Genomic DNA, 108549 nt, shown 5'->3' on the forward strand with positions numbered 1-108549 from the left:
GTGGCCTGCGCGTTGGAAAAGGCCGCCACGGTCGCTTCCGTCTGGCGAGGCCACTACGACCGGCTGCACCTGCATACCGACCGCGGCCACTCCAGCCTGCCGGGCATGCCGATGCCGCGCGGCTATCCACGCTACCCGTCGCGGGCGCAGGTGGGTCCGGTGCAGATCCTGCCCCGCGAACTGCTCGGCCTGCCGATCCTCACCTGGGCGATCGCGCAGGCACGCCTGCCCGCGCGCTTGGCGGACTTCATCAATGCGCCGGCGATCCGCCTGGCCGTGGGCTCGCTGAAGAAACTCGGCCTGAAGACTCCGGCCAAGGGACCGCGTCGCATGATCGAGGAAGACCATCGCGTGCCGCTGCTCGACGTGGGCACGCTGGCGCGGATCAGGGACGGCTCGATCGCCGTGCGCGGCGGCATCAAACGGTTCACCCCCGACGGCGTGGCCTTCGTCGATTCACCAGCCGAACCGTTCGACGACGTCATCCTTGCCACCGGCTTTCGCCCCGACCTGCGCGCGCTGCTGCCGGATGTCGGCGGCGTGTTCGACGAACGCGGCATGCCGCTGGCAACAGGCCAGGCCACGCAAGAGCCCGGCCTGTTCTTCTGCGGTCTCGTTGCCTCGCCTACCGGCCAGTTGCGCGAGATCGGCCTCGAGGCCGTGCGCATCGCGCAGCTGGCCGCCGGGATTCGGGCATCACGCTGAAGACACGGGAGCGCTCCGCATCGCCCGCGAAAGGAATACGCTTCGCGAACCGCTGCATCCACCCGGGGAAAGCCGCATGAACAGCCGTTCGATCCGCACGCTGCTGGCCGCCTGCCTTGTCGCTGGCGTGGCATGGAGCCCGTGCCACGCACAGGCTGCCCCGAAGCACGCCGACACCCCGCTGGAATCCGCCGCGCCAGCCAACACGCGGGCGACGATGGAGACGATGCAGATCCCCAGCCACGGCGCCCTGATGAATGCGCTGGTCTACGTCGCCGCCGGTACCGGCCCGCATCCGGCGGTGATCCTGCTGCACGGCTTCCCCGGCAACGAACGCAACCTCGACCTGGCGCAGGACATGCGCCGCGCCGGCTGGGACGTTCTCTACTTCAACTACCGCGGCTCCTGGGGCACGCCGGGCGACTTCTCGTTTTCGCAGGGCATCGAGGACACCGCCGCGGCGCTGGCTTACCTGCGCCAGCCCGAGGTGGCCAGGAAGCTGCGGCTCGATCCCGCGCGCATCGTGCTGATCGGCCACAGCATGGGCGGCTTCATGACCGTGCAGGCCGCCGCGGCCGATCCCGCGATCAAGGCCTTCGCCACGCTTTCCGCAGCGGACATGGCGGGGCACGCCACCCGGCTCGTGCGCAAGGACGGCGAAAGCGCGGGCCTCAAGGCCATGGCCAGCGGCCTCGCCAACGAAGGCATGGCGCCGCTGAGCGGCTGCACCCCGGACGGCCTGGCGCGCGAACTGGTCGATCACGCAGCGGGCTGGGCTTTCCCCGCGAAGGTCGCCGCGCTGAAGGACCGTACCGCCCTCATCGTGACCTCCGACGACGGCCTCGCCCCGGAAAACCAGGCGTTCGCCGCCGATCTGCGCAAGGCCGGCGACAGCCACGTCACCACCGTGCACCTTTCCACCGACCACGCCTATTCCGACCGGCGCATCGAACTTTCGAAAGCCGTGCTCGCGTGGCTGGCGTCGCTGCCGAAGTAGCCGGGTTGCCGTTGTCGTCACGCCCCGGAGCTTGACTCTTTCGGGCGCCGGGGGCACCGTCGCGGTGACAACAGAAGCAGCACCAGGCTGCTTCAGCGAGGGCACCATGAAATCGATACCACGATCCGCCGTTTTTGGCGCCCTGCTGGCCTGCTCCGGCGTGGCCACCGCCGGGTCCGCCTCGCTCAACGAGTTTCCGCCCAAGGTGATGCCGGTGCTGGTGCAGGTGAATTCGCACGGCAAGGTGACCGGTGCCTCGCCGGCCATCGAGCTCTCGCCCAAGGTCAATCGACTGCTCCGCGCGAACCTGGACGAGATGATCACCAAACCCGCGGTCGACAAGCACGGGCGCCCGGTTTCCAGCCAGTTCGTGATCAACCTGGTCCTGCAGGCATCGCCGCTGGACAACGGCAACTACAACGCGCACTTCACCTACCTGTCGACCGCACCCGTGCCGGCGGGCTCCTGGTACTGGGTGCACATCGATGGCCATCGACTCGCCCTGGCCGAACGCGAACCCCTGTTCCGCCGGTCACCGCGCTTCTACCACCACGATCGCTATCAGCCCGCCTATCAGCGCAGCCAGCACGTATCGCCGACGCCACCCATCAGCAACACCACGCGCAACTCGCCCGCTCCGTCGCCTCCGGTGCGCGGCAGGTAAGTACGGAAGCCCGCCCATCGGCGGGCTTTTCATCTCGGCGACAGGCACGCCCGCTTTCGGCCAGAATACGAACCCTTCTGACCAGTGGCAGCAATCACCCACCATGTCCCTGACACGCAACCTGCTGCTTGCCGCACTGCTCCTCGGCGCCACGACGCCGGCACCCACACCCGCGGCCGAGCTGAAGCCCGCACAGATCGCCGCCATCGATCGCTATGTCACCGCCGAGATGGCGCGCCAGCATGTTCCCGGTGCCGAAGTGGGCGTCTATCGCGATGGCCACGCGCTGCTGGTGAAAGGCTACGGCCTGGCCAACATCGAATGGCAGGCGCCGGTCACGCCGACCACGCTGATGCAGTCCGGCTCGGTCGGCAAGCAGTTCGCCGCCACCGCGGTGATGATGCTGGTGGAACAGGGCAAGGTGAGCCTGGACGACAGCATCACCCGATACTTCACCGGTGCGCCGGCGAGCTGGAAGCCGATCAGGGTGAAGAACCTGCTGTCGCACACCTCCGGCCTGGCCGAGTACGAAGATCCCTCGCGCACGCAGCCCGGAGGCCTGTTCGACCCGCGCAAGGACTTCACCGAAGACGAGCTGGTGAAGAAGATCGAAACCCTGCCGATCGAATTCAGGCCGGGCGAGCGCTGGGACTACCGCAACACCAACTACGCCCTGCTCGGCGTGCTGATCCACAAGGTCACCGGCCAGGACTACCGCGACTTCATGCATCAGCGGATCTTCGCGCCGCTGGGCATGGTCTCCACCCGCGGCATCTCCGAGCGCGACATCATCCCCGGCCGCGCAGCCGGTTACCAGATCGTCGGTGGCCAGCTGAAGAACCAGACCTGGGTGTCGCCCAGCCTCAATTCCACCGCGGACGGCACGCTCTACTTCAACGTGGTCGACCTGGAGAAATGGGATCGCGCGCTGTACGGCACGCGCCTGCTCAGCAAGAAATCGCTGGACACGATGTGGACGCCCTTCGTGCTCAACGACGGCCAGCCCAACGCCAGCCACTACGGCTTCGGCTGGGCCAGCGACAGCATGAACGGCCATCGGGTGATCCAGCACAGCGGTGCGTGGCAGGGCTTCACCTGCACCATCAACCGCTACGTCGACGACAAGCTGACCGTGGTGGTGCTGACCAACCTGGACGCCGCTCACGCCAGCCCCGTCTACATGTCCCACGTCATCGCCGGCCTGGTGGAACCGGCGCTGATGCCGAAGCCGAATCCCGCGATCAAGGACGACAAGCCCGAGATCGCCGCCCACGCCCGCGACGTGCTGCAACGCCTACTGGCCGGCGAGAACCTCGCCAGCGAGTTCGACCCCGACGCCGGTTACGCCTTCGATCCCGACGACGCGATCGACATGCGCAGCCAGTTGCCCGCGAAGTGGGACGCCGCACCGCTGCGGCTGATCAAGCGTGGCGAACACGACGGCGCCGTGCGCTCGGTGTATCGCGTGGGGCCTGACGGCGATACGCGCATCGTGCTGGTCGAACTGGACGCCAGGGGAAAACTGCTGAACCTGGCGGTGAAGTCCGATCCGGACAACCGCTAGCGCCGCGACACGAGGTGCCGCGGCGCATTCGTCCATGACGTGGCCAAGACCGGAAGCCGGATCAGCCCCGACCGATGCCATCCAGTTCGGCCATCACCTCATCGCCCAGCCGCAGCCCGGCCGCCGCCAGGTTCTCCTGCAGATGGACGACCGACGACGTGCCGGGAATCAGCAGGACGTTGGGCGACCGGGCCAGCAGCCACGCCAGCGCCACCTGCATCGGCGTGGCCTCCAGCCGTGCCGCCACCTCGGACAGCGTCCGCGACTGCAGCGGGCTGAAGCCGCCCAGCGGAAAGAACGGCACGTAGGCCACACCCTGACGGGCGAGCGCGTCGATGAAGTCGTCGTCGTCGCGATGCGCCAGGTTGTACTGGTTCTGCACGCAGACCACCGGCGCGATGCGCTGCGCTTCGGCGACCTGGCTGGCGGTGGCATTGCTGAGGCCGAGGTGGCGGATCAGCCCCTGCTGGCGCAATTCCGCCAGCGCACTGAACTGCGCTTCGATGCTGCCTTCGCTGGGCGCGTGCACGTCACCCATCACGCGCAGGTTGACCGCATCCAGCACATCCAGGCCGAGGTTGCGCAGGTTGTCGTGCACTGCCCGCACCAGTTCGGCTGGACTCTGCGCCGGACGCCAGGACGCATCGTCGCCGCGCAGCGCGCCGACCTTGGTCACGATCACCAGCTCGTCGGCATACGGGTGCAGCGCCTCGCGGATGATCCGGTTGGTGACGTGCGGTCCGTAGAAGTCGCTGGTGTCGATGTGATTGACGCCGGCCTCCACCGCGGCGCGCAGCACCGCCAGCGCCGCCGCGTGATCCTTCGGTGGGCCGAACACGCCCTTCCCTGCCAGCTGCATGGCGCCGTAACCCATGCGGTTGACCGTGCGGTCGCCGAGCGAAAACGTGCCTGCCTGTGCGAGCTTGCTCATGATGTTTCTCCGGGGAGGATGAAGGGACGGGATGAACTATAGGAAGGCCACGCCCTCCTGATAATCCGCCACAATCCATACGGGTCGTGCGGAGAACGGGACAATGGCGACAGAGCTGCAGGATCTCCAGGCGTTCCTCGCCGTGCTGCGAGCCGGCGGGTTTCGGCAGGCAGCGCGCAGCGGCGGCGACTCCGCCTCCAAGTTGAGCGAGGCAGTGCGTCGGCTGGAGAGCCGACTCGGTTTGCGCCTGCTCCATCGCACCACACGCAACGTCTCGCCCACCGAAGCCGGCGCGCGACTGGCCGAGCGGCTCGCGCCCGCCCTGGCCGAAGTGGAAGCGTCGCTGGACGTGGTCAACCACTTCCGCGACCGCCCCGCCGGCACGCTGCGAATCAACGTGCCGGCGAACGTGGCGCGCACGGTATTGCCCGGCATCGTCACGCCCTTCCTCAAGCGCTACCCCGAGATCCGGCTGGAAGTGATCGTGGAAGACAGCTTCGTCGACCTGATGGCCAGCGGCTGCGATGCCGGCATCCGCTACGACGAGCGGCTGGCGCAGGACATGATCGCGCTGCCGATCGGCCCGCGCACGCAACGCCTGGTCACCGCCGCCGCGCCCGCTTACCTGCAAGCCCACGGCACGCCCGAACACCCGCGCGACCTGCTGCAACACGCCTGCCTGCGCGGCCAGTTTTCCGGTGGCGCCGTACCGCTGTGGGAGTTCGAGCGCGACGGCGAAATCGTGCGCGTCGACCCGTCCGGTCCGCTGCAGGTACGCACGGGCGCGGCCTTCGATCTGGCCGTGCAGGCCGCGCTCGACGGACTCGGCATCGTCCACCTGTTCGAGGATTGGCTGCAGCCGCATCTGGACAGCGGTGCACTGGTGCCGGTGCTGGAACCGTGGTGCCAGCGCTTCAGCGGGCCGTTGCTGTATTACGCAGGGCGGCGTCATTTGCCGTCGCCGCTAAGAGCGTTCGTCGACTTCATCCGGGAAGCCTGACGCGCATCACCCCACTCAAACCCGAGAGCCCATGAGCAAGATCGGCACCGCCCTCTGCCTCACCTACCTGCTGGCCATCCTCGTCTGCCTGGGATTTGCCCTGACCGCCCACGGCGACCCCAAGGGTCAATTCGTCTTCGCGCAAATCCCGATCGCCCTGCAAGGCAGCCTCGCGGCTGGGCTGGGATTCGGTCCGGCGCTGGCCAGACTGTCGTGGCCGGAGGCTTATCTGTATCTGGCCGGGCCCACGTTCGTGTTGCTCTATGCCTTTGGTTGGTTGCTCACGCTAGTCCGGAAGCGCCTCTCAACCCGGCGTTGAGACGAGGGTCCCGCTTCACCTGCACGTGGCAATGCAAACCTCATTACGAAAAACGCACCCCACGTTCCGTTTTGCCCTAACCTGGCCGCACATCAAATGGGCATGGCGGGAGCCGAGGCATGGCAACGGGTGAAGACTGGTCGCGATTGGAGGTAGAGAGTTGTGTAGCCGACTACCTGCATATGCTCGCACTTGAACTCAACGGGCAGCAGTTCAACAAGTCCAATCGCATCCACGAGTTAGTGCAGCGGCTGGATGGCAGAAGCAAATCATCCGTTGAATACAAGTTTCGTAACATCAGCGCGGTCATGAATGAACTTGGCTGGCCAACGGTCACGGGTTACAAAAGCTTGGCGAACTACCAACTATTGCTGATGGAAGTGGTGGAATCCCAGCTTCAGAGCAATATCGCCCTGCAGGAAGCAGTACAAGCTGCCGTCGAACGTCCCGCGACTGTCGCGTCCATTGAAAACCCGACAGCCATCTGGGTTCCCATACCAAAAGCGGCAACCCAAGTAAGGGAATCGCCCGCAGGCTACGCGGCTCGCTTTTCTCCGGCCAAACGTGACTATCTGGCGCAAGAAGCACGCAATCGTTCATTGGGTCTCGCCGGCGAGCAGTTCGTGATGGAACTTGAAGCCCGGCGTCTATACGCAGCCGGCATGAAGTCGCTGAGCGAACGCGTCGAACACGTCTCAGCCACGCAGGGTGACGGCCTCGGCTACGACGTACTGTCCTTTGAGGAAAACGGTCGTGAGCGGTTGATCGAGGTAAAGACCACGTCTTTCGGCGAACTGACACCCTTCTTCGTCAGCCGAAACGAACTGGCACGTTCGGAGACCGATGCAGAATCCTATCGGCTGTATCGCCTTTTCGACTTCCGCGAGCGCCCCCGCCTCTTCGACCTGCCTGGCGCCATCGCCGTACATTGCCAACTAGACCCGGTGTCCTATCTAGCGCAGCTGACCAGCTAGTCGCGGGCAAAGCATCAACAGTGCACCAGGCCCCTTGTTTGCCTGAGTCTTGCGACGCATTGGGCTACCGACTCCAGCGAAATGCAAACCTAGAGCGCGTTTAACTTCCTTCGTTCCAGCCCCACCGCGGCACGCCGAGCTGGCAAATCCGAAGGGCAAAGAAAGAACTCGAACTTCGGCGTTACTTGTTCGGAGCGCCGAGAACAAAGCTCAATCGGTAGAGAAAACAACTCGGCGGTTCGAGAAAATAGCCCGGCACACCGAGCACTTGAATTCGACGCGTCGAGCAAAAAGCTCGGGACACGGAGCTATTTGCCCGGGCTGCGGAGGAAAAAGCTCGACCGACCGAACGGGCGAACTCGACGCACCGAGTAAAAAGCTCGGGCTGCGGAGTTATTTGCTTGGGCCGCGGAGAAGAAAGCCCGGCGTGCCGAGAAGGATGCCGACCAGCAATGGTTCATTCCTCATGTGCAGCTTCGATCAGGAGCGCCTCATAGGCATCCCAGCGCGTACTCAGCCCCACCAGCCACCACGAGAGAAGATAGGCCAGAAAAAGCGCCCACAGCAGCAGGCCGCCAACCACATGTACCTGCGCTAGTGCCTGCCAATCGCCAAAGCGCCAGTCCTTGAGCTGCAGGTAGAGAATCGCCAATAGCGGCAAGATGCCTAAGCGGTTCACACTGCCTGTGAAGAGCCCCATCCGATAGGAAAGGGACGACTTTCGTGCGCTCAAGTAGCGAAGTCGACGCGCCAGCTCGGCCCTTGGGAAATGCCTCATATCAGCCACCAGTATTCGCCACTGGTCATAGTCCCGATCCAGCTCGCGAGATAACTTGTCGTGCCTGCGGTGGAACGTCCGCCACTCACGTTGGACAAAACAATACACGCCGACTCCCAGCACGACCAGCAAGATCACAGTGCATGCACCAAGGGCAAACGCCGCAGTCCGAGACTTCGCAAATTGGGTTGCAACCAGCAATGGTAGCCACGACACCATCGTCGTTCCCAACGCCAAACGCTCCACCAAGCCCGGCTTGTCATCCCTGACGTCCTTGGCGTACTGATCGATCTCTTTTTCAATCAGTGCATACGTAAGTGATTCGTTCGTCATATGCGTCCCTGCAGGAAATTTCGGCGATCCCATCATGGCGCAACGTCCGGTACACCGCGAGAGCAGATCACGCTACTCCCTGTATCGACTTTATTCAGTTGGCCGATCTTTTCATTGGCAGCCTCAACCGCCACCTCAATCACGACCCTGATCGCACGAGTGACAAGCCTAAGGACCGATTCGCTCGTGCCTTTCTTGAAAGGTTTGGCACCCAAAGCGATCAGATCGAGGACATGGTTATCGTTGATCGCTTGTAAGCACCCGGGCGGCAATAGCGAACGGAGATAGTTCTTCGACACTGCGTTGCGAGTCGGGATGGCCCGCCACCGCTCTACCCGGGGCCACTGTGCGGCGGGGAGTCGGGGCGACAGGCCGCGTAGCGAGAGTCAACAGGATGTCGGCTCCTGCCAGAGTTGAAGCAACGCAGGAGCGGTTACCCGATGCCTGCCGAAGGCGGACGAAAACTTCTCGCCATGAACAGCAGAGGCGAGTGCGGTCCCGGCCTTCGCCGGGATGACGATCCGGGAAGTGGCGCGATCTCTGCATTCTCCGGAATGACGATGAGGAAAGATAGAACGATCCCGGCTCTCGCCGGGATCACAGCCAAGTATGAAAGGCCGCCGGAGCTAACTGAATCGCTACGGCTAGTGTCCTATCAGCTCACTCCAACTCCCCCAACCGCTCCTTCAACCTCCGCCGCCAATCCTCATCCTTCTCCCCCGCGATCAACGCCTTCAGCGCGGCCACCTGCGCGAGGTCCAGCGCCTTCTTCGCCGAAGAATGGACGTCCGGCACCACACCAACATTTTCCCAGTCGGTGTGCGTGACCGGGCTGATCGGGCGTCCGGAGGGAACGAACATCATGAAGTGCGCAGCCAGCCGGTGTGGTCCGCCGCCATGAGCGCCGCCGCCGGTGGTTTCGCCGATCAGGGTGGCGCGCTGGTTGTTCTTCAGCGCATAGGCGAAATCCTCGCAGCCGGAGAACGTGTCGCTGCTGGTGAGCAGGTAGACCTTGCGCGACTGGCCATAGCGGGGGCCGGGAACGGTGGCCGTGGTCCAGCGCTGCTCGGTGCGGTTTTCGTCGCGCCAGTAGACGTCGTTGAGATGGGTCGGCTTGTCGTACAGGTAGCTGGCAAACAGCATCACGCTTTCCGGATCGCCGCCGCCGCAGTGGCGCAGGTCGATGATCAGGGCACCGGTGTCGCTCATCAGGGTCATGGCGGCGGCGATGCGCGTGGCGACCATCGCCGGCCGGCCGAACTGATGCAGGTCGATGTAGCCGATGTCGCCCTGCAGGCGATCGACGCCGTTGATGCCGAAGTTGAAATGCTTGCCTTCGGCCAGCTCGGCGGCCTTGTTCTCGGCGGAGTCGGACTGGTCGTCGCCCTGGGCGATCGCGTGTTCGAAGTAACGCACCTCAAGGTGCTTGTCGTTGCTGTCGTGTTGCAGTGTCTCGGTCAACTTGTCGGCGAGCTTGTCGGCGCTGGTGATAGCATCAAAGTCGCCGTGCTGCAGCTGGGCGCGCAGGCTCTTCCCCATCGCGGCGGCCTTGTCCGGAAAGACGTAGGACTGATTCAGGTTGGCGATGATGCTTTCCACCACCTCGCTGCGCATGGCCTTGTCGACCGTCATGTCTTTCTGTGGCGGCCCGGACTGCGCGTGGCCGGGCATGCCGAACAGCACCAGCCCGGCTCCGGTCAGTGCGACGGCGCCGGCCAGCGCGGCGATCCGTTTCATCTTCTTGCTCATCTCTGCATTCCTCGTCAGGTTCGTCGGTGATCGACGGGCGCAGGGTGGCGAAGGAATGTGGAGGGATTATGGAAGCGGCTCGGAGCCTGTGAAGAAAACCACTTCCTGTGGTTTTCTTCCATCGCACGTCCGGTACACGCCCGGACGTACTCACGCGAATCAGTCACTTGCGTGACTGCTCCGCGCCCGGCAATCCATGGCCGGCCTGAGAGGTTGAAAAATCACAACCTCTCAGAGCTCCAGCCGATAGCCGAGCCCGTAGACGGAATGGATCACGTCGACCTCCGGCAGGTGCACGGCGAGCTTGCGGCGCAGGTTCTTGATGTGGCTGTCGATTGCGCGATCGGTGACTTCAAGATTGTCGCGGCTGACCAGGTCGAGCAGTTGCGCACGCGAGAAGATCGTGCCCGGGCGTTTGGCCATCGCAGCCAGCAGGCTGAACTCGGTCGGCGTCAGCTCCAGCGGTTGGGCGTGGATACGCGCCGTGCGCGAATCGGCATCGAGGTCGAGCAGTGGCGTGCGTGCCGCTGCCGGACCCGAGCGACGCAACACGGCCTTGATCCGCGCGACCAGTTCGCGCGGGCTGAAGGGCTTGCACAGGTAATCGTCGGCGCCGGTTTCCAGGCCGAGCAGCCGGTCGATCTCCTGCACCTGCGCGGTGACCATGATGATCGGCACCGCGGAAAACCCGCGCACCGTCCTGCACAGCGACAGACCGTCGAGGCCCGGCAGCATGAGGTCCAGCACGATCAGGTCGGGCACGTGATGCCGGATACTGGCCAGTGCGACGCTGCCATCGCCGATCACCTGCGCCTGGTAGCCGGCCGCGCTGACGTAGTCGGCCACGATCGCGGCGAGTTCGCTTTCGTCTTCGACGATGAGGATGGTGGCGCTCATTAACCTTCCAGCGGCAGCACGATGATGACGCGCAGGCCGCCGAGCGCGGAGGCGGCGAAGCTCAGGCGCCCGCCGTGCGCTTCGACGATGTGTCGGCTCAACGCAAGGCCCAGGCCGGTGCCGCCGAACTGCCGGTTGCGCGATGGCTCGACGCGGAAGAAACGTTCACCCAGATGCTCGACAAGGTTGGCCGGAACGGCGGGTGCCGAGTCGTCGATGATGATGCGCAACTCGTGTTCGAACCGCTCGCCACGGACTTCGATGCGCCCACCCGCGTCGGTGTAGCGCACGCTGTTTTCGAACAGGTTGACGAGCACCTGGCGCAGCCGCGTCGCATCCGCGAGCACGGTTGACGACGACGGCGCGGCACCGATGGACGCGGTGAGCCCGGCCGCCCGAAATTTCTCGCCGAAGCTCGCGAACACGTCCGTCACCACGGCCCAGGCATCCACCGTCGCCTTGTCGTACTGGAGCTGGCCCTGGTCGGCCCGCGCCAGTTCATGCAGGTCATCGACCAGCGCGGTCAGCGACAGCACCTGCTGCAACATCAGCGCAACGGTGTCGGGCGTGGCGGCGCGGATGCCGTCCTGCAGCGCCTCCAGCTGCGCACGCAGCACCGAAAGCGGCGTGCGCAGTTCGTGCGAGGTGTCGGCCACCCATTGCTGGCGCCAGCGTTCGGTGTTCTTCAACCTGGCGGCGACCCGGTTGAACGTGGCTGCCAGCTCGCCCAGTTCGTCGCTGCGCCGGGTCGGCAGCTGCACGTCGAAATGCCCCTGGCCCAGCCGGCGCGTGCCGTCGACCAGTTGCCGGATCGGCTTGCGGAAATGCGCTGCCAGCAAGGCGGCAGCAAGCGCGCTCAACAACACGCCGATGGCGGCGATGAGCAGCAGGTTTTTCTGTTGCTCCAGCAGAAACGCGATGGCCAGGTCGTCGTCCGGGTTCTGCGATCTGGCCACGACGAGATAGCCCACCTCGACGCCGTCGACGACGACCGATCGCTGCACGGTATCGATCGAGGCGATCGCCACCAGTGCCGGACTCGCGATGACCCCGGCGAGACGGCGCCGGCGAACGTCCAGCAAACCGATGCGGTAGTCGAGGTTGGGGGATGCCCGGTCACGGGCGACCGATGTGCCATCCGCCTCGGCGCCCATCGCGCGGTCGAGGAACCAGCGTCGGCGCTGGTCGGGGCTGGCCGGCAGAAACGACCAGTCGCCGTGCTTCCGATAGCGGGCGGACAGCTGCTCCACCAGCCCACTGACCTCCTGCATATCGGTCGAGGGACGTGGCGCGCGGTTCGACAATTTCCAGCGCACCAGCTCCACGCCGATCCCCGCCACCACGAGGAAGGCCAGCAGTACCGCGAAGAACAGCCGTTTGCCGATCGACACTTTCACCGCTTGATCCCCGAGACCGTCGGCGCACGCTAGGGGAGAACGGGGATGGAGGCAAGGTGCCCGGTTGCGCCGGGGTTTCCGCCAAAGAAAAGCCCGCCGATGGGCGGGCTTTTCTCGGCAAGATGCAGCGCGCCTTAGCCCAGCAACACCCGGTTCATCCGCTGCACGAAGGCCGCCGGGTCGGGCAGCTGCGCGCCGGCGGAAATCTCCGCCTGCTCCAGCAGCAGGGTGGCCAGATCACGGGCCTTGGCTTCGTCGGCTTCCGTCTCGACGCGCTTGACCAGTGCGTGCTGCGGGTTGATCTCCAGGGTGGGCTTGGACTCCGGCATGTCCTGGCCGGCTTCGCGCAGCAGGCGGGCCAGGTGCGGGGCCATTTCGTAATCGGAAAGGGCCAGGCAGGACGGCGAATCGGTGAGGCGCGCCGACACCTTCACTTCGCCCACGCGGTCGCCCAGCAGCTGCTTGAGCTTCTTCAGCAGCGGCTCGGCTTCCTTGGTGGCCTCCTCCTGCTTCTTCTTGTCCGCTTCGTCCAGCGGCACGTCGCCCTTGGCCACGCTCTTGAGCTTCTTGCCTTCGTACTCGCTCAAGCTGCCGATCATCCACTCGTCGATGCGGTCGGACATCAGCAGCACTTCGATGCCCTTGGCCTTGAACGCTTCCAGCTGCGGGCTGCCGGCAGCGGCGGCGTAGCTGTCGGCGGTGATGTACCAGATCGCGTCCTGGCCCACGGCCATGCGGCCGATGTAGTCGTCCAGCGAAACGTTCTGCGCGGTGCCTTCGCCCTTGGTGCTGGCGAAGCGCAGCAGCTTGGCGATGCGCTCGCGGTTGTTGGCGTCTTCGCTGATGCCTTCCTTGAGCGTGTTGCCGAAGGCCTTGTAGAAGGTGGCGAATTTTTCCGGCTCGTCCTTCGCCAGCTTCTCGATCAGGTCGAGCACGCGCTTCACGCAGGCGGCCTTGATGCGGTCGAGCTGGCGGTTGTGCTGCAGGATTTCGCGGCTGACGTTGAGCGGCAGGTCGTCGGCGTCGACCACGCCGCGCACGAAGCGCAGGTAGTTCGGCAGCAGTTCTTCGGCGGCGTCCATGATAAAGACGCGCTTGATGTAGAGCTTGAGCCCCTTGCGCTCGTCGCGGCCGCCCATCATCAGGTCGAACGGCGGCTGCGACGGCAGGTACAGCAAGGTGGTGAAGCTCTGGCTACCTTCGACGCGGTTGTGCGTCCACGCCAGCGCGTCGTTGAAGTCGTGGCCGAGCGACTTGTAGAAGCTCTGGTAGTCCTCGTCGCTGATCTCGGATTTCGGCTTGGTCCACAGCGCCGAGGCGGCGTTGATGGTTTCGAATTCGTCGGTGGGCTTGTCGTCCTTCTCCTTGGGCATGCGGATCGGGAAGGCGACGTGGTCGGAGTAGCGGGTGATCAGCGAGCGCAGCTGCCAGCGCTTGAGGAATTCGTCTTCGTCGGCCTTCAGGTGCAGGATGACGGAGGTGCCGCGATCGGCCTGCTCGACCTGTTCCAGCGAATACTCGCCCTTGCCGTCGCTCTCCCACTTCACGCCCTCGCCTGCCGGCGCGTCGGCGCGGCGGGTGATCACGGTGACCTTGTCGGCCACCACGAAGGCGGAATAGAAGCCCACGCCAAACTGGCCGATCAGCCGCGCGTCGGCTTTCTGCTCGCCGCTCATCGCTTCCAGGAAGCGGCGCGTGCCGGAGCTGGCGATGGTGCCGATATTGGCCACGACTTCATCGCGGGTCATGCCGATGCCGTTGTCGCGCACGGTGACGGTGCGCGCGTCCGGATCCCAGCTGACGTCGATGTGCAGTTCGCTGTCGCCGGCCGACAACGCCGGGTTGGCGATCGACTCGAAGCGCAGCTTGTCGCAGGCGTCGGAGGCGTTGGAGATCAGCTCGCGCAGGAAGATTTCCTTGTGCGAGTACAGCGAGTGCGTGACCAGGTGCAGGACCTGGGCGACTTCGGCTTCGAACTTGCGGGTTTCGGCGGGTGCGTTCATGCGTGGATGTTCCAGAGTTGCGTTGACGATGGAAGTGATTCCTCCCCCTGCTTGCAGGGGGAGGTCAGGAGGGGGTAGCTCTTGATTTTAGGCCCTCCGGACAAACTCAAGAGCACCCCACCCCAGCCCTCCCCTGCAAGCAGGGGAGGGAGTAAAGCTGCAATCAGCCGGCCTTCTGCAGCGCGGCGATGCGCTCGTCCAGCGGCGGGTGGCTCATGAACAGTTTCCTGAAGCCTTCCCCCAGCGGGCCGGAGATGCCGAACGCGGCGATGGTGTTGGGCAGCGTGCTTTCACCGTGGTTGACCTTGAGCCGCTGCAGCGCGGAGATCATCGCGCCGCGGCCGGCGAACTGCGCGCCGGCCTGGTCGGCGCGGAACTCGCGCCAGCGCGAGAACGCGGCCACGATCATCGAGGCGAACAGGCCGAACACCACCTGCAGCACCATCACCACCACGAAGTAGCCGATGCCGCCGCCACGGTTGTCGCGACCGCCGCTCATCCAGCTGTCCACCGCGCGGCCGACGATGCGGGCGGCCAGGATCACCAGCGTGTTCAGCACGCCCTGGATCAGGGTCAGGGTAACCATGTCACCGTTGGCGACGTGGCCGATCTCGTGGCCGAGCACGGCGCCGACCTGTTCGCGATCCATCTGCTGCAGCAGGCCGGAGCTCACCGCCACCAACGAGCTGTTCTTCGTCATGCCGGTGGCGAACGCGTTCATCTCCGGCGCGTCGTAGATCGCCACCTCGGGCATGCCGATGCCCGCGTTCTGCGCGTGGCGACGCACGGTGTCGACCAGCCAGCGCTCGGTCTCGTTCTGCGGCTGCTCGATCACCCGGGCGCCGGTGGACCACTTGGCGATCATCTTGGACATCGCCAGCGAAATGAAGGCGCCGCCCATGCCGAACACGGCGGCGAAGGCCAGCAGGCCGCCCATGCCGCCGTAGCCGCGGGCGGCGGCCATCTGGTCGATGCCGAACAGGCGGCAGACGATGCTCAGCAGGAGCAGGACGGCAAGGTTGGTGGCGATGAATAGCGCGATGCGGCGCATGGCTGTCTCTCTTGTGGCAGTCATGAAGGGGAATGGTGGATGGTCGAAGATTCGGGGCGGCAAGGCGCGCTTTCAAGGGTCCGGAGCGGCATTTAAGATGCGCCGATGACTTATCGCGGCCGCTTTGCCCCCTCGCCCACCGGACAACTGCACTTCGGCTCGCTGGTCGCCGCGCTGGGCAGCTGGCTGTGCGCGCGGCATGCCGGCGGCGAATGGCTGGTCCGGGTGGAGGACATCGATCCGCCGCGCGAGGTTGCCGGTTCGGCGGCAGGCATCCTGGCGGCGCTGCCCGCGTTCGGCCTGGTCGCCGACGGGCCGGCGCTGTTCCAGTCGACGCGAACGGAAGCGTACGCGGCGGCGATCGGGCAACTGCGTGCCGCCAACGCGCTGTTTCCCTGCTGGTGCAGCCGCAGTGAACTGGCGCGCGGCGACGGCCTTCATCGCGATGCCTGCTGCGTTGCTTCGCCGCAGGCCGATCATCCGCCGGCCTGGCGCTTGCGCGCGCCGGACCTCGACGTCGCGTTCGAGGATGCCTTGCAGGGCCCGCAGCGGCAGAACCTGCGCAACGAGGTGGGCGACTTCGTGCTGCGCCGGGCCGACGGCCTGTACAGCTATCAGTTGGCCTGCGTGGTGGACGACGCCTTCCAGGGCATTACCGAGGTGGTGCGCGGACTGGACCTGCTCGATTCCACGCCGCGCCAGATCTGGCTGCAGCGCTGCCTGGGCCTGCCGACACCGGCGTATCGCCACCTGCCGCTGGTGCTGGACAGGGACGGCACCAAGCTGTCGAAGTCCGCACAGGCGTTCCCGGTCGACCCGTCCGACCCCGTGCCGGCACTGCGACGCGCCCTCGTCTTCCTGCAGTTGCCGCTGCCGCACGCCGCGTGCGGGGTGGACGATTTGCTGCAGCATGCACTGGCGCATTTCGATCCGGCGCATTTGCCGCATTGCAGCGGTCACTCTGTCGGCTGAACGGCTATAACTACGCAACGCGTCGAGGCAACCAGGGGACGGCTGAAACATGCGCCTGCCATGCTTCGGCGCGATCGCATTCGCGCCTAACCGAACAGGAGATTCAGGGAAATGACTCAGCGTACGGCATTGGTCACAGGCGGTACCGGCGGCATCGGCAGCGCAATCGTCCGCTACCTGGCCAGGCAGGGGCACCGGGTGGCCAGCAATTACCGTGACCCGGACAAGGCCGAGGCCTGGCGCCAGGCGATGGCGGCCGAGGGCATCGATGTCTGCCTGGTCGCCGGCGATGTCACCGACCCGGACGCCTGCACGGCGATGGTGCGTGCGATTGAGGAGAAGTGCGGCCCGGTCGAGATCCTGGTCAACAACGCCGGCATCACCCGCGACACCACCTTCCACAAGATGAATTACCAGCAGTGGACGGACGTGATCAACACCAACCTCAACGCCTGCTTCAATGTCACCCGCGCGGTGATCGACGGCATGCGTGCGCGCAAGTGGGGCCGCATCGTGCAGATCAGCTCGATCAACGGCCAGAAGGGCCAGTACGGCCAGGCCAACTACGCGGCGGCCAAGGCCGGCATGCACGGCTTCACCATCTCGCTGGCGCAGGAGAACGCGAAGTTCGGCATCACCGTCAACACGGTATCGCCCGGCTACGTCGCCACCGACATGGTGATGGCCGTGCCGGAAGAAGTGCGCGCCAAGATCGAGGCGCAGATCCCGCTGGGCCGCCTGGGCAAGCCCGAAGAGATCGCCCACGCCGTGGCCTTTCTCACCGGCGAGGAAACCTGCTGGATGACCGGCGCCAACCTGGCGATCAACGGCGGGCAGTACATGGGCTGGTGACGGAGCAGGAGTGAGTGAAGAGGAGTGAGAAAAGGGAGAAAGCAGGCTCTTCACTCACTTCTCGCCCATCTTCACTCACTTCTCGCTTTTCCCCAGCAGCTTCTCGATCACCTTGCCCACCGCCGCGAAGGCGAATGCGCCGGTGATGTGGGTGGCCGCGCCCAGGCCGCCGCCGCAGGCCAGGTTCAGCGAATCGCCGCCCGGCGGGCGGGTGCCGCACACGGTGCCGTCCGGTTGCGGGTATTGCACGTTCTGCAGCGAATAGACGGCTGAAACGCCGAAGTAGCGGCTGGCGTTGCGGGGGAAGTTGAAGTCGGCGCGGAGCTTCTTGCGGATCAGGCTGAACATCGCGTCGTGCTCGGTGCGCGACAGGTCGCGCACGCGGATCTGGGTGGGGTCGGTGCGCCCGCCGGCCGAACCCACGCTGACGATCGGCAGCTTGCGCCGGCGGCACCAGGCGATGGTTTCCAGCTTCACCCGGAACGCATCGCAGGCATCCAGCACCACGTCGTAGCCGCGGTCGAGCAGTTCGTCCAGGGTCGAGGTGGTGAGGAAACGCTCGACCGCCTCCAGCCGGATGGTCGGGTTGATCGCATGGGCGCGGGCAGCCATCACGCCCACCTTGGTCTTGCCGTACTCGCCATCCAGTGCGTGCAGCTGGCGGTTGGTGTTGGATACGCAGACCTCGTCGGCGTCGATCAGGGTGAGCCGGCCCACGCCGCTGCGCGCCAGCGCCTCGACCGCCCACGAACCGACACCACCGATGCCGATCACGCACACATGGGCCTGCGCCAGCGTGGCCACGCTGCCGTTGCCGTACAGGCGCTCGACGCCGGCAAAGCGTTCGGCCGGGAAGTTCGGCTCGCTCATCGCGGGCCGCCGTTGCGGCATCGGGTCATCGTTGGACGGATCACGGGCGGGCCTTGCTGTGGGGAGCGGACATTTTATCGTGGACGGTGGCTACGGGTGCGTCGGCGCAGGGTATCCTTGGCTTTCCCTTCATGATCGGAACCTCAATCCATGCGCGCAGCCCTGATGATCCTGCTTGGCCTGGTGATCGGCGTGATCGGCACCGTCAACGTGATGAACGCGCTGAGCGCACGCAATCCCATGCCGAAGGCGGTCATGGATACCATGGGTTATCACGTGGGCGAACTGAAAAACGCGATCAAGGCGAAGCAGTGCGAGCCGGCCAGGGTGCAGCACCACCTGGAACGCCTCGCCTCAACCGCCAGCGACATCACGCCGGTGTTCGGCATCAGCGAGAAGACCTTCACCGACGACGCCGGCAAACTGCAGACCCAGCTGCAGCAGGCGGTGCAGGCCGCGCCAGCCAGTTGCGAGGCGCTGGTGGCCGCCATCAAGCCGGTGGGCGAAACCTGCAAGAGCTGCCATCAGCAGTATCGCTGAGGTTGAAGAGCGACCCCACCCCGGCCCGCCCTGCGACCGAAGGAAGTCCCTTTAGGGGCACGCAGGGGGAGGGCGAAAATCAAAACGGGATCTTGCCGCGCAGCATCTGGGCGTACATCACCCAGTCGCCGGCCAGGCTGTACAGCGGATGCCTGAAGGTCGCCGGGCGGTTCTTCTCGAACACGTAGTGGCCGATCCAGGCGAAGCCGTAGCCGCACAGCGGTACCAGCCACAACCAGCGCCACTGCCCGCTGGACACGGCAAGCACGACCACCGCGATCACCAGGCTGCTGCCGATGAAATGCATCCGGCGGCAGCGGCGGTTGCCGTGCTCGCCGAGGTAGAACGGATAGAACTCGGCAAAACTGCTGTAGCCGGACATGGCGAGGCTCCGCGGTGTGGACGGCCCGATTCTGCCGCATCCTTGCGGGATACGGGCCTACGCCGGCAACGGAATGAATTCGTCCTCGTCGCCGGGCACGGTGGGAAAGCGCCCTTCGCTCCAGTCCGCCTTGGCCTGCTCGATGCGCTCGCGGGTGCTGGCCACGAAGTTCCACCACAGGTGGCGCTCGCCATCCAGCGGCGCACCGCCGAACAGGATCAACCGGCTTGGTTCGCTGGCACGCAACGGAGGCGGCTGGTCGCCGGCCTGCACCGCCATCTGGTGTTTGGCGATCTTCAGTTCGCCCCAGCTCACGGAGCCTTCGATCACATGCACGCCGCGCTCGGCGTGCCCGGCCGGCAAGGCCAGCTCGGCGCCGGCCTGCAGGCTTGCTTCCAGCATGAACATCGGCGCGAACACCTTCACTGGTGAACGCTGACCGTAGGCATTGCCTGCGATCAGCACGCCTTCCACGCCCGGCCCGCTGATCCGCGGCAAGGCCTCGCGATCATGGTGGTGGAATTCCGGCGACACCTCGGCATCGGCCTGCGGCAGGGCGACCCAGACCTGGATGCCGTGCAGCTTCTGGCCTGCGGCACGCTCATCTGGCGGCGTGCGCTCGGAGTGGGTGATGCCGCGACCGGAGGTCATCCAGTTGACCTCGCCTGGGCGGATGTCGGCCAGGCTGCCCAGGCTGTCGCGATGGCGGATCGCCCCGTCGAACAGCCAGGTCACCGTGGCCAGGCCGATGTGCGGGTGCGGGCGCACGTCCATGCCCTTGCCCGCCGGGAAACTCGCCGGCCCCATGTGATCGAAGAACACGAACGGACCGACGTGGCGCGCCTGCAGCACCGGCAGCATGCGACGCACGACGAAGCCGTCGCCGAGGTCGTGCTCGCGGGCGTCGGCGATCAACTGGGGACGACTTTCCATCATGTGCTCCTTACCAGGCCCGCTGATATTGCGCCGGCGCGACGATTTTTGCGCCCAGTTGCTGTGCCGCCCGCCGCGGGAAGTAGGGGTCGCGCAGGCTTTCGCGGGCGATCAGCACCAGGTCCGCCTCGCCATCGGCGATGATCCGGTCGGCCTGTTCGGCCTCGGTGATCAGGCCCACGGCGCCGGTGGCGATGTCGGCCTCGCGGCGAATCTGCGCGGCGAACGGCACCTGGTAACCCGGCCCCAGCGGGATCTTCACGTGGGGCAGCAGGCCGCCGCTGGAAACGTCGATCAGGTCGACGCCCAGGGGCTTCACCATGCGCGCCAGTTCCACGCTCTGCGCCGCGTCCCAGCCGCCTTCGTCGGCCCAGTCGGTCGCCGACACGCGCAGCCACAACGGCAACTCGTCCGGCCACACCTCGCGCACGGCGGCCACGACTTCACGGGTCAGCCGGGTGCGGTTTTCGAAGCTGCCGCCGTAACGGTCGTCGCGCCGGTTGCTCAGCGGCGACAGGAACTGGTGCAGCAGGTAACCGTGCGCCGCATGCACCTCGACCAGCTGGAAGCCGGCCTCCAGCGCGCGTGCCGCCGCGGCGCGGAAATCGGCGATCACCGCCTGGATGCCGGCCTCGTCCAAGGCCAGCGGCACGTTCCAGCCGGTGTCGAACGGCAGCGCCGAGGGCGCCACGACGGGCCAGTCACCCTGCCCGGCCGGCACCGGACCATGCCCGTCCCAGGGACGCAAGGTGCTGGCCTTGCGCCCGGCATGGGCCAGCTGGATGCCGGCGATCGCCCCGTGTGCGCCGATGAAGCGGGTGATCGGTTGCCACGCCTGCAACTGGGCCTGGTTCCACAGGCCGGCGTCCTGCGGCGAGATGCGTCCCTGCGCCGAAACCGCCGATGCCTCGGCGATCACCACGGCGGCGCCGCCTACCGCGCGACTGCCCAGGTGCACCAGGTGCCAGTCGTTCGGCACGCCATCGGTGGCCGAGTATTCGCACATCGGCGAAACCACCAGCCGGTTGCGCAAGGTCAGGCTGCGTTGCTGGAACGGATCGAACAGGTTCATCGGGGCATCCATCGGATCGAAAGGGTCGACATCCGGGCGACGGCGCCGGGAATCAAGCCGTCGACCGGGCGTGTTCGGCGAACAGCGCATCTTCCACGGCGAACCATTCGGCCATCCGCGCCGCGATCGGCGCCGGCGTTTTCATCCAGCCGAAGTGGTCGGCCGGCTTGCCACCCAGATCATCACGGCTGATCACCTCGATCTGCCGGATGCCCGCACCCAGCTTGCCCAGCAGCCATTCCAGCGAGGCCTGCGGACCGAGCCAGTCCTCCTTCAGGCGCAGCGCCAGCACCGGCAGTTGCAGGGCGGCGAGTTGCGCCTCGAAGTCCTGCGACATGCCCGTGGCGGCATAGCGACCGCTGCGGCCGCTGCGCGCCCAGTCGTCGATCACGCCACGCGCCTCGTTGCCGCCGAAGCCGATGCGCCGGCCCGGCAGATGGCCCCTCAGTCGTGCCAGCCACGGCGCCAGCGCATAGGCCGCGGCGATCAGCCAGCCATGCCGGAAGCGCCGCCAGTACGGGGAGCCGCTGGCCACCAGCAACAGCCCGGCGAACACCGACGGATGCAGGCTCGCGTAGAGCAGCGCCAGCTGGCCGCCCAGGCTGTGACCACCCAGCCATTTGCGCGCCTGCGGCCAGCGCGCTTCCAGCAGCGCCATGCCGGCAGGCAGGTCATCCTGCAGCAGCTGGCGATAGGCCCAGTCGCAGCGGCGACCGGCGCGGCGATCGCTGGAACCGATGCCGCGCCATTCGTGCAGCACCACGGCGACACCGCGTTCGGCCAGCGCCTGGGCCAGCGGCAGATAGTGACGGGCCGGAATGCCCATCGCCGGCAGCCAGTACAGCAGCCGCTGGCAGGGACCGGACGGCAACACCGCCAGCAATTCGAAGTGCGCGCCGTCGGCGGCGGTGACCGGGATCACCAGCGGGGTGACCGCGGAAGCGTCGTCAAAAGAAGGATTGGACATTCCCACAGGCTAACCAATCGCCGCGTCGACCACAAAAAAGGGCCGGCTTGCGCCGGCCCTTCATACAGGTTCCGCTACCGCGATCAAACGGGGGTAACGTCTTCGGCCTGCAAGCCCTTCTGCCCGTCCACGACATTGAAGCTCACTTTCTGACCTTCCTGCAGGCTCTTGAAACCCGAGCCGGTGATGGCGCGAAAATGCACGAACACGTCAGGGCCATTATCGCGGCTGATAAAGCCGAAACCCTTGGCGTCATTGAACCACTTCACAGTACCTACTTCACGATCCGCCATGACTCACTCCGATCCTAATCCGAACGCTGAGACAAACCGGCCCCAACGGGCCGACGGTTTTACTGAGCATGCAGGGTCCGGTGCAACAGTCGGATTCAGGAAATCCCTACCGGGCACTCTTGTAGCCAAGCAGACGCAGCGCGCCAAGCATAACGGATTTTTTGCCGGCAAGTGATTTGTCAAGCGGCGCCGCAGGAGGATATTTCCTGAAGGGAAAACCGGACATCCCTGCGCGGTTTTCCTGTCATGGCCAGCATTAGTACCGACAGGTTCCCCGGCCCGGCGATTCGTTTCGCCGGGTCGGATCGACAAATCAATCTGCCCGCCCTGTTGCACGCCGTGGAAAAGCCCCGGTCCGGCATGGCGCCGGAAAATGCCGGATTCCCGTCGCGGACCAACCGAAGCGCAAGCCCCCCGGATTGCCCATCCGATGGCGCCATGCATGGCGCCATCGGGCACGCGAATCACGTCCGCATGCATGGGTGCCGATGCGATGGCAGCTGGAAATTCAGGTTTTCTTGACTGGCCGCGCGGTCTAGTAGCCGGAGCCGGCCGGTTCCCTGCGTGCATGGAACCGCCCACGACCCAGACACCCGAGGAGACCGACATGCCCAATCTGCCCCGCCCGATCCTGGTTGGCGCGCTTGCCGGCCTGTTGCTGGCCGGCTGCGCCGAACACCCGACCACCCGGGCCACCGGCACCACCGGCACGAGCGCCGTCACGCCCGCGCCGGCCAGCCGCGCCCGGCACCAGAACACGTCCGGCACCTCCAGCGCGGGCAGCGATCAGGCAGAGTCGACGGGCGAGACCGGGATTCCCGCCTGCGACGATTACCTGTCGAGTTATCTTGCCTGCCATCGCGCCGCGGACATCTATGCGCCGGACCAGTTGCAGTCGCGTTACGAAGCGATGCGCAGCAGCCTGCTGCGCGATTCGAGGAACCCGTCCATCCGGCCACAACTCGCGGCGCGCTGCAATTCGCTGTCCACTCAATTGCGCCAGGCACTGGACGGGAAGTCCTGCGCGGAAAATCCCGCACCTGCGGCCAGCACACCGTAAGAACCGCTCAGCCCGGATCGGCAAGCTTCACCTGGGCGGCTCGCCACTGCGCACGCAGCAGCCGCGCCAGCGACGCGGGTTGGGTGGTTCCCAGCCTGATCCTTTCCGTGCCGTGCCATGCCGCGGTGGCCGCGATGGCCCTGGCCACGGCACTCACCAGCGTCGGTTCGGCCTTTGCGTCCGGCTCGAGGAACAAGGCCTTGACCTCGAACACGCCGGTGGCGCGATGCGCCTTGGCGTCCAGCCGGCCGACCAGGCGTCCCCGATGCAGGATCGGCAGCACGAAGTAGCCATAGCGACGCTTCGCGGCCGGCGTGTAGCACTCGATCGTGTATTCGAAGCCGAACATCGCCAGCGCGCGGCTGCGATCCCAGACCAGCGGATCGAACGGCGACAACAGCGTGGTAAGGGTGGCGCGCAGCTTCCCGGCGAGCGCCTTGTCCAGCCATTGGGCATGCTCGCGGTGCACATAACCGGGCGTGCTCCAGCCTTCGACCGGCACCGCCAGCAATTCGCCGCTTTCCACCAGCGGAGCCAGTTCACGATCGCTGACCCGGGGCTTGAGCCGAAAGTAATCGGCAATCCACCCCGCCGGCGTCACGCCCAGCGCCCGCACGGTTTCGAGGATGAAATGCCGGCGCTGTTGCGCCGCCGAGAAGGCGAGCGCGGCGTCGAACGGCGGGTCGAGCCCGGCCAGCACCCTTTCGGCGAGATCGTAGACGCGCTGGAACCTGTCGCGCCGGGCCACCATCAGTTCGCCCAGGGCAAACCATGCCTCCAGCCAGCGCTTCTCCGGCTTCCACTCCCACCACCCCGACGGGGCGGCGGCGCCGCGGCGCTCGAAATCCGCGGCGCGAACCGGGCCGGAGGCGCGGATGCCCGCGAGCAATGCATCCATGTCCTTGCGGTGCTCGCGATGAACGCGCTGCGCATTGCGATGCGCCCAATGATGGCTGCGATGATCCTGCCCGCCCCGATGCCAGGCGATGTCGGCGGCACTGACGAAACACGCCTCGTGCGCCCAGCACTCGGCCAGTTGTCCCTGTGCCAGCGCCTCGTCCAGCCACGCCATCGGGTAATCGCCCAGGCGCGAATGCAGGACGAAGTACGGGCTGCGTGCCACCACGTGGATGGTATCGATCTGCAGCATCCGCATGCGCTCGATGGCAGCCACCAGGTCTGCCCGTCGCGGCCGCCGCTTCGGCGGCTGCAACAGGCCCTGGGCGGCCAGCTGCATGGCTCTGGCCTGGGTCAGCTTCAACATGTGGCGGCTTGCTGAAGCGCTGCCCAACGGCTCCGATTCTTCACGCCTTCGTGACTGAAACCTTGAGACGGCATTTACAAATCCCCTGCTAGCGTGGACTTCGTTCGATCGCTGCGGGCGCTTCCGGCACCCGCCAACTTCACCCGATCATTTTGGCATGGAGTTCCGATGATGAAATATCGCAAACCACTGTTGACCGCCCTTGCCGCCTCGGCCCTGATGCTGGCGGGCCAGGTGATCGCCCAGGACACGACGCCCCAAGACACGACACCTCAGAGCACGACTCCCCAAGACACGACAACCCAAGGCACGATGCCCCAGGACACCGCGCCCATGCCCGCCGACCAGACCACCGCCACCATGAATACGCCGAGCGGCGAGCTGACCGTGCATTCGAGCATGCCGACGCCGCCACCGGCCGGGCCGGCGCCCTCGTTCGAGCAGTTGTCCGACGGCGCCCGCTACATCACCGAGGATCAGGCCTCAGCCTATCCCCTGCTGGCCAACGACTTCATCTACGCCGACCACAACCGCAACGGCCGCATCAGCAAGGACGAGTACCAGCGCTGGACGGCGCAGAAATAAGTTTGCAGCGAAGGCGCCGGCCGCCCGGGCCGGCGCCGGTCATGCCCGCTCGCCCCTCATCCACAGTCGACACCGGCTCCGCTAGACTGCTGCGCCCCATCCAGGAATCCGCTCCACATGAAGCCATTGATGGCGGCCGCGGCCGTAACCCTGGGCGGCTTCTGCGCCGCCGCTTCCGTGCATGCACAGAATCCGGACCCCACCGACATCCGCGGCTGCACGGCGATCGAGAGCGATGCGCAACGCCTCGCCTGCTACGACCACGCCACCGGACGCGTCAACCTGCCGGTGGCCCGCAAGCGCGTGGATGCAAGCACCCGGACGCCGGAGATATTCGGCCGCGACGACAAGCGGGCGTCTGCCGACGAGCCGGGCAACAGCGAGGTGGCGCAGCCGTTGTCATTGCTGGACAGCCGCTGGGAGCTGTCGCCGGAGAGCAAGCTGGGCACCTTCAACATCCGCGGCTACAACCCGGTCTACGTGATGCCGGCGTTCATGACCAGCCACCAGAACAACCAGCCGCACAGCCCGAGCCCCGACAACACGGTCAGTGGCACCAGCGAGCAATTGCAGAACGTCGAGGCGAAATTCCAGCTCAGCCTGAAGGCGAAGGTATGGCAAGGCGTGTTCGGTGACGCCGGCGACCTGTGGGTGGGTTACACCCAGTCATCGCGCTGGCAGGTCTACAACTCGACCCTGTCGCGCCCGTTCCGCGAGACCGATTACGAACCCGAGGCGATGCTGGTGTTCGACACCCATTACCAGGTGTTCGGCTGGACGGGCCGCCTGCTGGGCATTGGCGTGGACCACCAGTCGAACGGCCGCGGCGACCCGCTGTCGCGCAGCTGGAACCGGGTGATCGCCGATGTCGGTTTCGAACGCGACGGCTGGACGGTGATGCTGCGTCCGTGGTGGCGCATCCCGGAATCGCGCAGCGACGACGACAACCCCGACATCAGCGATTACATGGGGCGCGGCGAAGTGCAGATCGTGCATGAATGGCGCGGCCAGGAATTCGGCATGATGCTGCGCCACTCGATGCGCGGCGGCAGCCGCAGCCATGGCGCGGCGCGGTTCAGCTGGAGCTTCCCGATGGCCGGCAACCTGCGCGGCTACATGGAAGTGTTCAAGGGCTATGGCGAAAGCCTGATCGACTACAACCACAACGCCACCTACCTCGGCGTGGGCATTTCGCTGCTCGACTGGTACTGAAGACGACGAAGGCCCGGCGAGCTGCCGGGCCTTCGTTCATCGGTGCCGCGTCGCGACTGGCGCAAACTCAGTGGTGATGGCCACCGGCGCCGTGCACGTGACCGTGCTGCAGCTCTTCGGCGGTGGCGTCGCGCACGTCGGTCACCTCGATCGCGAAGTGCAGGGTCTTGCCCGCCAGCGGATGGTTCGCATCGATGAACACCACGCCGTTCTCGACCTTGCTCACGGTGACGTTGATCTGGCCTTCCGGACCGTTGCCCTGGAATTGCATGCCGGGCTGGATGTCCTCGACGCCCTGGAACGCCTCGCGCGGAACCTGCTGCATCAGCTCGGCGTGATGCACGCCGTAACCTTCCTCGGGCGCCACGTGGGCGTCGAACTTGTCGCCCACCGAACGGCCTTCCATCTGCTTTTCCAGGCCCGGCACGATATGGCCCTGGCCATGCAGGTAGGTCAGCGGCTCGCGACCGGCGGAGCTGTCGATGACCTGGCCTTCGTCGTCGGTCAGCGTGTAATGGAAGGCGGCTACGGAGTTCTGGGCAATCTGCATGGTCATCTCGCGATCGGGTTCGGGTTCGCCGGCCACATCGCCGACATGAACCACGCAGTTTAGCAGAGGCCGCCAAGGCGCCTGCGGTGGACCGGAACACGGGTCACGCGGGACCCGCGAATCCCGTGTTCCGTGGCCCGGGGCGGCCACTTCCGCCCATCAGCCGCCGAGTCGTGCCAGGGTGTCCTTGCCGATCTTCTCCGGCGTATCGGTGGAGGCGTAGCGCCTGACCACCTGGCCTTCCGCATCGACCAGGAACTTGGTGAAGTTCCACTTGATCGATTCGCTGCCCAGGATGCCCTTGCCTTCGCTCTTCAGCCACTTGTACAGCGGATCGGCGTGCTCGCCGTTCACCTCGATCTTGGCGAACACCGGAAAGGTCACGTCGTACTGGGTGCTGCAGAAGTTGCGGATCTCGGCCTCGTCACCGGGTTCCTGGTGACCGAACTGGTCGCACGGAAAGCCCAGCACCACCAGCCCCTGGTCGCGCTGGTCCTGCCACAGTGTCTCCAGTCCCTTGTACTGCGGAGTGAAGCCGCACTTGGAGGCCACGTTGACGATCAGCAGCGTCTTGCCGCGCCACTCGGCCAGCGAGCGCGGCTGGCCCTCGATATCGCGAACGGTGAAATCGTAGACGCTGGACATGGTCGGACTCCGTGTTGATGGGTCAATCCGGCAGCATACGCCATCGGTGGCCGGGCCCGTGGCATAGAATGCCGCATCCACCCGCTGGCCAGGCCCACGCCGTGATCCGTTTCGTCGATGTCCACAAGTCCTACCGCGTCGACGGCAGGGACATTCCTGCATTGCAGCCGTTCGATCTCGACATTGCCGATGGCGAAGTGTTCGGCATCATCGGTCTTTCCGGCGCCGGCAAATCGACGCTTATACGGCTGATCAACCTGCTCGAACGACCCAGCGGCGGGCGCATCTTCGTGAACGACACTGAGATGACCGCGCTGGCCGAGCCGGCACTGCGTGCGCAGCGACGCCGGATCGGCATGATCTTCCAGCACTTCAACCTGCTCGCCTCGCAGACGGTGGCCGACAACGTGGCGTTCCCGCTGCGGCTGGCCGGAGAACGCGACGCGGCCGCATTGCAGGCCCGCGTGGACGAGCTGCTGACGCGGGTGGGCCTGAGCGACCACGCGGACAAATACCCGTCGCAGCTTTCCGGCGGCCAGAAGCAGCGCGTGGGCATCGCCCGCGCACTGGCCAACCGGCCGTCCATCCTGCTCTGCGACGAGGCCACCAGCGCGCTCGATCCGCAGACCACCGCCTCGGTGCTGGAGCTGCTGGCCGAGATCAACCGCGAGCTGAAACTCACCATCGTGCTGATCACCCACGAGATGGACGTGGTGCGCCGCGTGTGCGATCGCGTGGCGGTGCTCGACGCCGGCGTGATCGTCGAGCACGGCCCGGTGGCCGACGTGTTCCTGCACCCGCAGCACCCGACGACCCGGCGCTTCGTCAACGAGGCCTTGCCCGAGGAAGCGGCCAGCGAACACACGCCATTCGCCCAGGTGTCCGGCCGCATCGTGCGCCTGAGCTTCCGCGGCGACGCCACGCTGACCCCGTCGCTGAGCCGGGTGGCGCGAGAAACCGGCGTGGAATTCAACATCCTGGCCGGGCGCATCGACCGCATCAAGGATCTGCCCTACGGTCAGCTCACCCTGGCGATGCGGGGCGAACAGGTGGAAATCGCACTGGCCGCGCTGCGCGATGCCGGCATCGAGATCGAGGAGCTGCCACGATGAGTCCGCTGCAGAAACTTTTCCCCAACATCGACGACTGGGGCGAGATCGGCCGCGCCTGCATCGACACCTTGCTGATGCTGGGCGGCTCGCTGGCGCTCACCGTGCTGATCGGCCTGCCGCTGGGCGTGTTGCTGTACCTCACCGGCAAGGGCCAGCTGCGGCCGATGCCGAAGCTCTACGCGGTGACCTCGCTGCTGGTGAACGTCCTGCGCTCGGTGCCGTTCATCATCCTGATGATCGTGCTGATGCCGGTCACCTACGCCCTGGTCGGCACCAAACTGGGCATCCGCGGCGCGATCCCGCCACTGGTGATCGGCGCCGCGCCGTTCTTCGCGCGGCTGGTGGAAACCGCGCTGCGCGAAGTGCAGCAAGGCGTGATCGAGGCCAGCCAGGCGATGGGCGCCAGCCTGTGGCAGATCGTCCGCCACGTGCTGTTGCCCGAAGCCCGCGGCGGCCTGTTCGCCGGCATCACGGTCACCGCGATCGCCCTGGTCGGCTACACCGCCATGGGTGGGGCGATCGGCTCCGGCGGCCTCGGCGACCTGGCCTACCGCTACGGCTATCTTAGCTACAAGTCCGACTACATGCTGGTCACCGTGGTGCTGCTGATCGTGCTGGTGCAGGTGCTGCAGATGATCGGCGACCGCATCGTGCAGCGTTATAAGCAACGCTGACTTGATCATTTGTGCCTGGCGCCATGGGCGGCCTACCTTCGTGGGCCGCTCATCGGAATCGCCGCCTTGGAATTGCTGCTCGCCGCCCTCGCCGCCACCCTGGCCCTGCTCCTGCTGGCTGGCTACTGCTCCCGACCCAAGGTCTGACGCGTCCTCGTCGGCGCCATCGCACGATTTGTGTTTGGCGGTATAGACGTCTATTATTGTGCATTGCACAAGCGAAGCTCCGCCATGAAACTGCTGCACGTCTTCCTCGCCACGACCCTGATCCTGCTCTCGCTGACGGCCTGCTCCGCGCCGGAACAGGACGATCACGTCCTCACCGTGGCCGCCACCGCGGTTCCCCATGCCGAGATCCTCAAGCAGGTGAAACCGCTGCTGGCGAAACAGGGCGTGGACCTGCAGATCAGGGTATTCGCCGACTACGTGCAGCCGAACACCCAGGTGGCCGAGAAAAACATCGACCTGAACTACTTCCAGACCAGGCCGTACCTGGATGCGTTCAACCGCGAGCGCGGCACCAATCTGGTGACCATCGCCGGCGTGCACATCGAGCCGTTCGGCGCCTATTCGCGCAAGTACACGAGCATCGACCAGCTGCCCGACGGCGCCAGCGTCACCCTGCCCAACGACCCCAGCAACAACAGCCGCGCGCTGCTGTTGCTGGCCAGGCACGGCCTGATCACGCTGAAGGACCCCAACGACGAGATGGCCACGCTGAAGGACATCACGGCGAATCCGAAGCAGCTGAAGTTCCGCGAGCTGGAAGCGGCGATGCTGCCCCGAACGCTGGACGAGGTGGATCTCTCCCTGATCAACACCAACTACGCGCTGGCTGCCGGGCTGAACCCCACCAGGGACGCGCTGCTGATCGAGGACAGGGACTCACCCTACGTGAACTACCTGGTCGGCCGCCCCGACAACCGGAACGACCCGCGCGTGCAGAAACTGGCCAAGGCACTGACCAGTCCCGAGATCAAGGCGTTCATCGAACAGAAGTACCACGGCGCCGTGCTGCCCGCGTTCTGACCTTGGCACTCCCTCCCCTGCTTGCAGGGGAGGGTTGGGGTGGGGTGCTCCTGACCTTCCTCGCCCGCCCGAGCAACCCACACTCCTGCAAGCAGGGAGGAGAAACTCGCCTCACCCCTGCGATGCGGGGATGTCGAAGACCTGCCGCAGATACGCCACGTACTTCTCGTCCTCGCACATGTTCTTGCCGGGCGAGTCGCTGAGCTTGGCCACCGGCTGGCCGTTGCAGCGGATCATCTTGATCACGATGTTGAGCGGCACCGGGCCCACGTCGTTGGTGAGGTTGGTGCCCACGCCGAACGCCAGCAGGCAGCGGCCGCGGAAGTGCTCGTACAGCTGCATCACCTTGGGTATGTCCAGCCCGTCGCTGAACACCAGCACCTTGCCGCGGGGATCGACCCGGTTCGCGCAGTAGTGCGCCAGCACCTTGTCGCCCCAGGCGAACGGATCGCCGGAATCATGGCGGGTGCCGTCGAACAGCTTGCAGAAGTACATGTCGAAGTCGCGCAGGAAGGCGTCCAGCCCGTACACGTCCGACAGCGCGATGCCGAGGTCGCCCCGGTATTCCTTCGCCCAGGCCTCCAGCGCCGCCACCTGCGAATCGCGCAGGCGGGGGCCCAGCGCCTGGTGCGCCTGCAGGTATTCGTGCGCCAGCGTGCCCAGCGGCGTCAGGTCGAGCTTGCGCGCCAGCCACACGTTGCTGGTGCCGGCCAGCTGGGCGCCGAGTCCGTCGCGCAGCGCCGTCACCACTTCTTCCTGCCACACCCGCGAGTGGCGCCGGCGCGTGCCGTAGTCGGCGATCTTGCAACCGCCGTAATCCGGCGTGTCGCGCAGCAGGGCGATCTTCGCCTGCAGGCGCCGGCGCCCTTCGCCGAGGTCGAGGCCGGTGCTGGTGTTGCGGAAGTACACCTCGTTGACGATCGCCAGCAGCGGCACCTCGAACAGGATGGTGTGCAGCCACGGCCCGCGGATGCGTATCTCGATCTCGCCGTTGCCTGCGGCGGCCGGCGCGATGTCCACGTACTTCTCGTTGAGCTGGAACAGCCCCAGGAAATCGACGAAGTCGCTCTTGATGAAACGCCAGGTGCGCAGGTAGTCGAGCTCGTCCGGCCTGAAGCGAAGCTGGCACAGCGCCTTCAGTTCGCCGCGGATCTCGTCGATGTACGGCACCAGGTCGACGTTCGGCGTGCGGCACTTGAAGCGGTACTCGACCTGGGCCGCGGGATACTGGTGCAAGACCACCTGCATCATGGAAAACTTGTACAGGTCGGTGTCGAGCAGCGATTCGATGATCATCAGTGGCCCAGCGGCGAACGGGAATGGTCCATTATCCATGCCGCAGCCGCGCCCATGCGATGGACAAAAAAAACCCCATCAGCCAGGGGAGGACTGATGGGGCTTGTCAGGTGGCATCCAGGGGAGGAAATGCCGACCCCTCAGTGATGCGATGAGCTGCCTCACTTTTTGTCGCCATCACGGCGATACACAGGCTTAGTGTGGGTGAGCCCATGTGAGTTCAATGTGCATGACGGGTTTCGTTCAGCTGGGCGACAGGCTGTCCGAAACGCGCGCTGTCGCCACGGGGCATCCCTTGTGTTCTACGATCGCCGCTTCCCGTCGGAGTCCACCATGAAACTGCTGATCGCCGGCCTGTTCGCCCTGAACCTGTTGCTGCCGGCCACCGCCGCCGAACTGAAAATCGATCTCGGCCACGGCCCGACCACCTGGCAAACCGAAGCGCTGCTGAAACGCGGCGACGTGCGCACGATCAACGTGCCTGACGACGTGGCCTTCGGCCGACCGATGCGCTATCGCGCGGTGCCGCTGAACGATCTGCTGCAAGGGCTCGACGCCGGCGACCACCTGCAGTTCGTGGCCAGCGACGGCTTTGCCGCCGAAATCCCCGCTGCCCTGCTGCTGAACGGGAAAGGCAGCACGGCCTGGCTGGCGATCGAGGACCCGGCGCAACCGTGGCCCCGACTGCCTCGCGACAAGGGCAGCGCGGGACCGTTCTACGTGGTCTGGACCCGGCCACAGGCCGCTCATGTGGGCCCGGAACAATGGCCATACCAGCTGGCCGCCATCCGCAAGCTGGCCGGGGTCGCCGCGCGCTTCCCTGCCCTGCAGCCCGACCCGTCGCTGCCCTCCGACAGCCAGGTGCGACAGGGCTTCGTGGTGTTCCAGCACACCTGCCTGGCCTGCCATACGCTCAACGGCCAGGGCGACGCGAAACTCGGCCCGGATCTGAACCTGCCGCACAATCCCACCGAATACCTGCGCGGCGACCTGCTGCGCGCCTTCATTCGCGACCCGCAGTCGCTGCGGCGGTGGCCGCAGGCGAAGATGCCCGGCTTCGACCGCAGCGCGCTTTCCGACGCGGACCTGGACGCCGTGCTGGGCTATTTGCGGCACATGGCCGGACGCAAGTCCACGCCGTGACCGCCGTACGGCTCAGCTGCGGTCGACGATCCGGCTGATCCGCCCACCGGCGAACTCGAATTCCGACTCGCCCTGCAGCGTCAGCTCGGCGCCTGCACGCGGGCCGTCGGGCACGTCCGCGGCGAACACGCCGCGCCAGGCAATCGTCACCAGCACGGAAGCCGGCCGAAACTCCCAGGCGGTGATCGACTGCCGGCGCTCGGTGAACAGCGCCGTACCCTGCTCGGCCAGCTGGCGGAACTCGGTCGTGCCATGCGTGGCGACGTTGAGCTGGCCGTCCGCAATGTTCTCGAACAGGATGTCCGGCGTCAGCGTGGCCAGCATGCCGTCCACGTCGAAACGGTTGTAGGCCTCGACGTAGCGCTGGATCAGCTCCCGCTTTTCGGCATTGACCATGGCGACACTCCGGCGATCGGGGCTTCAGTCTGCCCCGGAACAGGCACCGTTGCACAGCTGGCGCAGCGCAGCGTCGCGTTCGGCCTTCGGCTTGCGAGCCAACTGCCGAACCTCAGCGTAGAAAGCGGGCCAGCTGCGCTCCGATTGCGCGAACAGTGCGGCGAACGCGGGCGTCCATTGCCCGTACAGGCCGAACGGAAGCAGGCGGGCGTTGTTGATCGGCGCGGCAACCCAGGCGTCATACCGGTGCTCATCCGGCCATTGGCTGTCGCGCCACTGCGCATAGCGGACACGGAACGCCGCCAGCTCGCGCTGCTTGCCCGCCTCCATCGTCGCCTGATCGCCACCGTCCGCGTAGACGATGCTCAGCCGGTTGCGCAGGTCGAGCACCAGCCGGGTGAAGCCATCTTCCATCGCCTGGCGGCGGCCATCCGCGGGCGGCAGTCCGCGCGAGCGGCGCCACTGGCGCAGGCCTTCCTGCTGCACGAAGCTGGCAAACGATTCATTGAACGTCGTGTCGCCCTTCACGTAGACCAGCTGGTGGGCCAGCTCATGGAAGATCGTGCCGTCCAGTTCGTCGTCGTCCCAGCGCAGCATGCTCGACAGGATCGGATCGTCGAACCAGCCCAGGGTCGAATAGGCCGGCACGCCCCCGACCCACACGTCGTCGCCGCGGGCGCGCAGCCGCGCCGCATCCTGCTGCGCGGCGGCCTCGCTGAACCAGCCCCGGTAGGCGACGCAGCCGGCGATCGGAAAGCACTGCGGCACCGCCTGCACCGAGTAGCGCGGCGTGGCGAACACGTTCCACACCACGTACGGGCGGTCCAGCGAAACATAGGTCGCATAGCTGCGATTGTCGGGCAGCGCGAGATGCCTGCTGGCGAACGCCCGCGCCTGCTGCGCCAGGCGCAGCCGCGTGGCCAGGGACGCCGGCGTGGCGGGATCAGCGATCACCTTGTCCAGCGCACGCCGATGGAAAACCAGGCTGCCCTGTCCGTGCACGGCCTGCGCGTAGTAGCGAAGACTGTTGCAGCCACACGACAAGAGGCTCACCGCAATGACTGCGATGAGCCTCGGCAACAGCCCGCATGCAGAACCGGCAGCGCGCATTCCCTGCCGCTAGTGCCGGGCGTCAGTGGCGATCATTGCCACGGTCACGATGGCCGTGGCTGCCGCCATGCCCGCCTCCGCCACTGCCATGCGAACGCTGTCCGGAGCCGTGCGAGTCGGAACCCTGGGAACCCCGGCGATCACTGCCGTGGTATTCCCTGCCGCCGTCGCCTCGATGGCCGCCATCGGAACGCCCCTGCCAATGCCCGGCATGACGATCGTAGTCGCGGCGTCCACGGTAGTCGTCGCGCCGGTAGCGCGAACCGCCGTACCAGACGCTGCCCACGCCAACGCTCACACCGGGTGCATAGCAGCAACCGTAGTAGCCGCCGCCGTAGCCGTAATAACCGTTGCCGTAGTAGCCACCGTAGTAGGACGGCGCCACATAGGTGGCGCCGCCGTCGCCATAGTAGGCATCGCCGGCGTCACCCGAACCACGCACGTAGCTGTAGCCCGGATCGTAGTAACAGCCCGACAGTGTCGCCGCGGCGACCACCATGAGCAGACCGGATAGAACGCGTTTCATGACCTGTCCCCGCTGTGGATGTGCATCGCCAGACTGCGGCCAACCGCTTGAACGGGCGCTAAAAGCCACCTGCGCGAGAAACCGGCGTTCAACCGCCGGCCATGTCCGCTACCACACGCCGGCCATGAACCCTCCGGCCCGGCAGGTGCGACTCAGCTGTTGCCGCGCTTGGCCTGCTCGCCACGTTGCGGTGCCAGCACGCGGCCATCGGAACCCTCGATCTCACCGGTTGCCGAAGGATGCAGCTCGGCATGACCGCCTCCCGGCTGGGCCGGGTTGGCATCCGGCCAGGTCGGTCCCTGACGCACCCGCTCGTTCTTCGCCTCCAGCAAGGCCTGGATCTTCGCCACGGCGTCTTCCTGGCTGATGTGCTCGATCGGCGCTTCCATCGGCGGCTTGCGGGTGGCGGCCGGCTTCCGCGGCGTGGCCGTCCGAACGGGAGACACGGCCGCGGGTTTCTTCGCGATCGGTTTCTTCGCGGCAGGTTTCCTGGCCATCGGCGCGGGGGCAGCGGCTCGCTTCGCGACCGGCTTCCGGGCCACGGATTTCGCGCTCGCCGGCTTGCGGGCGGCCGCCTTCTTCGCGACGGGCCTTTTTGAAACCGCCTTCTTCACCGCGACTTTCCTGACCGGGGCCTTCTTCACCGCAGATTTTTTGGCCGGCGCCTTTTTCGCCACGGGCTTCTTGGCCGCCACCTTCCTGGCTGCGGGTTTCTTCACCGCCGCCTTCTTCGCGGCCGGAACCTTCTTCGTCACCGCCTTCCTGACCGCCGACTTCCCGGCAACCGTCTTCTTCGCGACGGCCTTTTTAGTCACGCCGGTCTTCTTGCCGGGAGCTTTCTTCGCTGCGACCTTGCTGGCTGCCGCCTTGCGCGGAGCTGCCTTGGTGGAGGCGGCGGGTTTGCGGGAAACCGACTTCTTTGCCGCGGACTTCTTGGCAACCAACTTTCTGGACGTGGCCATGCGTTAGTTCTCCTGCGGTGATCGATGACGTAGTGCGTCCCAGTATGCACGCCTCGGCCGCGCCGGGCATTTCGCAATGCAGAAACCGTTCATCATCGGAAGGTCGGTTGCATCAGCGCGTTGAGAAAATGTCCCAGCACGCGTGGCTCGACCAGCAGGGTGAACAACACGCCATAAGCCGCACCCCACAGGTGCGCGCTGTGATTGACGTTGCCCTGTCCGCGCCGATCCATGTAGATCGAATAACCGGTGTAGAGCACTGCATAGACGATCGCGGGCATCGGGATCACCAGCACGATGATGCGCGACCACGGCGCCAGCAGGACGAAGGAGAACAGCACGGCCGACACCGCGCCGGAAGCGCCAAGGCTGCGATAGTTCGGATTGGCCCGGTTCTTCAGATAGGTCGGCAGGATCGATGCCACCAGGCCACCGATGTAGAACAGCGCAAAACCCAGCGTGCCCAGGCGCGCGGCGAAGAAACTCTCCATCGCCCGGCCGAAAAAGAACAGCGTGACCATGTTGAACAGCAGATGCATGGCATCCGCATGCACCACGCCGTAGGTCACCAGGCGGTGGTATTCACGCTGGCGGGTGATCGCCGGCGGCCACAGGATCAGGTCGTTCATCAGGCGGCTGTTGTTGAACGCCATGAACGAGACGATGCAGGTGATGGCGATGATGAGCAGGGTGATCGGCATGGACGGTTCCGCGTCGGGCAGCAAAAACACGCATCTTGGGGCCAGCGCCATGGCTTGTCGACTCGATGCGTGGCTTGCCACCGAGCGACGGAAAGCTTCCACCTCGCCATGGCGCTTATGTGCCGTGCTTACACCGACATGACGAATCGTTACTGCCGCCGGGCGCGCGCGCCCGCTATCATTCGGCGCTTTACGCGGCGCCTGGCGCCCGGTGAACCGAGCTGATGGATGCCATGACCCTGCTCCGCTACCTGCACCTGGACGTCTTCGCAGCCACCGCTGGCGGTGGCAATCATCTGGGCGTGGTGATCGGCGCGGACACCTGGAGTACCGCGGCGATGCAGCGCTTCGCCCGCTGGACCGCCCTGGTCGAGACGACCTTCCTGCTGCCGCCGACCGATCCGAAGGCCAGCTATCGCGTGCGCATTTTCACGCCGCACAAGGAGATCCCGTTCGCCGGCCATCCCAGCATCGGCAGCGCCCATGCCGCACTGGCTTGCGGCCTGGTCGAGCCACGCGACGGGATGCTGTGGCAGGAATGCGGCGCCGGCGTGTTGCCGATCCGCATCGTGGGCCACGGCGAAACACGCGAGCTGCTGCTGCAATCGCCCGGCGAGCGCGTGCTGTCCACCGGACTGGATGCCCATCCCCTGCTACCCGCGGCGCTGGCCGGCATCCGGACCGGCCTGCTGCCGCCCGCCCTGGTCGACGGTGGCCGGCGCTGGTGGCTGGCCGAGGTCGCCGATGAGGCCAGCCTGCGTGCATGGCAGCCGGAACACGCGGCAATCCTGGCGCTGGCCCAGGCGAGCGACAGCATGGGCTTGTGCGCATTCGCTCGCGCCGACAGCGGGCGGCAACTGGTGGTGCGCGCCTTCCCGGCCGGTGTGGGCATCGTCGAAGATCCCGCGTCCGGCGCGGCCAACGGCCTGATCGCCGCCTACCTCGCCCACGCCGAACCGCACGGACTGCTCGCTCGCGGCTACGAAGTCAGCCAGGGCCGCGAGATCGGCCACGATGCGCGCCTGGTCGTGCACATCGACGCCGATGCGATCTGGGTCGGCGGCTGCAGCCGCACCGTGGTCGACGGCAACCTGCACTGGGAAACTTCGCTCTCCTAGAAGCGCAGCGTTCTCAACGCGAAGCGCAGCGTTTTCAGCGCTCGTCCAGATGCGCGCGGCGAGCCGCCACCAGGGCCAGTGCCGACCAGTCGAGTTCCTCGTCGCCGGCAGCCAGCGCCTCCAGCAGGCTGTCGCGCAACACGCCGGCAAACGGCAGCGGCACCCGCGCCGCATCACCCGCCGCCAGCGCCAGCCCCACGTCCTTGTAGCCCAGCGGCAGGGCGAACCCGGCCGGCTTGAAGCGCTGCTCGGCGATCAGCTGGCCGTAGCCCTGATACGCGGGCGCGGCGAACAGCGTATGGGTCATCACCTCGAGGAAATCCGCCGCGCCCACGCCATAGGCACGGGTCAGCGCGGTGGCCTCGGCCATGCTTTCGATGGCGCTGGCGAGCATGAAGTTGCCCGCGATCTTCGCCACGTTCGCACGCTCCGGCGCATCCCCCATCGGCCACACCTTGCTGCCCATCGCCTGCAGCAGCGGCTGCACCTTCTCGATCGCCGCGGTCGGACCCGCCGCGAGAATGTTGAGCTTCGCCGCCGCGGCCATGTCCGGCCGGCCGAACACCGGCGCGGCCACGTAGGCCAGCCCGCGCTCTTCGTGGGCCTGCGCCAGTTCCTGCGCCAGCGCCACCGAGATGGTGGCGTGGTTCACATGCACCATGCCCCGATCCATCGCATCGAGCAGGGCGTGTTCCAGGAACACCTCGCGCACGGCCTGGTCGTTGGCCAGCATGCTGCAGAGCACGTCGCCCTGGGCGGCGCGATCGGGCGTGCTGGCCACCTTGGCACCCAGTGATGCCAGCGGCGCGCAAGCCGCCTCGGAGCGATTCCACACCGTGACGCTGTGCCCCGCGGCAATCAGGTTGCTGGCCATCGCGCTGCCCATGGCACCGAGACCGATGAATCCGACTTTCATGAAACCTTCCTCGACATGAACCAGCACGCAGTCAAGCACGCGTCGCGTTCAGGTATCGCGAAGCGCCGCCGCGGATCGTCGCGCGCGGCGGGCTACTGCAGGCCGGGCAGCGCGTCCAGGCAGCGTTGCCGGCACAGGTAACGCTTGTTGAGGCCGTGGCTGTCGGACAGGTAGGCCGCGCCGCCGGCGAAGATCTGCCACTGCCGCAACTGCCCCGACATTTTGATCGAACCGCTGTAGCTGCACGGCAGGATCATCGCCTCGTCGTGGAAGGTCTGGCCATCGACTTCGTCGGCCAGCCGGAAATAGGTCGCCACGTCGGCGCGGGTCAGGGTCAGCGAGCTGCACATGTCGTGGTCGGGCCGCGACGTGTCGATCTGCCGCGCCAGCGAAGCCACCTCGACCGCATCGTCGTGGCGCACCGGCGCGCAGGCGATCAGGGCGATGCCCAGCAGCGACGCGACCACCACCGTCTGCAACACGCTCATGGCTTGGCTCCAGTCAGCAGCGACTGCAGCAGTTGGGCACCCTCGGAGACTTCCTTGCGGGCGATCGCGCCGTGGGCGTAGACGTCGCTGAGCAGGTTGAGCTTGAACTGGGCGACCAGGATGTCCACCAGGTATTTCACCGACTTCAGCTGCTCCGGCGTCGGCAGCTCGAACGCCTTGTCAGCGGCCACGAATTTCCCCACCACCTCGATGCCCAGCGAGTCGCTGTTGGCCGGATACCGCTGCGGATAGGTCTTGGCCACTTCATGGCGCGAAAGGTTCTTCGCCCGCGTGCTGAACGACAGGCCTTTCTCGTGGAGCAGCGCGGTGATCGTCTTCAGCTCCTGGGGATCGCAGTTGCTTTCCGCCTGGCAGCGCGCCACCAGGATGCCCACGTGCCAGCACACCTGGTCGACGCGGGCGGTCTGGTAGATCTTGCCCAACTTGTCGATCAGGAAATGCGCGCCGGTGGTCTTGCCGCCTTCGTAGGCGCTCAGGGTGCCGGTGGCCGACGAGGAATCGGTACGGTGCAGCACGATCGAGGCGACCGACGTCAGGGCACCATGCTCGATCGACGTGTAGAGCTTCACTTCGACTTCCGGGTCGATCAGCTTGCCGTTTTCCACCGTGGCCATGGCCTGCTTCCCTTGGATGAAGAGCCTGCGTTCCCGGGCATCCAGCGAGCCGCGCCGGGAGATCCTGTCCGGCGATGCTGCGGCCGCGGACCGGGGGCGTCAAGTGACTTGTGCCGAGCGGATCAGGACCCTAGGCCATGGCGCCGGCTGCCTGGCCCGAAGCCCACGCCCACTGGAAGTTGTAGCCACCCAGCCAGCCGGTGACGTCGACCACCTCGCCGATGAAGTACAGCCCCGGCACCAGCTTCGACTGCATGGTGCTGGAGGAGATGCCGTCGGTGTCGACGCCGCCCAGGGTGACCTCGGCGGTGCGGTAGCCCTCGGTGCCGCTGGCGGTGATCGGCCAGGCGTTGAGCTGCGCGCCAACCTGCACCAGCTCGGCGTCGCGGTACTGGCGCATCGGCCGATTCTCAAACCACTGCTCGCACAGGCGTTGCGCCAGGCGCTTCGGCAGCAGCTCGCCCAGCACGGTCTTCAGTTCGGCCAGCGGTCGCGCCGCCCGCTGTTCGACCAGGTGCGCGCCGACATCGCTGTCCGGCAGCAGGTCGATGCGCAGGTCGTCGCCGGGTTGCCAGTAGGAAGAAATCTGCAGGATCGCCGGCCCGCTGATGCCGCGATGGGTGAACAGCAGGCCGGCGCGAAAACCCTGCCTGCCCACGCGGCTTTCCACGACCGGCAAGGCCACGCCGGCCAGGTCCTGGTAATGCTCCTGATGCTTGCCGCTCAAGGTCAGCGGCACCAGGCCGGCGCGCACGGGCAAGACCTGATGGCCGAACTGTCGCGCCAGTTCGTAGCCGAAACCGCTGGCGCCCATGCTGGGAATCGACAGGCCGCCGGAAGCCACCACCAGCGATTCGGCATGCACCTCGCCGCGCGCGGTGTGCACGCTGAAACCCTCCGGCGTCTTGCGCACGCGCTGCACGCCGCAGCTCGCCTCCACCGTGACGCCAGCGGCAGCGCATTCGTCCAGCAGCATGCGCACGATCTGTTTCGACGAATCGTCGCAGAACAGCTGGCCCAGTTCCTTCTCGTGGTACGCGATGCGGTGCTTCTCGACTAGGGCGATGAAATCCCACGGCGTGTAACGCGCCAGCGCCGACTTGGCGAAGTGCGGATTGGCCGACAGGTAGTTGGCCGGCGTGGTACCCATGTTGGTGAAATTGCAGCGCCCGCCGCCAGACATCAGGATCTTCTTGCCGACCTTGTTCGCGTGGTCGACCACCAGCACGCGGCGGCCGCGCTGCCCCGCGGCGATCGCGCACATCAGGCCGGCGGCGCCGGCGCCGATGATCAACACGTCCACTTTCACGAATAAGGGTTCCCGCCCGCTGCTGGTCGCGCATTATCGCCCAGTCGCATCGCTTACACTTCCAGGCCTGTTCCCCAGCGAGCCACCGCCATGCCTTCCTTTGACGTGATCTCCGAAGTCGACAAGCACGAACTGACCAATGCGATCGACCAGGCCAACCGCGAGCTGGGCACCCGCTTCGACTTCAAGGGCGTGGACGCGAAGTACGTGCTGGACGATTCGGTGATCACCCAGAGCGCGCCCAGCGACTTCCAGCTGCAGCAGATGCTGGACATCCTGCGCGGTCGCCTGGCCGCCCGGAAGATCGACATCCGCGCGCTGGACATGGGCGAGCCGGAAGTGAACCTGGGCGGTGCCCGGCAGAAGATCACCGTCAAGCAGGGCATCGAGCAACCGGTGGCAAAGAAGCTGGTGGCCACGCTGAAGGCGGCCAAGCTCAAGGTCGAGGCGCAGATCAACGGCGACAAGCTGCGCGTCAGCGGCAAGAAGCGCGACGACCTGCAGGAAGCGATGGCCGTGCTGCGCAAGGCGGACGTGGAACTGCCGCTGCAGTTCGACAACTTCCGGGATTGAACGGAATCCCTACGCCTTCGACAACAGGCGTCCGCCCATCGCCGCATTGACGGCCACCACGAAGGCCACCGCCGCCGCGTGGGTCAGCAGGTCGGTGGCGGCCGAATCGTAGGCGTGGCAGATCTCCAGCAGGCTGGCCGAGGCGGCCGCGCTGGCCAGGCCGATCATCACCGCGGTGCGCACCGGTCGCAGCGGACAGGCGCGGCGCAACAGGATCACCAGCAACGCCGACAGTGGCACCGAGAAGCTGATGATGAACAGCAGGCAGTCGGCCGACTGATGCAGGCCGGCCACCTCGGTACCCGGCGCGATCCACGTGCGCAGGCAACCCAGTCCGCTGGCGCCGATCCACAACACCGCCGCGGGCAGCGGCAGCCATGCCCAGGCGCGGCTGCGCCCCGGCACGCCCAGCGTGAACGCCGCCCACGCGCCACTGATCGCCGTCGCCACCGCGCCAAGGCCGGCCCACGCCAGGTCGGGGGTTGCCGCCCAGCGCAGGCGCATCGGCTGGATGCCGTAATGCATCACCAGCAACGCCGCGATCGCCACCACCGTCAGCAGCCACCCCGCCGTGCGCTGCCACGGCGGCAGCAGGCGTCGCACCGGCACCAGTTCGGTGCCGAGCCGGTCGATCAGTGCCTCATGCGGTCGCAGCTCGGACATGGCCTCAGGATTCTCCATGGAAACGTTCGCGCAACGCCTTCAGCGCGCGATGCAGGTTCACTTTCAGCGCGCCGGTGTTGCGCCCGGTCAGCTCGGCCGCCTCGCTGAGCGAGCGTTCGCGCAGGCCCAGTTGCTCGATGGCCTCGCGCTGGCCCGGCGGCAACTCGGCGATCGCGTCGCGCAGGCGCTGCGCGCGCTCGTCGCTCTCGCTGGCGGAGCTGGCATCGCCTTCGTCGGCATGGCTGTCGAAGGCGTACTCGTCGTGCACCTCGCGACTGTCGCGCCGACCGCGGCTGCGCAGGGCGTCGATCGCGCGGCGACTGGCGATCGCGGTCAGCCAGGCGTCGTACGAGCGCGCCGGGTCGTAGGTATGGCGCACCCGATGCACGGTGATCAGGGTTTCCTGCACCACGTCATCCAGATGGTCCGGCGCCACGCCCTGGCGCCGCGCGGCGGCGCGGATCAATGCCACCGAGTCGGCCAGCAGCTTCTCGTAGGCACGCCGGTCGCCGGCCTGGGCAGCCGCCATCCAGGCCGCCCGACGCTGGTCGGGCGACTCGCTGTCGCGGGCTTCGGTAAAGTCGACTGGCACGATCCGGCGGGGACCCGTCCGCAAACAAAGTCCGCTATCTAGGCCCAACAGGCCGTTGGCAGTCAAGGCTTGCGACATGCGTGTTCCATCGTGTGACCCTCACCCTGTTTCGCCGCATCCGCCGCCCGGGTTACCTCGTAAACCTCGGGTAACCGGCGACGGTCCCCCGGCGAAAGACCAGACAACCACCCACGGATGACATCCCATGCTCGTGTTGATCCTCGCCTATCTCGGCGGCGTCCTGACCATCCTCAGCCCCTGCATCCTGCCGGTGCTGCCGTTCGTGTTCGCCCGATCGGACAAGCCGTTCATGCGCAACGGCTTCCCGATGCTGCTGGGCATGGCGATCACCTTCGCCGGCGTGGCCACGCTGGCGGCGCTGGGCGGCGGCTGGGCGGTGCACGCGAACCAGTACGGCCGGATCATCGCGCTGGTGGTGCTGGCCTTCCTGGGCCTGACCCTGCTGTCCACCCACCTGGCCGAATGGATCACCCGCCCGTTCGTGGCGCTGGGCAATCGCCTGTCGCAACGTTCCGCCACCGACGGCGATTCCATCTGGGGCTCTGCCGGTCTGGGCGTGGCCACCGGCCTGCTGTGGGCGCCGTGCGCGGGGCCGATCCTCGGCCTGCTGCTGACCGGCGCGGCGCTGAACGGCGCCAGCGTGCAGACCACCCTGCTGCTGCTCACCTACGCCGCTGGCGCGGCGACCTCGCTGGGCTTGGCGCTGCTGATCGGCGGCAAGGTGTTCGCCCTGATGAAGCGCTCGCTGGGTGCCGGCGAATGGGTACGCCGGGCGCTGGGCGCGCTGGTGCTGTGCGGCGTGGCCGCGATCGCGCTGGGCCTGGACACCGGCCTGCTCACCCGCGTGTCGCTGGCCAGCACCGGCGGCATCGAACAGAAACTGATCAACGCCGTGCGCCCCGCACCTGCTCCCCAGCCGGTGCTGAAGGCCGGTGAACCGCTGCCGGTGGAAGGCACGATGCCGTCGCTGGCCGGCGCCACGCAGTGGCTCAACAGCGCGCCGCTGAGCACCGAATCGCTGCGCGGCAAGGTAGTGCTGGTCGATTTCTGGACCTACTCCTGCATCAACTGCATCCGCTCGCTGCCCTACGTGCGCGGCTGGGCCGACAAGTACAAGGACCACGGCCTGGTGGTGATCGGCGTGCACGCGCCGGAGTTCGCCTTCGAGAAGGACCCGGCCAACGTGGCCAAGGCGGTGAAGGGCCTGGGCGTCGACTACCCGGTCGCGCTGGACAACGACTACGCGATCTGGAAAGGCTTCAACAACGAGTACTGGCCCGCGCATTACTTCATCGACACGCAGGGGCAGATCCGCCATCACCACTTCGGCGAAGGCGAGTACCGGCAAAGCGAGGACGTGATCCGCCAGTTGCTCACCGAGGCGGGCCAGAAGAACCTGCCCGGCGGTTACGTCAGCGACGACCATCGTGGCGTCGAGGCGGCCGCGTCGGACGATCCCACCCGTTCGCCGGAAACCTATGTCGGCTACGCCCGCGCCCGCAACTTCGTCGGCGGCCGGGTCGCGCACGACGACGCGCATGACTATCACGCACCGAGCGCGCTGGCGGCCAACCAGTGGTCGCTCGACGGCCGCTGGACGGTACGCGACGAGAATGCCCGGCTTGAACAAGCCGGCGGCGCCATCGTCTACCGCTTCCGCGGTCGCGACCTGCACCTGGTGCTGGGCCCGGCGGCGGACGGCAAGCCGGTCCGCTTCCGCGTCACCATCGACGGCAAGCCGCCCGGCGCCGACCACGGCATGGATACCGATGCCGACGGCAACGGCACGATCGACAGCCAGCGTCTCTACCAGCTGGTGCGCCAGGCCAACGGCAGTGGCGAGCGGCTGTTCGAAATCACCTTCCTCGACCCGGGCGTGCAGGCCTTCGCCTTCACCTTCGGCTGATTCCCCACCCACCGTTCCGGAGGTTGCCATGTCACGACTTGAACAAACCCTCGCGATGGATCGCCGCCGCTTCCTGCGCGCCGCGCTCGGCGGTGGTGCCGTGCTGCTGGCCGGCGGCGGCCTGCTCGCCTCGCGCGTGCGCGCCGCGGCCAGCACGCCGGTCGGCCAGCCCGGCAAGGTGCTGGTGGAAATCTTCGACGACCACGGCCGCGATCTGGGCCCCCGCGAAATACCGCGACTGGTGCTGACCGACGCCCAGTGGCAGCAGCGCCTGCCGCCGGCGTCCTACGACATCATGCGGCGCGACGGCACCGAACGCGCGTTCAGCGGCGAGCACGAGCGCCCCGCCGTGGCCGGCCTGTTCCGCTGCAGGGCGTGCGACACCGCGTTGTACGACGCCGCCGCCGAATTCGATTCGGGCACCGGCTGGCCCAGCTTCTGGCAGCCGATCGCCGCGCGCAACGTGATCGAGCAGAGCGACCACCTGTTCGGCATGACCCGCACCGCGATCAGCTGCAAGGGCTGCGACAGCCACCTCGGCCATGTCTTCGACGATGGCCCCGCACCGACCGGCCTGCGCTACTGCATGAACTCGGTGGCGTTGCGTTTCGTTGCGCGCACGGCAAGTTGAGTCAAGCGCGATGTACCGCAGATAACCTGCCGTCGTTTCACCGACGATGCCGTCACGTGGCCCGCGCATACTGCAGGCGACATCCACCTGCGGGAGATCGCCATGAAACGCCTGGCCCGATTTGCGCTTGCATCATTGTCGCTGGCGTCGTTGTCGCTGGCCGTACCGGCGCTGGCACACGCCGAGGATGGCTACGTCACCGGCAACGTCAATCTTCGCGCCGGCCCCGATCCGGGCTATCCGCTGATCGACGTGATTCCCGCGGGCACCGAGGTCAACGTGCAAGGCTGCACCGAGGGCTGGGAATGGTGCGACGTGATCGTCTACGGCAACCGCGGCTGGGTGGCCGGCAACTACGTCGAATACGAATATCGGGACGGGCCCGTGCTGCTGCCGGCGTACGGAGCACGGATCGGCATTCCGATCATCACCTTCGTGATCGGCACCTATTGGGACAACTACTACCGCAGCCGTCCGTTCTATCGCGAGCGCGATCACTGGTATCACCGCCGCATCGTGCATCGACCGCCGCCGCCACCGATGCGCCACCCTTACAGACCACCGGTGCATGGTGCGCCCGGCTACGGACGTCCGCCGATCCACCGGCCGCCGGCGGCGGCGCGGCCGGTGCTGCCTCGTCCTGGCCAGTCTCCGCACCCAAGCGGCGACCACCGGCCTGCGCAGGACAACGCACCTCGGCCGACCCGGCCGCCCGTCTCGCGGCCGCCGCAGCATGCGACGCCACGGCCGACGCCGTCCGGTCGACCGGTGCAGTCCAGCCGTCCCGCACCGCAGAATCGAGCGCCGACGCAGCACTCCACGCAAGCAGCCGGCCATGCTTCACCGGCTCGATCGGATCACGGCAAGCCGAAGCAGAAACAGTCAGACCACCGCAAGGACGAACACCCGGGCCACTGAATCGTCGTGCGGGAACGCGATTCACCCCTGGACATGGGCGGAGGCCTGCAATCTTCCGCCCGTTTCCCCTCGAGCTTTCCCGTGCCGCGCGATCGCAGCCCTGCCACGCCCGTCCACGGGCGGGTTCGGACTGCACGCGTCACCGGCTGTCACGCACTCCATGGCCACCAACCGCGGCCATGGAGTGCGTAACGATCCGCCGCGCGCTCGAACGGATTGCGTACGCTGATCCCGCCGCACACCAGGTAAGCCGGCAGGAACAGGGGCCCCAGCAGCATGTACTGATAGACGTGCGCGCGTTCGTGGTCGGCCAGCGAGATCGCCGGCTCCACGCATCGGCCGGCGCGATGGGCATAGGTGACGCACGCCACATCCAGTTGCGGCCCGGTGTGCACGATCACATTGCCCAGCGTCAGCGCGCCGCCCGCGCCCCACGGCCAGCTTCGCACCACCACCGCCCGCTCCCGCCGCTGCCAGCGCATCCGCGCGCCGAACGGCAGCGCGATGCAGCCGAGCAACAGTCCCGCCGCGCTGTTGGGCAAAGTCCACAGCATGCCCAGCGCAAGCAGTCCGATGCGCAGCAGCGAGGTTCCGGGCTTGTGGACTCGACTTGGATTCACGCTGGCCAGCCGCCATCTGATCGGCATGGGCGCGCGGCGCCTGCCGGAGATCGGAGTTTGCCATGAGTACACCGCTTGCCATTCCGTGCCCGCACTGCAGCGCCCTCAACCGCGTGCCGGCCGACCGCGTGGCCGAGCACCCGAACTGCGGCCGCTGCAAGCAGGCGCTGTTCGAGGGACATCCGGCGGAACTGACCGCGGCGAACTTCGACGCGATCGCCGGCCGCGGCGACCTGCCGGTGCTGGTGGATTTCTGGGCGCCGTGGTGCGGGCCGTGCGTCGGCTTCGCGCCGGTATTCGTGCAGGCCGCCGGCAAGTTCGAGCCGCGCCTGCGGCTGGCCAAGCTGGATACGGAGGCGCAACCGCAGATCGCAGCGCGCTTCAACATCCGCAGCATTCCCACCCTGATCATGTTCAGGCAGGGCCGCGAGATCGCGCGGCAGTCCGGCGCACTGAACGCAGCGCAGTTGCAGCAGTTCGTCGAGGGCGCGCTGGCGCGCGGCTGATCAGCGCGCCACGGTGCCCACGGCCTGCCAGCGCAGCCAGTCGATCACCGCGGCCACCGCCGCGCGTGGTTTCGCCGGCGGTCGCACGATCCAGTACGAAGTTCCCAACGGCACGCCGAGTTCGCCGAACGGACGCAGCAGGCTGCCATTCGTGACGTCGTCCGCGGCCAGCCGATGGCGCGCCAGCGCCACGCCCTGCCCCTGCATCGCCGCGCGCAGCACCAGGTCGGACGAGGTGTAGCGGGCGCCGCCCTGCAACGCGAGCTTCGCCGGTCCGTGCACGCTGCGCCACGCTTCCCACGACGCCTGCGGATCGCGGTCGTGCAGCAGGCGCAGGCCAGCCAGTTGCGCCGGCTTCGATGGACGTCCGGACGTCTGCCACAGCGCCGGGCTCATCACCGGATACAGCGCATCGTCCATCAGCGCTTCGGCATGCAATCCCGGCCACGGCCCGGTGCCCATGCGGATCGCCAGGTCGATGCGGCCATCGTCCAGCGCGTCCAGCCGCTGCTCGACCTGCACCGACAACTCGATCTTCGGGTGCGCCTTTTCCAGCGCGGGCAGGCGCGGCAGCAGCCAGCGGATCGCGAACGACGGCGAGGTGGACAGCGTCACCGCGTGCGCCGGCCGGGTCTCGCGCAACGTGGCCACCGCCTGCTCGATGCCGCGCAGGCCGGCCAGCGTGGCGCGCCCCAGCGCCTCACCTTGCGGGGTGAACACCAGCGCGCCGCGACCGGCCGAGGCGCGCAGCAAGGGCACGCCCAGCCAGCGATCCAGTTCGGTCAGGTGCCGGCTTACCGAGGAGTGCGCCATGCCCAGCTCGCGCGCGGCGGCGCGCACGCCGCCATGGGCGTAGACCATGGCGAAGGCGCGCAGCGCATTCAGCGGAAGCTCGTTCATGGTCGCAATTCTAGACCATAGATAGCGACTCATCGACCACCTGAATGGCCAATGATGGGTGACATTCGACCATTGCGGAGAACGACCCATGGAGCAACTGCTCGCCGCCGCCGGCCTGCTGTGCGTGGCCGCGATCACGCCCGGTCCGAACAACCTGGTGATCCTGCGCGCGGCCGGCACCGTCGGCATGCGCCGCACGATGCCGATGATCGCCGGCATCGTGCTCGGCGGCCTGTTGTTGCTGGCGGTGACGGCGCTGGGCGCTGCGGCGGTCTTTGCGGCACTCCCGTCGCTGCGACGCTGGATCGCCCTGGCCGGGGCGCTGTATCTGGCCTGGCTCGGTGCTTCGCTGTGCGTCGCCGGGATGTCGCCACCAGGCGACACGACGACTTCGTCGCGTTTGCCTGCCGGCGCGCTGGGACTGGTCGGCTTCCAGTTCCTCAACCCGAAAAGCTGGCTGCTGGTGGTGACCGTGCTGGCCGCGATGCCGGCCTCCGATGCGCACGATTACCTGCTGCTGGTGGCGATGTTCGTGCTGATCCCCACGCTGTGCCTGTGGCTGTGGGCCGCGCTCGGCGCCTCGCTGGCGCGCTGGCTGGCCCGGCCGATCGCGCGACGCGGCGTGGACATCGTCAGCGGCGCCTTGCTGGTCGCCTGCGCCGCGCTGTTGCTGATCAAACCCTGACCTGACCGGAGACTTGCGATGACCACCTTTCACCCCACTCCCGCCCGCCGCGTGCTTTGCCTCGCCGGCAGCCTGCGTCGCCAGTCCTGGAACCGTCGCCTGTTGCACGCCGCCGCACTGCAGGCGCCAGCGAGCCTGCAACTGGACGTCCATGACGCGCTAGCTGCCGTGCCCCTGTTCGACGAGGACCTGGAGTCGCACGATCCGGCCGGTCCGGCCGGCGTGCAGGCGTTGCGTGCCGCGGTGGCCGCCGCGGACGGCCTGGTCATCGCCACGCCCGAGTACAACCAGGCGATCCCCGGCGTGCTGAAGAACGCGCTGGACTGGCTGTCGCGCGAGAGTCCCATCGGCGAGGTGCTCGCCGGCAAGCCGGTCGCCGTGCTCGGCGCCAGCAGCGGCCCGTGGGGCACCCGGCTGGCGCAGGCCTCGCTGCGCCAGGTGCTGCACACCTGCGGCGCGCTGGTGATGCCGGCGCCGAGCCTGTTCGTGGCCCGCGCCGCCGAGCGCTTCGATGCCCAGGGCTGGCTCACCGACACCGCCACGCTGCAGTCGCTGCAGTCCTTCCTGCTGGCCTTCGACGCATGGATGGAACGCGTGGCGCCGCCGGCTACGCTGGAGCAGCCGCGAGCCATGCCGGGCTGAGCCATGACTGCGCCCACCCATGCCTTTCAGCACACTCGGCGCAACTGCCGCGCGTTTAGGCTTCGGTCTTTACGCCCGAGGAGAGGCCTGTGCGCAAGTCCCTGCCGTTCGCCCTGATGGTCGCCCTGCTGTTGCCTGGATTCACCACCCCGGCCGCCGCGGCCGACAGCGACAAGCCGGCGGCGAGCGCCCAGGCGGCGGGCAAGGATGGCTTCCAGCTGCCGCCGTTCCCCGCCGACGCGCACGTGACGCAAACCGCCACGGTCGACGGCCGCACGCTCAAGTACACGGTCACCGTCGGCTCGCTGTCGGTGCGGGACGAGAAAGGCAAGACTACCGGCGAGGTGGTGTTCACCGCCTACACCATGGCCGGCAACGACCGGCCGGTGACGTTTGCGCTGAACGGCGGCCCGGGCGCCTCGTCGGTCTACCTCAACCTGGGCGCGATCGGCCCGAAGAAGGTGGACTTCGGCGTCGAGGGCGACTCGCCGTCCGAGCGCCCCACCCTGCACGACAACCCCGGCACCTGGCTGGGCTTCACCGACCTGGTCTTCATCGACCCGATCGGCACCGGCTACAGCCGCGCGCTGGTCGACGACAAGGAGGCGACAAAGCAGTTCTACAGCACCGACATCGACATCAAGTACCTGTCGCGGATCATGTACGACTGGCTGGTGAAGAACGGCCGCATGGATGCGCGCAAGTACTACGTGGGCGAAAGCTACGGCGGTTTCCGCGGCCCGCGCATCACCGAATACATGCAGACCCAGCTGGGCGTGGCGATGAGCGGCGTGACGCTGATCTCGCCGTATCTCGACCCCGGCGCATGGAGCGACGACACCGTCTCGCCGCTGCCGTGGATGACCACCCTGCCGTCGATCGCGGCGGCGCACCTGGAGCGCGAAGGCAAGCTCAGCGCCGAGACGATGGCGCCGGTCATCGCCTATACGCGCGGCGAGTACGCCACCACCCTGATGAAGGGTCGTTCCGACCCGGCCGCGACCGAAGCGATGATCCGCAAGGTCACCGACCTGACCGGACTGGACCCGCTGTTCGTCAAGCGCTCCGGCGGCCGCCTCGAAACCCAGGCCTACCTGCGCGAGGTGTATCGCGCCGAGGGCAAGCTGGGCAGCCGCTACGATTCCAACGTCACCGCGTGGGATCCGTTCCCGTACGCGCCGCGCCAGCAGACCGGCGACCCGATCCTCAACGGTATCATCGCGCCGACCACCACGGCGATGGTCCACTTCGTCACGCAGACCGTGGGCTGGAAGGTCGACGGCCGCTACAACGCGCTCAGCTACGAAGTGAACCGCCTGTGGCACGAGGACGACGACGCACAGGAAGGCTCGGTGAAGGAACTGCGCCAGGCCGTGGCCAACGACCCCGGCCTGCGCGTGCTGATCGCCCACGGCTGGGACGACCTGTCCTGCCCGTTCATGGTCTCGGTGCTGGCCGTCGACCAGATGCCGGCGATGGGCGACCCGTCGCGCGTGCAGGTCAAGGAATATCCGGGCGGCCACATGTTCTACGCCCGGCCCGACAGCCAGGCCGCGCTGACCGCCGACGTGAAGCAGCTCTACGGCGCGAAGTGATCCCTGGAGGGCCGGCTTAGCGCCGGCCCGTCGCCGCTCAGCGCCTGTGAAGAAAACCACCTCCTGTGGTTTTCTTCTATCGCGCGTCCGGTACATGCCCGGACGCGCTCACATGAAGCAGTCTCTAGCGTGACTCCTTCATGTCCGGCCATCCGTGGCCGGGCTTCGAGGTTGAAAGAATCACAATCTCTCAGCGCGCCACGGCGCTGGCGCGCACCAGGTATTGCACGCTGAACATCCGTTGCGGGTCCAGCCAGGTGCGCATCACCGCCAGCCCGGCCTTTTCGGCCAGGGCGGCGAAGTCTTCCAGCGAGTACTTGCAGCTGTATTCGACCTGGATCACTTCCTCGGCGCGGAAACCCACCTTGCTGCTGCCGATCTTCACCTGCTGCTCGCGGCTGCTGACGATATGCGTCTCGATGCGGCCGGCCATCGGGTTGTAGCGCGCGTGGTGGCGAAAGGCTGAAAGATCGAAATCGCTGCCGATCTCGCGGTTCAGCCGCGCCAGCATGTTCAGCGTGAACTCGGCGGTGACGCCGGTGCGATCGTTGTAGGCCGCTTCCATCTGCGCAACGTCCTTCTTCAGGTCCACGCCGATCAGGATGCCGCCCGCGTCGCCCATCTCGTTGCGCATCTTGCGCAACAGGTCCACCGCGTCGCGCGCCTCGAAATTGCCGATGGTGGAACCGGGGAAATACAGCACCGTCCGGCGCGGTGCGCGCGGCGGGATCGGCAGGCGCAAGGGCTTGCTGAAATCCGCGCACAACGGCTGCAGCGGCAACTGCGGGAACTCCAGGGCGAGCCTGCGCACGCTCTCGTTCAGCGGCGCCGGCGAGATCTCGACGGGCACGTACGACACCGGGTCATGCATCTCGCGCAACAACATGCGGGTCTTCAAGCCGCTGCCGCTGCCGTATTCGACCAGCCGCACCTCGCTGCCCAGGCTGTCGGCGATGCTGGCGGCGTGCTCGTCCATCAGGGCGACTTCGCAGCGGGTCAGGTAATACTCGGGCTGCTCGCAGATCTGCTCGAACAGGGCCGAGCCGCGCTCGTCGTAGAACAGCCACGAAGGCAGGCGCTTGAGTTTCAGGCCCAGGCCGTGCCGGGCGATCGCCAGCAGGTCGTTCAGTGGCGGGCGGCGATCGTCGTCGCCGGTACTGCAGGGTTGTACGCTGCTCATCGATCCTGTCCCAGTCGCAGCCCGGCAAACTGCCAGCGGGCGTGTGGTGGAAAAAAATTGCGGTAGGTGGCGCGCAGATGGTCGCGCGGCGTGGCGCACGAACCGCCCCGCAGCACCCACTGCCCGCACATGAACTTGCCGTTGTATTCGCCCAGTGAACCGGGCAGCGGGCGAAAGCCCGGGTAACTGATATAGGGCGAGGCGGTCCACTCCCACACGTCGCCAAACATCTGCAGCAGACCCTCGCCAGCCACGGCTGGCTGCGGCTGGCAGCGCCCCTGGTCCTGCAGGTTGCCGTGCACCGGCAGGCCCTGCGCGGCCGACTCCCATTCCGCTTCCGTGGGCAGTCGTGCGCCGGCCCAGCGCGCGAACGCCTCGGCCTCGAAATAGCTCAGGTGACAGACCGGCTCCTGCGGATCGATCGCGCGCACGCCGGCCAGGGTGAACTCGCTGGCCAGGTCGTCCTGCCAGTAGATCGGATGCTGCCAGCCCTCGCGCTGCACCGTGGCCCAGCCTTCGGACAGCCACAGGCCGGGCTCGCGATAACCGCCTTCGCGCACGAACACCAGGTACTCGGCATTGGTCACCAGCCGGTTGGCCAGCGCATGCGGCTGCAGCAGGGTCCGGTGGCGCGGGGTTTCGTTGTCGAAGGCGAAACCCTCGCCGCGATGGCCGATCTCGACGATGCCCTCGCCGCCATCGATGTAGCGCAGCGGCACGGCCTTCGCGCCAGCCTCGGCGAGGATCGGCGCGCGATACGCCGGCTGCAGCGGATTGCACCAGAACGCGTGCTTGATGTCGGTCAGCAGGAGTTCCTGGTGCTGCTGCTCGTGATGCAGGCCCAGCTCGACCAGCGAGGACAGTTCGGCGTCGTCCTCGCGGGCCAGCAGGTCGGCCACCATGTCGTCGATGCGCCTGCGGTAGTCGCGCACCTCGTCCAGCGAGGGGCGCGACAGCAGCCCGCGTTGCGGTCGCGCATGCATCGGCCCGACCGACTGGTAGTAGGAATTGAACAGGTAATGCCACGCCGGATCACGGGGCCGATAAGCCGGGTCGCGCCCCAGCACGAACTGTTCGAAAAACCAGGTCGTGTGGGCCAGGTGCCATTTGCCGGGGCTGGCATCGGGCATCGATTGCAGCTGCAGGTCTTCGGCGCTGAGGTTGGCGCAAAGTTCCAGGCTGCGCCCGCGCACCTTGCCGAAGCGGCTGCCGATGTCTTCCGCCGCCAGCGTTCGCGAGGCCATCAGCCGGCCTTCCGGAACGACGTCCCGGTACCAGCGGGGAAACGGGAGTCGGTGATGTAGTCTCGGGTCACATGCATATTCCCCAGCATGGCGGATCAACCGTTCACTTCTTGTGACAAGAGTATCGCGGATACTCCGTCTGCTCTCCCCATGCCGGCACATCGCGGCATGCAGCTGCCGTGGCTGGATCACGGTTCGCACCATCCCGAGAAAGCGAGGCACGTCCGATGAAACTGATCCTTCCCCTGATGATGCTTGCCCTTGCCGCCTGCGCGGGTACCGCGCAGGCGGCCGACAAGGCGGCCCACCCGCCCCTGCCCGCCGGCGAGTGCATCGACACGACCCAGATCAACGAATGGCACATCGTGGATGCACGCACCGCAATCGTGCGCACGGGCCCGAAACGCTACCTGGTCGAATTGCGCCATGACTGCCCGCGGCTGGGCATGGTGCCAGCGGGACTGATGTTCCGCCCCAACCGCTCCAATGCCATCAACAATCGGGGGCGCATCTGCGGCGAGACGGGCGAGACCGTGCGCTCGCGCCAGCAGCCGCCGTGCGCGATCGATTCGGTCAGCCGGATCGACAAGCAGCGCTTCGACGAGCTCAGCGCCAGGGCGAAGCGTCACGGCAGCGGCGCGGAACAGCCCACGACCCTGCCCGCCCACTGACTGAAGCATCCCGCAAAACGACAGGGGCCCGGATGACCGGGCCCCTGTTCAAGTGTTTTCAGCGATGAGCGCGATCAATCGTCACCGTAGCCATCGTCGCGGATGTAGCGCGTCTGGTACGGGTCGTCGTAGACCACGGTGCGCGTCTCCACCACGCGACGGGTGACCACCGGCTCCTCACGGTAGATCACGGTGCGCGGCTCGCGATAGACCGGCGCGTCGTAATACACCGGCGCCGGGCGCAAGGCGTTGTCGACCAGGCCGATCACGGCGCCGGTGACGATCGCGCCGGCGATCCAGCGACCGCCGCTCCAGTGACCACCGCCGTGACGGTAATAGCCACCGTGATAGCCGCCATGGTAGCCACCGTGATAACCGCCGCCATGGTAGCCATGTCCGCGCGCCGAGGCGCTCAGCGGCATCGCCACCGCCGCCGCAACCGCCAGGCCGATGGCCGCCAGCTTGCCTGCACCACTGAAACGTCGAGTCATGAGTGTTCTCCGTTGTACGGGCAGATGCTCGTCGGATCAGGCTTAATGTGCACTGAAGGGTTCACTTTTTGATGCGGGCGCTGTCCCAGGGATTGATGCCCGGATCGGCCTTGCGTCGCCGCAACAGCCAGCAGCCGTGGATGTCCGCGCGGCGGGCGAAGTCGAACGGGATGCTGGGCGCGCTCCAGTCCTCGATCTCGAAGTGCGTTTCCAGCGCCTCCCGGTCCAGCTTGAAGCGGCGGAAGTTGTTGGAGAACACGATCACGCCGTCGCGGGTCAGCCGCTCGTTGCAGGCTTCCAGCAGCTTCACGTGATCGCGCTGCACGTCGAAATCCTCGGCGCGCTTGGAGTTCGAGAACGTGGGCGGGTCGACGAAGATCAGCCCGTAATGGCCGCGGTCGCGCTGCAGGAATTCCAGCGCGTCGAACTGCATCAGCCGGTGGTCGACACCGGTGAAACCGTTCAGCGCCAGGTTGCGCGAAGCCCACTCCAGATAAGTCGCCGACAGGTCGACGCTGGTGGTTTCCAGCGCGCCGCCCGCCGCCGCATGGACGCTGGCGGTGGCGGTATAGGCGAACAGGTTGAGGAAGCACTTCCCGTGGGCCAGCTCGCGCACCTTGCCGCGCACCAGGCGGTGGTCGAGGAACAATCCCGTGTCGAGATAGTCGGTGAGGTTGACCAGCAGCTTCAGGCCGTCCTCCTCCACTTCGATGAACTCGTTGCGCTGGTCCATCTGGCCGTATTTCGAACCGCCCTTGCCGCGCTCGCGGGTCTTCAGCGCGATGCGTTCGCGCGGCACGCCGAGCACTTCGCCGGCGACCCGGGCGATCTCGCGCATGCGCAGGCGGGCCACGTCGGCGGGGACGTCAGCCGGCGCGCGGTACTCCTGGATGTGCAGGTGGTCGTCGCCATGCGTGTCGCCGTAGACGTCGATGGCGGCGGCGTACTCGGGCAGGTCCTGGTCGTAGGCGCGCCAGCAGTGGATGCCCTCGCGGGCCAGCCGCTTGCGCAGGTGTCTGACGTTCTTTTCCAGACGGTTCTTCAGCATCTGCGCGCCAGGCGACAGCGGCTTCGCTTCACGCGGCTGCTCGTCGCGCGGCTTCAGGTCGAACGTCAGCAGCACGGTTTCCAGCGCGCCGTTGTACAGCGCGTAGCGCTTGTCGGCATGCAGTTGCATCGCGCGGCCCAGTTCGACGTCGCCGGCCAGCACGGCGGCACGCCAGCCGCTGAAACGCTGGCGCAAGGTGTCGCCCAGCGCGCGGTACAGCTTCGGCATCTCGGCGCGATCGCCGAGGCGCTCGCCGTACGGCGGATTGGTGATCACCAGGCCGTGTTCGACGCCGGGCGGTGGCGCGGCGCGCGTCATGTCCTGCTTGTCCAGGGTGAAGAAACCCGCCACGCCCGCTTCCTGCGCATTGCGTTTGGCCGTCTGCACCATGCGCGGGTCGGCGTCGCTGCCGAAGAACACGCTGCGCAATGTGCGCAGGCCATTCTCGGCACGCTGCTTCGCCTCGTCCAGCAGGCCGCGCCACAGCGCGATGTCGTGCTGCTGCCAGCCGAGGAAACCGAAGTATTCGCGGCGCAGGCCCGGCGCCACGTCGGCGGCCATCAGCGCGCCCTCGATCAACAGGGTGCCCGAACCGCACATCGGATCGAGCAGCGCGCCGCCGGCCGCGTAGACCTCCGGCCAGCGCCCGCGCAGCAGCATCGCCGCGGCGAGGTTTTCCTTCAGCGGCGCCTCGCCCTGCTCCTCGCGCCAGCCGCGCCGGTGCAGCGGCGAGCCGGCGAGATCGAGCGACACGGTGGCGCGATCACGGCGCAGGCGCAGGTTGATGCGGATGTCCGGCTCGTCGGTGTCGATGTCCGGACGCGAACCGTCGCGCTGGCGGAACTGGTCGACCACGGCGTCCTTGGTGCGCAGGCCAATGAACTGGCTGTGGTTGAGCTTGCTCATCGCGGTGCCGGCATCCACCGCGAAGGTGGCATGCGCGGCCAGGTGTTCGCTCCAGTCGATGCCCTGCACGCCACGGTACAGCGCGTCGTCATCGGCCGCGTCGAACTCGGCCAGCGGCAGCAGGATGCGGCTGGCCAGGCGCGACCACAGGCAGGCCTTGTAGGCGGTTTCGAGCGTGCCGGAAAAATGCGCGCCGGCCAGCGCCTCGCGCACGTCGCTGGCGCCGATGGCGACCAGTTCGTCGCGCAGCAGGTATTCCATGCCCTTGGGGCAGGTGGCGAAGAACGCGCGCGTTGCCGAGGTGTTCATGCGGCGGCCTGCTGGTCGAGCAACAGCCGGAACTGGGCGTTGATCGTGTCCATGCTGGCAGCCAGTCGGTGATCGTCGTCCAGCACCAGCAGCGGCAGGCGCCGCCGCGCGGCGAACGCGTGCACGCCGGCCAGCGGGCAGACGTCGTCGCGCCAGCCATGGATCAGCATGGCGGGCACGTCGGCGCGCAGGTCGAAGCGGCGCGCATAGCCGGGAATCTCGCTGGGGGTGGCCAGCAGCAACAGTCCGGCCACCGGCACGTCCAGCGAGACCATTCCGGAAACGAAGGCGCCCATGCTGGAACCGACCAGCAGCGGCGGCGCGTCGAGCGCCTCGATGGTGGCGCGCAGGCGGGCGATCCGCGGCGCCACCGAGCCGGCATGGCCGCGGCTGTCGTCGGCGCGGTAGTCCGGCCGCTGCGTGCGCCAGCCCAGCGACTCGGCCAGTGCGGCCAGCGCGCTGACCTTGGTCGCCTCGGGGCTCGAATCCGAACCGTGCGAAAGAATGATCTGGCCGCGCATGGCGGTCTCCATGAAAGTGCTCGAAGCAAGGCACGCATGGTAACAGGCGGCGTTTCCGCCGCGGCCGCGGCACGTGCGAAACTGCAGCGCATGAGCCTGACCATCCACGACCAGCCCCTGCCCTACGTCGACCTGCTGCCCGAGCGCCCCGCCGCGGCGGTGGAGCTGGTGGTGATCCACTGCACCGAGCTGCCGGACCTGGCCATCGCCCGCGAATACGGCGAGCGCGTGCTGCACCCCAGCGGCGCCGGCAACAGCGGCCACTATTACATCGACCGCGATGGCGCGGTGTACCGCTACGTGCCCGGCACCCGCGTGGCCAACCACGTGCGCGGGCACAACCCGAACTCGATCGGCATCGAGCTGGTGAACCTGGGCCGCTATCCGCACTGGTGGGATTCGCGCCAGCAGCGGATGACCGAGCCTTACGGCGATGCCCAGATCACCGCGTTGCGCGCCCTGCTGGCCGAGCTGCGCCGGGATTTCCCGAACCTGCGCCAGATCGCCGGCCATGAACAGCTGGACACGGACCTGATGCCGGCCAGCGACGATCCCGCCATCCAGATCCACCGCAAGCTCGATCCCGGCCCGCTGTTTCCGTGGGTCGAGGTGCTCGAAGCCTGCGGCCTGAGCCGACCGGCGGTGCCGTAAGCGCGGCCGGCGCCCGGTATAATCGCGGGCTTACGTCCCCGCGAGTCCGACTCCATGTCACCCAACCACGTCACCGAACTGGTCGAGCTGCTGCAGCTCGAGCGACTGGAAGACAACCTGTTCCGGGGCCAGAGCCGCGACATCGGCACCCGCTTCGTGTTCGGCGGCCAGGTGCTGGGACAGGCCTTGTCGGCTGCCCAGCAGACGGTCGATCCGGCCCGCGAGGCGCATTCGCTGCACGCGTATTTCCTGCGCGCCGGCGACATCCGCGCGCCGATCGTCTACAGCGTCGAACGCACCCGCGATGGCGGCACGTTCTCCTCGCGGCGGGTAGTGGCGATCCAGCACGGCCAGCCGATCCTGAACGGTTCGATCTCGTTCCAGGTGCCGGAAACCGGCGTCGAACACCAGACCTCGATGCCCGAGGTGCCGGCGCCCGAAGACATCGAACCGATGCATCCGCTGCCGCCGGATGAACTGGCCCGGCTGCCGGTGAAACTGCAGCGCTGGCTGGGCATCGACGGCCCGTTCGAGTTCCGCCAGGTGTGGCCGCGCGACGAGCTGCATCCGGTGAAGCGTCCGCCGATCCAGCACATCTGGTTCCGGCTGACCTCGCCGATCGACGACTCGGCGATCCTGCACCGCGCGCTGCTGGCGTATGCGTCGGATTTCCACCTGATCGGCACCGCCACGCTGCCGCACGGCATCTCGTACATGACCCACAACGTGCAGATGGCCAGCCTCGACCACGCGCTGTGGTTCCACCGTCCGTTCCGCGTCGACGAATGGCTGCTGTACACCTTCGACAGCCCCACCGCCCAGGGCGGCCGCGGGCTGGCGCGCGGACAGATCTTCAGCCGCGACGGGCACCTGGTCGCCTCCACTGCGCAGGAAGGCCTGATCCGCGTGCGCAACGACTGATCGCGTAGACTCCCGCCCATGCGCCAGATCTATACCTCTCCCCGCGAGCAGAACATCGATACCGTGGTCGCCCTGATGGCCGAGCACGGCATCGAGGCCACGGTGTCCAACCGCTCCAACTACAACCGCTCCAGCTGGCAGCGTTTCAGTTACTCGCAGCGCCAGGAAGATCGCAGCCGCTGGCCCCAGGTGTGGATCACCAGCGCCGACGACTACACCCGCGCCCGCGCCCTGCTGCGCGAGATCGGCATCGAGCCGGTGGTCCGTTATGGCGAGGAACTGGCTGCCGCACGCAACCCCACCCCGATGGACCGGCGCAGGCTTACCGTCGCCCGGGTGCGCCGCATCGTGCTGCTGGTGGTGCTCGGCGTGGCGGCGGTGGCGATGCTGCGCAATCTGCACGTGTTCTGAATCGACCACGTGCGGCGCCGCCTGCCGCGGCATAGAATCGGTCCATGCGCCGATCCGACCAAGTCCGGCTGTTCCAGACGCTGCCACATGCGTGCGGCTATTACGCCGACCGCACGGCGCAGAACCTGGTGCTTGATCCGGCCGCCCCCAACCTGGACCAGCTTTACGGCCCCGCGCTGGAACGCGGCTTTCGCCGCGCCGGCGGCCACCTGTATTTCCCCCACTGCGCCAGCTGCCGCGCCTGCACCCCGTGCCGCATCGACGTGGCGAACTTCCGGCCGGACCGCAGCCAGCGCCGCTGCCTGCAGCGCAATACCGACGTGGTCGTCACCGAATGCATCCCCGGTTACAACCGCGAACGCCATGCGCTCTACGAGCGCTACCTGCACAGCCGGCATGCCGGCGGCGGCATGGACGACGCCGAGGCCAGCGACTTCCGCCGCTTCCTCACCGCGCCGTGGAGCCCCACCGTGTTCATGGAGTTGCGCGCGGGGCCACGCCTGCTGGCCGTGGCGGTGACCGACATCTGCCTCAACGGCATTTCCGCCGTCTACACCTTCTACGAGCCGGAGGAAGCCGGGCGCAGCCTCGGCACCTTCGCGATCCTGCAACAGGTGGAACTCGCCCGGCGCCGCGGCATCCCGTGGCTGTACCTGGGTTTCTGGATCGACGGCCACCCGAAGATGGATTACAAGCGGCGCTTCAAGCCGCTGCAGATCCGCACGGCCCAGGGCTGGACCGACATGCCATAGGACGGGTAGTCCGTCCTACGAAGGCTCTCGCTGCGGGTACGGAAACAGCTTCTCCAGCGGAATCGACAAACCGTCGTCGCCGACCACGCGGCAATGCCCGCGATTGAGCTGGCGCGGTTCGCTGACCCCGCAGCTGTGGGCGATGATGCCCACTTCGTGCATCACGTTCTTCGCGTAATGGAATACCCGCTCGGCCTTGTCGGTGACCACCAGGCCGCGCTGCAGTTTCGGATTCTGCGTGGTGATGCCGGTGGGACAGGTGTTGCGGTTGCACTGCAGCGACTGGATGCAGCCCAGCGCCAGCATGAAGCCGCGCGCCGAGTTGACGAAGTCCGCGCCGATCGACAACGCCCACGCCACGTCGTAGGCGGTGATGCACTTGCCCGAGCAGACCACCTTGATGCGTTCGCGCAGGCCCTTGACGATCAGCATGTCGATCAGCGCCGGCAGCGCCTCGTGCAGCGGCAGGCCCACGCCTTCCATCAGGGTCTGCGGCGCGGCGCCGGTGCCGCCCTCGGAGCCGTCGACGATGATGAAGTCGGGCGCGCTCCCGATGCCGCGCCGATGCACTTCATCGCACAGCTCGCCGATCCATTCGGCGCCGCCCAGCACCGCCTTGAAGCCCACCGGCTTGCCGGTGAGCTCGCGGATGTGGGCGATGCTGTCCATCAGCTGCGCGACGTTGCCGATGTCCAGATGGCGGTTAGGGCTTTGCGAATCCTCGCCGACGGGAATGCCGCGGATCGCCGCGATCTCGGCGGTGACCTTGGCGCCGGGCAGCAGGCCGCCCATGCCGGGCTTGGCGCCCTGGCCCAGCTTGATGCTGACCATCTTCACCTGCGGGTGCGCGCAGATCGCCAGCAGCTTCTCGTCGTCGAGCTTGCCGTCCGGCGTGCGCACGCCGTACTTGGCCGTGCCGATCTCGAAGATGATGTCGCAACCGCCTTCCAGGTGATACGGCGCCAGGCCGCCTTCGCCGGTGTCCATCCAGATGCCGGCCTTGGCCGCACCCCGCGACAGCGCCCGCACCGCCGGCGCCGACAGCGCGCCGAAGCTCATCGCGGAAATATTGAAGAACGCGGCGTGGCTGTACGGCTCGCGCGCGTACGGGCCGATCGTCACCGGCACCGGTTCGACATGATCGGTGCCCAGGTCGGGGAACGGCGCGTTGACGAAGAACGGCACGCCTTCGGCCCGCAAGTCACGGCTGGAACCGAAGGCGTTGGTGTTGTCCACGTTCTTCGCCGCGCGATACACCCAGGTGCGCTGGGCGCGATTGAACGGCATTTCCTCGCGGTCGCTGGAATACAGGTATTGGCGGAAGAACTCGCCCAGGTGCAGGAACCAGTAGCGGAAGTGGCCGATCACCGGGAAGTTGCGCAGCACCGCGTTGCCGGTCTGGTTGCGATCGACCACCCAGGTCGCCAGCAACACCACCACCGCCAGCGCCAGCAACAGCAGCGCGAACGCCGCCGCCAGCTCGACCACCACCACCAGCCAGTGCGCGAATCCGCCTGATTCCATCCTTGCCTCTCCCCGATCAAGGGCTCGCCGTCAGGGCGAGCGGTTACGACTCGACAACCGTCGTCGATGGCGCAGAGCCTATCGCATCGGATCGCGGCATTCTTCCGATCACAACTCGATGCGCAGTTTTCCGGCGGCGCGCACGGCCTTGCCCACTGCTTCGTTCAGCGTGCCGGCCCGGGCCAGCGCCACCGCCATGCGCCGGCGCCCCTTCACCTCGGGCTTGCCGAAGAGCCGCAGTTGCGTGTCCGGCTCGGCCAGCGCCTCGGCCACGCCGTGGTAGCGCGGTCCTGCGCCCTCGCCTTCGACCAGCACCGCGCACGAGGCCGACGGCCCGTACTGGTGGATCACCGGGATCGGCAGTCCCAGGATCGCCCGCGCATGCAGCGCGAACTCGGAAAACTCCTGCGAGATCAGGGTGACCAGGCCGGTGTCGTGGGGGCGCGGACTGACCTCGGAGAAGATCACCGCATCACCCCTGACGAAGAACTCCACGCCGAACACGCCCCAGCCGCCCAGCGCGCCGGTGACCGCCGCGGCCTGGCGCTGCGCCTCGGCCAGCGCAGCGTCGCTCATCGGCTGCGGCTGCCACGACTCGCGGTAGTCGCCGTCTTCCTGGCGGTGGCCGATCGGCGCGCAGAAGCTGACGCCATCGGTATGCCGCACGGTGAGCATGGTGATCTCGTAATCGAAATCGACGAAGCCCTCGACGATTACCCGGCCCTTGCCCGCGCGTCCGCCGGACTGGGCGTAATCCCACGCATGCTGCAGTTCGTCGTCGCCGCGCACCACGCTCTGGCCCTTGCCGGAGGAACTCATCACCGGCTTGACCACGAACGGATAGCCGATCGCGGCGGCCGCGGCGCGGTACTGCGCCTCGTCGTCGCAGAAGCGGTACGGCGAAGTCGGCAGCTGCAGCTCCTCGGCGGCGAGCTTGCGGATGCCTTCGCGGTCCATCGTCAGCCACGCGGCGCGGGCGGTCGGGATCACCCGCTGCCCTTCCTTCTCCAGTTCGATCAGGGTCGGCGTGTGGATCGCCTCGATCTCCGGCACCACCAGGTCGGGCTTTTCCAGCTCGATCAGCGCACGCAGCGCCTTGCCATCCAGCATGTCGATCACGTGGCTGCGATGAGCCACCTGCATGGCCGGCGCATTGGCGTAACGATCCACCGCGATCACCTCGACCGCGTAGCGCTGCAGTTCGATCGCCACTTCCTTGCCCAGCTCGCCGGAGCCCAGCAGCAGAACGCGCAGCGCGTGGTCGGAATGGGGCGTGCCGAAAGGCTTCATCGGGTTCTCCGGTGCGGACAAACCGGCATTGTATGCGGCCGCCCGGGTCGTCGACCGCCGTCACTGCCGGGATCACGAGGGGCCACTTGCGTTTGATATCACTTTGATATCTAATTATCTCACCTCAGGGAGACTCCTCATGAACGAACACAATGGCTTTTCCGTCGCCGGCATCCCTTTCGTGGGGTTGTGCCTGGTACTGGCCGGCATCGGCGTGGCACTGGTGGTATCCGCCATCCACGGTCATCCGGATGCCCCTCCGCTGTTCCAGGTGTTCACCGGCGTGATCCTGCTGGCGATCGACAGCTTCATGCTCAAGGGCTTCTTCCAGGTTGCCCCGAATGAAGGCCAGGTCCTGCAACTGTTCGGCAAGTACGCCGGCACCGTGCGCCACGAGGGTCTGCGCTGGACCAATCCGTTCTACAGCCGCCAGCGCATCTCGCTGCGCGTGCGCAACTTCGAGAGCGGCAAGCTGAAGGTCAACGACAACGACGGCAATCCGATCGAGATCGGCGCCGTGGTGGTATGGCAGGTGCTGGACACGGCCGAGGCGGTGTTCTGCGTCGACGACTACGAAAACTACGTGCACATCCAGAGCGAATCCGCGCTGCGGCAGATGGCGCAGAGCTACCCCTACGACGCCCACGAGGACGGCAAGCCCTCGCTGCGCAGCCACGGCGACGAGATCAACACGCACCTGCGCGACGAGATCCAGACCCGCCTGGGCAAGGCCGGCGTGCAGGTGGTGGAAGCGCGCATCAGCCACCTTGCCTACGCGCAGGAAATCGCCCAGGCGATGCTGCAGCGGCAACAGGCCGGCGCGATCATCGCCGCCCGCACGAAAATCGTCGAAGGCGCGGTGAGCATGGTCGAGATGGCGCTGGACCAGCTCAGCCAGCGCGGCGTGGTGAACCTGGACGAAGAGCGCAAGGCGGCGATGGTCAGCAACCTGCTGGTGGTGCTGTGCGGCGAGCGCGGCACCCAGCCGGTGCTGAACACCGGCACGCTGTACTGAGGGGATGGTCATGGGCAGCCTCATCGCCATCCTGCTGATCGTGTTCATTGCGAGCCACGCCGCAAGGCGTGGACGCATGCGGCGCTGAGCCGGCATGGCCGCCGAAAAAAAAGCCTATCCGCTGCGCATCAACGCCGTCGTGCTGGACGCGATGCAGCGCTGGTCCGATGACGAACTGCGCAGCCTCAACGCACAGATCGAATACGTGCTGCGCGAGGCGCTGCGCAAGGCTGGCCGCCTGAAAGCCAACCCCGGCACGGCCGCGGTCGACCACGACCCGGACTGACCTCCACTGCAAGAGCCTCACTCCATGCCAGCCATCGCGCCCGCCGCCCTGCCCGTCAAGGGTCCCCATCTGAAGCTCGCCATGCTGCTCGGCCTTGCCGGCCTGTTGTCCACCCTGGCGCTGTGGCCGTATCTGCTGGTGCTGATGCCGCAGAAGCTGGCCGCGCTGCCCTTGCCCCTGCCGGTCGTGGTGGCGGCGCAGACTATCCAGGCTGGCGTGATGTGCTGGCTGCTCGCCTGGCTCGGTCTGTCCCTGGGCGCACCGCACGGACTGGATGCACCGTGGCTGCGCAGTCGGGTCTATCGGCGTCCGCTCGACCCGGGCCGGCCCGCGCGCTGGGGTCTGGCCATGTCGCTCGGCGCGGGCGCTGCCGTGCTGGTGCTCGGCCTGTCGTTGCTTGGGCCCACGCTTCCGGCCGAGCATGCCACCAGCGCCGCGGGCTGGGCCTGGCGTGGCGCGCTGGCGTCGTTCTATGGCGGCATCGTGGAGGAAGTCGGCTGCCGGCTGCTGCTGGTCAGCCTGTTCGTCTGGCTGCTGGCGCGAAGCCACCGCAACGTGGCGCTGCCGTGGATGTTCGTGGTGGCCATCGTGCTGGCTGCGCTGCTGTTCGGCGCCGGCCATCTGCCGGCAGTCTTCGCGATCACGGCGACACCGGCATCGTTGCTGATCGGCAAGATCGTCCTGCTCAACGCCGTCGTCGGAACGGTGACTGGCGTGCTGTTCTGGAAGTACGGCCTGGAGCACGCGATGCTGGCGCACTTCTGCGCCGACCTGGTGTTGCATGTGATCGCGCCACTGGCCGGCGGCGCCTGATTCGCTCAGCGCGGATCGAAGGCCACCTGCTGCAACTGGGGCAGCTTCAACAGGCGCAGCGTTGAGCGCTGCCGATCCGTGACGAGCAGCAACGAGCCCAGCTGCGCGATCGAATGAACGTCCGGCAGCCCGTCGTCTGCACCCAGGCGCTCCAGGGGACGGCCGTCGTTGGCGTCGTAGACCACCAGTTCGCGGCTTTCCGGGTCCACCACCAGCAGCCAGTCGTGGGCCGCATCCCGCCAGTGCACCAGCTGGCCGACCGGGTCGGCCTCAGCTGCTCCGGTCGGAGCCGGCAACCATGACCACGACAGCCCCAGCGACAACGCCGCAAGCAGGATCAGGCCGGGCCCGCGCAGCCTGCGCAGAAGATGGCCGGGCGACCATGTCGCACGTGAGCGCTGCCAGGGGACGGTCTGCGTGTTCATGCAAACACGATCGCAGCCGGGCATGACGGCGGCATGACACCCGCAAGAACTATTCGTTGCGCGTACGCAGCGTCCAGCCAAGCGCAAGCCAGCCGACCACGAAGGCTAGCCCGCCGAACGGCGTGATGATGCCCACCCAGCGTGGCGCACCCAACGCCAGCGCATACAGGCTGCCGCTGAACAACACGATGCCGGCGCCGAACGCGAGCAGCGCCACCCGGCCGCTGCGGCCACGCCCCAGCGCAGCCGTCATGACCAGCGCCAGCGCATGCCACACGTGGTAGTTCACCGCCGTATGCCACAGCTCCGTGCCACGCCCGTCGAGCACGCCGCGCAGCGCATGTGCGCCGAACGCGCCCAGCAGCACCGCGCTGGCTCCGGCAACGCCGACCAGCACGGCAACACGGGTACTGACAGGTTGTCGCATGGTGCTCGTATCCCTGGCCGGCGAACCCGGCAACGCGGCCGGTGTCGTATGCTTGAACGGATGAAGACCAAGGATTCTCGCATGAAGCCCCGCCACTGGCTGCGCCCCGCGCTGCTGCTGTTGCTGCTCGCTGTCGGCCTGTTGCTGGGCGGCTGTCAGCACGACCAGCCGCCGTTCCGGCTGACCAACATCAGCGGCCACATGCCCGATCTCGACTTCAAGCTCACCGACGACAACGGCAAGGCGGTCACCGGCGCCGACTATCGCGGCAAGGTGGTGCTGCTGTATTTCGGTTACACCCATTGCCCCGACGTCTGCCCGCTGACCCTGGCCCAGTTGCACGTGGTGATGCAGCGGCTGGGACCATTGGCCGACGACGCGCGCATCCTGTTCGTCAGCGTCGATCCGGCACGCGACACGCCGGCGATCATGCACGCCTACGTCAACGCGTTCGACCCGCGTGCGGTGGGCCTGGTCGGCAGCGCTCGCGCCGTCGAAACGCTGAGCAAGCGCTATCGCTCGGCCTTCACCCGCGAACCGGGCGATGCCGACGGCAATTACGAGGTCAGCCACAGTTCGGCGATCTACGTGTTCGACCGCGAGGGCCATGCCCGCGTGCTGGCCACCCCCTCCGCCTCGCACGACGACCTCGTCCACGACCTGCACCTGCTGCTGAACACCGGAGCCCACGAATGAAACTTTCCCGACTGTCGCTGCTGTGCGCCGGCCTGCTGCTGGCCGGCATCGCCCACGCGGCCGATGCCGACCACATCCATGCCAGCCATGCGTGGATTCGCGTGCTGCCCGGCGCCCTGCCCGCCGGCGCCTATGTCACGCTGGAAAACGACAGCGGCGCGCCGATCGCGTTGCGCGGCGCCAGCAGCACGATCTACGCCGAGGCGATGCTGCACCGGAGTTCGACCGCCGGCGGCGTCAGTCGCATGAGCATGGTCGACTCGCTCGACGTGCCCGCGCACGGCAAGGCCGCGCTGGCGCCGGCGGGCTACCACCTCATGCTGATGCAACCGAAACAACCGGTGAAACCGGGCGACAGCGTGACGCTGACCCTGAAGTTCGCCGACGGCAGCACCCTGGCCACCGACTTCATCGCACGACCGGCCAACGCGCTGGACGCCGGCGACACTCATGCCGACCACGCCATGCCCGGCATGGACCACGGCGCGATGTCACACGATCACTGAGCGTCCGTGACCGTCGCCTTGCCGGCCACCGTCCGGACCGTCCTGCGCGGCGGCTTGCGCGGCAACCGGCCGTTGCGTGACAGGCGCAGCCACAGGCGCAGCGCCATCAGCCCGCCGATCGACTCCACCAGGGCCGACGGCACCCAGATGATCACGCCGCCGATCAGCTGGCCGGTGAGCACGTTGAGGGTGAACGCGCGTCCGCAGATCTCGAAGATCGGATAGAGGTCGGTCTTCGAGAACGTGACGATCGCTCCGGCGACGATCTGCGGTGTCATGGTGATCGCCGGCGACAGCACGCGCAGCCCGGCGGTCATCCGTCCCGGCGGATGCGGGCGGTGATCGAGCACCAGCGACCAGTAGGCGAAACCGCTGACCAGCATGCTCCAATTCATGAAGCGGTAGATGCGCCAGTCCAGCATCGCCAGCGTCTGCAAATCGGGCACCAGCCAGATCAGGATGAAGGCGATGAACAGCAGCGTGGCGACGGTCGGATTCCACAGCACGCCGAATACCAGCCGCCACGGCCATGAGCGCTGCAACGGACGCAGCACGCGTACCCGCCAGGCCAGCGGCAGGCCGGCGCGCAACACCGCGGACGGATACGCCGCGACGATCAGCAGCGGCGCGATGTGGTGCAGCAGCAACTGCTGGATGCGGTGCATGAAGAACTCATGCTCGGCGTAGTAGTCCAGATACGTGTGCAGCGACAGGTAGATGATCGCCATGCCCGACCAGAACGTCAGCTTGCTGGCGAACCGCACCGGCCGCCGGCGACAGCCGCGCAGGTACAGCACGCTGGCCACCACGAAGCACGTGAGCAAGACCCACGAAAACTCCCACGGCACGATCCATTTCAACAGGCTTGCAGTCACTGCACCGGCACTTCTGTCCGCACCGGCGGCGGCCGGCGACCGCCCAGCTTAACGCCGCACCGCCATCGCGTCAGCTTTCACGGGTCCGCGTGCTTGCGGCAGATTGCCGCCGTCACCGGCGGCGGCGGCCGTAGCGCCCCCTGCGCCAGCCGTACAACAGGCCGAACAGCACCACCAGGGCGGGGATCGCCACGATGTTGGTGACCTTCACCCGCAGCCCCAGCGCATCGATCTCCGCGTTGAGCTGGTGCTGCACGTCGCGCAGCTCCTTGTTGATCGCCAGCTGGCGCTGGCGGAACTGCTCGATCTCGCGCCGCTGCTCGGCCGTAGCGGTGCTGCCGTGGCCGCCCTTGGCCGGCTGCAGTTCGTCCAGCCGCCGCCGGGTGTCGGCCAGCTCCTGCTCCAGCTCCTGCTCCTTCTGCAGGAATTTCTGGTCGGCCACGTTGCGCAATGCCTGCACCCGGGTGAAGGGGCGCTGCGACGTGGAGCGGCCGCGAATCGACAGCAGCGCCGACGAACCGCTGAGGTTGTCCACCAGGTTGGTCACCAGGTCGCCGTTATTGGCGAAGATCCGCATCATGGTCTGGCCGAGGATGGTCTGCGGCTCGACCCACAGGCGATCGCTGAGCAGGTCGGTATCGGCAACCAGGATCACCTCGGCATTCGCGGCCGAGCGCGCACGATGACCCGCCACGCCGGCGCGCTCCGGGAACGCGCTGTCGAAGGTGCCGTGCAGGCGCGCCGCGAGCAGGTAATGGGCGCCGTCGGGATGGTAGTTCTGCAGCAGCGAAGTGGGATCGTTGCTGGCGTCCAGCACGCGCTGGGTGGACACCACCTCGGCCTCGACACTGCTCTGCAGCAGCGGGACCAGTCGGGTGTGCGCATCCGCGGCCAGGTCGAAGAAGCCCGCGGTGGAGACGTTGATGCGCTGCAGGCTGGCGGTCACCGCATCGTTGCGGTTCAGTTCCTGCGCGCCCAGGTCCAGCATCGCCGGATGGTTGAGGCTGCTGCCGGCCAGCTCGATCTGCAACGCGCGGCTACGATCGAGCACCACCTTGTGCGGGTCGTAGATCACGCCCCACGCCTTGAACAGCCGCGGCAGGTCCGACGCACGATCGGGAAAGGTGATGCTCTCCGGCCCGTAGGGCGAGGTGTCCAGCTCGGCGTCCGGGTCGACGAATACCACCAGATGCCCGCCGCCCAGCACGTACTGGTCGATCGCGTATTGCGCATCGGGGGTCAGGCGCCTGGGCTGGATCAGCAACAGCACGCGGATCTTGTCGTCCACTTTTTGCAGCGTGGCCGGATCGATCGTCTTCAGGTCGAACAGCTGGCCCAGTTGCTGCAGGACCGTCCACGGTTGTTCGCTGAGCACCGGGTTGCCCTCGACCGGCAGCGAACTGATCACGCCGACCTGCGGCTTGCTGGTCTGGTTCAGTTCGTACACCAGCTTGGCGATGTCGTACTCGAGGAACGCCTCGCGCGAGGGATCGAAGAACGCGATCGACAGCGTCTTCTCCGGCACGCGGTCATCGTTGCTGTCGCCGTCGACGCTGCCGGACATGGCACTGCCGGCGAGGCCGAAGAACACCCGCTCGCCGTTGCTGCCGCCATTGGCCGCGGTGAGGCCGCTGCCTTCGGCGCTGGCCTCGTCATCGGAATACGGCACCGGATCGATGGTCTGCAGGCGGATGCGACCGTGCGAACGCGCCACCATCTCCTGCAACATCTCGCGCACGCGCTGCTCGTAACTGCGCAGTTGCGGCAGGTCGCGGGTCGCGTGCTCGGAGAAGTACAAGGTCAGCCGCAGCGGCCGCTGCAATGTATCGACGATGTGCAGCGTGCCCGGCGTCAGCGTGTACAGCTGGTCGGTGGTGAGGTCGACCCGCGATGCGTGCAGCCAGCGACTGCTGGCCACGATCAGCGGCACGAACACCAGCACCAGCAGCACCAGTGCGCCATACAGCAGGCCGCGCCGGGTCAGTCGCAGCGGCGTGGAAAGCATGTGATGAAGACGCGAACGGGGCATCGGTCAGCGCGTCCGTTTCAGGTCGAGCAGCAGCACGCCGGCGAGCAGCCAGCCCAGCGTGCTCAGCAGAAAATACAGCAGGTCGCGCACGTCGAGCACGCCCCGCGCGATCGCCTCGAAGTGGCGCAGCATCGACAGGTGCGCCACCGCGTTGATCAGCTTGCGCGGCAAGGTGCCGGAGAAGAAGTCGAGCACCTGCGGCTGGCCGATCAGGATCAGCAACACGCAGACCAGCGCGGTGAGGATGAAGGCCACCACCTGGCTGCGGGTCAGCGCGGACAGGCAGGCGCCGATCGCCACGAAGCTGCCGGCCATCAGCCAGCTGCCCAGGTATCCCGCCAGGATGATGCCGTTGTCCGGCGAGCCCAGGTAGTTGACGGTGATCCAGATCGGGAAGGTCAGCGCCAGCGCCAGGCCGATGAACAACCAGGCCGCCAGGAACTTGCCCAGCATCGCCTGCCACAGCGTCAGCGGCAGGGTCAGCAGCAGTTCCAGCGTGCCGCCCTTGGCCTCCTCCGCCCACATGCGCATGGTGATCGCCGGCACCAGGATCAGGTACAGCCAGGGATGCATCGCGAAGAACGGCTGCAGGTCGGCCTGGCCACGCTCGTAATAGTCGCCCGCATAGAACGTGAGGATGCCGGTCAGGACCAGGAAGATCACCAGGAAGACGTAGGCCACCGGGGTCACGAAATAACTGCGCAACTCGCGCCGCAGCACCGCGTTGACCGGGCTCATGCGCGAACCTCGGCGGCGCGATCGTCACTGGTGGTGATCTGGCGGAACACCTCGTCGAGCCGGCCACGCTCGAGCTGGATTTCCGAAACCTCCAGGCCCTGCTCGCGCAGCAGCGTTTCCACCGCTTCCAGGATGCGTTCGCCCGGCTTCGGAAACACCGTGATGCGCCCGTCCAGTGGGTCCACCTCGATCGACGCCACCTGCGGCAGGCGCCCCAGCATCTCCTGCGACATGCCGCTGCCCGGCGCGCTGAACGACACCGCACCGTGATAGCGCGAGCGCGCTTCCAGTTCGGCCGGCGTGGCGTCCGCCAGCAGCTTGCCGCGGGCAATGATCACCACCCGGTTGCACAGCGCATGGACTTCTTCCAGCAGGTGGGTGGAGATCAGGATGGTGCGGTCGCGCGCCATCACGTCGATCAGCTGGCGCACCGCGTGTTTCTGGTTCGGATCGAGGCCGTCGGTGGGTTCATCCAGCATCAGTACCGGCGGATCGTGCAGGATCGCCTGGGCCAGCCCGACGCGTCGGCGCAAGCCCTTCGACAGCGTGTCGATGCACGCCTCCAGCACGTCCTCCAGCTGCAGTTGCTGCACCACCGCGTCGAAACGCCGGTAGCCCGTCTCCGCCTTGAGCCCGCGCATGCGCACGATGAAATGGAGAAACTCGCGCACGGTCATTTCGCCGTAACTGGGCGCGCCTTCCGGCAGGTAGCCCAGTGCCCGCTTTGCCTTCAGCGGCTCGCGGCTGACATCGTGGCCGCAGACCCGCGCCGTGCCCGAGGTGGGCACCAGAAACCCGGCGATCATGCGCATCGCGGTGGACTTGCCGGCGCCGTTCGGGCCAAGCAGGCCCAGCACCTGGCCCGGTTCGACACGGATGCTCAGCGCGTCCACGGCGGTGAGGTGGCCATAGCATCGGGTGAGCTGGTCGGTTTCGATCATGTCCGGTGACGGGCTGTGGAGTTGGCGCGACCAGCTGGCGGAAGAGCTGGCCGGGTGCTGTCGCGGCGCGTCCCGCAATGTACCGCAAGAAGCCCGGGGTGATCCGAAAGAAAAAGGCCCTTCCGGGTGGAAGGGCCTTTCTGTATTTCGACAAGACCGCGCGTGGAGGGTTTACTCGCCCGCGCTGGCGGCCTCTGCCGGAGCCGCGGCCGTGCCGGCCGGGGCGGGAGCGGAGCTGGCCGCTGCCGGCGCCTGCGTATCGTCCAGGCTCGGCGGCTGCAGACCGGCTTCCTGCTCCGGAGTCTTTTCCGGGGCGTCGGTGATCGGCAGGTACACGTTGTACTTGGCATAGGCCGTGATGTTGCCGCCAGCGTCCTTCACTTCCGGCGTGGCAATCACGTCGTAGGGGCGGTTGACCACTTCGTCGTACTTGTAGCCATGGGTCTGCGCGTAAGCCTTGAGCATGTCGCGGGTCTGCGGCACACCGGCAAACGTGCCGTTCCACACGCCCTTGAGCGCCGCGCCACCGAACGCCAGCGAGGCGCGAACGTTGCCATCCAACACCAGGCGACCGAAGCGGTCGCGACTGCCGACGGCCACGCTGCTGTCGGCTGCGCCAGCGGCGCTGCTCGCCTCGGCGGGAGCGGCATTGTCGATCGACGGCGGGGTGGCGGCGGTGAGCTGCTCGCTCTGGCCATTCACGGTCAGCGTGCTGCTATCGATCGGGAACGCCACGTCGAAGCTGTAGGTCTGGTCACCGTAGTTGGTGGTGATCAGGATGCGCGAGCCGGTGATGTTCACACCGAGCTTCTTGGCGGCAGCCTGGACCTCGGTGGACGCCTTGGCCACGGCGTCTTCCACCGCTTCCATGCCGTCCTTGCGCTGGATCGAGGTGGATACCAGCAAGACCGGGGTGGGCTGGGTCTGTTCGATGTAGGGGATCAGCTGGCTGTAGTCGATGTTCGGCACGCCGGCCAGCACGTTCTGCAGGTTGTTCAGGCTGAACTGGATGAAGGAGTCCGGATCGCCGTGGATGTAGAGGTTGGCAAAGCGGTTGATCAGGTTCCAGCCGTAGGACACGTCATACGACCAGGTCACCTGGGTCAGCTGGCCGCGGTTGCCCTGGCGCTCCAGATCCAGCGTGAAGTGCTTGTCCAGGCCGCGCCAGTCGTTGTCCAGGTTCCAGATGATGCTGGCGCTCTTGGTGTTGCCGTCGATCTGGTCGAACTCGGGCGTGGCGCTGGCGATGGTCAGGCCACCGTTGCCCAGCTTGGCATCCGTCGTGGTCCAGCTGATCTCGGCGCCCGGGCCGTAGGCCTTGCCGGAGAACGCGAACTGCACCTTGGGGTCGAGCGAGCGCAGCACCGAGTAGTCCGGCAGCCGGCGGTAGTTGTCGAGCACGTCATAGACCTGACGCATGTCCTTGCCGATGACCAGCTGGCGTTCCACATGACCGCTGCCGGGCATGACCACAGCCGCCAGGACACCGAGCACCGCAACGATGACCAGGGCAACAAGAAATTCAAAGACACGCATCATTCCAGAGTTCTCCGAAGCGTCTTTACGCCATACCTAGATAGTGTTGCCCCGGCCTTCCGCGCGAACCCGCCCTTCGGTGGGGTCCGAGGGCCATGGCAGGGGGTCGGCAAACGCCGAAGCTACGGATGTTACTTGCTCACGGGCTGGAACGCTATCCGCCCGGACGGCCTCCGCGCAGGGTCGAAAAACGCCCGGCCAAAGCCCGTTGAAACGGCGCATCCGGGCGCCCTGCACCCGGGCGGGCATCAGACGATGCCCATTTCCAGCGCCTTCAGCACGGCCCGCGTGCGGTCGCGCACGCCCAGCTTGGAAAGGATGTTGGAAACGTGGTTCTTCACCGTGCCTTCGGCCACCTTCAGCGAGTTGGCGATCTCCTTGTTGCTGTAGCCGCCGGACAGCAGCCGCAGGATCTCGGTCTCGCGCTCGGTCAGCGGGTCGGGCTGCTCGAGGCTGGTGAAGTTGTTCTGCATCCGCGACACCCCGGCCATCAGCCGCTGGGTCACCATCGGCGCCACCAGCGAGCCACCGGCGGCCACCGTGCGCACGGCCTCGACCAGTTGCTCCAGCGAAACGTCCTTCAACAGGTAACCGCGGGCGCCGGCCTTGAGGCCCTGCAGCACCAGCTGGTCGTCATCGAAGGTGGTCAGGATGATCGTGGGCGGCAGTTCGTTGCGGGCGGACAGCGCCTGCAGCACTTCCAGCCCGCTCATGTTCGGCATGCGCAGGTCCAGCAGCACCACGTCGGGCTTGATCCGCGGAATATCCTGCACGGCCTGGGCGCCGTCGGCGCACTCGGCCACCACACGGATGTCCTCAGCCAGGTCCAGCAGCGAACGGACGCCCTGGCGAACCAGATTCTGGTCGTCGACGAGACAAACGGAAATCATCGCGGATCCTCGGGAAAACTGTGGCTTGACGATGGGATGCTGGCAGCTGGCGCAGGGCCCCGCTGCCAACACCGACGCACTTTCGCACCCCGGCGCAGACGGCAGAGATTACGACACATTGAGCGCTGGTGGCTCAAGCCGGGTCGGCGCATGCGCCAGCGCGGCATGTTCCCCCAGCGGCAGCCGCACGGTCAGCGCAAATCCCTGGCTCGGCCCGCTGTCCAGGGTCAGGCTGCCGCCAAACTCGGCCAGCCGCTCGCGCATGCCGGACAGGCCGTTGCCCGGCGCGACGTTCTCGGCGCCGCGGCCGTCGTCGCGCGCATGCAGGCCGATCAGGCTTTCCCCGGCGTAGGCGAAATTCAGCCACAGGTTGCGGGCGCCGGCATGGCGCGCGGCATTGGTGATGATCTCCTGGGCGCAACGCAGCAGCACCTGGGCACGGCGCGGGTCCTCCACGCTGAAACGTGGCGGCATCACCACATGCACATTGAGACCGGGCACGCCTTCGGCCAGTCCCCGCAGTGCCTGGGTCAGGTCGATCGCGTCGTCCTGGCGCAGTTCGCTGACCACCTCGCGCACGTCGGCCAGCAGCAGCTTGGCCGTGCTCTGCGCCTTGCGCACGTGGGCGCCGGCCGCTTCGTTGGTGAGATGGCTGGCCACCTCGAGGTTCAGGCTCAACGCGGTCAGGTGGTGGCCGATCAGGTCATGCAGGTCACGCGCGATGCGCATGCGTTCGGCGATGCGGCTGGATTCGGCCAGCAGGGCGCGGGTGGCGCGCAGCTCGGAATTCAGCCGCCGCTGCACGTCGCGCTGCTCGGCCTGCTGGCTGGCGACCGTCGAGGTCACGAACACCAGCACCGAGATGCCCAGGTAGATGCTGGCTTGGAGAAACCCCAAGGCGACGCTGTGATCGTATTCGGGGAAGGTGGCGAAGATCGCCACCAGGCTCAGGTGCTGCAGCACCAGCCAGAACACCGCCAGCGAGAACGGCAGCAGCCACGGCAGCACCAGTGAGGCGACCACCATCAGCATCGCCGACAGGCCGCTGTGGCTGTACCAGCCCACCGCCACGGCGGCGGCTGTCATCAGCGTCAGCCCGAGCAGTTTCAGCACCGGGTAGCGACGCGAACCGAGGTTGCTGGTCAGCAGCCAGTACATCAGGCCGAAGATCAGGTAACACAGCGTCCACAGCAGCAGCGAAAAATTCGGCCGCTGCAGTTGGGTCAGCCGTTCGGTGGCCCAGTTCGTGACCAGCGGCGTCCCCACCGACAGATAGGTGAAGAAGCCCGCATAGCGAAGCAGGCGGATATGGTTGAAGAAGGGCCAGCGCATCCCCGCATCATTGGCTGCGCGGGGAATTCGCGCAATGCGCGAGAAGTCATGCCCGGCCGGGTCACGGCTGTCGCCGCACACCGGCTTTACAAAGCTTTTACATGTGCCCTTGCGAGATGTAAGGGCCTGCCGCGCATGTCATAATGCGGCATTGCGCGAGGCAGCGGTCGCCTCTCGTCCCCGAATCCACCCTTGCGGAGCAACGAATGGCCCTTGCCATCCGCGACGTGCGCGAGCACGACCTGGATGCCGTACTGGCGCTCAACAACGCTGCCGGTCGCTCCATCCTCGCACTGGATCCTGCCCAGCTGCGCTATTTCCACGAGCACGCCGAATATTTCCGCGTGGCCGAAATCGACGGCCAGCTGGCCGGCTTCCTGATCGCGCTGCGCGAAGGCGGCGATTACGACAGCCCGAACTATCGCTGGTTCGCCGAGCACTATCCGCAGTTCCTGTACATCGACCGCATCGTGATCGCCAACGCCTACCGCCGCCACGGGCTGGGCCGCATCTTCTATTGCGACGTGCACAGCTACGCCGAGGTGCGCGTGCCGCTGCTCACCTGCGAAGTGTTCCTGGAGCCGCGCGACGACGTGGTCGTGCTGTTCCACGGCACCTATGGTTTCCAGGAAGTCGGCCAGCAGCGTATGGGCGAACACGGCCCGCAGGTCAGCCTGCTGGCCCGCGACCTGCCCAGCTACGCTTATGTGCGCGACACCTGGCTCGAGAAAGGCGGCCTGCCCGACGTGCCGTGGCTGGCCGAACGCGAACGCCCGGACACCGACCAGCCGCATCCGCTCCGCCTGGCCGGGGAGCGGCACGCATGAACGCAAGCATGGATGCCACCGACGCCTGTGACCTGCGCTTCGGCCAGGTCGGCCTTGCCTGCGTGCGGGTGCGCCGGGTCGACGCCGCCGCCCTGTGCGACGAACTGGAACGCCGCGTGCGCGCCGCGCCGCAGATGTTCGCCCGCGCCGCCGTGGTGCTGGACCTCAGCCACCTGCTCGACCTGCCCGACGACGGCACCGTCGACGCACTGCTCGAAGCGGTGCGCAGCGCCGGCATGTTGCCGGTGGGGCTGGCCTACGGCACCAGCGAGACCGAAGCGCTGGCCAAACGGATGGGGCTGCCGCTGATCGCCAAGTTCCGTGCGGCCTACGAACCGGCCGCGGGCACGCCGGCCGCCACCGCGCCCCCCAGCGAGCCCGCCCCGGCGGCGGCGCGCGAACCGATTCTTTCGGCACCGGCCTCCGGCAACGTGGGCGCCCAGCATCACGCCGGCTCGATCCGTTCCGGCCAGCAGATCTACGCCCGCGACCGCGACCTGATCGTCACCGGCGCGGTGGCCAACGGCGCCGAGGTGATCGCCGACGGCAACATCCACATCTACGGCGGCCTGCGCGGCCGCGCCATGGCCGGTGCGCAGGGCGACGAGAAGGCACGCATCTACGTTTCCGACTTCCGCGCCGAACTGGTGGCGATCGCCGGCCAGTACCGCGTATTCGAACAGATTCCCGGCGACCTCGAGGGCCAGTCCGTGCAATGCTGGCTCGACGGCGAAAAACTGATGATCGCCAGGCTGTGATCACCCACAACAAAAACAAACCTGCGGAGATGGGCCCTTGACTGCTGAGATTATCGTTGTCACCTCCGGCAAAGGCGGCGTCGGCAAGACGACGACCAGCGCCTCCCTCGCCACCGGCCTGGCCATGGCCGGCAAGAAAGTCGCCGTGATCGACTTCGACGTCGGCCTGCGCAACCTCGACCTGATCATGGGCTGCGAGCGGCGCGTGGTGTACGACTTCGTCAACGTCGTGCACGGCGAAGCCACGCTGAAGCAGTCGCTGATCAAGGACAAGCGCTACGACAACCTGTACGTGCTGGCCGCCAGCCAGACCCGCGACAAGGACGCGCTGACCATGGAAGGCGTCGAGAAAGTACTCGACGGCCTGTCCGAGGACGGCTTCGACTACGTGGTCTGCGACTCGCCTGCCGGCATCGAGAAAGGCGCCCACCTGGCGATGTACTTCGCCGACCACGCGGTGGTGGTGGTCAACCCGGAAGTCTCCTCGGTGCGCGACTCGGATCGCATCCTGGGCCTGCTGGCCAGCAAGACCCGGCGCGCCGAGAAGGGCGAGCCGCCGATCACCCAGCACCTGCTGCTGACCCGCTACAACCCGGCCCGCGTCGCCATCGGCGAAATGCTCAGCGTGAAGGACGTCGAGGAAATCCTCGGCATCCAGGTGGTGGGCGTGATCCCCGAGTCGGAGAACGTGCTGACCGCCTCCAACAACGGCATCCCGGTCATCGTCGACGCCAACTCGCTGGCCGGCCAGGCATACAGCGACACCGTGGCCCGCATCCTCGGCGAAGAGCGCCCGCTGCGCTTCATCGACGCGCCCAAGAAGGGCTTTCTCCAGCGCGTGTTCGGAGGTTGATCACGATGGGCATTCTCGATTTCCTCAAGCGCAAGCCCGAGGCCACCGCCAGCGTGGCGCGCGAGCGCCTGCGCATCATCGTGGCGCAGGAGCGCTCCACCCGTGGTGCGCCGGACTACCTGCCGATGATGCGCAACGAGTTGCTCGAAGTGATCAAGAAGTACGTCCACGTCGACCTCGATGCGATCAACATCAACTTCGAGCGCGACAGCGGCCACGAGATCCTCGAACTCTCGGTGACCCTGCCCGACGGCAAGCTGCCGGCCGGCAGCGAAGCCCAGAGCGGCTGAGCACCCACGCCAAGTCCATGCCGGGCCGCCACGCGCGGCCCGGCGCTCTTCATTCCGGATCGTCCGCGCGTCGCGCCCCATGCATCCCGACACCCATTCCACCGCCAGCGATCCGGCCGACAGCGTGCTGTGCCTCGGCCAGATCGGTTTCGCCGATCCGGCCGCGCTGCTCGCGCAGTTCGGATTGACGCTCGAACGGGTGGCCCACGACACGCCGATTCCCGGCAGTTTCTGGGGTGAGCGCGAGGCCGGCATCATCGGCACCACGGTCTACGCGCGCGATGACACGCCGGTGCATTCGCTGCTGCACGAGGCAGGCCACCTGATCGTGCTGCCCGAGGAAAAACGTGCGACGGTGCATACCGACGCCACCGACTCGGTCGAGGAAGAGGACGCCACCTGCTACCTGCAGATCGTGCTGGCCGACCGGCTGCCCGGTGTCGGCCGCGAACGCCTGATGACCGACATGGACGCCTGGGGCTACTCGTTCCGGCTGGGCTCGACCCGCGCCTGGTTCGAAGGCGATGCCACGGAGGCGCGCGAGTTCCTCAGGGCGCGTGGCCTGCCCCACGCCTGACCCCACGCCTGATGCGCCACGGCCGGCAGGCTACTTCGCATGCCAGTCGCCGTCGCTGCCCTTGTCGTACTTCTTCTTCACCGCCGCCCACGCCACCTTGTGCGCCACCTCCTCGCGTGATTCGTCGCCGCGACGCTCGTCGCTGTCGGCGTATTCGTCCCAGGCGCTGTTGAACGCTTCCTTGTAGATCTCCTGGGCGTGCTTCGGCACGTGGTCGCGTACGGACTCGGGCAACTCGCTGACGGTCTTGTAGGGCATGACATGCTCCGGCTGGGAACCGCGGCCAGCCTGGACCCGGCCAGGTCCAGCGCGCGTCAAATGGATGTCCATATCGCGCTAAGCGCCAGCAGCAGCCACGCACGCGCGGCACCATCCCCCGGCAACCTGCCCGCGGCACTGGCCACCCGCAGCCATTGCCCTAGAATCGGCCCAGGCATTCCCTTGCGCAGTGCGCCGGAGGACATCATGGCCACGCGCCAGCTGGTGCTGCTGTTCGACGGCACCTGGAACAAGCCCGAATCCAACACCAACGTGGAACGCCTGCGCCAGCTGATCGCCCCGCTCGACGCCCACGGCCATCCGCAACTGGTCAACTACATTCCCGGCGTGGGCGTGACCCGCGGCATCAGCCACCTGCTCGGCGGCGCGTTCGGCTACGGCCTGTCCGGCAACGTGCTGGATGGCTACCGCTGGCTGTGCGAGCAATGGCAGCCGGGCGACCGCATCTTCCTGTTCGGCTTCAGTCGCGGCGCCTACACCGCGCGCAGCCTCGCCGGACTGATCCGCAAATGCGGCCTGCTCCGCTGCGGCAACGACGACAAGGTGGCGAAGTCCGACGTGTCCGCCGCCTACGACCTCTATCGCGACGCCTCCAGCAAACCCGACGGCGACGTCGCGGTCGCCTATCGCGCCGAGCATTCGATCGAGGTGGACATCCACTTCATCGGCGTGTGGGACACGGTCGGCTCGCTGGGCATTCCCGATACCGCCTCATGGTTTCCGTATGCCCGGGCGCGCTACCGCTTCCACGACACCGAGCTGAGCCGCATCGTGAAATACGCCTACCAGGCCCTGGCGCTGGACGAGCATCGGGCCGACTTCGCGCCCGCGGTGTGGACGCGCAATCCGTACACCGTGAAGCCGGGCGAATCGCTTACCTCCAAGAAGAACGAGCAGATCGAGATCGAGCAGCGCTGGTTCATCGGCTCGCATTCGGACGTCGGCGGCGGCAACGACTGCGACGGCGCCGGCCGCAAGCCCGACCCCCTGCCCGACCTGCCGCTGGCCTGGCTGCAGCGCAAGGCCATCGACGCCGGCCTGGCGTGCGACAGGCTGCTGCTGCCCGCCGCCGACGCGTACACCGGCGTGCCGCGCAATTCGTACCGGGAATTCATGAGCGGCCTGTACAAGGAGTTCAAGCCGCCGATCGATCGCCTGCTCGGCACCGGCGTCAACGAGAAGGTCGACGAGTCGGTGTGGCAGCGATGGCTTGCCGACAGCAGCTATCGCTCGCCGTCGCTGGTTCGCGCGCTGGCCAGCGCCACGGTGCTGATGTCGGTCGAGGCGGTGGTGCCGATCGGGCATGCGCCTGCCGCAAGCCTGCCCGCGGCCTGAGCCTCTTCGTTCAGCGCGGCTCGGCGATCTCTGCTTCCATCACCGCCGCCGCATCGGCACCGCTGACCGGCAACACGGCCTCGCGGGTCACGCCGTGGTACCAGCCCCAGGCCAGCACGCCCAGCACGGTCAGCAGCGACGCACCCAGCGCCAGCTGCAGCATGCTGGCCGACAGCAGCGGCGACACCACGCCGGCCACGAAGCCGCACAACAGCAGGCTGGCAAACGCCTGCACCGAGGAGATGCCGCCGCGATGGTGCGGAAAGCGATCCAGCAACAGCAGGGTCAGCGTGGGGAACGCCAGCTGCACGCCGATGCCGTGCAGGATCAGCGGCAGCATCGACCACGGCAGGCGCGGCTGCGGAAACAGCAGTGCCAGCAGCAGGTGCGCCACGCAGGCCAGCAGCATCGACGCGTAGCCCAGGCTCACCGTGCGCTTGGCGCTGCAGCGTTCGGCCATCCGCCCGGACAGCCACGCGCCGCTGATCAGGCCGATCACCACCGGCACGAACAGCCATGGAAAACCCTGCGCCGAAAGATGCAGCAGCTCGCGCACGATGCGCGGCGCGGAGGAAATGTAGAGGAACAGCCCGGCGAAATTGACCGAACTGGAAACCAGCAGCGGCCAGAACGAGCGCTCCCGCGCGAACGCCAGGTAGCCGGCCAGCAACGGGCGCGGCGCGAAGCGCGAACGCCGCTCCGGCGGATGCGTTTCGTCCAGCAGGGTCAGCAGGGCCACCGCCAGCAGCAGGGTGAAGCCGGCCAGCAGCCAGAAGATGCCGTGCCAGCCGCCCAGCGGCAGCAGCAGGGCGCCGATCATCGGCGCGATCACCGGCGCCACGCCGAAGATCATCATCACCTGCGACATCAGCCGCTGCGCCGCCGGCCCTTCCAGGCTGTCGCGGATCACCGCCCGGCCCACCACCAGGCCGGCGCCCGCGCACATGCCCTGCAGGCTGCGACAGGCCAGCAGCATCGCGAACGAGGTGGACGAAGCCGCGCCCACCGACGCCAGCGCGTAGACCAGCATGCCGGTGACGATCACCGGCTTGCGCCCGATCGCATCGGAGATCGCGCCGTGGAACAGGCTCATCACTGCGTAGGTGAGCAGGTACGCACTGACCAGCTGCTGCAGCGCCGTGTCGTCCACCTGGAAACGCGCACCGATCAGCGGGAACGCCGGGAACACCGCGTCGATCGAGAACGGCCCGATCATCGACAGCCCGGCCAGCAGCCATGGCAGGCTGCGTCGCACGGTGCGCTGGGCTGGAGTCATGACGGCATGCTGGTCGCGGCGGGTCGCGCATTATAGGGCCACCCTTGACGTCGGGGCGGCCGGATCGACTAGGATGTTCGCCATGGGAGATGGCATGCCTCCCGTTCCGGAATGCTCGCTCCCCCCGGGACAAACCGCTTCTCGCGCTCCTTGTGTTGAAGTTGATGATGCCTGCTCCCCCGGTTTCCGGCGGTGCAGGCATGCCTGCCACCGCGGAACCGGACACATTCCCGTCAGGAGGCGCGCTCGTGGGCTTTACCGGATTCGTGGCAATCGGCATCGGCGGCGCTATCGGCTGCTGGCTGCGCTGGGGACTGGGCATCCTGCTCAACCCGATGTTCCCCACCCTGCCGCTGGGCACCCTGGCGGCGAACCTCGCCGGCGGATTGCTGATGGGCTGCGTGATGGGCCTGTTCGATCACTTCCAGGCGCTGCCGCCCGCACTGCGGCTGTTCGTGTTCACCGGGTTCCTTGGTGGCCTCACCACCTTTTCCACCTTCTCTGCCGAATCCGCCACCCTGCTGCTGCGCCAGCAATACCTGTGGTTCAGCGGCCATGTCGCGGTGCACGTGATCGGCTCGCTGGCGATGACCGTGCTCGGCATCGCGCTCACCCGCAGCCTGCTGCGCCACTGACCGGGCATCCGCATGAACCCGCAAAACCTGCAACGAGGCGTGCACCTGACCTTCTACTGCCACTCCCGCGCCAGACACGACGGCGTGCTGCTGTCCGAATGGCTGCTGGAGCAGGCGAAGCAGCGCGGCATCGGCGGCGGTTCGGTGTTCCGCGCCATCGCGGGCTTCGGCCGGCATGGCGTGCTGCACGAGGAGCAGTTCTTCGAACTGGCCGACGACCTGCCGGTGAAGATCGAGTTCCTGCTGCGCGACGATCAGGCCGCGACGCTGCTGCAACTGGTGCGCGACGCGGGCGTCGACGCCACGTATGCGCGCTGGCCGGCAGACTTCGAAATGCTCGGCAGGCACTGATCACCGGAACCATTCGAACCATCCGCCGCGAGGCACTCCATGAGTCAGGACGATCTGAAAGACCGCGCCAGCCAGTTGCTCGAACAGGCCGGCATCCACATCGACGGCAACGCGCCGATCGACCTGCGCGTGCACGACGACCGCCTGTATCCGCGGGTGTTCGCGCATGGCTCGCTGGGTCTGGGCGAAGCCTACATGGACGGTTGGTGGGACGCGGACGACCTGCCCGGCCTGTGCACGCGCCTGCTCACCGCGGGGCTCGACCAGGAGCTGAAGACGCTGGACACCCTGCTCGCCCACCTCAAGGCGCGCTTCATCAACCTGCAGCGCGGCGAGCGCGCGTTCGAGATCGGCAAGGCCCACTACGACCTCGGCAACGACCTGTTCCAGGCCATGCTGGGCAAGCGGCTGGTGTACTCCTGCGGCTACTGGGCCAGGGCCGACAACCTCGACGACGCGCAGGCGGCCAAGCTCGACCTGGTCTGCCGCAAGCTGCAACTGAAGACCGGCCAGCGCGTGCTGGACATCGGCTGCGGCTGGGGCGAGGCGCTGAAATACGCCGCCGAGCGCTACGGCATCGAAGGCGTCGGCATCACCGTCTCGCAGCAGCAGGCCGACTACGCCCGCGAACTGTGCGCCGGCCTGCCGATCGAAATCCGCCTGCAGGACTACCACGACATCAACGAGCAGTTCGACGCGGTGTTCTCCATCGGCATGTTCGAGCACGTCGGCGGCAAGAACTACCGCGCCTACTTCGAGACCGTGCGCCGCTGCCTCAAGGACGACGGACTGTCGCTGCTGCACTGCATCGGCAGCAACCGCGCGCCGGCGCAGACAGACCCGTGGATCGAGAAATACATCTTCCCCAACTCGATGATCCCCGCCGCCAGCCAGGTCACCACCGCGCTGGAGGACCTGTTCGTGATCGAGGACTGGCACAACTTCGGCGCCGACTACGACCGCACCCTGACCGCGTGGCGCGCCAACATCGAAGCGGCGTGGCCGAGCCTGCCGCCCAGCTACGACGAACGCTTCCGCCGCATGTGGCGCTACTACCTCGCGGTCTCCTCCGCGGTGTTCCGCAGCCGCCGCGACCAGCTGTGGCAAATCACTCTCAGCCCGAACGGCGTGCCCGGCGGCTATCGCGTGCCGCGCTGATCCAGCATGGGACCACGCAAAGTGGGCTGCCCGCGTCGAGCGAGCGGCTCAGTTGCCTGACTTGATCCGGTCCAGTGTCGATCGGGCGACCGTATCGACCAGGTCGGCGGGACCGGAAATGCTCAACCCGATATAGGTTTCCGCCTCGATCAGCAACGACTGCTGGCCAAGCATCACGTTGAACGCCTCGATTTCCTGGGAGCCTGCGATGTCGATCGACCGGTCCAGCGCGGTCGCACCCATGGATCGCAGAACGCGCAACAGCACCTCGCGCAGCTGTTGATCGTATTCATTGCCAAGAACGACGGACTTGTTTTCGTTGCTCATGTCAGAAACCCGGAACCCTTCCGCCGGTACGGCAGGCCGATTCAATGATGTCATCCAACGCTTGTCATGTGCGCAGCCAGTCTGGCGTCGCCCAACATCTTCGCCACATTGCAAGCGAGCGCCGCTGAGCACCCGCTTGCGCGTTTTATGCTAAACATCCGCACTCGGGGGTGCATGATCTGCTTCGTGCATTTCAGAAAGGCGCACGGAGGGGACATGCGGGAACAGGGACACGGCCAGGTCTACCGATGCGGAGTCCACACCATTTCGCCGGCAACCAGGCGGCTGCATCGCGACGGCTGCAAGGTCGACATCGAAGCCAAGGTGTTCGACCTGATCCTGCTGCTGCTCGAAAACCGCGAGCGCGCGCTGGGCAAGCAGGAAGTCATCACCGCGTTGTGGGGCCACCGGCCGATCACCGACGCCGCGCTCAGCCAGTTGCTGCACAAGGCGCGCCGCGCGCTCGACGACGATGGCGAACGCCAGGCGGTGATCCGCACCGTGTATGGCCGCGGTCTGCAATGGGTGGCTCCGGTCGAGCTGGTCGCGGAAGAGACGCCCGCCGCCGCGGACGACACCGTGGACGAAGCGCTCGCACCGTCACCGTCACCGTCACGGTCATCGTCATCGCCGCGGCGATATCGCGGGTGGCTAGGGTTCGCTGCGCTGGCCGTGCTGGGTGCGCTGTCGTTGTGGCTCATCCCGCGCGGCATGGCGCCGCCGGTGCCACCGCCACCACGCGTGGCCCTGCTGCCGATCGACAACGACACCGGCGACGCCGCGCTGGACTGGACCGCGCGAGGCCTGCCCGGCCTGATGGCCAACCTGCTCGGCGCCGCGCCGGGGATCGACGTCGTCGACCCGCTGCAGGTCGGCCGGATCGTCGACTATGTTCCGCCGAAGGGCCGCTCCGAAACCGAACACCTGCGCTTCGTCACCGGCGCCAGCATCCTGGTCAGCGGTGAATTGCACCGGCTTGCCGATCATCTCTACGAACTTTCCCTGCACATCGACACCGGCGCCGGCAAGACCGGAACCACCCTCACCTTGCGCGGCAGCGATCCCGGCACGCTGGGCGTCAACGCAATACCACGCATGCGCCGGGCACTGAAGCTCGACGGCAGCACGCCAGCGGCACCGGCCGCCACGCCGCGCGATGCCTACCTGGCGCAGACCTACGCCCGCGGCATCGACCTCGCGATGCACGGCGACTGGACGAACGCAAAACCCTATTTCCTGCTGGTGGCGAAAGGCGACCCCGACTTTCCGTCCGCGCGCCTGCGCCTGGGCCAGGCGCAGATCAACACGAATCAACTGAACGAGGGTGGCGCGACCTTGCGCGCGCTGCTGGCGCAGGCACGCGCCGGCAAGGACGCCTCGATGATCGCGCAGGCACTGCTGCAACTGGGCAACCTCGCATTCAACCAGCACCATCACGCCGAGGCCCTGGCTGATCTGCAGGAAGCCGCATCATTCGCCGCACAAGCCGGCACGCCCGATCTGCAAGCCGCGATCGCCCTGAAAACCGTCAACACCGCGGGCCGGCTGGAACGCACGCCGCTGGCGCAGCGCGAGCTGCAGTACGCGCGCAAGCTGGTCGCGCAGCATGGCCTGCATCGGCTGGAGGCCGACCTGCACAACAGCGAAGCGTTCCTCGCCGGCGCCCGCGGCGACCTCGCCGGCAAGGAGCGGGCTGACCGCGCCGCGCTCGCCGCCAGCGAAGCGATCGGCAACGAGCGCAACGCGCTGGGCGATACCTACAACGTCGCGCTCGACCTGATGCAGCAGGATCGCGCAATCGAAGCCCTGCCGCTGTTCACCTCGCTCTACCAGCGTGCGCAACAGCAAGGCGACAGCTTGCTGGCCTTCGCCAGCGGCGACCAGCAAGCCCGCATCCTGCTCGACGCCGGCCTCGTTGAGCGCGTGGCGCCCATCGCCCAACAACTGCGCAACCTGGGCAGCAGCCAGCACAACGCCGTCTGGCAGTCGCTGGCGCTGATGCTGAGCGCCGGCCAGACGTGGTACGACGGCAACGCCGCCGCCGCCCTCGACTATTGCCGCCAGGCCGCGGCGCTGGTCGATGGCAAGCAAGACCCCGCGTTGCTGCTCGCCATCTGGGAAAGCCAGGCCGCCGCCGCGCTGCAGGCGGATCCGGGGTCGGTCGCCGCGCTGTCGACACAGACCGATGCGCTGGCGGCCACGCAGAAGAATCCGGCCACGTTCGGCTACACCAGGCAACTCATCCACGCCATCGCCGCAGCCGCGGTCAACCGACCCGAGGAAGCCGTGAACGCACTGCAGGCAGCCGCCGCCACGCCCACGGCGGATGATCCGCAGCAAAACGACCTGCGCTTCGTGGGCCTGGTCGTCGCCGGACATCTGCATTCCGCCGCGGCGGCGGACATCGCCCTGGCCGGCTTTGATCCCGCCCGCGACAACCACGCGGACTTGCTGCGCCTGTATCGCGATTGGGCAACGGGCCGCGACGCCATCGGCCATGCCCGCGCCGCCGCGCGTCTCGAACAACTGCGCAGCACCACACTCGCCGCCCTGGCCACCCCTGCCCGGTGAACGTCCGCGCGACCTTTCCTCGCCCAAGCCACTGATTGTCCGGGCAGTAAGATTTCGTAAGCGGTTCGTCAGCCCGTCCTCAAGATTCGCTCCGGCCGATCGTCGTCAATGCAGACAGCGATTCCCACCGACGTTCGTCCGGAGCGAACCATGTCCAGCCGCCACCCGCTTCCTCCATCCCGCGCACCTCGATCATCGGCGGCGCTGTGCCTGCTGGTCCTCGTCGTCACCTTCGGCGCCAGCGCCGCCGACGTCGACCGCAAGGTCCCCGACGGCACGCTGACCTACCGCATCGTGCTGAGCGGTCACGCCGAAACGAACGGCCCCGGCGCAGCCCATGGCCAGGTGAATATCTCGCGCCAGTTCGAGGCCACCGTGCGCATGCATGGCAGCGTCACCAATGACCCGAATGCAATGGCCGGCGGCGCGCAGATGACCTCGCTGCAGAAAGCCGCCGAAGCCTGCGGCGAAGACCAGGCCTGCCTGATGCGCGCCATCAGCGCGATGTCGTCCGGTCAGCGGCAGGCGCTGAACCGCGAAACACAGCACACGATTGCAGCCATCGGCAGCGACACTGCCTGGACCCACCGCTACCAGACGCCTTGCCAGGGAAGCGCCAGCGTCGACGACAGTTCGGCGCATACCGGTCGTGCCAGCGGCGAAGGCATCTCCGTCATGGTCAGCGGCCACGCCACGCGCATCGGCAAGCGCAAGGTCGACTGCAGCGACGAGGACGGCAACTTCACCCTGATCACCCACGACGGCGGGAAGACCTACGACGTGCAGATGCCTTCCGTCGAAGTCGAAGTGACCATCAACGAATTCGATCCCCACATCCCGCCCTACCAGCGGCAGGTGACCATTCCGGAGATTCACCTCAAGGATCTCGTGGCAGCCCGGCTGGACGGCCCGCAAGGCGGTCACAAGATCTTCCCGAAGCTGCAGACCGTAAGCGGCCCGGTCAACTACATCAGCCTGCCCACCGTGCCGCTGAAGGCGGAAGTGAGCTGGACCTTCAATCCCGACGGCCAGCGACGCTGACCCGACCACTCCATTCACCACCAGGAATCCGCCCATGAGCCAACTGACCAGCAGCATCGCCTTTCTCCTCATCGGCATCGGCAGTGCCCAGGCAGCGCCCGGCAGCTGCGCCACGCGGGCCGCCACCATGCTCGACGCGCTCGGCCGCAACGACTACGCCGCCGCCGGTCGCGAGATGGGTCCGCAACTGCAGGGGCCACAGCAACAGAAAATGCTGATCTCGATGTGGGAAGCGCTGATCAAGAACAACTGGGGCCCGTACCGTTCGCATGGCGAAGCCACCACCCTCGTCGACGACGGCACCGTCACCCGGATCAGGCTGCCGCTGCAGTTCGACCACGGCAGCACCACGGCGACGATCAGCTGCCACGCGAAAGACGGTGGTGCGATCGGTGAATTCGTCCTGCTGTAACCCGTCACTGTCGCCCATCGGTTCCATTCGATCTTCGGAGAACGCTGCATGCACGTCCGTCACTTCTTCCATCGCTGGCACGGCAGCCTTGCCGCGCTCGTCATCGCCTGTGCCTGCTTGGCCCTGCCGCCCGCCGCGATCGCCGGCGCGGAAAATCCGCAGGACAGCGCGGCCGTCCACGCCGTCACGCTCACCGCGGACCTGCTCGAGCGCATGAGCCAGGCCGTGCACGAAACCGATGCGGCGCTGGAAAGCACCGAAGGCAGTCTGTTGGTCCTCACCGACGACCAGGATCGCCCCAAGACCGTCGCGACCCTGACCGCCGAGGTCGAAGCCAACGCCGCCGCCCGCGCCATCCTGGCCCGCCACCACCTTGACGCGCGCCAGTTCGTGCTGACTTCGCTGGCGCTCATCAACGGATATTCCGCGGCCATGCTGCTGCAAAGCCACTCGCCGGTTCACCCGGACGACGTGCCCGCCGCACAGTTGCACTTCTGCCAGCAGCACATGGCCGTGATCAAGGCCATGTACGCGGACGGCTGAACGCCGCGAAAGACTTCCTCGGGCATCGGCCCCACGGTTGCCCCCGCGTCGGTGGCGTCGCATAGTGCGACCAGCCACCCAGGGGAAACATCGATGAAGCGCTGCATCACCGTCCTGATGTCCGGGCTGCTGCTCGTCATGGCCGCCGCCGTCAACGCGGGCACGCCCGCCACCACACCGGGCTCCGCCTACTTCGACAACAGCGGTCGCGACGACGTGCTTGCCGGCGGCGTGAAGATGATCCCGATCACCACGCCCAAGGGCACCTTCCACGTCTGGACCAAGCGCGTGGGCAACAACCCGAAACTGAAAGTCCTGCTGCTGCACGGCGGCCCCGGCGCCACCCACGAATACTTCGAGGCGTTCGGCAGCTATTTCCCAGGCGCCGGCATCGAGTATTACTACTACGACCAGCTCGGCTCCGCCTACAGCGACCAGCCGAAAGACACCTCGCTGTGGACCATCGACCGCTACGTCGACGAAGTCGAACAGGTACGCCAGGCGCTGCACCTGGACAAGGACAACTTCTGCCTGCTCGGCCAGTCCTGGGGCGGCATCCTGGCCATGGAGTACGCACTGAAATACCAGCAGCACCTGAAGTGCCTGGTGATCTCCAACATGGTCGACTCCATCCCGCAGTACAACGAATACGCGAACAACGTATTGATGCCGGCGATGGACCAGAAACAACTCGCCGTAGTGAAAAAGCTCGAAGCCGAACACCGCACCAGCGACCCGCGCTACATGGCCATCCTCGGCCCGATGCACTACGAGCAGCACGTGTTGCGCATGCCGCAGGCGCAATGGCCCGAACCCGTCACCCGTTCGTTCGGCCACATCAACGAGCATATCTACACCCTGATGCAGGGCCCCAGCGAACTGGGCGCCAGCGGCCGCCTGCTGAACTGGGACCGCAGCAAGGACCTGCACCGCATCACCGTCCCCACCCTGGTGATCGGCGCGCAGTACGACACGATGGACCCGAAATACATGGCCAGCATGGCGAAGAAACTCCCACACGGTCAATTTCTGCTATGCCCGAAAGGCAGCCACATGGCGATGTATGACGATCAACAAACCTACTTCGATGGGTTGATCGGGTTCTTGCGGAAAGTCGAAGCCGAATGACCTATGGGAGTACCCCAAACACTGCAGGGTCAGGTTGCACAGAGAACAGCAAGACTCTGTTTCACGAGGCAACCAATGAAGAACTTGGCATCGAAGGCACGGGATAGGCTGCAGGATTACACGGCGTTTTGGAATCTGCTTAGCGCTAGGCCTCTTTATGGAGATCAACGATGTTCCCTTATGAAAGCAACTACGTGTGCCACTTCTTTCGTCTTTGGGGGAATCGAGAAGCTGCAACTGGAGATCTCGCTGACGACTCGCTGCTTGGGAACATGCAGAACGACTTCGACGCGAAATTCGGTGATGTGTGCGGGGACGCGAACAGTCGATTCTTCTTCATAGAATTCAAGCGTCTGAGAAAAGGGTTTTGTGAAGAGGTATCAAAATCTATGGGTAAGACTCATCGCGTCGCCCTGTATGAGCACCTGAGGCGCGATTCAACGTGTAGACAAATCGCGAGACAGGGGCACTTCGGCTGTTACCCCGACAGAAGCGGAAGCTTAGTTTTTGAACCGTATGCACATTGTCCAGCAGCAATCAAAACAAAAGAACAAATAGTAGATGAGATATTCTCCAGCCCTAGAGTAACTTCGTACAATGAGCTCGACCATCAAGCATGGAAATGTGGCTTTCCTAAATTCCACGAGCAGATCACTAGTTACGACTTATCCCAGTGCAAGGTCGTCCCCGGATTCTTCGCGAAAGGATTGGGGATTTCGGCAGAGCATCTTAAAATGTATGTTTCCTGCATGTATCAGCATTTGCAAACCACAGTCGACTCGAGCGGCGTCACGATCCTCGGTGCGTTTAACCGTCAAACCAATAGACTTGTGGCGTTCAATGACACCATCGAGAACCTCATTTTCCGCCTCCAATCAGCCTTAAATAGCCCTAAGGAGCGCACCATCTCCAAGCCTAGTGGGCGAATTCAATTCTGAAGTGCACCGGCGTTGAAGCTACAGCCCCCATCGGATCAGTTGACCACCAACGAAAGGCAAAATGACCTCACAGATCGCCCTAAAATCAACGCGCAGCACCTTGGGAGGGGTTCAAGCCCCTGAAATCGGTGGAATTTTTACCAAGGTACTTTTTCTACAGCTACGTTAGGCAACGAGATCCAAGCTCATGACCAGATCATGCATACGTACCGCTCTTATAGCGATTGCGCTGGTTGCATCCACTTGTCCAGTTTTTGGCCAAGCGATTGACCCCGAAGCTCGGATCAAGGCGGACGGGTATCAAAGCTTGAATCACGGAAGCGATGGTACGCCTTGGTACACGCTTGGGGAGACCGTTCCACAAGAGCGCATCAAAGAACTTGAAGTCCAAGTGGCTCGGCTACCGAAAGATGAGAGATTGCTCTCAGTCTGCAATCTTGCGCGCGGTGGTGCGAAGGCGAAGCTGATCGAGCAGAGCGGGCTAGCTTACGACGTAGCTGTTACTGACTACGGGTACGAAGGGCGAACGATTGTGTGTGTTTTGAAATTCATGTTGGGCAGTACGATCGGAACTCAGATTGCCTACTTCAAGGAAACCGAAAGCGCAGTGTATCTATATTTCATCAAGAGTTGATAGCGGACTGTTTAAGCCGGCCGCTGGCTAACAAATCCCGGGTACCGCCTGTTGTGCCAAGCGTTAGGGACGCATGGAGAATTTCATGCCTAAGACAACAATCGACTATAAACTACTCATCACTGCGCTTAAGGCAGAGAACCAAAGACTGCAGAAACGCATCGCGAGTCTAGAGGTCAAGCTTATTTCCTCTAAAAGTCGGATCGTGGCGCTCGAGAAGGAAATCAAGTGGGGTGGCAATCGCGAACTCGCAAAAATTCTTGATGACATCTCGCATGACGAAAAGGCTGCAGGCGCAAAGGGCGCGTAGCATCAAGCTTGAACTGCACAATCACAATCAAAGGGGACGGAGGTAATTAAATTTTGCCCGTAGACATTATTCGATCGTGCGGCAGACAACAGACTCTTCTAGCGCCTGTCACGCGTCGAAAAACTAGCTCCATGCCGCTCTTGGTCCACGCCTTTCAATCACCTTCACCCCTTGATCCCAACCACCATGAAATACGAAGAACTGCAAGCATCCGCCCTCAAGCTCAACGCGCTCTACGAGCAGCTCGAAACCAAGTTGTACGGGCGCGCCTGGAGCACGGAGGAACTGGCGCTGGGGTTCATGGGGGACGTGGGTGATCTGGCGAAGCTGATCCAGGCGAACGCGGGCATCCGCAATATCGATGACTACAAGTCCAAGCTGGGACATGAGCTGTCGGACTGCCTGTGGTCGATCATCGTGCTTGCGGACAAGTGCGGCATCGATCTGCAGGCGGAGTTCACCAGCAACGTCGAGGGGCTGATGGCCCATGTGTCCAGGGAGATCGCCGCATGACCATCAGTCCGGGCCGCCGCGTCGCGGCGCCTGGTTCACCCGAGGGGGCCGCATGAAGATCCTTCTCCGCATCGCATTCGTTGCCGCCAGCCTTGGCGCCGCTTCGGCGGCGCCTTGCAGTGAGCTGCCGGGCAAGTGGATGCTGTCCATCGAGAATCCCGGGCATCACGCCGTGGCGACGGTTGCCGTGGAGTTCACCGATGAAGTCGCCCCCTCCTGCATGGGCGGGAAGTGGAAGGTCGTGAAGGTGGTTTCGGCGACCACCGGTGACAAGACCTTCTTCCCGGTGTCGGACCCGCTGTCGTATCGGATCGAGAACGGGCAGCTGACCATCGGCCGCAACGAAGTATGTGATGCCTACCTCTGGCTGCAGGGTCCGCTCGTCGGCACCTCGGTGCAGGGCAGCTATTTCAGTCTCGGGCTCGGGGGAAGCTCTCCGCTCGGCTACTTCACGTTGCGCCAGGCCAGGTGACCCTCGTCAGGACGTCGGGGACGTTCGCAAGCCCGGCGTCAAGGCTCCAAACCCCGACAGGGACGTTCGCCGGCTCGACGTCGAGGTTCCGAACCCCAGCAGGGACGTTCGCGACCCCGACGTCGAGGTTCCGGACCTCGGCGGGGACGTTCGCAAGCCCGGCGTCGAGGTTGCGAACCCCGACCGGGACGTTCGCAACCCCAGTGTCGAGGTTTCAAACCCCGACGGAGACGTTCGCTGGCTCGATGTCGACGTTCCGAACCCCGGCGGCGACGTTCGCAAGCCCGGCCTCCAGCATGAAGAAAGCTCCCGCACGGAAACCCCGCGTCCAACCGGTCGTTCGAGGCCACAATGAAGCCCCGGCGTCATGCCGATCCAGCGAGAACGAAGCATGAGCAACTCCAGCCCGCTGTCCGAATACCTCGTCCTCTCCCGCGGCCAGTGCGACGTCCCCCCAGTTTTGAGTAGCACCTCGGTTTGGAGTCCAATCCCCCATCTGAAGGAGATTGGACGTGAAGAAACGCTTTTCCGAAGAACAGATCATCGGCTTCCTTCGTGAGGCGGAGGCTGGCTTGCCGGTGAAGGCGCTGTGCCGGCAGCACGGCTTCAGCGAGGCCTCGTACTACCTGTGGCGCAGCAAGTTCGGCGGGATGAGTGTGCCCGACGCCAAACGGCTGAAAGAGCTGGAGACGGAGAACGGTCGGCTGAAGAAGCTGCTGGCCGAGCAGGTGCTTGAGAACGAGGTCATCAAGGACGCCCTGCGAAAAAAGTGGTGAGCGCACCGGCTCGGCGCGAGCTGGTGCGGCAGATGGCCGAGAAGGGATTGAGCGAGCGACGTGCGCTGGCGGTCGTCGTCATGAGCGCCAGCGCGTATCGCTATCCGACACGCCCGGATCGCAACGGGGACCTCCGGCAACGGATCGTGGCCCTGGCGCAGCGGTACAAGCGCTATGGCGTGGGGATGATCCATCTGAAGCTGCGGCAAGCGGGGCTGCTGGTGAACTACAAGCGGGTGGAACGGCTGTATCAGGAAGCGAAGCTGCAGGTGCGGCGGCGCAAGCGGAAGAAGGTGCCCGTTGCCGAGCGGCAACCGTTGGCTCGGCCGAAGGCAGCCAACGAGGTCTGGTCTATGGACTTCGTGTTTGATCGCACCGCTGAGGGACGCGTCATCAAGTGCCTGACGATGGTCGATGACGCCACCCACGAGGCGGTTGTCATCGAGGTCGAGCGGGCGATCTCCGGCCTGGGCGTGACGCGGGTGATGGATCGCCTGGCGCTCAGTCGTGGCTTGCCCAAGGTGATCCGCAGCGACAACGGCAAGGAGTTCTGCGGCAAGGCGATGGTGACCTGGGCCCACGAGCGTGGTGTGCAGCTGCGCCTGATCGAACCGGGCAAGCCAAACCAGAATGCGTACATCGAATCGTTCAACGGCCGGTTGCGCGACGAATGTCTCAACGAGCACTGGTTTCCCAGCCTGCTGCATGCACGCGCCGAGATCGAACGCTGGCGATGCGAGTACAACGAGGAGCGACCGAAGAAGGTGCTGGGCGGGCTGACACCTGCCGCCTATGCGAAGCAGTTACAGTGAACCCGGACTCTAAACCGTCCCGCTACTCAAAGCGGGGGGACGTCGGTGGGACAGTGGCGCCTCGCGCGAGGACATCCAGGCAGCGATCGACCGCTTCTACGCATGGTATGACCGGCTGGTTGGCGAGGGCCGGATGCGGCCCGGGCAGCGGCTGGCGCGGGAAGGCCGGGTGGTGTCGCGGCAAGGTGTCCTGGACGGCCCGTTTGCCGAGGCCAAGGAAGTGGTCGGCGGCTACTGGACGATCCTGGCGGGCAGCCTCGACGAGGCGGCCGCCATCGCCGCGCAGAATCCGTGCCTGGACTATGGCCTGGCGCTGGAAATCCGGCCGATCGACCCGGTGCGCGCCAGCGCCTTCGCGCTGACCAACGAAACGCCCACGTAGCGAGCCACGCCCGCCCGCATCGCGGCCCTGCCCGGTGTCGACCTGACACTTCTTCCCTGCAGGAACGGAGTATGTTGTCGCGGGCAGCAGCGTTGACATCCTCGACATGTCTCACGCAGGGGAACCACGATGAATACGACGGCTATCGCGGGCAACGGCGTACGGGCCGAAGGCCGGCGCTTTTATGTGTGGATGGCCGGCGCCTTCATCCTGGTCGCCTTTGGCGGCTTCGTGCCGACCTTCTGGGCACCCGTGGTGGCCGGCACTTTTCACGCGCCGCCGATCATCCATATCCACGGCATCCTGATGTTCGCCTGGGTCTGCTTCTACTTCGTGCAGACGACACTCATCGCAACGGGACGCACGCTCGATCATCGCTCGTGGGGACTGGCCGGCATCGCACTGTTCAGCGTGATCGCCTGCGCCATCCTGGTCGGCGAGATGGCCGTGATCAAGCGCGACGAGGCCGCCGGCATGGGCGATGCGGCGCGCCGCTTTGCCGCCGTCACGCTGTGTGCGTGGCCGCTGATGGTCGGCCTGTTTGCCACCGCCATCGCCAATACCCGGCGTCCGCAGGTGCACAAGCGCGTGATGACGCTGCTGATGGCCGCGATGATGACGCCTGCGATTGCGCGCGTGTTCCTGACTCTTCTGGCGCCGGCCGGTGCCGCGGCGGGCGGCCCGCCGCCACCGTTCGTGTCGATACCGCCGAGCCTGGTGGCGGACCTCTTCATCGTGGTCGCCATGGTTCATGACTGGCGCACCCGCGGACGGCCGCATCCGGTGTATGTCTACGGCGGCGCGATCCTGCTGGCGCAGCAGGTGCTCACGGTCCTGTTTGCGTCGACGGCGACGTGGATGGCCATCGCCAGAGCATTCGAGAGTCTCGCCGGATAACTCCCGCTGCGCCGGATTCGACATGCCCCCGCACGGTTGGGGCTGGGAGTTTCCGGTCCGCTGGCTGGGCCGGGCTGCTGAGGCTGGCGCTGTTCGTCATGTTCCGGCCCAAGGGCGAGCGGCCGGGGTGGCGTCGGGGCAAGCAATGAGAACGTGGCGAGCGGACGAACACTGGCAGCCCGATTGAACCGGCCCGCGCTTGCCGCGACACTGGCCCGATGAAACGTCTGCTCGCACGCTGCGCCATCGCCCTGCTCCTGCTGCCCGCGCCCGCGATCGCCGATCCGGCCTTGTGGGTGGTGAAGGATGCCGACACCACGATCTACCTGTTCGGCACCGTGCACCTGATGCCGAAGGATGCCGACTGGCGCTACCCGGCGCTGGAACACGCGCTGGCCGACAGCCAGACGCTGTACATCGAGCTGACCGACGACAACCCGGCCAACATCGCCGGCCTGGTGCTGCGACTGGGCATGGATACCGCGCACCCGCTGACCAGCCAGCTCAATGAGTCCGAAGCGAAGCGCCTGCGCATCCTCGCCGACAGGACGGGCGTGCCCGGCGGCATGCGTACCCTGAACATCATGCGGCCATGGCTGGCCGCGTTGACGCTGTCATTGATGCCGCTGAAGAACGCGGGGCTGGACCCGGAACAGGGCGTGGACAAGCAGCTCAGGGCGCAGATGCTCGCCGCCCACAAGCCGGTGATCGGCCTGGAAACCGCGGAGCAGCAGATCCGCCTGCTGGCGGACATGCCGCGCGCGGTGGAACTGGGCCTGCTGCGTTCGAGCATGCGCGAGGCCGACCAGGGCACGGCGAAGCTGCAGCAGATGATCGCGGCATGGAAGGCCGGCGATCCGGACACGATCGATCGCGTCAGCACCGCCGAGATGCGCGCGAAGGAACCGAAGCTGTATCAGTCGATGCTGGTCCAGCGCAACGAAGCGTGGGCGACGAAGATCGCCACCCTGCTGCAGCAACCCGGCACCGTCTTCATCGCTGTCGGCGCCGCCCACCTGGCCGGGCCGGACAGCGTGCAGGTACAGCTGCGCAAGCTCGCCATTCCGTCTCAACGAAAATAGGGTTGTCGCCAGCATGAAACCAGCATGCCTCATCGTTCTCGTGTTCGGCTTCGCCTGCCCGCTGGCGCGTTCGGCTCAGGCGGGCGCGCCGCCAGCCACGCAGCCCCCGGGCTCGCGGGACTTCAGCCACATGCAGGTCATCAAGTTGGCCAACGGACCCAATGCCATCGACATCGATGGCGATGGCCACAAGGACCTGGTATTCAACGCCCATCGCAGCAATTTCAACGCGCACGATTTCGAACACATCACGTTCTACATGCAGGCTCCCGTCGCGGCCGGTGGGGCGGACGCGACGACGTCGGAAAAGCCGCTGTGGCATGTCGTTCCGTTCTTCACCGCGCAAGCACCCGAGTTCGTGGCCTTCGACACGATCGAGGGCGCGGATTGCTGGCTGCGCGACATGGTCCTGCTGCGCAATCCCGAGGGTTCGATCACCGCGGTCGTGGCCAATCGCGACATGGGCTCGTCCTATGCCGACAAGGCCCGCGTGACATTCTCGATCTATCGCGTCGCGCACAACGCAAACGGCCAGGCAGGAGCACCCCCGATCTATTTCCAGCGTGTCGACCGTTTCCCGGGGAAGAGTCTCTATTGCGACGTGGATCACGCGATGGTCGCCGAACTGGGCGTGAAACTCTTGCCCCGCCCCGAAGACAACGGCATCGACCACTGACGGATGGCAGCGACCCAACACCGTCTTCATCGCCGTCGGCGCCGCCCACCTGGCCGGGCCGGACAGCGTGCAGGTACAGCTGCGGCAGATGAACCTGCCGACCGGACGGGTGCACTGATCAGTCGATGCCGGCAACCACATGCGGCAGGTACGGCGCTTCGAGCGCCGCCAGCTCCGCCTCCGGCAATCCGACCGCCAGCGCCGCCACCGCCTCTTCCAGGTGATGCGGCTTGGTCGCGCCGACGATCGGTGCGGTGACCACCGGCTGGTGCAACAGCCAGGCCAGCGCCACCTGGGGCCGCGGCACGCCGAGCCGCTCGGCCACCTCGCCGACGCGATCCACCACCGCCTTGTCCGCCGCCTTGCTCGCGGCGTACACGCCATCGCCCCAGGGATCGGAGCCGCCGCGCACCGTGCTGGGCTTCTCTTCCCACGGCCGCGCCAGGCGCCCGCGCGCCAGCGGGCTCCACGGCACCACGCCGATGCCCTGGTCCGCGCACAACGCCAGCATCTCGCGCTCCTCCTCGCGATAGAGCAGGTTGTAGTGCGGCTGCATCGAGACGAAGCGGGTCCAGCCATGCAGGTCGGCGGTGTACAACGCCTTGGCGAACTGCCAGGCCATCATCGACGAGGCGCCGATGTAACGCGCCTTGCCGGCTTTCACCACGTCGTGCAGCGCCTCCAGCGTTTCCTCGATCGGCGTGGCCGGGTCCCAGCGGTGGATCTGGTAAAGGTCGACGTAGTCGGTGCCGAGCCGGCGCAGGCTGGCGTCGATCTCGGTCATGATGGCCTTGCGCGACAGGCCGCCGCCGTTGGCATCCTCGCGCATCGGGTAGAACACCTTGGTCGCGATCACCACCTCCTCGCGCCGGGCGAAATCGCGCAAGGCACGCCCCAGCACCAGCTCGCTGCCACCGGCGGAGTACATGTTCGCGGTGTCGAAATAGTTGATGCCCAGTTCGAGCGCGCGGCGAATGAACGGCCGGCTGTGCTCCTCGTCCAGCGTCCATGGCCTCGCCCTGGTGGGCGCTTCCGAATAGCTCATGCAGCCCAGGCAGATGCGCGAGACCTTGAGGCCGGTCTTGCCGAGTCGTACGTAGTCCATGGGGATCACCTCTCTCTCGTTGCGTGAAATCGGCCCGGCCCTATCGCCGCGCCTCGCGGTGGATGGCGATGCCGGCGGCAACCAGCGCGATGCCGATCGTCTCCGCCCGGCCAGGCAGCTGGTGCAGCACGACGGCGCCGACCAGGCAGGCCGTGGCGGGCAGCAAGGCCAGCAGCATGGCAAAGGTGGCCCGCGGCAACCGCGCCATCGCCAGCTGGTCGCACACGTAGGGGATGACTGATGATGTCACGCCCACGCCAATGCCTGCGGCGAGCAGCGGCAGGCTGAGCAGCGCCGGCGTGGCCGGGCGAATGCCGAGCAGGCTCACCACCACCAGCGCCACCAGCATCGCGGCCGCCAACCCATCGATGGCGTTGCCGCCGCCGTCGTTCGCCACCCGATGGCCGAGCACGATGTACAGCGTGAACAGCGCGCAGTTGGCGAACGCGAACGCGAAGCCGAGCGGCGCGCCGGTCAGGCGCAAGTGGGTCAGGAACCACACGCCAGCAATCACCAGCGCAAGCGCCACGGTATTGCGCTGCGTGCGCAAACCGGCCAGCGCCAGCGCGATCGGACCGAGGAACTCGATCGCGCCGACCGTCGCCAGCGGCAGTCGATCGATCGCCAGGTAGAAGCAGGCATTCATGCCGCCGAGCACCACGCCCAGCCCCACGATGTTCCATCGCGCCGCGGCATCCATCTGCCGGAAGCGGCGCCACGGCCGCCGCCACGCGGCGAAGATCAACGCCGCGCTGGCGATCCGCAACCAGGCGACGCCGAGCGGCTCGACCCGGGCGAACAACAGCACGGCGAAGGCCGGGCCGAGGTAGTGGAAGATCGCGCTGGCCACGAAATACAGCTGCGGCGGCGGCGCGAACCGCGGTATCGGAGAGGTGGAAGGCTGCTCGTTCATGGCCTCCCATTTTCCAGGTAATCGGCGCATGATCCATCCACAATCCAAGGATGTGCCCGTCAATTTTTCAATTATTGCAGTCAAAGTGAACGATATGCCTCAGATTTCCAGCCTCGTCTCCGACCCCCGCAACATCGAATTGCTGAAGGCGCTGCAGGAAGACCCGCGCCAGCCGGTCAGCAAGCTCGCCAGTCGCATCGGCATGTCCGCCCCGGCAGTGAAGGAGCGACTCACCCGGCTGGAGGAAACCGGGGTGATCCGCGGCTACCGGATCGATCTCGACGCGAAGGCGCTGGGCTGGCCGATCACCGCGTACGTGCGCGTGCGCCCGGTGCCCGGACAGCTGTCGAAGATCGCCGAACTCGCGCAGAAGATGCCGCAGGTCGTCGAATGCCATCGCGTCACCGGCGAGGACTGCTTCATCATCAAGGTGTACCTGGACGCGCTGGAAAATCTCGACCTGATCCTCGACCGCTTCCTGCGCTACGGCCAGACCACCACCTCGATCGTGCAGTCCACTCCGGTACCGCTGCGCGCGCCGCCGCTGCCGGGCAATGGCGGCAGCAATCCGTAGACGCGCTACAAGAGGTTGCCACTTTCTGGCACCATCGACCGGTTATCCGCGCCGCGCGCGCCACTTTCCAAGATGTAACCCATGAACCTGCAAGCCAATTACGAACAGATCCCGCTGAAGGAATACGCCGAGCGGGCCTATCTCGATTACTCGATGTACGTGGTGCTGGACCGCGCCCTGCCGTTCGTGGGCGACGGCCTGAAGCCGGTGCAGCGGCGCATCATCTACGCGATGAGCGAGCTGGGCCTGAGCGCCACCGCCAAGCCGAAGAAATCCGCCCGCACCATCGGCGACGTGATCGGCAAGTTCCATCCGCACGGCGACAGCTCCAGCTACGAAGCGATGGTGCTGATGGCGCAGCCGTTCTCGTACCGCTACCCGCTGGTCGATGGCCAGGGCAACTTCGGCTCGCCGGACGACCCGAAAAGCTTCGCGGCGATGCGCTACACCGAATCCAAACTCAGCCCGATCGCCGAGGCCTTGCTGGGCGAGCTGGGCCACGGCACGGTCGACTGGGTGCCGAACTTCGACGGCACGCTGGAAGAGCCGGGCTGGCTGCCGGCGCGCGTGCCGCACGTGCTGCTGAACGGCTCGATGGGCATCGCGGTGGGCATGGCCACCGACATCCCGCCGCACAACCTGCGCGAACTGGTCACCGCCTGCATCCGCCTGCTGGACGAGCCGGACGCCACCGTCGCCCAGCTGTGCGAGCACGTGCTGGGCCCGGACTACCCGACCGAGGCCGAGATCATCACCCCGCGCGCGGACCTGCTGTCGATCTACCAGACCGGCGGCGGCTCGGTGCGCGCCCGCGCGGTGTACCAGCGCGAGGAAGGCAACATCGTGATCACCGCGCTGCCGCACCAGGTCAGCCCGTCGAAAATCCTGGAGCAGATCGCCGCGCAGATGCGCGCGAAGAAGCTGCCGATGATCGAGGACCTGCGCGACGAATCCGATCACGAGAACCCGATCCGCCTGGTGATCGTGCCACGCTCGAACCGCGTCGACGCCGACGAAACGATGCAGCACCTGTTCGCCACCACGGACATGGAGAAGAGCTTCCGCGTCAACCTCAACATGATCGGCCTGGACGGCCGCCCGCAGGTGAAGGATCTCAAGCGCATCCTCACCGAGTGGCTGAGCTTCCGCACCAGCACGGTCACCCGCCGGCTGGAGCACCGCCTGGCCAAGGTCGACCGCCGCCTGCACCTGCTCGAAGGCCTGCACACCGCCTATCTCAACCTCGATGAAGTGATCCGCATCGTGCGCACCGAGGACGAGCCCAAGCCCGTGCTGATGGCGCGCTTCCGGCTCAGCGAGGAGCAGACCGACTACATCCTCGAAACCCGCCTGCGCCAGCTGGCCCGCCTCGAGGAAATGAAGATCAACGCCGAGCGCGACCAGCTCGAAGAGGAGCGTGCCCGCATCAACGTGCTGCTGAAATCGCCGGCCAAATTGAAGGGCCTGATCAAGGACGAGCTGCGCGCCGACGCCGAGAAATTCGGTGACGCGCGTCGTTCGCCGCTGGTCGAACGCGAAGTCGCCCAGGCGCTGGACGAAAGCGCGCTGGTCGCCAGCGAACCGGTTACCGTGGTGCTGTCGCAGAAGGGGTGGGCCCGCGCGGCGAAGGGCCACGACATCGACGCCGAGGCGCTGAACTACCGCGAAGGCGACGGCCTGCTCGCCGCGGTGAAGGCGCGCACGACCCAGCAGGTCGCCTTCATCGACTCCACCGGCCGCGCCTATTCCACGCCCGCGCACACGCTGCCTTCGGCGCGCGGCAACGGCGAGCCCCTCACCGGCCGCTTCAGCCCCGCCGGCGGCGCCAGTTTCGACGCGGTGATCGCCGGCGACAACGACACCCGGCTGATCCTCGCCACCGACTTCGGCTACGGCTTCGTCAACCGCTTCGAAGCGCTCACCGGCCGCAACAAGGCCGGCAAGCAGATCATCTCGCTCAGCGACGGCGCGAAAGTGCTGGCGCCGCAGGTCAGCGCCGACCCGGCGCGCGACCGCATCGTGGTGGTCACCAGCGAAGGCCACCTGCTGATGTTCTCGGTGGCCGAGCTGCCGGAACTGGACAAGGGCAAAGGCAACAAGCTGATCGAGATCCCGAAGAAGCAGCTGGCCGAAGGCGAGCGCGTGGCCGGCGTGGCGGTCGTCGCCGAAGGCAAGGGCGAGGTCACCATGTACGCGGGCGCGCGCAAGCTCACCCTGAAGTGGGCCGACCTGGTCGAATACGGCGGCAACCGCGCCACCCGCGGCAACCTGCTGCCGCGCGGTTTGCGCCGCGTCGAACGGATCGAAACCACCGGTTGAGCACCGACACAGTGTAGGGCGGGCACTGCCCGCCGAGGTTGATCGCGATGCCTCGTCGAAGAGCGGCGGGCAGTGCCCGCCCTGCGGCGAGTCCGTTTCGCGGCCACAAGCACGCCACCGGCGAGACGACAGGAACTTGTCGCCGCACAACCGTTCCAACAAGGATGTGCACGCCGACGCGGCCCCGCGCGTTGAACACGTGACCACCGGAGTAAGCATGACCATGCAACGCATCCTCCCTGCCCTGTTCGCCGCCCTGCTGAGCACCACGGCCTGGGCGCAGACGCCGGCCAGGCCGCTGAACCTCAAGCTGGCGCCCGCCGACATTCCCGCAGCCAGCAGCACCGTCGCCAGGCCGGCCTCCGCCACCAGCGCGCCCGGCGTCTACTACGGCGACACCAGCGGACGCATGGGCAACACCGAAGCCACCAGCGCCGGCGACACCGATTCCGATTGCGACGATTACAGCTACAACCGGCCGCAGGTGCACGGCAGCGTCGGCATGGGCGTGGTCGGCGGCAACCACGTCAGCGGCAACTACCAGACCGGCACGGTGAACCTCAGCAAGGCCTTCGGCAGCTGCGACCATCCCCGCGGCGGCGTCAGCATCTCGGTCGGCGGGGGCACTGGCAACTTCCACGGGCGCGGGCATTGATGCGTTGAGGGTCGGCGCCGCGATCGCGCAGTCGCCTCACTCCACCCCCGGCCCCCAGCAGAAATCCACCTTCAACCCGCCCAGCGCCGATCGCGACATCGCGATCGTGCCGCCGGTCGCCTCGGCCAGTTCGCGGGCGATCGCCAGGCCCAGGCCACTGCCCTCGTTCGCCTCGTCCAGCCGCCCGCCGCGCGCCAGCGCATCGCGCGCGTGTTCGGCGGCGATGCCGGGACCGTCGTCCTCGATGCTCACGCGCGCCCATTCCGGTCCGGCCGCCGCGCTGACGCGCACCTGGCGGCGGGCGTAACGCACCGCGTTTTCCAGCACCGCGCCGAGGATCTCGGACAAGTCGTCAGGCTGGATTGCCAAACGCAGGCTGGCGGGGATGTCCAGGGTGAAGGCCAGCTCACCGCCGCGATCGGTCTGCTCCAGCACGGTGAGCAGACGCTCGACCGTGTCGCGCACGGCGGCATCTCCACCGGGCTGGCGACGGATCACCGCGATGCGCGCCCGCGCCAGCTCGGCCTCGACCGCCCGGCGCATCGCGGCGATCGCGCGATCCAGTCCTTCGGCGGCGTGCTCCGCGCCCGCCTCGCGCGCGCGCCGGCTCTGCGCCGCCATCGCCGACAGCGGTGTCTTCAGCCCGTGCGCCAGATCGGCCGCGCGCTGGCGCGCCACCACCAGGTCGTGTTCGCGCGCGTCGGCCAGGGCGTTGATCGAGTCCAGCAGCGGCTGCACCTCGCGCAAGTGGGATTCGGGCAGGCGCGCGCTGGCACTGTCGCGCAACGCGGCCAGCGCGTGTCGCACGCGGCCCAGCGGCCGCAGGCCCAGTTGCACCTGCAGCCACGCGGCGGCGGACAGCACCAGCCACAACAGGCCAAGAAAGATCGCCAGCTCGCGCCCGAACTCGGCGCGCGCGGACAGCAGCGGCGCACTGTCCTGCGCCAGCTGGATCAGCACCGGGGCAGCGTGGTCGGCCAGCTCGATGCGTCGTTCGAGCAACGCCACCGGCTGTCCGTAGGGGCCATCGACGCGCTGCATGCGCCAGTTCGCGGTGGCCGGAACCGGGCGACGCAGGTCCGCGTCCCACAGCGAGCGCGAGCGCAGCGTGCCGCCCGCCGCGGTGATCTCCCAGTAATAGCCGCCGGCCGGCGTCTCCAGCCGCGAATCCACTGGCGGCCGCTCGATCCGTGGCGCGCCATCGCGCTCGATCACCAGTCCCGCGACCAGGCGCAGCCCGTCGCGGGTCATCTCCGCCTGCAGCCGGCGTTCCAGGTGGCGCTCGAACAGCAGCGTCATGAACAGCCAGGCCACCGCCAGCGCCAGCAGGATCGCCGCCATCGCACCGGCCAGCAGGCGCCAGTGCAGCGAGCGGGTGATCACGCGCTGGTCTCCAGCAGATAACCGAAGCCGCGGCGGGTGGCGATGAGGTCGGCGCCGAACTTGCGCCGCAACCGCGCCACGATCGCCTCGATCGCATTGGTGTCGCCGTCCTCGGCTGCGCCGTACAGATGCTCGGCCAGTTCGCCAGCGGACACCGCGCGGCCGTCCTGGTGCGAGAGGTAATCCAGCAGGCGGAATTCCAGCGGCGACAGCCGCGCCGGCGCACCGTCGAAGGTGGCGCTCATCCGCGTGGTGTCCAGCCGCAGCCGGCCGATCACGATGACGCTGGAAAGCCGGCCCGCCCCGCGTCGCACCAGCGCGCGCACCCGCGCGATCAGCTCGCCCATCTCGAACGGCTTGGCCATGTAGTCGTCGGCGCCGGCCTCGATGCCCTCGACCTTCTCGGTCCAGTCGCCGCGCGCGGACACCACGATCACCGGGAACGCGCGGCCCGCCGCGCGCCAGCGCCGCAGCACCGACAGGCCATCCAGTTGCGGCAGGCCCAGATCGAGCACCGCCGCGTCGTAATCCTCCACGTCGCCCCGATACCACGCGCTCTCGCCATCGCCGGCGCGGTCGACGGTGAAGCCGGCCGCCTCGAGTGCACGCGCCAGGTCGGTCTGGATGTCGGGATCGTCCTCGACGACGAGACAGCGCATCAGTCGTCCTCGATCTCGCGGACCGTGCCGTTGCCCGCGTTCAACTTCACCTCGCGCACGCGACCGGCGGCGGTGAGCACCTTCACCTCGTATTCCCAGCCGTGCTTGCCGTTGTCCAGCTCCACCTCGATCACGTCGCCCGCCACCTGCTGCTGCACGATGACCAGGATGCGACTGAGCGGCAGGATCTCGCCCCGCTGCAACAGCGCGCGGGCCTCGATGTGATCGTCGTGGTCGTGGTGATCGGCCATCGCGCGCGGCGACACGACCAGCGCCGACACCGCGAACAGCGCGATGGCCAGCGAGAAGGGAAGCGCGAGGCGGCGGTAGGTGCGGAGATTTTTCATGGGCCGATCCTGCGACAACCGCGCTGACAACAAGCTGACATCGGGCGTGGCGCGGATGTCAGCGACGCCGGCACAGACTGCGGGAAACTCCTGCGGATTGAAGTCTCCATGTCCATCGCTTCGCGTGCAAGCTGGTTCGCCCTGGCCGCCATCGCCGGACTGTCGATCGCCGCCCGCGCCCAGGCGCAGCAATCGCCGGCCACGCGCGGCGGCGACGTCAGCGTCTATTCGCCCGCCGACTTCGCCGACAACGCGCCGGCCAACGCGTGGGACATGCTCTCGCGCCTGCCCGGCTTCGTCACCGTGGATGCCGACGAGGACGTGCGCGGCTACGCCGGCGCCCGCGGCAACGTGCTGATCGACGGCGCACGCCCCACCAGCAAGCACGAGGACGCCAAGACCCTGCTCAAGCGCATCCCGGCCAGCGCGGTGGCGCGCATCGAGCTGATCCGCGGCGGCGTGCCCGGCATCGACATGGCCGGCTACGCCCTGCTCGCCAACGTGGTGCGCCGGCACGAAGCCACCAGCCAGTCCGCCATCGAGGCCGGCGTGATGGCCGCCACCGACGGCTGGCTCGCCCCAAAGGGCCAGTGGGAGTACGGCCGCCACTGGGACGGCCACGCGCTGGAGCTGGCCGCGAAGCTCGATCCCGAACTGGACGACGACAGCGGCCGGGGCCACATCGATACCTTCTCGCCGGACGGCACGCGGCAGCAGCGCGAGCGGCTGGACACCCGAACCATCAAGAACAAGGCCGAGGCCAGCGCCAGCTGGCGCCAGCCACTGGCCGGCGGGCAACTGACCCTCACCGCCGCCGCCCGCGGCGAACGCGCGCGCACCGACACCCGCATCGACGCACTGGCGCCCGCCGAGGGCAGCGAGCGCGTGCACGAAGACGAGGACACCAACGAAGCCGAAGCCGGCGCCCGCTACGTGCGCGAGTTCGGCGAACGCACGCGGCTGGAATTGATGGCTACCCGCCACCAGGCCTGGCTGGATGATCGCGAGCGCTCGCACGAAGACTTTGATGACGAAACGTTCGACGAGAACACCCGCACCGGCGAAAGCATCGGCCGCATCGACCTCACCCACGCCTGGTCCGATGCGCTCACCTTCAACGGCTCGTTCGAAGGCGCGCGCAACACCCTGCGCAGCAGCACCCACCTGCAGCAGGACGGCGTCGATATCGCCTTGCCCGGCTCCGACGTGCAGATCGAGGAACGCCGCAGCGAAGCCGCCGCCGGCGCCACCTGGAAACCCGCGCCGGGCTGGATGCTCGACGCCGACCTGCGGCTGGAGCAATCCACCATCGCACAGACCGGCGACTCGCCGCGCCAGCGCCACTTCAGCTATCTCAAGCCGCGCCTGTCCGTGCAATGGGACGTCGACGCCAACGACCAGCTGCGCCTGGCGCTCTCGCGCGAAGTCGGCCAGCTCGACTTCGAGGACTTCGTCGCCTCCGCCTCGCTGGAAACCGACCGCATCAGCGCCGGCAACGCCGAACTGAAACCCGACCGCACCTGGCGCAGCGCCCTCACCTGGGAACACCAGCTCTGGCGCGACGCCGCCTTCACCGCGAGCTGGACGCACGAACGCATCAGCGACGTGGTCGACCGCGTACTGGTGATCACCGACGACGACATCTTCGACGCCCCCGGCAACATCGGCGACGGCCGCCGCGACACCCTGGCATTGGATGTATCCGTGCCGCTCGACGGCATCGGCTTCCACGGCGGCCGCTTCACCTCATCGATGCAATGGCGCCGCAGCCGCGTCACCGATCCCACCACCGGCCGCCCCCGCCCCATCTCCGAAGAAAAACCCGTCGAAGGCAGCATCGAACTCACCCAGGACCTGCCCACCCTGCGCACCCACTGGGGCATCGAGCTGGAACACATCGCCGAACGCAAGACCGAATACCGCTACGACGAAATCAAGCGCGAATCCGAAGGCATGGGCTGGACCGTGTTCGTCGAACGCGAACTGGGTACGCAGTGGCGCGTGCGCGCCGAGGCGACCGACCTGTTCGGGCGCGGGTTCAGGGAGACGCGGGAAAAGTACGACGGGCCGCGTTCGATCGTGCCGCTGGAGGAGATCGAGCGGAGGCGGAGGCGCTCGCCGGGATTCGTGAGCTTGACGTTTCGGCGGAGCGTGGGGGGCTGAGTCGGGGAAGATCCGAACCAGTCGTCACCCCGGCGAAAGCCGGAATCCAGCGCCTCGGGAGCGGTTGCGACTCGCCCTTCCAAACGACGCACGACCTTCTCTCCGGCCTCATCAACGAGCGTTCGCACAAGACACGATCTGAGACAGGGCTCGTCGCTTGTCCGGTCAGAAGTGGCGCCGCATACTCGGCGCAACGTCCCGTTTTCGGGTCTAAGAAACGCTGGACCTTGAAAACTGCCACGGCAATCTTCGCAGCAATCGCTGGAGCTTCAGCAGGCTTCATTACCGGAGTGTTCGCTGCGTTTCTTGGCGGCGTACACGAGAAGCCGGCGTTCTTCGCAATTTCACTGTCCTCATCCATCGCCTTTGCCCTTGCATCGCTAGCCGGTGCTTCACGTTTGCATGTGGCGTTCCCCCGGGTCCATTACGCCATTCTCGCAGCCTCCATGGCCGGGGCGGGAGTGGGCGTGTGGAGCGTCCTTCGCATGATCAAAGTCATTTAGTCGGGCACGGGCGCCTAACGGGCGCAACGGAAAACCAGAGCGAGAGGAGGCCAGTAAATCGGCTTGTTGCCTCCGTCCCCTTTGATTGATATTGCCATCTCCATCCGCAACACCGCGATGGCCACCTTGGCTGCAGCCTGCACGTGCAGGCTGTCGAAACGCGGGTGTTCGTGGTTGACGTGGCGATATCCGTCAGCGCCGGAAGACGCGATGTCGCCATTCGATCGTGCCGTCGTCGGGATGGCAGGTGACCGGCTCCGCCGGCTCCAGCGTCCCGTCGGTCGCCGCGAAGAGGCCAGGCCGAGCCGGCTTCAGGACGAGGTGCCGTGCGCCGATGTCAGCCGTCACTTCGCCGGACGCCGTGCCCACGATCATCGGGCCGAACAACGCGTTGCGGAAGGTTCCACTGCAGGCTTCCAGT

Annotated in this window: 122 protein-coding genes, 1 pseudogene and 1 riboswitch (1 of these 124 only partly in view); of the genes and pseudogenes, 66 read left to right on the top strand and 57 right to left on the bottom strand. The window is 66.8% G+C overall.

The genetic code is table 11. The annotated features are described in order from the left end of the window. From I6J77_RS11370 to I6J77_RS11385, 4 genes are all read left to right on the top strand, one after another. Positions 1 to 705: a hypothetical protein gene (locus I6J77_RS11370; RefSeq protein WP_204109073.1), complete on the top strand. Its 705-nt coding sequence runs from the start codon at positions 1 to 3 to the stop codon at positions 703 to 705. Between the two features lie 76 nt (positions 706 to 781). Continuing rightward, complete coding sequence (locus I6J77_RS11375) at positions 782 to 1702, top strand: S9 family peptidase (protein WP_204109074.1); 921 nt, start codon at positions 782 to 784, stop codon at positions 1700 to 1702. A gap of 106 nt (positions 1703 to 1808) precedes the next feature. Beyond that, complete coding sequence (locus I6J77_RS11380) at positions 1809 to 2366, top strand: hypothetical protein (protein ID WP_204109075.1); 558 nt, start codon at positions 1809 to 1811, stop codon at positions 2364 to 2366. A gap of 103 nt (positions 2367 to 2469) precedes the next feature. Then, positions 2470 to 3930 (top strand): serine hydrolase, encoded by a 1461-nt coding sequence (locus I6J77_RS11385; RefSeq protein ID WP_204109076.1) that lies wholly within the window; start codon positions 2470 to 2472, stop codon positions 3928 to 3930. 61 nt (positions 3931 to 3991) lie between these two features. On the opposite strand, the gene I6J77_RS11390 is transcribed toward I6J77_RS11385, so the two are convergent. Next, the gene (locus I6J77_RS11390; protein ID WP_204109077.1) at positions 3992 to 4861 is read right to left on the bottom strand and encodes an aldo/keto reductase family oxidoreductase; all 870 of its coding nucleotides are present in this window, start codon (positions 4859 to 4861) and stop codon (positions 3992 to 3994) included. Positions 4862 to 4964: 103 nt separating this feature from the next. On the opposite strand from I6J77_RS11390, the gene I6J77_RS11395 reads away from it, so the two are divergent. The 3 genes from I6J77_RS11395 to I6J77_RS11405 all read left to right on the top strand — a co-directional run bounded on the left by I6J77_RS11395 (position 4965) and on the right by I6J77_RS11405 (position 7154). Beyond that, a complete protein-coding gene (locus I6J77_RS11395; RefSeq protein ID WP_204109078.1) occupies positions 4965 to 5861 on the top strand; it encodes a LysR family transcriptional regulator in 897 nt (298 codons plus the stop codon). A gap of 31 nt (positions 5862 to 5892) precedes the next feature. Next, positions 5893 to 6180: a hypothetical protein gene (locus tag I6J77_RS11400; protein WP_204109079.1), complete on the top strand. Its 288-nt coding sequence runs from the start codon at positions 5893 to 5895 to the stop codon at positions 6178 to 6180. A gap of 119 nt (positions 6181 to 6299) precedes the next feature. Continuing rightward, entirely contained in the window at positions 6300 to 7154 is an 855-nt protein-coding gene (locus I6J77_RS11405; protein WP_204109080.1) for a DUF3883 domain-containing protein, read from the top strand. 457 nt (positions 7155 to 7611) lie between these two features. Here the strand turns inward: I6J77_RS11405 and I6J77_RS11410 are convergent, their stop codons facing one another. The 7 genes from I6J77_RS11410 to htpX all read right to left on the bottom strand — a co-directional run bounded on the left by I6J77_RS11410 (position 7612) and on the right by htpX (position 15362). Further along, positions 7612 to 8265: a hypothetical protein gene (locus tag I6J77_RS11410; RefSeq protein WP_204109081.1), complete on the bottom strand. Its 654-nt coding sequence runs from the start codon at positions 8263 to 8265 to the stop codon at positions 7612 to 7614. A 32-nt stretch (positions 8266 to 8297) separates the two neighbouring features. Further along, the gene (locus I6J77_RS11415; RefSeq protein ID WP_204109082.1) at positions 8298 to 8564 is read right to left on the bottom strand and encodes a hypothetical protein; all 267 of its coding nucleotides are present in this window, start codon (positions 8562 to 8564) and stop codon (positions 8298 to 8300) included. 361 nt (positions 8565 to 8925) lie between these two features. Beyond that, on the bottom strand, positions 8926 to 10014 hold the full coding sequence (locus I6J77_RS11420) for a S41 family peptidase (protein WP_204109083.1): 1089 nt from the start codon (positions 10012 to 10014) through the stop codon (positions 8926 to 8928). Between the two features lie 231 nt (positions 10015 to 10245). Beyond that, the gene (locus I6J77_RS11425; RefSeq protein WP_204109084.1) at positions 10246 to 10911 is read right to left on the bottom strand and encodes a response regulator; all 666 of its coding nucleotides are present in this window, start codon (positions 10909 to 10911) and stop codon (positions 10246 to 10248) included. Next, positions 10911 to 12308 (bottom strand): ATP-binding protein, encoded by a 1398-nt coding sequence (locus tag I6J77_RS11430; RefSeq protein ID WP_204109085.1) that lies wholly within the window; start codon positions 12306 to 12308, stop codon positions 10911 to 10913. Before I6J77_RS11430 ends, I6J77_RS11425 begins: the two co-directional genes overlap by 1 nt. A gap of 134 nt (positions 12309 to 12442) precedes the next feature. Continuing rightward, positions 12443 to 14311: a molecular chaperone HtpG gene (gene htpG / locus I6J77_RS11435; protein WP_204109086.1), complete on the bottom strand. Its 1869-nt coding sequence runs from the start codon at positions 14309 to 14311 to the stop codon at positions 12443 to 12445. A gap of 163 nt (positions 14312 to 14474) precedes the next feature. Further along, positions 14475 to 15362: a protease HtpX gene (gene htpX, locus I6J77_RS11440; RefSeq protein ID WP_204109087.1), complete on the bottom strand. Its 888-nt coding sequence runs from the start codon at positions 15360 to 15362 to the stop codon at positions 14475 to 14477. 105 nt (positions 15363 to 15467) lie between these two features. Here htpX and gluQRS point away from each other — a divergent pair, with 105 nt between their 5' ends. Both gluQRS and I6J77_RS11450 read left to right on the top strand, forming a co-directional pair. Further along, the gene (gene gluQRS, locus I6J77_RS11445; protein ID WP_204109088.1) at positions 15468 to 16334 is read left to right on the top strand and encodes a tRNA glutamyl-Q(34) synthetase GluQRS; all 867 of its coding nucleotides are present in this window, start codon (positions 15468 to 15470) and stop codon (positions 16332 to 16334) included. A gap of 111 nt (positions 16335 to 16445) precedes the next feature. Next, the gene (locus tag I6J77_RS11450; RefSeq protein WP_056717699.1) at positions 16446 to 17186 is read left to right on the top strand and encodes a beta-ketoacyl-ACP reductase; all 741 of its coding nucleotides are present in this window, start codon (positions 16446 to 16448) and stop codon (positions 17184 to 17186) included. Between the two features lie 75 nt (positions 17187 to 17261). On the opposite strand, the gene I6J77_RS11455 is transcribed toward I6J77_RS11450, so the two are convergent. After that, a complete protein-coding gene (locus tag I6J77_RS11455; RefSeq protein ID WP_056717700.1) occupies positions 17262 to 18056 on the bottom strand; it encodes a ThiF family adenylyltransferase in 795 nt (264 codons plus the stop codon). A 150-nt stretch (positions 18057 to 18206) separates the two neighbouring features. Here I6J77_RS11455 and I6J77_RS11460 point away from each other — a divergent pair, with 150 nt between their 5' ends. Then, positions 18207 to 18596 carry a cytochrome c gene (locus tag I6J77_RS11460; protein ID WP_056717701.1) on the top strand — a complete coding sequence of 130 codons (390 nt, stop codon included), beginning with the start codon at positions 18207 to 18209 and terminating at the stop codon, positions 18594 to 18596. Between the two features lie 79 nt (positions 18597 to 18675). Here I6J77_RS11460 and I6J77_RS11465 read toward each other — a convergent pair whose 3' ends face one another. The 5 genes from I6J77_RS11465 to I6J77_RS11485 form a co-directional block, all read right to left on the bottom strand. Continuing rightward, positions 18676 to 18978 (bottom strand): DUF962 domain-containing protein, encoded by a 303-nt coding sequence (locus I6J77_RS11465; protein ID WP_204109089.1) that lies wholly within the window; start codon positions 18976 to 18978, stop codon positions 18676 to 18678. A gap of 57 nt (positions 18979 to 19035) precedes the next feature. After that, entirely contained in the window at positions 19036 to 19911 is an 876-nt protein-coding gene (locus tag I6J77_RS11470) for a pirin family protein (RefSeq protein ID WP_204109090.1), read from the bottom strand. A gap of 10 nt (positions 19912 to 19921) precedes the next feature. Further along, positions 19922 to 20983 carry an NADH:flavin oxidoreductase/NADH oxidase gene (locus tag I6J77_RS11475; RefSeq protein ID WP_056717703.1) on the bottom strand — a complete coding sequence of 354 codons (1062 nt, stop codon included), beginning with the start codon at positions 20981 to 20983 and terminating at the stop codon, positions 19922 to 19924. Positions 20984 to 21035: 52 nt separating this feature from the next. Further along, positions 21036 to 21950, bottom strand: coding sequence for an alpha/beta fold hydrolase (locus tag I6J77_RS11480; protein WP_204109091.1), 915 nt, complete (start codon positions 21948 to 21950; stop codon positions 21036 to 21038). Positions 21951 to 22033: 83 nt separating this feature from the next. Continuing rightward, positions 22034 to 22243: a cold-shock protein gene (locus I6J77_RS11485; protein WP_007806273.1), complete on the bottom strand. Its 210-nt coding sequence runs from the start codon at positions 22241 to 22243 to the stop codon at positions 22034 to 22036. Positions 22244 to 22850: 607 nt separating this feature from the next. Here I6J77_RS11485 and I6J77_RS11490 point away from each other — a divergent pair. Further along, positions 22851 to 23303: a hypothetical protein gene (locus I6J77_RS11490; RefSeq protein WP_056717705.1), complete on the top strand. Its 453-nt coding sequence runs from the start codon at positions 22851 to 22853 to the stop codon at positions 23301 to 23303. Positions 23304 to 23310: 7 nt separating this feature from the next. Here I6J77_RS11490 and I6J77_RS11495 read toward each other — a convergent pair whose 3' ends face one another. Beyond that, positions 23311 to 24567, bottom strand: coding sequence for a winged helix-turn-helix domain-containing protein (locus I6J77_RS11495; RefSeq protein ID WP_204109092.1), 1257 nt, complete (start codon positions 24565 to 24567; stop codon positions 23311 to 23313). A 171-nt stretch (positions 24568 to 24738) separates the two neighbouring features. On the opposite strand from I6J77_RS11495, the gene I6J77_RS11500 reads away from it, so the two are divergent. Further along, a complete protein-coding gene (locus I6J77_RS11500; protein ID WP_204109093.1) occupies positions 24739 to 25152 on the top strand; it encodes a hypothetical protein in 414 nt (137 codons plus the stop codon). Positions 25153 to 25269: 117 nt separating this feature from the next. Continuing rightward, positions 25270 to 26364 carry a phospholipase A gene (locus tag I6J77_RS11505; protein WP_204109094.1) on the top strand — a complete coding sequence of 365 codons (1095 nt, stop codon included), beginning with the start codon at positions 25270 to 25272 and terminating at the stop codon, positions 26362 to 26364. Positions 26365 to 26431: 67 nt separating this feature from the next. Here the strand turns inward: I6J77_RS11505 and I6J77_RS11510 are convergent, their stop codons facing one another. Continuing rightward, entirely contained in the window at positions 26432 to 26914 is a 483-nt protein-coding gene (locus tag I6J77_RS11510; RefSeq protein WP_040672940.1) for a peptidylprolyl isomerase, read from the bottom strand. Positions 26915 to 27073: 159 nt separating this feature from the next. Continuing rightward, entirely contained in the window at positions 27074 to 27559 is a 486-nt protein-coding gene (locus I6J77_RS11515; protein WP_204109095.1) for a glutathione peroxidase, read from the bottom strand. Positions 27560 to 27660: 101 nt separating this feature from the next. Here I6J77_RS11515 and I6J77_RS11520 point away from each other — a divergent pair, with 101 nt between their 5' ends. The 3 genes from I6J77_RS11520 to I6J77_RS11530 all read left to right on the top strand — a co-directional run bounded on the left by I6J77_RS11520 (position 27661) and on the right by I6J77_RS11530 (position 30374). Beyond that, positions 27661 to 28671, top strand: a complete 1011-nt coding sequence (locus I6J77_RS11520) for a methionine ABC transporter ATP-binding protein (protein ID WP_204111471.1) — start codon at positions 27661 to 27663, stop codon at positions 28669 to 28671. After that, the gene (locus I6J77_RS11525) at positions 28668 to 29345 is read left to right on the top strand and encodes a methionine ABC transporter permease (RefSeq protein ID WP_204109096.1); all 678 of its coding nucleotides are present in this window, start codon (positions 28668 to 28670) and stop codon (positions 29343 to 29345) included. The genes I6J77_RS11520 and I6J77_RS11525 overlap by 4 nt, the downstream gene beginning before the upstream one ends. A 231-nt stretch (positions 29346 to 29576) precedes the next feature. Then, positions 29577 to 30374, top strand: coding sequence for a MetQ/NlpA family ABC transporter substrate-binding protein (locus I6J77_RS11530; protein ID WP_204109097.1), 798 nt, complete (start codon positions 29577 to 29579; stop codon positions 30372 to 30374). Between the two features lie 111 nt (positions 30375 to 30485). On the opposite strand, the gene pncB is transcribed toward I6J77_RS11530, so the two are convergent. Then, positions 30486 to 31670, bottom strand: a complete 1185-nt coding sequence (pncB, locus tag I6J77_RS11535) for a nicotinate phosphoribosyltransferase (protein WP_204109098.1) — start codon at positions 31668 to 31670, stop codon at positions 30486 to 30488. Between the two features lie 333 nt (positions 31671 to 32003). Here pncB and I6J77_RS11540 point away from each other — a divergent pair, with 333 nt between their 5' ends. Then, positions 32004 to 32813, top strand: coding sequence for a cytochrome c (locus I6J77_RS11540; protein WP_204109099.1), 810 nt, complete (start codon positions 32004 to 32006; stop codon positions 32811 to 32813). Positions 32814 to 32825: 12 nt separating this feature from the next. Here I6J77_RS11540 and I6J77_RS11545 read toward each other — a convergent pair whose 3' ends face one another. The 6 genes and pseudogenes from I6J77_RS11545 to I6J77_RS11565 form a co-directional block, all read right to left on the bottom strand. Next, the gene (locus tag I6J77_RS11545) at positions 32826 to 33209 is read right to left on the bottom strand and encodes a nuclear transport factor 2 family protein (RefSeq protein ID WP_204109100.1); all 384 of its coding nucleotides are present in this window, start codon (positions 33207 to 33209) and stop codon (positions 32826 to 32828) included. Between the two features lie 24 nt (positions 33210 to 33233). Then, entirely contained in the window at positions 33234 to 34262 is a 1029-nt protein-coding gene (locus I6J77_RS11550) for an aminopeptidase (RefSeq protein WP_204109101.1), read from the bottom strand. 79 nt (positions 34263 to 34341) lie between these two features. Continuing rightward, positions 34342 to 34845, bottom strand: a complete 504-nt coding sequence (locus tag I6J77_RS11555) for a lipoprotein (RefSeq protein WP_239308946.1) — start codon at positions 34843 to 34845, stop codon at positions 34342 to 34344. 152 nt (positions 34846 to 34997) lie between these two features. Continuing rightward, a complete protein-coding gene (locus I6J77_RS17790; protein WP_239309316.1) occupies positions 34998 to 35234 on the bottom strand; it encodes a hypothetical protein in 237 nt (78 codons plus the stop codon). Between the two features lie 60 nt (positions 35235 to 35294). Then, a pseudogene (locus tag I6J77_RS17795) lies at positions 35295 to 35807 on the bottom strand (histone H1-like repetitive region-containing protein); the annotation flags it as partial. A 92-nt stretch (positions 35808 to 35899) separates the two neighbouring features. Further along, positions 35900 to 36508 carry a rhomboid family intramembrane serine protease gene (locus I6J77_RS11565; protein WP_204109103.1) on the bottom strand — a complete coding sequence of 203 codons (609 nt, stop codon included), beginning with the start codon at positions 36506 to 36508 and terminating at the stop codon, positions 35900 to 35902. A gap of 233 nt (positions 36509 to 36741) precedes the next feature. Here I6J77_RS11565 and I6J77_RS11570 point away from each other — a divergent pair, with 233 nt between their 5' ends. Further along, positions 36742 to 37626 (top strand): PhzF family phenazine biosynthesis protein, encoded by an 885-nt coding sequence (locus I6J77_RS11570; RefSeq protein ID WP_204109104.1) that lies wholly within the window; start codon positions 36742 to 36744, stop codon positions 37624 to 37626. Positions 37627 to 37660: 34 nt separating this feature from the next. On the opposite strand, the gene I6J77_RS11575 is transcribed toward I6J77_RS11570, so the two are convergent. The 4 genes from I6J77_RS11575 to I6J77_RS11590 form a co-directional block, all read right to left on the bottom strand. Then, a complete protein-coding gene (locus tag I6J77_RS11575; protein ID WP_204109105.1) occupies positions 37661 to 38542 on the bottom strand; it encodes an NAD(P)-dependent oxidoreductase in 882 nt (293 codons plus the stop codon). Positions 38543 to 38634: 92 nt separating this feature from the next. Further along, complete coding sequence (locus tag I6J77_RS11580; RefSeq protein ID WP_204109106.1) at positions 38635 to 39030, bottom strand: hypothetical protein; 396 nt, start codon at positions 39028 to 39030, stop codon at positions 38635 to 38637. Next, complete coding sequence (locus I6J77_RS11585; RefSeq protein WP_204109107.1) at positions 39027 to 39665, bottom strand: peptidoglycan recognition family protein; 639 nt, start codon at positions 39663 to 39665, stop codon at positions 39027 to 39029. The genes I6J77_RS11580 and I6J77_RS11585 overlap by 4 nt, the downstream gene beginning before the upstream one ends. A gap of 130 nt (positions 39666 to 39795) precedes the next feature. Beyond that, the gene (locus I6J77_RS11590) at positions 39796 to 40974 is read right to left on the bottom strand and encodes an NAD(P)/FAD-dependent oxidoreductase (RefSeq protein WP_204109108.1); all 1179 of its coding nucleotides are present in this window, start codon (positions 40972 to 40974) and stop codon (positions 39796 to 39798) included. A gap of 90 nt (positions 40975 to 41064) precedes the next feature. Between I6J77_RS11590 and I6J77_RS11595 the strand changes: the two genes are divergently transcribed. Then, on the top strand, positions 41065 to 41547 hold the full coding sequence (locus I6J77_RS11595; RefSeq protein WP_056767544.1) for a YajQ family cyclic di-GMP-binding protein: 483 nt from the start codon (positions 41065 to 41067) through the stop codon (positions 41545 to 41547). A gap of 9 nt (positions 41548 to 41556) precedes the next feature. Here the strand turns inward: I6J77_RS11595 and I6J77_RS11600 are convergent, their stop codons facing one another. Both I6J77_RS11600 and I6J77_RS11605 read right to left on the bottom strand, forming a co-directional pair. Then, entirely contained in the window at positions 41557 to 42210 is a 654-nt protein-coding gene (locus tag I6J77_RS11600) for an NrsF family protein (protein ID WP_204109109.1), read from the bottom strand. A gap of 4 nt (positions 42211 to 42214) precedes the next feature. Next, positions 42215 to 42802, bottom strand: coding sequence for an RNA polymerase sigma factor (locus I6J77_RS11605; protein WP_239308948.1), 588 nt, complete (start codon positions 42800 to 42802; stop codon positions 42215 to 42217). A 205-nt stretch (positions 42803 to 43007) separates the two neighbouring features. On the opposite strand from I6J77_RS11605, the gene I6J77_RS11610 reads away from it, so the two are divergent. The 3 genes from I6J77_RS11610 to I6J77_RS11620 all read left to right on the top strand — a co-directional run bounded on the left by I6J77_RS11610 (position 43008) and on the right by I6J77_RS11620 (position 46278). Continuing rightward, positions 43008 to 44729, top strand: coding sequence for a cytochrome c biogenesis protein DipZ (locus I6J77_RS11610; RefSeq protein ID WP_204109110.1), 1722 nt, complete (start codon positions 43008 to 43010; stop codon positions 44727 to 44729). Positions 44730 to 44757: 28 nt separating this feature from the next. Then, entirely contained in the window at positions 44758 to 45360 is a 603-nt protein-coding gene (msrB, locus tag I6J77_RS11615) for a peptide-methionine (R)-S-oxide reductase MsrB (RefSeq protein WP_204109111.1), read from the top strand. A 102-nt stretch (positions 45361 to 45462) separates the two neighbouring features. After that, positions 45463 to 46278, top strand: a complete 816-nt coding sequence (locus I6J77_RS11620) for an SH3 domain-containing protein (RefSeq protein ID WP_204109112.1) — start codon at positions 45463 to 45465, stop codon at positions 46276 to 46278. A gap of 149 nt (positions 46279 to 46427) precedes the next feature. On the opposite strand, the gene I6J77_RS11625 is transcribed toward I6J77_RS11620, so the two are convergent. Beyond that, positions 46428 to 46832, bottom strand: a complete 405-nt coding sequence (locus I6J77_RS11625) for a hypothetical protein (RefSeq protein ID WP_204111473.1) — start codon at positions 46830 to 46832, stop codon at positions 46428 to 46430. Between the two features lie 128 nt (positions 46833 to 46960). On the opposite strand from I6J77_RS11625, the gene trxC reads away from it, so the two are divergent. After that, positions 46961 to 47404, top strand: coding sequence for a thioredoxin TrxC (gene trxC / locus I6J77_RS11630; protein ID WP_056717723.1), 444 nt, complete (start codon positions 46961 to 46963; stop codon positions 47402 to 47404). Here the strand turns inward: trxC and I6J77_RS11635 are convergent, their stop codons facing one another. Continuing rightward, positions 47405 to 48304, bottom strand: a complete 900-nt coding sequence (locus I6J77_RS11635; protein ID WP_204109113.1) for a LysR substrate-binding domain-containing protein — start codon at positions 48302 to 48304, stop codon at positions 47405 to 47407. An 88-nt stretch (positions 48305 to 48392) separates the two neighbouring features. Here I6J77_RS11635 and I6J77_RS11640 point away from each other — a divergent pair, with 88 nt between their 5' ends. The 3 genes from I6J77_RS11640 to I6J77_RS11650 all read left to right on the top strand — a co-directional run bounded on the left by I6J77_RS11640 (position 48393) and on the right by I6J77_RS11650 (position 51226). Further along, positions 48393 to 48989, top strand: a complete 597-nt coding sequence (locus I6J77_RS11640) for a LysE family translocator (RefSeq protein WP_204109114.1) — start codon at positions 48393 to 48395, stop codon at positions 48987 to 48989. Between the two features lie 18 nt (positions 48990 to 49007). Then, the gene (locus I6J77_RS11645; RefSeq protein WP_204109115.1) at positions 49008 to 49631 is read left to right on the top strand and encodes an NADPH-dependent FMN reductase; all 624 of its coding nucleotides are present in this window, start codon (positions 49008 to 49010) and stop codon (positions 49629 to 49631) included. Between the two features lie 89 nt (positions 49632 to 49720). Further along, positions 49721 to 51226: a S10 family peptidase gene (locus I6J77_RS11650; protein WP_204109116.1), complete on the top strand. Its 1506-nt coding sequence runs from the start codon at positions 49721 to 49723 to the stop codon at positions 51224 to 51226. A gap of 190 nt (positions 51227 to 51416) precedes the next feature. Here the strand turns inward: I6J77_RS11650 and egtD are convergent, their stop codons facing one another. Beyond that, positions 51417 to 52406: an L-histidine N(alpha)-methyltransferase gene (gene egtD / locus I6J77_RS11655; protein WP_204109117.1), complete on the bottom strand. Its 990-nt coding sequence runs from the start codon at positions 52404 to 52406 to the stop codon at positions 51417 to 51419. Beyond that, positions 52403 to 53650 carry an ergothioneine biosynthesis protein EgtB gene (egtB, locus tag I6J77_RS11660; RefSeq protein ID WP_204109118.1) on the bottom strand — a complete coding sequence of 416 codons (1248 nt, stop codon included), beginning with the start codon at positions 53648 to 53650 and terminating at the stop codon, positions 52403 to 52405. The genes egtD and egtB overlap by 4 nt, the downstream gene beginning before the upstream one ends. 227 nt (positions 53651 to 53877) lie before the next feature. On the opposite strand from egtB, the gene I6J77_RS11665 reads away from it, so the two are divergent. Continuing rightward, positions 53878 to 54321 (top strand): DUF6491 family protein, encoded by a 444-nt coding sequence (locus I6J77_RS11665; RefSeq protein ID WP_204109119.1) that lies wholly within the window; start codon positions 53878 to 53880, stop codon positions 54319 to 54321. Positions 54322 to 54395: 74 nt separating this feature from the next. Here the strand turns inward: I6J77_RS11665 and I6J77_RS11670 are convergent, their stop codons facing one another. The 3 genes from I6J77_RS11670 to I6J77_RS11680 all read right to left on the bottom strand — a co-directional run bounded on the left by I6J77_RS11670 (position 54396) and on the right by I6J77_RS11680 (position 57596). After that, a complete protein-coding gene (locus I6J77_RS11670) occupies positions 54396 to 54812 on the bottom strand; it encodes a hypothetical protein (RefSeq protein WP_204109120.1) in 417 nt (138 codons plus the stop codon). A gap of 61 nt (positions 54813 to 54873) precedes the next feature. Then, the gene (gene rlmKL / locus I6J77_RS11675) at positions 54874 to 57075 is read right to left on the bottom strand and encodes a bifunctional 23S rRNA (guanine(2069)-N(7))-methyltransferase RlmK/23S rRNA (guanine(2445)-N(2))-methyltransferase RlmL (RefSeq protein WP_204109121.1); all 2202 of its coding nucleotides are present in this window, start codon (positions 57073 to 57075) and stop codon (positions 54874 to 54876) included. Beyond that, positions 57072 to 57596, bottom strand: coding sequence for an alpha/beta hydrolase (locus tag I6J77_RS11680; RefSeq protein ID WP_204109122.1), 525 nt, complete (start codon positions 57594 to 57596; stop codon positions 57072 to 57074). The genes rlmKL and I6J77_RS11680 overlap by 4 nt, the downstream gene beginning before the upstream one ends. A 90-nt stretch (positions 57597 to 57686) precedes the next feature. Here I6J77_RS11680 and I6J77_RS11685 point away from each other — a divergent pair, with 90 nt between their 5' ends. The 4 genes from I6J77_RS11685 to I6J77_RS11700 are packed head-to-tail and all read left to right on the top strand — an operon-like array spanning position 57687 to position 60331. After that, positions 57687 to 58247 carry an N-acetylmuramoyl-L-alanine amidase gene (locus I6J77_RS11685; protein ID WP_204109123.1) on the top strand — a complete coding sequence of 187 codons (561 nt, stop codon included), beginning with the start codon at positions 57687 to 57689 and terminating at the stop codon, positions 58245 to 58247. Between the two features lie 54 nt (positions 58248 to 58301). Further along, positions 58302 to 59168, top strand: coding sequence for an acyl-CoA thioesterase II (locus I6J77_RS11690; RefSeq protein ID WP_056717734.1), 867 nt, complete (start codon positions 58302 to 58304; stop codon positions 59166 to 59168). A gap of 18 nt (positions 59169 to 59186) precedes the next feature. After that, on the top strand, positions 59187 to 59579 hold the full coding sequence (locus I6J77_RS11695; protein ID WP_056717735.1) for a DUF2007 domain-containing protein: 393 nt from the start codon (positions 59187 to 59189) through the stop codon (positions 59577 to 59579). A gap of 44 nt (positions 59580 to 59623) precedes the next feature. Beyond that, entirely contained in the window at positions 59624 to 60331 is a 708-nt protein-coding gene (locus I6J77_RS11700) for an arginyltransferase (RefSeq protein ID WP_204109124.1), read from the top strand. Positions 60332 to 60346: 15 nt separating this feature from the next. On the opposite strand, the gene I6J77_RS11705 is transcribed toward I6J77_RS11700, so the two are convergent. Together I6J77_RS11705 and purT are read right to left on the bottom strand one after the other, a co-directional pair. Beyond that, on the bottom strand, positions 60347 to 61855 hold the full coding sequence (locus I6J77_RS11705; protein ID WP_056717737.1) for an FMN-binding glutamate synthase family protein: 1509 nt from the start codon (positions 61853 to 61855) through the stop codon (positions 60347 to 60349). A 108-nt stretch (positions 61856 to 61963) separates the two neighbouring features. After that, positions 61964 to 63145 carry a formate-dependent phosphoribosylglycinamide formyltransferase gene (purT, locus tag I6J77_RS11710; protein ID WP_204109125.1) on the bottom strand — a complete coding sequence of 394 codons (1182 nt, stop codon included), beginning with the start codon at positions 63143 to 63145 and terminating at the stop codon, positions 61964 to 61966. A 139-nt stretch (positions 63146 to 63284) separates the two neighbouring features. On the opposite strand from purT, the gene I6J77_RS11715 reads away from it, so the two are divergent. The 3 genes from I6J77_RS11715 (at position 63285) to I6J77_RS11725 (ending at position 65259) form a co-directional block, all read left to right on the top strand. Further along, positions 63285 to 64160, top strand: coding sequence for an SPFH domain-containing protein (locus tag I6J77_RS11715; protein ID WP_056717739.1), 876 nt, complete (start codon positions 63285 to 63287; stop codon positions 64158 to 64160). 94 nt (positions 64161 to 64254) lie between these two features. Continuing rightward, positions 64255 to 64446 (top strand): Arc family DNA binding domain-containing protein, encoded by a 192-nt coding sequence (locus tag I6J77_RS11720; RefSeq protein WP_204109126.1) that lies wholly within the window; start codon positions 64255 to 64257, stop codon positions 64444 to 64446. A 24-nt stretch (positions 64447 to 64470) separates the two neighbouring features. Next, on the top strand, positions 64471 to 65259 hold the full coding sequence (locus I6J77_RS11725; RefSeq protein ID WP_204109127.1) for a CPBP family intramembrane glutamic endopeptidase: 789 nt from the start codon (positions 64471 to 64473) through the stop codon (positions 65257 to 65259). A 5-nt stretch (positions 65260 to 65264) separates the two neighbouring features. Here the strand turns inward: I6J77_RS11725 and I6J77_RS11730 are convergent, their stop codons facing one another. Continuing rightward, positions 65265 to 65684 (bottom strand): hypothetical protein, encoded by a 420-nt coding sequence (locus tag I6J77_RS11730; RefSeq protein ID WP_204109128.1) that lies wholly within the window; start codon positions 65682 to 65684, stop codon positions 65265 to 65267. Positions 65685 to 65733: 49 nt separating this feature from the next. Then, positions 65734 to 66111 carry a DUF423 domain-containing protein gene (locus tag I6J77_RS11735; protein WP_204109129.1) on the bottom strand — a complete coding sequence of 126 codons (378 nt, stop codon included), beginning with the start codon at positions 66109 to 66111 and terminating at the stop codon, positions 65734 to 65736. Between the two features lie 81 nt (positions 66112 to 66192). Between I6J77_RS11735 and I6J77_RS11740 the strand changes: the two genes are divergently transcribed. Next, positions 66193 to 66807: an SCO family protein gene (locus tag I6J77_RS11740; RefSeq protein WP_056717802.1), complete on the top strand. Its 615-nt coding sequence runs from the start codon at positions 66193 to 66195 to the stop codon at positions 66805 to 66807. Further along, entirely contained in the window at positions 66804 to 67313 is a 510-nt protein-coding gene (locus I6J77_RS11745; RefSeq protein ID WP_204109130.1) for a copper chaperone PCu(A)C, read from the top strand. Before I6J77_RS11740 ends, I6J77_RS11745 begins: the two co-directional genes overlap by 4 nt. Here I6J77_RS11745 and I6J77_RS11750 read toward each other — a convergent pair. The 7 genes from I6J77_RS11750 to I6J77_RS11780 form a co-directional block, all read right to left on the bottom strand. Beyond that, the gene (locus I6J77_RS11750; protein ID WP_204109131.1) at positions 67307 to 68188 is read right to left on the bottom strand and encodes a cytochrome c oxidase assembly protein; all 882 of its coding nucleotides are present in this window, start codon (positions 68186 to 68188) and stop codon (positions 67307 to 67309) included. The genes I6J77_RS11745 and I6J77_RS11750 overlap by 7 nt on opposite strands. 112 nt (positions 68189 to 68300) lie before the next feature. Continuing rightward, positions 68301 to 70217, bottom strand: coding sequence for a Gldg family protein (locus I6J77_RS11755; RefSeq protein WP_204109132.1), 1917 nt, complete (start codon positions 70215 to 70217; stop codon positions 68301 to 68303). A gap of 3 nt (positions 70218 to 70220) precedes the next feature. Then, complete coding sequence (locus tag I6J77_RS11760; protein WP_204109133.1) at positions 70221 to 70955, bottom strand: ABC transporter permease subunit; 735 nt, start codon at positions 70953 to 70955, stop codon at positions 70221 to 70223. Then, complete coding sequence (locus tag I6J77_RS11765) at positions 70952 to 71896, bottom strand: ABC transporter ATP-binding protein (protein WP_204109134.1); 945 nt, start codon at positions 71894 to 71896, stop codon at positions 70952 to 70954. The genes I6J77_RS11760 and I6J77_RS11765 overlap by 4 nt, the downstream gene beginning before the upstream one ends. Positions 71897 to 72067: 171 nt before the next feature. After that, positions 72068 to 73435 carry a polyketide cyclase gene (locus tag I6J77_RS11770; protein WP_204109135.1) on the bottom strand — a complete coding sequence of 456 codons (1368 nt, stop codon included), beginning with the start codon at positions 73433 to 73435 and terminating at the stop codon, positions 72068 to 72070. A 245-nt stretch (positions 73436 to 73680) separates the two neighbouring features. Next, the gene (locus I6J77_RS11775; RefSeq protein ID WP_007806385.1) at positions 73681 to 74322 is read right to left on the bottom strand and encodes a response regulator transcription factor; all 642 of its coding nucleotides are present in this window, start codon (positions 74320 to 74322) and stop codon (positions 73681 to 73683) included. Between the two features lie 108 nt (positions 74323 to 74430). Beyond that, the gene (locus tag I6J77_RS11780) at positions 74431 to 75654 is read right to left on the bottom strand and encodes a sensor histidine kinase (protein WP_204109136.1); all 1224 of its coding nucleotides are present in this window, start codon (positions 75652 to 75654) and stop codon (positions 74431 to 74433) included. A 206-nt stretch (positions 75655 to 75860) separates the two neighbouring features. Between I6J77_RS11780 and I6J77_RS11785 the strand changes: the two genes are divergently transcribed. From I6J77_RS11785 to I6J77_RS11805, 5 genes are all read left to right on the top strand, one after another. Continuing rightward, a complete protein-coding gene (locus tag I6J77_RS11785; protein ID WP_204109137.1) occupies positions 75861 to 76481 on the top strand; it encodes a GNAT family N-acetyltransferase in 621 nt (206 codons plus the stop codon). After that, positions 76478 to 77239 carry a septum site-determining protein MinC gene (gene minC / locus I6J77_RS11790; RefSeq protein ID WP_204109138.1) on the top strand — a complete coding sequence of 254 codons (762 nt, stop codon included), beginning with the start codon at positions 76478 to 76480 and terminating at the stop codon, positions 77237 to 77239. The genes I6J77_RS11785 and minC overlap by 4 nt, the downstream gene beginning before the upstream one ends. Before the next feature lie 37 nt (positions 77240 to 77276). Next, the gene (gene minD / locus I6J77_RS11795) at positions 77277 to 78092 is read left to right on the top strand and encodes a septum site-determining protein MinD (protein ID WP_204109139.1); all 816 of its coding nucleotides are present in this window, start codon (positions 77277 to 77279) and stop codon (positions 78090 to 78092) included. 5 nt (positions 78093 to 78097) lie between these two features. Next, complete coding sequence (minE, locus tag I6J77_RS11800; protein ID WP_056717753.1) at positions 78098 to 78382, top strand: cell division topological specificity factor MinE; 285 nt, start codon at positions 78098 to 78100, stop codon at positions 78380 to 78382. A 79-nt stretch (positions 78383 to 78461) separates the two neighbouring features. Next, on the top strand, positions 78462 to 78959 hold the full coding sequence (locus I6J77_RS11805; RefSeq protein ID WP_204109140.1) for a hypothetical protein: 498 nt from the start codon (positions 78462 to 78464) through the stop codon (positions 78957 to 78959). Between the two features lie 30 nt (positions 78960 to 78989). On the opposite strand, the gene chaB is transcribed toward I6J77_RS11805, so the two are convergent. Then, on the bottom strand, positions 78990 to 79217 hold the full coding sequence (chaB, locus tag I6J77_RS11810) for a putative cation transport regulator ChaB (RefSeq protein ID WP_204109141.1): 228 nt from the start codon (positions 79215 to 79217) through the stop codon (positions 78990 to 78992). A gap of 60 nt (positions 79218 to 79277) precedes the next feature. Here chaB and I6J77_RS11815 point away from each other — a divergent pair, with 60 nt between their 5' ends. After that, complete coding sequence (locus I6J77_RS11815; protein ID WP_239308950.1) at positions 79278 to 80573, top strand: DUF2235 domain-containing protein; 1296 nt, start codon at positions 79278 to 79280, stop codon at positions 80571 to 80573. Between the two features lie 10 nt (positions 80574 to 80583). Here the strand turns inward: I6J77_RS11815 and I6J77_RS11820 are convergent, their stop codons facing one another. Further along, positions 80584 to 81849 carry a multidrug effflux MFS transporter gene (locus tag I6J77_RS11820; RefSeq protein ID WP_056717756.1) on the bottom strand — a complete coding sequence of 422 codons (1266 nt, stop codon included), beginning with the start codon at positions 81847 to 81849 and terminating at the stop codon, positions 80584 to 80586. 76 nt (positions 81850 to 81925) lie between these two features. Continuing rightward, positions 81926 to 82030, top strand: a riboswitch (Fluoride riboswitch). Positions 82031 to 82097: 67 nt separating this feature from the next. On the opposite strand from I6J77_RS11820, the gene crcB reads away from it, so the two are divergent. Genes crcB through cfa form a run of 3 tightly spaced genes read left to right on the top strand, consistent with a single transcriptional unit; the run spans position 82098 to position 83993 of the window. After that, entirely contained in the window at positions 82098 to 82484 is a 387-nt protein-coding gene (gene crcB, locus I6J77_RS11825; RefSeq protein ID WP_056717757.1) for a fluoride efflux transporter CrcB, read from the top strand. A 12-nt stretch (positions 82485 to 82496) separates the two neighbouring features. Then, positions 82497 to 82835 (top strand): DUF190 domain-containing protein, encoded by a 339-nt coding sequence (locus I6J77_RS11830; RefSeq protein WP_204109142.1) that lies wholly within the window; start codon positions 82497 to 82499, stop codon positions 82833 to 82835. Between the two features lie 39 nt (positions 82836 to 82874). Next, positions 82875 to 83993 carry a cyclopropane fatty acyl phospholipid synthase gene (cfa, locus tag I6J77_RS11835; protein WP_204109143.1) on the top strand — a complete coding sequence of 373 codons (1119 nt, stop codon included), beginning with the start codon at positions 82875 to 82877 and terminating at the stop codon, positions 83991 to 83993. Positions 83994 to 84041: 48 nt separating this feature from the next. Here the strand turns inward: cfa and I6J77_RS11840 are convergent, their stop codons facing one another. Then, entirely contained in the window at positions 84042 to 84320 is a 279-nt protein-coding gene (locus I6J77_RS11840) for a hypothetical protein (protein WP_204109144.1), read from the bottom strand. Between the two features lie 216 nt (positions 84321 to 84536). Between I6J77_RS11840 and I6J77_RS11845 the strand changes: the two genes are divergently transcribed. The 16 genes from I6J77_RS11845 (at position 84537) to I6J77_RS11920 (ending at position 97625) form a co-directional block, all read left to right on the top strand. Then, complete coding sequence (locus I6J77_RS11845) at positions 84537 to 86891, top strand: winged helix-turn-helix domain-containing protein (RefSeq protein WP_204109145.1); 2355 nt, start codon at positions 84537 to 84539, stop codon at positions 86889 to 86891. Between the two features lie 150 nt (positions 86892 to 87041). Beyond that, entirely contained in the window at positions 87042 to 87932 is an 891-nt protein-coding gene (locus I6J77_RS11850; RefSeq protein ID WP_204109146.1) for a hypothetical protein, read from the top strand. 34 nt (positions 87933 to 87966) lie between these two features. Continuing rightward, complete coding sequence (locus tag I6J77_RS11855) at positions 87967 to 88344, top strand: hypothetical protein (RefSeq protein WP_204109147.1); 378 nt, start codon at positions 87967 to 87969, stop codon at positions 88342 to 88344. Between the two features lie 48 nt (positions 88345 to 88392). Beyond that, the gene (locus tag I6J77_RS11860; protein WP_204109148.1) at positions 88393 to 88887 is read left to right on the top strand and encodes a hypothetical protein; all 495 of its coding nucleotides are present in this window, start codon (positions 88393 to 88395) and stop codon (positions 88885 to 88887) included. Between the two features lie 93 nt (positions 88888 to 88980). Then, positions 88981 to 90015 (top strand): proline iminopeptidase-family hydrolase, encoded by a 1035-nt coding sequence (locus tag I6J77_RS11865; protein WP_204109149.1) that lies wholly within the window; start codon positions 88981 to 88983, stop codon positions 90013 to 90015. A 170-nt stretch (positions 90016 to 90185) separates the two neighbouring features. Then, positions 90186 to 90953 carry a hypothetical protein gene (locus I6J77_RS11870; RefSeq protein WP_204109150.1) on the top strand — a complete coding sequence of 256 codons (768 nt, stop codon included), beginning with the start codon at positions 90186 to 90188 and terminating at the stop codon, positions 90951 to 90953. Between the two features lie 187 nt (positions 90954 to 91140). Beyond that, positions 91141 to 91587: a hypothetical protein gene (locus I6J77_RS11875; protein WP_204109151.1), complete on the top strand. Its 447-nt coding sequence runs from the start codon at positions 91141 to 91143 to the stop codon at positions 91585 to 91587. 85 nt (positions 91588 to 91672) lie between these two features. Further along, a complete protein-coding gene (locus tag I6J77_RS11880; protein ID WP_204109152.1) occupies positions 91673 to 91897 on the top strand; it encodes a hypothetical protein in 225 nt (74 codons plus the stop codon). 186 nt (positions 91898 to 92083) lie between these two features. Then, positions 92084 to 92410: a nucleotide pyrophosphohydrolase gene (locus I6J77_RS11885; protein ID WP_204109153.1), complete on the top strand. Its 327-nt coding sequence runs from the start codon at positions 92084 to 92086 to the stop codon at positions 92408 to 92410. Between the two features lie 52 nt (positions 92411 to 92462). Then, positions 92463 to 92882 (top strand): hypothetical protein, encoded by a 420-nt coding sequence (locus I6J77_RS11890; protein WP_204109154.1) that lies wholly within the window; start codon positions 92463 to 92465, stop codon positions 92880 to 92882. A 512-nt stretch (positions 92883 to 93394) separates the two neighbouring features. After that, positions 93395 to 94470, top strand: a protein-coding gene (locus I6J77_RS11895) for an IS3 family transposase (protein WP_239308908.1) whose coding sequence is annotated in 2 segments (ribosomal slippage) — positions 93395 to 93650 and positions 93650 to 94470 — 1077 coding nt in all. Because the reading frame shifts where the segments join, the coding sequence is not laid out codon by codon here. Positions 94471 to 94585: 115 nt separating this feature from the next. Continuing rightward, entirely contained in the window at positions 94586 to 94852 is a 267-nt protein-coding gene (locus I6J77_RS11900) for a YciI family protein (RefSeq protein WP_239309277.1), read from the top strand. A 129-nt stretch (positions 94853 to 94981) separates the two neighbouring features. Beyond that, complete coding sequence (locus I6J77_RS11905; protein WP_204109155.1) at positions 94982 to 95749, top strand: hypothetical protein; 768 nt, start codon at positions 94982 to 94984, stop codon at positions 95747 to 95749. A gap of 218 nt (positions 95750 to 95967) precedes the next feature. Next, complete coding sequence (locus I6J77_RS11910) at positions 95968 to 96831, top strand: TraB/GumN family protein (RefSeq protein ID WP_204109156.1); 864 nt, start codon at positions 95968 to 95970, stop codon at positions 96829 to 96831. A gap of 13 nt (positions 96832 to 96844) precedes the next feature. Then, positions 96845 to 97507 (top strand): hypothetical protein, encoded by a 663-nt coding sequence (locus I6J77_RS11915; protein ID WP_204109157.1) that lies wholly within the window; start codon positions 96845 to 96847, stop codon positions 97505 to 97507. Positions 97508 to 97535: 28 nt separating this feature from the next. After that, positions 97536 to 97625 carry a hypothetical protein gene (locus I6J77_RS11920; protein ID WP_343230166.1) on the top strand — a complete coding sequence of 30 codons (90 nt, stop codon included), beginning with the start codon at positions 97536 to 97538 and terminating at the stop codon, positions 97623 to 97625. Here I6J77_RS11920 and I6J77_RS11925 read toward each other — a convergent pair whose 3' ends face one another. Further along, entirely contained in the window at positions 97626 to 98612 is a 987-nt protein-coding gene (locus tag I6J77_RS11925; protein ID WP_204109158.1) for an aldo/keto reductase, read from the bottom strand. Positions 98613 to 98652: 40 nt separating this feature from the next. Continuing rightward, complete coding sequence (locus I6J77_RS11930; protein WP_204109159.1) at positions 98653 to 99525, bottom strand: DMT family transporter; 873 nt, start codon at positions 99523 to 99525, stop codon at positions 98653 to 98655. A gap of 94 nt (positions 99526 to 99619) precedes the next feature. On the opposite strand from I6J77_RS11930, the gene I6J77_RS11935 reads away from it, so the two are divergent. The 3 genes from I6J77_RS11935 (at position 99620) to I6J77_RS11945 (ending at position 103073) form a co-directional block, all read left to right on the top strand. Beyond that, a complete protein-coding gene (locus I6J77_RS11935; RefSeq protein WP_204111475.1) occupies positions 99620 to 100099 on the top strand; it encodes an Lrp/AsnC family transcriptional regulator in 480 nt (159 codons plus the stop codon). A gap of 81 nt (positions 100100 to 100180) precedes the next feature. Then, on the top strand, positions 100181 to 102418 hold the full coding sequence (gene parC / locus I6J77_RS11940; RefSeq protein ID WP_056717779.1) for a DNA topoisomerase IV subunit A: 2238 nt from the start codon (positions 100181 to 100183) through the stop codon (positions 102416 to 102418). A gap of 217 nt (positions 102419 to 102635) precedes the next feature. Beyond that, a complete protein-coding gene (locus tag I6J77_RS11945; protein ID WP_204109160.1) occupies positions 102636 to 103073 on the top strand; it encodes a hypothetical protein in 438 nt (145 codons plus the stop codon). A gap of 36 nt (positions 103074 to 103109) precedes the next feature. Here I6J77_RS11945 and I6J77_RS17890 read toward each other — a convergent pair whose 3' ends face one another. From I6J77_RS17890 to I6J77_RS11960, 3 genes are read right to left on the bottom strand one after another with little or no spacing between them, the layout of a single operon-like run. Continuing rightward, positions 103110 to 104456 (bottom strand): sensor histidine kinase, encoded by a 1347-nt coding sequence (locus tag I6J77_RS17890; protein ID WP_304627166.1) that lies wholly within the window; start codon positions 104454 to 104456, stop codon positions 103110 to 103112. Further along, positions 104453 to 105115, bottom strand: coding sequence for a response regulator transcription factor (locus I6J77_RS11955; protein WP_056717781.1), 663 nt, complete (start codon positions 105113 to 105115; stop codon positions 104453 to 104455). Before I6J77_RS11955 ends, I6J77_RS17890 begins: the two co-directional genes overlap by 4 nt. Continuing rightward, entirely contained in the window at positions 105115 to 105462 is a 348-nt protein-coding gene (locus I6J77_RS11960) for a PepSY domain-containing protein (RefSeq protein WP_204109161.1), read from the bottom strand. The genes I6J77_RS11955 and I6J77_RS11960 overlap by 1 nt, the downstream gene beginning before the upstream one ends. Positions 105463 to 105570: 108 nt before the next feature. On the opposite strand from I6J77_RS11960, the gene I6J77_RS11965 reads away from it, so the two are divergent. Together I6J77_RS11965 and I6J77_RS11970 are read left to right on the top strand one after the other, a co-directional pair. Then, entirely contained in the window at positions 105571 to 107625 is a 2055-nt protein-coding gene (locus I6J77_RS11965) for a TonB-dependent siderophore receptor (RefSeq protein WP_204109162.1), read from the top strand. Positions 107626 to 107852: 227 nt separating this feature from the next. Then, positions 107853 to 108128, top strand: a complete 276-nt coding sequence (locus I6J77_RS11970) for a hypothetical protein (protein ID WP_204109163.1) — start codon at positions 107853 to 107855, stop codon at positions 108126 to 108128. Between the two features lie 192 nt (positions 108129 to 108320). Here I6J77_RS11970 and I6J77_RS11975 read toward each other — a convergent pair whose 3' ends face one another. Continuing rightward, a protein-coding gene (locus tag I6J77_RS11975; protein ID WP_204109164.1) for a serine hydrolase crosses the window boundary here: on the bottom strand, positions 108321 to 108549 show its end. The gene runs 1289 nt beyond the window's last position; only the last 229 of its 1518 coding nucleotides appear in the window; its start codon lies beyond the right edge, outside the window; it ends in the stop codon at positions 108321 to 108323.

This window comes from Rhodanobacter sp. FDAARGOS 1247 (assembly GCF_016889805.1).
GTDB lineage: Bacteria > Pseudomonadota > Gammaproteobacteria > Xanthomonadales > Rhodanobacteraceae > Rhodanobacter.

Excerpts from the sequence above, each read along its gene's own strand:
- I6J77_RS11375 (WP_204109074.1), top strand. The coding sequence starts at position 782 with ATGAACAGCCGTTCGATCCGCACGCTGCTGGCCGCCTGCCTTGTCGCT.
- I6J77_RS11380 (WP_204109075.1), top strand. The coding sequence starts at position 1,809 with ATGAAATCGATACCACGATCCGCCGTTTTTGGCGCCCTGCTGGCCTGC.
- I6J77_RS11385 (WP_204109076.1), top strand. The coding sequence starts at position 2,470 with ATGTCCCTGACACGCAACCTGCTGCTTGCCGCACTGCTCCTCGGCGCC.
- I6J77_RS11390 (WP_204109077.1), bottom strand. The coding sequence starts at position 4,861 with ATGAGCAAGCTCGCACAGGCAGGCACGTTTTCGCTCGGCGACCGCACG.
- I6J77_RS11395 (WP_204109078.1), top strand. The coding sequence starts at position 4,965 with ATGGCGACAGAGCTGCAGGATCTCCAGGCGTTCCTCGCCGTGCTGCGA.
- I6J77_RS11400 (WP_204109079.1), top strand. The coding sequence starts at position 5,893 with ATGAGCAAGATCGGCACCGCCCTCTGCCTCACCTACCTGCTGGCCATC.
- I6J77_RS11405 (WP_204109080.1), top strand. The coding sequence starts at position 6,300 with ATGGCAACGGGTGAAGACTGGTCGCGATTGGAGGTAGAGAGTTGTGTA.
- I6J77_RS11410 (WP_204109081.1), bottom strand. The coding sequence starts at position 8,265 with ATGACGAACGAATCACTTACGTATGCACTGATTGAAAAAGAGATCGAT.
- I6J77_RS11420 (WP_204109083.1), bottom strand. The coding sequence starts at position 10,014 with ATGAGCAAGAAGATGAAACGGATCGCCGCGCTGGCCGGCGCCGTCGCA.
- I6J77_RS11425 (WP_204109084.1), bottom strand. The coding sequence starts at position 10,911 with ATGAGCGCCACCATCCTCATCGTCGAAGACGAAAGCGAACTCGCCGCG.
- htpG (WP_204109086.1), bottom strand. The coding sequence starts at position 14,311 with ATGAACGCACCCGCCGAAACCCGCAAGTTCGAAGCCGAAGTCGCCCAG.
- htpX (WP_204109087.1), bottom strand. The coding sequence starts at position 15,362 with ATGCGCCGCATCGCGCTATTCATCGCCACCAACCTTGCCGTCCTGCTC.
- gluQRS (WP_204109088.1), top strand. The coding sequence starts at position 15,468 with ATGACTTATCGCGGCCGCTTTGCCCCCTCGCCCACCGGACAACTGCAC.
- I6J77_RS11450 (WP_056717699.1), top strand. The coding sequence starts at position 16,446 with ATGACTCAGCGTACGGCATTGGTCACAGGCGGTACCGGCGGCATCGGC.
- I6J77_RS11455 (WP_056717700.1), bottom strand. The coding sequence starts at position 18,056 with ATGAGCGAGCCGAACTTCCCGGCCGAACGCTTTGCCGGCGTCGAGCGC.
- I6J77_RS11460 (WP_056717701.1), top strand. The coding sequence starts at position 18,207 with ATGCGCGCAGCCCTGATGATCCTGCTTGGCCTGGTGATCGGCGTGATC.
- I6J77_RS11465 (WP_204109089.1), bottom strand. The coding sequence starts at position 18,978 with ATGTCCGGCTACAGCAGTTTTGCCGAGTTCTATCCGTTCTACCTCGGC.
- I6J77_RS11470 (WP_204109090.1), bottom strand. The coding sequence starts at position 19,911 with ATGGAAAGTCGTCCCCAGTTGATCGCCGACGCCCGCGAGCACGACCTC.
- I6J77_RS11475 (WP_056717703.1), bottom strand. The coding sequence starts at position 20,983 with ATGAACCTGTTCGATCCGTTCCAGCAACGCAGCCTGACCTTGCGCAAC.
- I6J77_RS11480 (WP_204109091.1), bottom strand. The coding sequence starts at position 21,950 with ATGTCCAATCCTTCTTTTGACGACGCTTCCGCGGTCACCCCGCTGGTG.
- I6J77_RS11485 (WP_007806273.1), bottom strand. The coding sequence starts at position 22,243 with ATGGCGGATCGTGAAGTAGGTACTGTGAAGTGGTTCAATGACGCCAAG.
- I6J77_RS11490 (WP_056717705.1), top strand. The coding sequence starts at position 22,851 with ATGCCCAATCTGCCCCGCCCGATCCTGGTTGGCGCGCTTGCCGGCCTG.
- I6J77_RS11495 (WP_204109092.1), bottom strand. The coding sequence starts at position 24,567 with ATGTTGAAGCTGACCCAGGCCAGAGCCATGCAGCTGGCCGCCCAGGGC.
- I6J77_RS11500 (WP_204109093.1), top strand. The coding sequence starts at position 24,739 with ATGAAATATCGCAAACCACTGTTGACCGCCCTTGCCGCCTCGGCCCTG.
- I6J77_RS11505 (WP_204109094.1), top strand. The coding sequence starts at position 25,270 with ATGAAGCCATTGATGGCGGCCGCGGCCGTAACCCTGGGCGGCTTCTGC.
- I6J77_RS11510 (WP_040672940.1), bottom strand. The coding sequence starts at position 26,914 with ATGCAGATTGCCCAGAACTCCGTAGCCGCCTTCCATTACACGCTGACC.
- I6J77_RS11515 (WP_204109095.1), bottom strand. The coding sequence starts at position 27,559 with ATGTCCAGCGTCTACGATTTCACCGTTCGCGATATCGAGGGCCAGCCG.
- I6J77_RS11525 (WP_204109096.1), top strand. The coding sequence starts at position 28,668 with ATGAGTCCGCTGCAGAAACTTTTCCCCAACATCGACGACTGGGGCGAG.
- I6J77_RS11530 (WP_204109097.1), top strand. The coding sequence starts at position 29,577 with ATGAAACTGCTGCACGTCTTCCTCGCCACGACCCTGATCCTGCTCTCG.
- pncB (WP_204109098.1), bottom strand. The coding sequence starts at position 31,670 with ATGATCATCGAATCGCTGCTCGACACCGACCTGTACAAGTTTTCCATG.
- I6J77_RS11540 (WP_204109099.1), top strand. The coding sequence starts at position 32,004 with ATGAAACTGCTGATCGCCGGCCTGTTCGCCCTGAACCTGTTGCTGCCG.
- I6J77_RS11545 (WP_204109100.1), bottom strand. The coding sequence starts at position 33,209 with ATGGTCAATGCCGAAAAGCGGGAGCTGATCCAGCGCTACGTCGAGGCC.
- I6J77_RS11555 (WP_239308946.1), bottom strand. The coding sequence starts at position 34,845 with ATGAAACGCGTTCTATCCGGTCTGCTCATGGTGGTCGCCGCGGCGACA.
- I6J77_RS17790 (WP_239309316.1), bottom strand. The coding sequence starts at position 35,234 with ATGGAAGCGCCGATCGAGCACATCAGCCAGGAAGACGCCGTGGCGAAG.
- I6J77_RS11565 (WP_204109103.1), bottom strand. The coding sequence starts at position 36,508 with ATGCCGATCACCCTGCTCATCATCGCCATCACCTGCATCGTCTCGTTC.
- I6J77_RS11570 (WP_204109104.1), top strand. The coding sequence starts at position 36,742 with ATGACCCTGCTCCGCTACCTGCACCTGGACGTCTTCGCAGCCACCGCT.
- I6J77_RS11575 (WP_204109105.1), bottom strand. The coding sequence starts at position 38,542 with ATGAAAGTCGGATTCATCGGTCTCGGTGCCATGGGCAGCGCGATGGCC.
- I6J77_RS11580 (WP_204109106.1), bottom strand. The coding sequence starts at position 39,030 with ATGAGCGTGTTGCAGACGGTGGTGGTCGCGTCGCTGCTGGGCATCGCC.
- I6J77_RS11585 (WP_204109107.1), bottom strand. The coding sequence starts at position 39,665 with ATGGCCACGGTGGAAAACGGCAAGCTGATCGACCCGGAAGTCGAAGTG.
- I6J77_RS11595 (WP_056767544.1), top strand. The coding sequence starts at position 41,065 with ATGCCTTCCTTTGACGTGATCTCCGAAGTCGACAAGCACGAACTGACC.
- I6J77_RS11600 (WP_204109109.1), bottom strand. The coding sequence starts at position 42,210 with ATGTCCGAGCTGCGACCGCATGAGGCACTGATCGACCGGCTCGGCACC.
- I6J77_RS11610 (WP_204109110.1), top strand. The coding sequence starts at position 43,008 with ATGCTCGTGTTGATCCTCGCCTATCTCGGCGGCGTCCTGACCATCCTC.
- msrB (WP_204109111.1), top strand. The coding sequence starts at position 44,758 with ATGTCACGACTTGAACAAACCCTCGCGATGGATCGCCGCCGCTTCCTG.
- I6J77_RS11620 (WP_204109112.1), top strand. The coding sequence starts at position 45,463 with ATGAAACGCCTGGCCCGATTTGCGCTTGCATCATTGTCGCTGGCGTCG.
- I6J77_RS11625 (WP_204111473.1), bottom strand. The coding sequence starts at position 46,832 with ATGCTGTGGACTTTGCCCAACAGCGCGGCGGGACTGTTGCTCGGCTGC.
- trxC (WP_056717723.1), top strand. The coding sequence starts at position 46,961 with ATGAGTACACCGCTTGCCATTCCGTGCCCGCACTGCAGCGCCCTCAAC.
- I6J77_RS11635 (WP_204109113.1), bottom strand. The coding sequence starts at position 48,304 with ATGAACGAGCTTCCGCTGAATGCGCTGCGCGCCTTCGCCATGGTCTAC.
- I6J77_RS11640 (WP_204109114.1), top strand. The coding sequence starts at position 48,393 with ATGGAGCAACTGCTCGCCGCCGCCGGCCTGCTGTGCGTGGCCGCGATC.
- I6J77_RS11645 (WP_204109115.1), top strand. The coding sequence starts at position 49,008 with ATGACCACCTTTCACCCCACTCCCGCCCGCCGCGTGCTTTGCCTCGCC.
- egtD (WP_204109117.1), bottom strand. The coding sequence starts at position 52,406 with ATGAGCAGCGTACAACCCTGCAGTACCGGCGACGACGATCGCCGCCCG.
- egtB (WP_204109118.1), bottom strand. The coding sequence starts at position 53,650 with ATGGCCTCGCGAACGCTGGCGGCGGAAGACATCGGCAGCCGCTTCGGC.
- I6J77_RS11665 (WP_204109119.1), top strand. The coding sequence starts at position 53,878 with ATGAAACTGATCCTTCCCCTGATGATGCTTGCCCTTGCCGCCTGCGCG.
- I6J77_RS11670 (WP_204109120.1), bottom strand. The coding sequence starts at position 54,812 with ATGACTCGACGTTTCAGTGGTGCAGGCAAGCTGGCGGCCATCGGCCTG.
- rlmKL (WP_204109121.1), bottom strand. The coding sequence starts at position 57,075 with ATGAACACCTCGGCAACGCGCGCGTTCTTCGCCACCTGCCCCAAGGGC.
- I6J77_RS11680 (WP_204109122.1), bottom strand. The coding sequence starts at position 57,596 with ATGCGCGGCCAGATCATTCTTTCGCACGGTTCGGATTCGAGCCCCGAG.
- I6J77_RS11685 (WP_204109123.1), top strand. The coding sequence starts at position 57,687 with ATGAGCCTGACCATCCACGACCAGCCCCTGCCCTACGTCGACCTGCTG.
- I6J77_RS11690 (WP_056717734.1), top strand. The coding sequence starts at position 58,302 with ATGTCACCCAACCACGTCACCGAACTGGTCGAGCTGCTGCAGCTCGAG.
- I6J77_RS11695 (WP_056717735.1), top strand. The coding sequence starts at position 59,187 with ATGCGCCAGATCTATACCTCTCCCCGCGAGCAGAACATCGATACCGTG.
- I6J77_RS11700 (WP_204109124.1), top strand. The coding sequence starts at position 59,624 with ATGCGCCGATCCGACCAAGTCCGGCTGTTCCAGACGCTGCCACATGCG.
- I6J77_RS11705 (WP_056717737.1), bottom strand. The coding sequence starts at position 61,855 with ATGGAATCAGGCGGATTCGCGCACTGGCTGGTGGTGGTGGTCGAGCTG.
- purT (WP_204109125.1), bottom strand. The coding sequence starts at position 63,145 with ATGAAGCCTTTCGGCACGCCCCATTCCGACCACGCGCTGCGCGTTCTG.
- I6J77_RS11715 (WP_056717739.1), top strand. The coding sequence starts at position 63,285 with ATGAACGAACACAATGGCTTTTCCGTCGCCGGCATCCCTTTCGTGGGG.
- I6J77_RS11720 (WP_204109126.1), top strand. The coding sequence starts at position 64,255 with ATGGCCGCCGAAAAAAAAGCCTATCCGCTGCGCATCAACGCCGTCGTG.
- I6J77_RS11725 (WP_204109127.1), top strand. The coding sequence starts at position 64,471 with ATGCCAGCCATCGCGCCCGCCGCCCTGCCCGTCAAGGGTCCCCATCTG.
- I6J77_RS11730 (WP_204109128.1), bottom strand. The coding sequence starts at position 65,684 with ATGAACACGCAGACCGTCCCCTGGCAGCGCTCACGTGCGACATGGTCG.
- I6J77_RS11735 (WP_204109129.1), bottom strand. The coding sequence starts at position 66,111 with ATGCGACAACCTGTCAGTACCCGTGTTGCCGTGCTGGTCGGCGTTGCC.
- I6J77_RS11740 (WP_056717802.1), top strand. The coding sequence starts at position 66,193 with ATGAAGCCCCGCCACTGGCTGCGCCCCGCGCTGCTGCTGTTGCTGCTC.
- I6J77_RS11745 (WP_204109130.1), top strand. The coding sequence starts at position 66,804 with ATGAAACTTTCCCGACTGTCGCTGCTGTGCGCCGGCCTGCTGCTGGCC.
- I6J77_RS11755 (WP_204109132.1), bottom strand. The coding sequence starts at position 70,217 with ATGCCCCGTTCGCGTCTTCATCACATGCTTTCCACGCCGCTGCGACTG.
- I6J77_RS11760 (WP_204109133.1), bottom strand. The coding sequence starts at position 70,955 with ATGAGCCCGGTCAACGCGGTGCTGCGGCGCGAGTTGCGCAGTTATTTC.
- I6J77_RS11765 (WP_204109134.1), bottom strand. The coding sequence starts at position 71,896 with ATGATCGAAACCGACCAGCTCACCCGATGCTATGGCCACCTCACCGCC.
- I6J77_RS11770 (WP_204109135.1), bottom strand. The coding sequence starts at position 73,435 with ATGATGCGTGTCTTTGAATTTCTTGTTGCCCTGGTCATCGTTGCGGTG.
- I6J77_RS11775 (WP_007806385.1), bottom strand. The coding sequence starts at position 74,322 with ATGATTTCCGTTTGTCTCGTCGACGACCAGAATCTGGTTCGCCAGGGC.
- I6J77_RS11780 (WP_204109136.1), bottom strand. The coding sequence starts at position 75,654 with ATGCGCTGGCCCTTCTTCAACCATATCCGCCTGCTTCGCTATGCGGGC.
- I6J77_RS11785 (WP_204109137.1), top strand. The coding sequence starts at position 75,861 with ATGGCCCTTGCCATCCGCGACGTGCGCGAGCACGACCTGGATGCCGTA.
- minC (WP_204109138.1), top strand. The coding sequence starts at position 76,478 with ATGAACGCAAGCATGGATGCCACCGACGCCTGTGACCTGCGCTTCGGC.
- minE (WP_056717753.1), top strand. The coding sequence starts at position 78,098 with ATGGGCATTCTCGATTTCCTCAAGCGCAAGCCCGAGGCCACCGCCAGC.
- I6J77_RS11805 (WP_204109140.1), top strand. The coding sequence starts at position 78,462 with ATGCATCCCGACACCCATTCCACCGCCAGCGATCCGGCCGACAGCGTG.
- chaB (WP_204109141.1), bottom strand. The coding sequence starts at position 79,217 with ATGCCCTACAAGACCGTCAGCGAGTTGCCCGAGTCCGTACGCGACCAC.
- I6J77_RS11815 (WP_239308950.1), top strand. The coding sequence starts at position 79,278 with ATGGATGTCCATATCGCGCTAAGCGCCAGCAGCAGCCACGCACGCGCG.
- I6J77_RS11820 (WP_056717756.1), bottom strand. The coding sequence starts at position 81,849 with ATGACTCCAGCCCAGCGCACCGTGCGACGCAGCCTGCCATGGCTGCTG.
- I6J77_RS11830 (WP_204109142.1), top strand. The coding sequence starts at position 82,497 with ATGAACCCGCAAAACCTGCAACGAGGCGTGCACCTGACCTTCTACTGC.
- cfa (WP_204109143.1), top strand. The coding sequence starts at position 82,875 with ATGAGTCAGGACGATCTGAAAGACCGCGCCAGCCAGTTGCTCGAACAG.
- I6J77_RS11840 (WP_204109144.1), bottom strand. The coding sequence starts at position 84,320 with ATGAGCAACGAAAACAAGTCCGTCGTTCTTGGCAATGAATACGATCAA.
- I6J77_RS11845 (WP_204109145.1), top strand. The coding sequence starts at position 84,537 with ATGCGGGAACAGGGACACGGCCAGGTCTACCGATGCGGAGTCCACACC.
- I6J77_RS11850 (WP_204109146.1), top strand. The coding sequence starts at position 87,042 with ATGTCCAGCCGCCACCCGCTTCCTCCATCCCGCGCACCTCGATCATCG.
- I6J77_RS11855 (WP_204109147.1), top strand. The coding sequence starts at position 87,967 with ATGAGCCAACTGACCAGCAGCATCGCCTTTCTCCTCATCGGCATCGGC.
- I6J77_RS11860 (WP_204109148.1), top strand. The coding sequence starts at position 88,393 with ATGCACGTCCGTCACTTCTTCCATCGCTGGCACGGCAGCCTTGCCGCG.
- I6J77_RS11865 (WP_204109149.1), top strand. The coding sequence starts at position 88,981 with ATGAAGCGCTGCATCACCGTCCTGATGTCCGGGCTGCTGCTCGTCATG.
- I6J77_RS11870 (WP_204109150.1), top strand. The coding sequence starts at position 90,186 with ATGTTCCCTTATGAAAGCAACTACGTGTGCCACTTCTTTCGTCTTTGG.
- I6J77_RS11875 (WP_204109151.1), top strand. The coding sequence starts at position 91,141 with ATGACCAGATCATGCATACGTACCGCTCTTATAGCGATTGCGCTGGTT.
- I6J77_RS11880 (WP_204109152.1), top strand. The coding sequence starts at position 91,673 with ATGCCTAAGACAACAATCGACTATAAACTACTCATCACTGCGCTTAAG.
- I6J77_RS11885 (WP_204109153.1), top strand. The coding sequence starts at position 92,084 with ATGAAATACGAAGAACTGCAAGCATCCGCCCTCAAGCTCAACGCGCTC.
- I6J77_RS11890 (WP_204109154.1), top strand. The coding sequence starts at position 92,463 with ATGAAGATCCTTCTCCGCATCGCATTCGTTGCCGCCAGCCTTGGCGCC.
- I6J77_RS11905 (WP_204109155.1), top strand. The coding sequence starts at position 94,982 with ATGAATACGACGGCTATCGCGGGCAACGGCGTACGGGCCGAAGGCCGG.
- I6J77_RS11910 (WP_204109156.1), top strand. The coding sequence starts at position 95,968 with ATGAAACGTCTGCTCGCACGCTGCGCCATCGCCCTGCTCCTGCTGCCC.
- I6J77_RS11915 (WP_204109157.1), top strand. The coding sequence starts at position 96,845 with ATGAAACCAGCATGCCTCATCGTTCTCGTGTTCGGCTTCGCCTGCCCG.
- I6J77_RS11925 (WP_204109158.1), bottom strand. The coding sequence starts at position 98,612 with ATGGACTACGTACGACTCGGCAAGACCGGCCTCAAGGTCTCGCGCATC.
- I6J77_RS11930 (WP_204109159.1), bottom strand. The coding sequence starts at position 99,525 with ATGAACGAGCAGCCTTCCACCTCTCCGATACCGCGGTTCGCGCCGCCG.
- I6J77_RS11935 (WP_204111475.1), top strand. The coding sequence starts at position 99,620 with ATGCCTCAGATTTCCAGCCTCGTCTCCGACCCCCGCAACATCGAATTG.
- parC (WP_056717779.1), top strand. The coding sequence starts at position 100,181 with ATGAACCTGCAAGCCAATTACGAACAGATCCCGCTGAAGGAATACGCC.
- I6J77_RS11945 (WP_204109160.1), top strand. The coding sequence starts at position 102,636 with ATGACCATGCAACGCATCCTCCCTGCCCTGTTCGCCGCCCTGCTGAGC.
- I6J77_RS11955 (WP_056717781.1), bottom strand. The coding sequence starts at position 105,115 with ATGCGCTGTCTCGTCGTCGAGGACGATCCCGACATCCAGACCGACCTG.
- I6J77_RS11960 (WP_204109161.1), bottom strand. The coding sequence starts at position 105,462 with ATGAAAAATCTCCGCACCTACCGCCGCCTCGCGCTTCCCTTCTCGCTG.
- I6J77_RS11965 (WP_204109162.1), top strand. The coding sequence starts at position 105,571 with ATGTCCATCGCTTCGCGTGCAAGCTGGTTCGCCCTGGCCGCCATCGCC.